At 61.6% G+C, this 115,343-nt stretch carries 97 protein-coding genes, 1 tRNA gene and 2 pseudogenes (1 of these 100 running past the window's edge); 45 read left to right on the forward strand and 55 right to left on the reverse strand.

From position 1 onward, the window contains the following. Positions 1 to 123: 123 nt before the first annotated feature. The 3 genes from MLC70_RS13320 to MLC70_RS13330 all read right to left on the reverse strand — a co-directional run bounded on the left by MLC70_RS13320 (position 124) and on the right by MLC70_RS13330 (position 3,011). Positions 124 to 405, reverse strand: a complete 282-nt coding sequence (locus MLC70_RS13320) for an Lpp/OprI family alanine-zipper lipoprotein (protein ID WP_248184539.1) — start codon at positions 403 to 405, stop codon at positions 124 to 126. Positions 406 to 614: 209 nt separating this feature from the next. After that, a complete protein-coding gene (locus MLC70_RS13325) occupies positions 615 to 1,121 on the reverse strand; it encodes a L,D-transpeptidase family protein (RefSeq protein WP_248184770.1) in 507 nt (168 codons plus the stop codon). 156 nt (positions 1,122 to 1,277) lie between these two features. Continuing rightward, entirely contained in the window at positions 1,278 to 3,011 is a 1,734-nt protein-coding gene (locus tag MLC70_RS13330) for a potassium/proton antiporter (RefSeq protein ID WP_248184542.1), read from the reverse strand. Between the two features lie 126 nt (positions 3,012 to 3,137). On the opposite strand from MLC70_RS13330, the gene MLC70_RS13335 reads away from it, so the two are divergent. Then, positions 3,138 to 3,211, forward strand: a tRNA-Gly gene (locus MLC70_RS13335). Positions 3,212 to 3,232: 21 nt separating this feature from the next. Here MLC70_RS13335 and MLC70_RS13340 read toward each other — a convergent pair. The 4 genes from MLC70_RS13340 to MLC70_RS13355 all read right to left on the reverse strand — a co-directional run bounded on the left by MLC70_RS13340 (position 3,233) and on the right by MLC70_RS13355 (position 8,401). Beyond that, complete coding sequence (locus MLC70_RS13340) at positions 3,233 to 4,543, reverse strand: NAD(P)/FAD-dependent oxidoreductase (RefSeq protein ID WP_248184547.1); 1,311 nt, start codon at positions 4,541 to 4,543, stop codon at positions 3,233 to 3,235. Between the two features lie 175 nt (positions 4,544 to 4,718). Beyond that, positions 4,719 to 5,324, reverse strand: coding sequence for a TetR/AcrR family transcriptional regulator (locus MLC70_RS13345; RefSeq protein ID WP_248184550.1), 606 nt, complete (start codon positions 5,322 to 5,324; stop codon positions 4,719 to 4,721). 82 nt (positions 5,325 to 5,406) lie between these two features. Then, on the reverse strand, positions 5,407 to 7,521 hold the full coding sequence (locus tag MLC70_RS13350) for a NosR/NirI family protein (RefSeq protein WP_248184553.1): 2,115 nt from the start codon (positions 7,519 to 7,521) through the stop codon (positions 5,407 to 5,409). 136 nt (positions 7,522 to 7,657) lie between these two features. Beyond that, positions 7,658 to 8,401 (reverse strand): spermidine synthase, encoded by a 744-nt coding sequence (locus MLC70_RS13355; protein WP_248184556.1) that lies wholly within the window; start codon positions 8,399 to 8,401, stop codon positions 7,658 to 7,660. A 193-nt stretch (positions 8,402 to 8,594) separates the two neighbouring features. Between MLC70_RS13355 and MLC70_RS13360 the strand changes: the two genes are divergently transcribed. The 3 genes from MLC70_RS13360 to MLC70_RS13370 all read left to right on the forward strand — a co-directional run bounded on the left by MLC70_RS13360 (position 8,595) and on the right by MLC70_RS13370 (position 10,980). Continuing rightward, positions 8,595 to 9,221 (forward strand): YbhB/YbcL family Raf kinase inhibitor-like protein, encoded by a 627-nt coding sequence (locus tag MLC70_RS13360; protein WP_248184558.1) that lies wholly within the window; start codon positions 8,595 to 8,597, stop codon positions 9,219 to 9,221. A gap of 152 nt (positions 9,222 to 9,373) precedes the next feature. Next, complete coding sequence (locus tag MLC70_RS13365; protein ID WP_248184559.1) at positions 9,374 to 10,225, forward strand: UDP-2,3-diacylglucosamine diphosphatase; 852 nt, start codon at positions 9,374 to 9,376, stop codon at positions 10,223 to 10,225. A gap of 62 nt (positions 10,226 to 10,287) precedes the next feature. Next, the gene (locus tag MLC70_RS13370) at positions 10,288 to 10,980 is read left to right on the forward strand and encodes a TVP38/TMEM64 family protein (RefSeq protein WP_248184560.1); all 693 of its coding nucleotides are present in this window, start codon (positions 10,288 to 10,290) and stop codon (positions 10,978 to 10,980) included. 45 nt (positions 10,981 to 11,025) lie between these two features. Here the strand turns inward: MLC70_RS13370 and MLC70_RS13375 are convergent, their stop codons facing one another. After that, positions 11,026 to 12,201 carry an ADP-ribosylglycohydrolase family protein gene (locus MLC70_RS13375; protein WP_248184562.1) on the reverse strand — a complete coding sequence of 392 codons (1,176 nt, stop codon included), beginning with the start codon at positions 12,199 to 12,201 and terminating at the stop codon, positions 11,026 to 11,028. Between the two features lie 466 nt (positions 12,202 to 12,667). On the opposite strand from MLC70_RS13375, the gene MLC70_RS13380 reads away from it, so the two are divergent. The 8 genes from MLC70_RS13380 (at position 12,668) to MLC70_RS13415 (ending at position 23,212) form a co-directional block, all read left to right on the forward strand. Then, positions 12,668 to 14,863 carry an FAD-dependent oxidoreductase gene (locus tag MLC70_RS13380; protein WP_248184563.1) on the forward strand — a complete coding sequence of 732 codons (2,196 nt, stop codon included), beginning with the start codon at positions 12,668 to 12,670 and terminating at the stop codon, positions 14,861 to 14,863. An 80-nt stretch (positions 14,864 to 14,943) separates the two neighbouring features. Further along, positions 14,944 to 15,915 carry a radical SAM protein gene (locus MLC70_RS13385; RefSeq protein ID WP_248184564.1) on the forward strand — a complete coding sequence of 324 codons (972 nt, stop codon included), beginning with the start codon at positions 14,944 to 14,946 and terminating at the stop codon, positions 15,913 to 15,915. A gap of 157 nt (positions 15,916 to 16,072) precedes the next feature. Further along, positions 16,073 to 17,476, forward strand: coding sequence for a sodium:solute symporter family transporter (locus MLC70_RS13390; RefSeq protein WP_248184566.1), 1,404 nt, complete (start codon positions 16,073 to 16,075; stop codon positions 17,474 to 17,476). A gap of 9 nt (positions 17,477 to 17,485) precedes the next feature. Further along, on the forward strand, positions 17,486 to 18,436 hold the full coding sequence (locus tag MLC70_RS13395; RefSeq protein ID WP_248184569.1) for a metallophosphoesterase family protein: 951 nt from the start codon (positions 17,486 to 17,488) through the stop codon (positions 18,434 to 18,436). 149 nt (positions 18,437 to 18,585) lie between these two features. Next, positions 18,586 to 19,101 carry a diaminobutyrate acetyltransferase gene (gene ectA, locus MLC70_RS13400; protein WP_248184571.1) on the forward strand — a complete coding sequence of 172 codons (516 nt, stop codon included), beginning with the start codon at positions 18,586 to 18,588 and terminating at the stop codon, positions 19,099 to 19,101. 168 nt (positions 19,102 to 19,269) lie between these two features. Continuing rightward, positions 19,270 to 20,538, forward strand: a complete 1,269-nt coding sequence (ectB, locus tag MLC70_RS13405) for a diaminobutyrate--2-oxoglutarate transaminase (protein ID WP_248184573.1) — start codon at positions 19,270 to 19,272, stop codon at positions 20,536 to 20,538. A 51-nt stretch (positions 20,539 to 20,589) separates the two neighbouring features. Further along, entirely contained in the window at positions 20,590 to 22,032 is a 1,443-nt protein-coding gene (locus MLC70_RS13410) for an aspartate kinase (protein ID WP_248184575.1), read from the forward strand. A gap of 175 nt (positions 22,033 to 22,207) precedes the next feature. Then, a complete protein-coding gene (locus MLC70_RS13415) occupies positions 22,208 to 23,212 on the forward strand; it encodes a sigma-70 family RNA polymerase sigma factor (RefSeq protein WP_248184578.1) in 1,005 nt (334 codons plus the stop codon). A 10-nt stretch (positions 23,213 to 23,222) separates the two neighbouring features. Here the strand turns inward: MLC70_RS13415 and MLC70_RS13420 are convergent, their stop codons facing one another. The 5 genes from MLC70_RS13420 to pdxH are packed head-to-tail and all read right to left on the reverse strand — an operon-like array spanning position 23,223 to position 26,004. After that, complete coding sequence (locus tag MLC70_RS13420; protein WP_248184580.1) at positions 23,223 to 23,672, reverse strand: DUF3429 domain-containing protein; 450 nt, start codon at positions 23,670 to 23,672, stop codon at positions 23,223 to 23,225. Next, positions 23,669 to 23,974 (reverse strand): DUF6482 family protein, encoded by a 306-nt coding sequence (locus tag MLC70_RS13425; protein ID WP_248184582.1) that lies wholly within the window; start codon positions 23,972 to 23,974, stop codon positions 23,669 to 23,671. The genes MLC70_RS13420 and MLC70_RS13425 overlap by 4 nt, the downstream gene beginning before the upstream one ends. Before the next feature lie 59 nt (positions 23,975 to 24,033). Beyond that, positions 24,034 to 24,615 carry a DNA-3-methyladenine glycosylase I gene (locus tag MLC70_RS13430; protein WP_248184586.1) on the reverse strand — a complete coding sequence of 194 codons (582 nt, stop codon included), beginning with the start codon at positions 24,613 to 24,615 and terminating at the stop codon, positions 24,034 to 24,036. Further along, the gene (locus tag MLC70_RS13435) at positions 24,615 to 25,400 is read right to left on the reverse strand and encodes a 4'-phosphopantetheinyl transferase family protein (protein WP_248184589.1); all 786 of its coding nucleotides are present in this window, start codon (positions 25,398 to 25,400) and stop codon (positions 24,615 to 24,617) included. Before MLC70_RS13435 ends, MLC70_RS13430 begins: the two co-directional genes overlap by 1 nt. After that, positions 25,369 to 26,004 carry a pyridoxamine 5'-phosphate oxidase gene (pdxH, locus tag MLC70_RS13440; RefSeq protein WP_248184591.1) on the reverse strand — a complete coding sequence of 212 codons (636 nt, stop codon included), beginning with the start codon at positions 26,002 to 26,004 and terminating at the stop codon, positions 25,369 to 25,371. Before pdxH ends, MLC70_RS13435 begins: the two co-directional genes overlap by 32 nt. 190 nt (positions 26,005 to 26,194) lie before the next feature. On the opposite strand from pdxH, the gene MLC70_RS13445 reads away from it, so the two are divergent. Continuing rightward, positions 26,195 to 29,002 (forward strand): DUF748 domain-containing protein, encoded by a 2,808-nt coding sequence (locus MLC70_RS13445; RefSeq protein ID WP_248184594.1) that lies wholly within the window; start codon positions 26,195 to 26,197, stop codon positions 29,000 to 29,002. Positions 29,003 to 29,006: 4 nt separating this feature from the next. Here MLC70_RS13445 and MLC70_RS13450 read toward each other — a convergent pair whose 3' ends face one another. Further along, on the reverse strand, positions 29,007 to 29,843 hold the full coding sequence (locus MLC70_RS13450) for an amino acid ABC transporter substrate-binding protein (protein WP_248184596.1): 837 nt from the start codon (positions 29,841 to 29,843) through the stop codon (positions 29,007 to 29,009). An 86-nt stretch (positions 29,844 to 29,929) separates the two neighbouring features. On the opposite strand from MLC70_RS13450, the gene yfbR reads away from it, so the two are divergent. Continuing rightward, positions 29,930 to 30,544, forward strand: a complete 615-nt coding sequence (yfbR, locus tag MLC70_RS13455) for a 5'-deoxynucleotidase (protein ID WP_248184597.1) — start codon at positions 29,930 to 29,932, stop codon at positions 30,542 to 30,544. Between the two features lie 20 nt (positions 30,545 to 30,564). On the opposite strand, the gene MLC70_RS13460 is transcribed toward yfbR, so the two are convergent. Both MLC70_RS13460 and MLC70_RS13465 read right to left on the reverse strand, forming a co-directional pair. Beyond that, complete coding sequence (locus MLC70_RS13460) at positions 30,565 to 31,596, reverse strand: SPFH domain-containing protein (protein ID WP_248184599.1); 1,032 nt, start codon at positions 31,594 to 31,596, stop codon at positions 30,565 to 30,567. 5 nt (positions 31,597 to 31,601) lie between these two features. Next, a complete protein-coding gene (locus tag MLC70_RS13465) occupies positions 31,602 to 32,057 on the reverse strand; it encodes a nodulation efficiency, NfeD-like protein (protein WP_248184600.1) in 456 nt (151 codons plus the stop codon). 177 nt (positions 32,058 to 32,234) lie between these two features. Between MLC70_RS13465 and MLC70_RS13470 the strand changes: the two genes are divergently transcribed. Together MLC70_RS13470 and MLC70_RS13475 are read left to right on the forward strand one after the other, a co-directional pair. Continuing rightward, a complete protein-coding gene (locus MLC70_RS13470; protein WP_248184603.1) occupies positions 32,235 to 33,050 on the forward strand; it encodes an SDR family NAD(P)-dependent oxidoreductase in 816 nt (271 codons plus the stop codon). A gap of 108 nt (positions 33,051 to 33,158) precedes the next feature. After that, a complete protein-coding gene (locus MLC70_RS13475; protein ID WP_248184604.1) occupies positions 33,159 to 34,268 on the forward strand; it encodes a GGDEF domain-containing protein in 1,110 nt (369 codons plus the stop codon). On the opposite strand, the gene MLC70_RS13480 is transcribed toward MLC70_RS13475, so the two are convergent. Beyond that, positions 34,213 to 35,106, reverse strand: coding sequence for a metal-dependent hydrolase (locus tag MLC70_RS13480; RefSeq protein ID WP_248184606.1), 894 nt, complete (start codon positions 35,104 to 35,106; stop codon positions 34,213 to 34,215). The two genes, MLC70_RS13475 and MLC70_RS13480, sit on opposite strands and share 56 nt — an antisense overlap. Positions 35,107 to 35,362: 256 nt before the next feature. Between MLC70_RS13480 and MLC70_RS13485 the strand changes: the two genes are divergently transcribed. After that, positions 35,363 to 36,469, forward strand: a complete 1,107-nt coding sequence (locus tag MLC70_RS13485) for a helix-turn-helix domain-containing protein (protein WP_248184607.1) — start codon at positions 35,363 to 35,365, stop codon at positions 36,467 to 36,469. Between the two features lie 115 nt (positions 36,470 to 36,584). Beyond that, the gene (locus MLC70_RS13490; protein WP_248184610.1) at positions 36,585 to 36,992 is read left to right on the forward strand and encodes an NINE protein; all 408 of its coding nucleotides are present in this window, start codon (positions 36,585 to 36,587) and stop codon (positions 36,990 to 36,992) included. On the opposite strand, the gene MLC70_RS13495 is transcribed toward MLC70_RS13490, so the two are convergent. Continuing rightward, on the reverse strand, positions 36,985 to 38,358 hold the full coding sequence (locus MLC70_RS13495; RefSeq protein WP_248184613.1) for a WS/DGAT/MGAT family O-acyltransferase: 1,374 nt from the start codon (positions 38,356 to 38,358) through the stop codon (positions 36,985 to 36,987). The two genes, MLC70_RS13490 and MLC70_RS13495, sit on opposite strands and share 8 nt — an antisense overlap. A gap of 200 nt (positions 38,359 to 38,558) precedes the next feature. On the opposite strand from MLC70_RS13495, the gene MLC70_RS13500 reads away from it, so the two are divergent. Both MLC70_RS13500 and MLC70_RS13505 read left to right on the forward strand, forming a co-directional pair. Beyond that, positions 38,559 to 39,623: an efflux RND transporter periplasmic adaptor subunit gene (locus MLC70_RS13500; RefSeq protein WP_248184617.1), complete on the forward strand. Its 1,065-nt coding sequence runs from the start codon at positions 38,559 to 38,561 to the stop codon at positions 39,621 to 39,623. Further along, on the forward strand, positions 39,623 to 42,793 hold the full coding sequence (locus tag MLC70_RS13505) for an efflux RND transporter permease subunit (protein WP_248184619.1): 3,171 nt from the start codon (positions 39,623 to 39,625) through the stop codon (positions 42,791 to 42,793). The genes MLC70_RS13500 and MLC70_RS13505 overlap by 1 nt, the downstream gene beginning before the upstream one ends. A gap of 153 nt (positions 42,794 to 42,946) precedes the next feature. Here the strand turns inward: MLC70_RS13505 and nirD are convergent, their stop codons facing one another. The 8 genes and pseudogenes from nirD to MLC70_RS13545 form a co-directional block, all read right to left on the reverse strand. Further along, positions 42,947 to 43,315: a nitrite reductase small subunit NirD gene (gene nirD, locus MLC70_RS13510; protein ID WP_248184621.1), complete on the reverse strand. Its 369-nt coding sequence runs from the start codon at positions 43,313 to 43,315 to the stop codon at positions 42,947 to 42,949. Positions 43,316 to 43,477: 162 nt separating this feature from the next. Continuing rightward, the gene (nirB, locus tag MLC70_RS13515) at positions 43,478 to 45,991 is read right to left on the reverse strand and encodes a nitrite reductase large subunit NirB (RefSeq protein ID WP_248184622.1); all 2,514 of its coding nucleotides are present in this window, start codon (positions 45,989 to 45,991) and stop codon (positions 43,478 to 43,480) included. 29 nt (positions 45,992 to 46,020) lie between these two features. Next, positions 46,021 to 47,259: an NAD(P)/FAD-dependent oxidoreductase gene (locus MLC70_RS13520; protein WP_248184624.1), complete on the reverse strand. Its 1,239-nt coding sequence runs from the start codon at positions 47,257 to 47,259 to the stop codon at positions 46,021 to 46,023. Positions 47,260 to 47,609: 350 nt separating this feature from the next. Continuing rightward, positions 47,610 to 48,350 (reverse strand): annotated as a pseudogene (locus MLC70_RS13525) (ABC transporter ATP-binding protein); the annotation flags it as partial. A gap of 56 nt (positions 48,351 to 48,406) precedes the next feature. After that, positions 48,407 to 49,414 carry an ABC transporter permease gene (locus MLC70_RS13530; RefSeq protein WP_248184626.1) on the reverse strand — a complete coding sequence of 336 codons (1,008 nt, stop codon included), beginning with the start codon at positions 49,412 to 49,414 and terminating at the stop codon, positions 48,407 to 48,409. 23 nt (positions 49,415 to 49,437) lie between these two features. Continuing rightward, entirely contained in the window at positions 49,438 to 50,808 is a 1,371-nt protein-coding gene (locus tag MLC70_RS13535; protein WP_248184628.1) for a CmpA/NrtA family ABC transporter substrate-binding protein, read from the reverse strand. Between the two features lie 231 nt (positions 50,809 to 51,039). Further along, complete coding sequence (locus tag MLC70_RS13540) at positions 51,040 to 52,269, reverse strand: CmpA/NrtA family ABC transporter substrate-binding protein (protein WP_248184629.1); 1,230 nt, start codon at positions 52,267 to 52,269, stop codon at positions 51,040 to 51,042. 24 nt (positions 52,270 to 52,293) lie between these two features. Continuing rightward, on the reverse strand, positions 52,294 to 52,914 hold the full coding sequence (locus tag MLC70_RS13545; RefSeq protein WP_248184633.1) for an ANTAR domain-containing response regulator: 621 nt from the start codon (positions 52,912 to 52,914) through the stop codon (positions 52,294 to 52,296). A gap of 416 nt (positions 52,915 to 53,330) precedes the next feature. Between MLC70_RS13545 and MLC70_RS13550 the strand changes: the two genes are divergently transcribed. Then, positions 53,331 to 56,042, forward strand: a complete 2,712-nt coding sequence (locus MLC70_RS13550) for a nitrate reductase (protein ID WP_248184635.1) — start codon at positions 53,331 to 53,333, stop codon at positions 56,040 to 56,042. Here the strand turns inward: MLC70_RS13550 and MLC70_RS13555 are convergent. From MLC70_RS13555 to MLC70_RS13580, 6 genes are all read right to left on the reverse strand, one after another. After that, positions 55,988 to 56,701 carry a hypothetical protein gene (locus tag MLC70_RS13555; protein WP_248184638.1) on the reverse strand — a complete coding sequence of 238 codons (714 nt, stop codon included), beginning with the start codon at positions 56,699 to 56,701 and terminating at the stop codon, positions 55,988 to 55,990. The two genes, MLC70_RS13550 and MLC70_RS13555, sit on opposite strands and share 55 nt — an antisense overlap. 130 nt (positions 56,702 to 56,831) lie before the next feature. After that, complete coding sequence (locus MLC70_RS13560; protein WP_248184641.1) at positions 56,832 to 57,350, reverse strand: Hcp family type VI secretion system effector; 519 nt, start codon at positions 57,348 to 57,350, stop codon at positions 56,832 to 56,834. Between the two features lie 215 nt (positions 57,351 to 57,565). Then, positions 57,566 to 58,273: an energy transducer TonB gene (locus MLC70_RS13565; RefSeq protein WP_248184644.1), complete on the reverse strand. Its 708-nt coding sequence runs from the start codon at positions 58,271 to 58,273 to the stop codon at positions 57,566 to 57,568. Next, entirely contained in the window at positions 58,270 to 58,683 is a 414-nt protein-coding gene (locus MLC70_RS13570; RefSeq protein WP_248184645.1) for an ExbD/TolR family protein, read from the reverse strand. The genes MLC70_RS13565 and MLC70_RS13570 overlap by 4 nt, the downstream gene beginning before the upstream one ends. Continuing rightward, positions 58,680 to 59,102, reverse strand: coding sequence for an ExbD/TolR family protein (locus MLC70_RS13575; RefSeq protein WP_248184647.1), 423 nt, complete (start codon positions 59,100 to 59,102; stop codon positions 58,680 to 58,682). The genes MLC70_RS13570 and MLC70_RS13575 overlap by 4 nt, the downstream gene beginning before the upstream one ends. After that, positions 59,089 to 59,904 (reverse strand): MotA/TolQ/ExbB proton channel family protein, encoded by an 816-nt coding sequence (locus MLC70_RS13580; protein WP_248184649.1) that lies wholly within the window; start codon positions 59,902 to 59,904, stop codon positions 59,089 to 59,091. Before MLC70_RS13580 ends, MLC70_RS13575 begins: the two co-directional genes overlap by 14 nt. 198 nt (positions 59,905 to 60,102) lie before the next feature. On the opposite strand from MLC70_RS13580, the gene MLC70_RS13585 reads away from it, so the two are divergent. Further along, complete coding sequence (locus tag MLC70_RS13585) at positions 60,103 to 62,448, forward strand: sensor domain-containing diguanylate cyclase (RefSeq protein ID WP_248184652.1); 2,346 nt, start codon at positions 60,103 to 60,105, stop codon at positions 62,446 to 62,448. An 11-nt stretch (positions 62,449 to 62,459) separates the two neighbouring features. Here the strand turns inward: MLC70_RS13585 and MLC70_RS13590 are convergent, their stop codons facing one another. Further along, positions 62,460 to 63,221, reverse strand: coding sequence for a sulfite exporter TauE/SafE family protein (locus MLC70_RS13590; protein WP_248184654.1), 762 nt, complete (start codon positions 63,219 to 63,221; stop codon positions 62,460 to 62,462). A 13-nt stretch (positions 63,222 to 63,234) separates the two neighbouring features. Continuing rightward, positions 63,235 to 64,368: a hypothetical protein gene (locus MLC70_RS13595; protein WP_248184655.1), complete on the reverse strand. Its 1,134-nt coding sequence runs from the start codon at positions 64,366 to 64,368 to the stop codon at positions 63,235 to 63,237. Between the two features lie 25 nt (positions 64,369 to 64,393). On the opposite strand from MLC70_RS13595, the gene MLC70_RS13600 reads away from it, so the two are divergent. Next, positions 64,394 to 65,896 carry an amidase gene (locus MLC70_RS13600; protein ID WP_248184657.1) on the forward strand — a complete coding sequence of 501 codons (1,503 nt, stop codon included), beginning with the start codon at positions 64,394 to 64,396 and terminating at the stop codon, positions 65,894 to 65,896. A 155-nt stretch (positions 65,897 to 66,051) separates the two neighbouring features. Then, on the forward strand, positions 66,052 to 66,669 hold the full coding sequence (locus MLC70_RS13605) for a hypothetical protein (protein WP_248184659.1): 618 nt from the start codon (positions 66,052 to 66,054) through the stop codon (positions 66,667 to 66,669). Positions 66,670 to 66,742: 73 nt separating this feature from the next. Here the strand turns inward: MLC70_RS13605 and MLC70_RS13610 are convergent, their stop codons facing one another. From MLC70_RS13610 to MLC70_RS13625, 4 genes are all read right to left on the reverse strand, one after another. After that, positions 66,743 to 67,891, reverse strand: coding sequence for a HupE/UreJ family protein (locus MLC70_RS13610; protein ID WP_248184661.1), 1,149 nt, complete (start codon positions 67,889 to 67,891; stop codon positions 66,743 to 66,745). Further along, positions 67,888 to 68,994 carry a tetratricopeptide repeat protein gene (locus MLC70_RS13615; protein WP_248184664.1) on the reverse strand — a complete coding sequence of 369 codons (1,107 nt, stop codon included), beginning with the start codon at positions 68,992 to 68,994 and terminating at the stop codon, positions 67,888 to 67,890. Before MLC70_RS13615 ends, MLC70_RS13610 begins: the two co-directional genes overlap by 4 nt. Positions 68,995 to 69,088: 94 nt before the next feature. Beyond that, complete coding sequence (locus MLC70_RS13620) at positions 69,089 to 69,325, reverse strand: hypothetical protein (protein ID WP_248184669.1); 237 nt, start codon at positions 69,323 to 69,325, stop codon at positions 69,089 to 69,091. A gap of 11 nt (positions 69,326 to 69,336) precedes the next feature. Next, positions 69,337 to 70,803: a DUF4331 domain-containing protein gene (locus MLC70_RS13625; RefSeq protein ID WP_248184671.1), complete on the reverse strand. Its 1,467-nt coding sequence runs from the start codon at positions 70,801 to 70,803 to the stop codon at positions 69,337 to 69,339. A 174-nt stretch (positions 70,804 to 70,977) separates the two neighbouring features. Between MLC70_RS13625 and MLC70_RS13630 the strand changes: the two genes are divergently transcribed. Beyond that, a complete protein-coding gene (locus MLC70_RS13630) occupies positions 70,978 to 71,541 on the forward strand; it encodes a sigma-70 family RNA polymerase sigma factor (protein ID WP_248184673.1) in 564 nt (187 codons plus the stop codon). After that, positions 71,538 to 72,239, forward strand: coding sequence for an anti-sigma factor (locus MLC70_RS13635; RefSeq protein ID WP_248184675.1), 702 nt, complete (start codon positions 71,538 to 71,540; stop codon positions 72,237 to 72,239). The genes MLC70_RS13630 and MLC70_RS13635 overlap by 4 nt, the downstream gene beginning before the upstream one ends. A 25-nt stretch (positions 72,240 to 72,264) precedes the next feature. Here the strand turns inward: MLC70_RS13635 and MLC70_RS13640 are convergent, their stop codons facing one another. Next, on the reverse strand, positions 72,265 to 73,686 hold the full coding sequence (locus MLC70_RS13640; protein ID WP_248184677.1) for an HDOD domain-containing protein: 1,422 nt from the start codon (positions 73,684 to 73,686) through the stop codon (positions 72,265 to 72,267). 211 nt (positions 73,687 to 73,897) lie between these two features. Between MLC70_RS13640 and MLC70_RS13645 the strand changes: the two genes are divergently transcribed. From MLC70_RS13645 to MLC70_RS13660, 4 genes are all read left to right on the forward strand, one after another. Further along, a complete protein-coding gene (locus MLC70_RS13645) occupies positions 73,898 to 74,905 on the forward strand; it encodes a methionine ABC transporter ATP-binding protein (protein WP_248184678.1) in 1,008 nt (335 codons plus the stop codon). Then, positions 74,905 to 75,570, forward strand: a complete 666-nt coding sequence (locus MLC70_RS13650) for a methionine ABC transporter permease (RefSeq protein ID WP_248184680.1) — start codon at positions 74,905 to 74,907, stop codon at positions 75,568 to 75,570. Before MLC70_RS13645 ends, MLC70_RS13650 begins: the two co-directional genes overlap by 1 nt. 66 nt (positions 75,571 to 75,636) lie before the next feature. After that, positions 75,637 to 76,419 carry a MetQ/NlpA family ABC transporter substrate-binding protein gene (locus MLC70_RS13655; protein ID WP_248184682.1) on the forward strand — a complete coding sequence of 261 codons (783 nt, stop codon included), beginning with the start codon at positions 75,637 to 75,639 and terminating at the stop codon, positions 76,417 to 76,419. Between the two features lie 167 nt (positions 76,420 to 76,586). Beyond that, complete coding sequence (locus tag MLC70_RS13660; RefSeq protein ID WP_248184685.1) at positions 76,587 to 77,852, forward strand: YncE family protein; 1,266 nt, start codon at positions 76,587 to 76,589, stop codon at positions 77,850 to 77,852. A 63-nt stretch (positions 77,853 to 77,915) separates the two neighbouring features. On the opposite strand, the gene MLC70_RS13665 is transcribed toward MLC70_RS13660, so the two are convergent. Further along, the gene (locus MLC70_RS13665; RefSeq protein WP_248184688.1) at positions 77,916 to 78,569 is read right to left on the reverse strand and encodes a peroxiredoxin; all 654 of its coding nucleotides are present in this window, start codon (positions 78,567 to 78,569) and stop codon (positions 77,916 to 77,918) included. Between the two features lie 98 nt (positions 78,570 to 78,667). Further along, positions 78,668 to 80,035 (reverse strand): alanine/glycine:cation symporter family protein, encoded by a 1,368-nt coding sequence (locus MLC70_RS13670; protein ID WP_248184694.1) that lies wholly within the window; start codon positions 80,033 to 80,035, stop codon positions 78,668 to 78,670. Positions 80,036 to 80,275: 240 nt separating this feature from the next. Between MLC70_RS13670 and MLC70_RS13675 the strand changes: the two genes are divergently transcribed. The 3 genes from MLC70_RS13675 (at position 80,276) to fghA (ending at position 82,681) form a co-directional block, all read left to right on the forward strand. Continuing rightward, positions 80,276 to 81,232: an alpha/beta fold hydrolase gene (locus tag MLC70_RS13675; protein WP_248184699.1), complete on the forward strand. Its 957-nt coding sequence runs from the start codon at positions 80,276 to 80,278 to the stop codon at positions 81,230 to 81,232. 143 nt (positions 81,233 to 81,375) lie between these two features. Continuing rightward, entirely contained in the window at positions 81,376 to 81,807 is a 432-nt protein-coding gene (locus tag MLC70_RS13680) for a CBS domain-containing protein (protein WP_248184700.1), read from the forward strand. 28 nt (positions 81,808 to 81,835) lie between these two features. Next, positions 81,836 to 82,681 (forward strand): S-formylglutathione hydrolase, encoded by an 846-nt coding sequence (gene fghA / locus MLC70_RS13685; protein WP_248184703.1) that lies wholly within the window; start codon positions 81,836 to 81,838, stop codon positions 82,679 to 82,681. Between the two features lie 24 nt (positions 82,682 to 82,705). Here fghA and MLC70_RS13690 read toward each other — a convergent pair whose 3' ends face one another. Continuing rightward, positions 82,706 to 83,827, reverse strand: a complete 1,122-nt coding sequence (locus MLC70_RS13690) for an HD-GYP domain-containing protein (RefSeq protein ID WP_248184705.1) — start codon at positions 83,825 to 83,827, stop codon at positions 82,706 to 82,708. A 262-nt stretch (positions 83,828 to 84,089) separates the two neighbouring features. On the opposite strand from MLC70_RS13690, the gene MLC70_RS13695 reads away from it, so the two are divergent. Continuing rightward, complete coding sequence (locus MLC70_RS13695; protein ID WP_248184706.1) at positions 84,090 to 85,100, forward strand: GGDEF domain-containing protein; 1,011 nt, start codon at positions 84,090 to 84,092, stop codon at positions 85,098 to 85,100. On the opposite strand, the gene MLC70_RS13700 is transcribed toward MLC70_RS13695, so the two are convergent. After that, entirely contained in the window at positions 85,061 to 86,467 is a 1,407-nt protein-coding gene (locus tag MLC70_RS13700) for an MATE family efflux transporter (protein WP_248184708.1), read from the reverse strand. The genes MLC70_RS13695 and MLC70_RS13700 overlap by 40 nt on opposite strands. Positions 86,468 to 86,718: 251 nt before the next feature. Between MLC70_RS13700 and MLC70_RS13705 the strand changes: the two genes are divergently transcribed. Continuing rightward, the gene (locus MLC70_RS13705; protein WP_248184709.1) at positions 86,719 to 88,101 is read left to right on the forward strand and encodes a sodium-dependent transporter; all 1,383 of its coding nucleotides are present in this window, start codon (positions 86,719 to 86,721) and stop codon (positions 88,099 to 88,101) included. A 63-nt stretch (positions 88,102 to 88,164) separates the two neighbouring features. Here MLC70_RS13705 and MLC70_RS13710 read toward each other — a convergent pair. The 5 genes and pseudogenes from MLC70_RS13710 to MLC70_RS13730 form a co-directional block, all read right to left on the reverse strand. After that, a pseudogene (locus MLC70_RS13710) lies at positions 88,165 to 88,746 on the reverse strand (hypothetical protein); the annotation flags it as partial. A 121-nt stretch (positions 88,747 to 88,867) separates the two neighbouring features. Further along, positions 88,868 to 90,010, reverse strand: coding sequence for an acyl-CoA dehydrogenase family protein (locus tag MLC70_RS13715; protein ID WP_248184713.1), 1,143 nt, complete (start codon positions 90,008 to 90,010; stop codon positions 88,868 to 88,870). Positions 90,011 to 90,020: 10 nt separating this feature from the next. Continuing rightward, entirely contained in the window at positions 90,021 to 91,217 is a 1,197-nt protein-coding gene (locus MLC70_RS13720) for an acyl-CoA dehydrogenase family protein (protein WP_248184715.1), read from the reverse strand. Positions 91,218 to 91,233: 16 nt separating this feature from the next. Next, positions 91,234 to 92,400: an acyl-CoA dehydrogenase gene (locus tag MLC70_RS13725; RefSeq protein ID WP_248184718.1), complete on the reverse strand. Its 1,167-nt coding sequence runs from the start codon at positions 92,398 to 92,400 to the stop codon at positions 91,234 to 91,236. A 51-nt stretch (positions 92,401 to 92,451) separates the two neighbouring features. After that, entirely contained in the window at positions 92,452 to 93,663 is a 1,212-nt protein-coding gene (locus MLC70_RS13730) for a 3-oxoadipyl-CoA thiolase (protein WP_248184719.1), read from the reverse strand. 162 nt (positions 93,664 to 93,825) lie between these two features. Here MLC70_RS13730 and MLC70_RS13735 point away from each other — a divergent pair, with 162 nt between their 5' ends. The 4 genes from MLC70_RS13735 to MLC70_RS13750 are packed head-to-tail and all read left to right on the forward strand — an operon-like array spanning position 93,826 to position 98,437. Then, a complete protein-coding gene (locus tag MLC70_RS13735) occupies positions 93,826 to 94,599 on the forward strand; it encodes an IclR family transcriptional regulator (protein WP_248184721.1) in 774 nt (257 codons plus the stop codon). Positions 94,600 to 94,616: 17 nt separating this feature from the next. Next, positions 94,617 to 95,876 carry a 3-hydroxyacyl-CoA dehydrogenase gene (locus tag MLC70_RS13740; RefSeq protein WP_248184722.1) on the forward strand — a complete coding sequence of 420 codons (1,260 nt, stop codon included), beginning with the start codon at positions 94,617 to 94,619 and terminating at the stop codon, positions 95,874 to 95,876. Positions 95,877 to 95,898: 22 nt separating this feature from the next. Continuing rightward, positions 95,899 to 97,017 carry a zinc-binding dehydrogenase gene (locus tag MLC70_RS13745; RefSeq protein WP_248184724.1) on the forward strand — a complete coding sequence of 373 codons (1,119 nt, stop codon included), beginning with the start codon at positions 95,899 to 95,901 and terminating at the stop codon, positions 97,015 to 97,017. A 4-nt stretch (positions 97,018 to 97,021) separates the two neighbouring features. Next, positions 97,022 to 98,437, forward strand: coding sequence for an aldehyde dehydrogenase family protein (locus tag MLC70_RS13750; RefSeq protein WP_248184725.1), 1,416 nt, complete (start codon positions 97,022 to 97,024; stop codon positions 98,435 to 98,437). 24 nt (positions 98,438 to 98,461) lie between these two features. Here the strand turns inward: MLC70_RS13750 and MLC70_RS13755 are convergent, their stop codons facing one another. Next, on the reverse strand, positions 98,462 to 99,043 hold the full coding sequence (locus tag MLC70_RS13755; RefSeq protein ID WP_248184727.1) for a QsdR family transcriptional regulator: 582 nt from the start codon (positions 99,041 to 99,043) through the stop codon (positions 98,462 to 98,464). Between the two features lie 157 nt (positions 99,044 to 99,200). Between MLC70_RS13755 and MLC70_RS13760 the strand changes: the two genes are divergently transcribed. The 3 genes from MLC70_RS13760 (at position 99,201) to msrB (ending at position 102,749) form a co-directional block, all read left to right on the forward strand. After that, on the forward strand, positions 99,201 to 99,914 hold the full coding sequence (locus tag MLC70_RS13760; protein WP_248184729.1) for a response regulator transcription factor: 714 nt from the start codon (positions 99,201 to 99,203) through the stop codon (positions 99,912 to 99,914). After that, positions 99,911 to 101,398 (forward strand): sensor histidine kinase, encoded by a 1,488-nt coding sequence (locus MLC70_RS13765; protein ID WP_248184731.1) that lies wholly within the window; start codon positions 99,911 to 99,913, stop codon positions 101,396 to 101,398. Before MLC70_RS13760 ends, MLC70_RS13765 begins: the two co-directional genes overlap by 4 nt. A gap of 121 nt (positions 101,399 to 101,519) precedes the next feature. Continuing rightward, positions 101,520 to 102,749: a peptide-methionine (R)-S-oxide reductase MsrB gene (msrB, locus tag MLC70_RS13770; RefSeq protein WP_248184732.1), complete on the forward strand. Its 1,230-nt coding sequence runs from the start codon at positions 101,520 to 101,522 to the stop codon at positions 102,747 to 102,749. Here the strand turns inward: msrB and MLC70_RS13775 are convergent. From MLC70_RS13775 to MLC70_RS13790, 4 genes are all read right to left on the reverse strand, one after another. Further along, the gene (locus tag MLC70_RS13775) at positions 102,738 to 103,454 is read right to left on the reverse strand and encodes a 3'-5' exonuclease (RefSeq protein WP_248184734.1); all 717 of its coding nucleotides are present in this window, start codon (positions 103,452 to 103,454) and stop codon (positions 102,738 to 102,740) included. The two genes, msrB and MLC70_RS13775, sit on opposite strands and share 12 nt — an antisense overlap. Then, positions 103,447 to 105,321, reverse strand: a complete 1,875-nt coding sequence (locus tag MLC70_RS13780) for a putative nucleotidyltransferase substrate binding domain-containing protein (protein WP_248184737.1) — start codon at positions 105,319 to 105,321, stop codon at positions 103,447 to 103,449. The genes MLC70_RS13775 and MLC70_RS13780 overlap by 8 nt, the downstream gene beginning before the upstream one ends. Before the next feature lie 127 nt (positions 105,322 to 105,448). Then, entirely contained in the window at positions 105,449 to 108,451 is a 3,003-nt protein-coding gene (locus MLC70_RS13785) for a parallel beta-helix domain-containing protein (RefSeq protein ID WP_248184739.1), read from the reverse strand. A 23-nt stretch (positions 108,452 to 108,474) separates the two neighbouring features. Beyond that, positions 108,475 to 110,949, reverse strand: coding sequence for an amidohydrolase family protein (locus MLC70_RS13790; RefSeq protein WP_248184741.1), 2,475 nt, complete (start codon positions 110,947 to 110,949; stop codon positions 108,475 to 108,477). A 223-nt stretch (positions 110,950 to 111,172) separates the two neighbouring features. Here MLC70_RS13790 and cobU point away from each other — a divergent pair, with 223 nt between their 5' ends. Next, on the forward strand, positions 111,173 to 111,697 hold the full coding sequence (gene cobU, locus MLC70_RS13795) for a bifunctional adenosylcobinamide kinase/adenosylcobinamide-phosphate guanylyltransferase (RefSeq protein WP_248184743.1): 525 nt from the start codon (positions 111,173 to 111,175) through the stop codon (positions 111,695 to 111,697). A gap of 6 nt (positions 111,698 to 111,703) precedes the next feature. Here the strand turns inward: cobU and MLC70_RS13800 are convergent, their stop codons facing one another. Both MLC70_RS13800 and cobT read right to left on the reverse strand, forming a co-directional pair. Beyond that, complete coding sequence (locus MLC70_RS13800) at positions 111,704 to 112,309, reverse strand: histidine phosphatase family protein (RefSeq protein WP_248184745.1); 606 nt, start codon at positions 112,307 to 112,309, stop codon at positions 111,704 to 111,706. 9 nt (positions 112,310 to 112,318) lie between these two features. Continuing rightward, complete coding sequence (gene cobT / locus MLC70_RS13805) at positions 112,319 to 113,383, reverse strand: nicotinate-nucleotide--dimethylbenzimidazole phosphoribosyltransferase (RefSeq protein ID WP_248184747.1); 1,065 nt, start codon at positions 113,381 to 113,383, stop codon at positions 112,319 to 112,321. A gap of 156 nt (positions 113,384 to 113,539) precedes the next feature. Between cobT and cbiB the strand changes: the two genes are divergently transcribed. Both cbiB and cobD read left to right on the forward strand, forming a co-directional pair. Continuing rightward, entirely contained in the window at positions 113,540 to 114,484 is a 945-nt protein-coding gene (cbiB, locus tag MLC70_RS13810) for an adenosylcobinamide-phosphate synthase CbiB (RefSeq protein WP_248184749.1), read from the forward strand. A gap of 2 nt (positions 114,485 to 114,486) precedes the next feature. Then, positions 114,487 to 115,343 carry the 5' portion of a threonine-phosphate decarboxylase CobD gene (cobD, locus tag MLC70_RS13815; protein WP_248184772.1) on the forward strand. It continues 187 nt past the right edge of the window, so only the first 857 of its 1,044 coding nucleotides appear in the window; the start codon lies at positions 114,487 to 114,489; its stop codon lies beyond the right edge, outside the window.

Below are 115,343 nucleotides of genomic sequence, written 5' to 3' on the forward strand. Positions count from 1 at the left end.
TGGCCTACGGCTACCGGGATAACGACTACTTCTTTCTGAAGATAAAAGCAGCATTTCCCGGTAAAGCGCGATGAACCATAAAAAAGGCCGGCGTTAGCCGGCCTTTTTTATTACGTCTCAGCCTTACTTCTGGCTGGCACGCTCGAGCATACGCTTGGCGCGCTCGTTTGCTTCGTCAGCGGCCTTTTGGGCAGCTTTCGCAGCAGCCAGTGCTTCGTCTGCAGTCTGCTGGGCAGAGCGTGCAGCGCTGGAAGCGCTGTTAGCGGTGTTCAGAGCATTTTCAGCAGTTTGCTCAGCGGAGCTAGCGTTAGCATTCGCTTCGTCGATAGCACCCTGATCAGTAGTGGCACAGCCAGCGGTCAGTGCGGCGGCCATTGCAAACCCTGCGATCGTCAGTTTACGCATATCTTATCCCCTTATAGGTCGTTATATTTCCTGTGATCCAGAAGTCTGGATGACTTCCTGTCAAACCGGGCCCGATAGGCATTGACTACCGGAGTCGTAAAACAGTGTAAAACACTCTACGGGAAAATGTTAACTAAGGATACGTAAAAGTTCTTGGGTTATGACAACAACTTAATAAAAAAGAAAGTTTGATAACCGTCAGAAACGTATCAGGGAAGTATACGAATGGGGGTCCCATCGGCGACCAGTTGCCAGATCTCGTCCATCTCTTCATTGGTGACGGCGATGCACCCGTTGGTCCAGTCCAGACCGGTGTAAGCGAACGCCATATCGCCGGCTTCATTGGGCAAGCCATGAATCATGATGCTGCCACCGGGGTCCAGGCCCCAGGCGCTGGCCAGTTCCCGGTCCCGCACGTTGGGATAGGAAATGTGAATCGATTTATAGAAATCGCTGTCGGAGTTGCGCCAGTCCAGCTCGTAATCCCCTTCCGGGGTGCGTTCGTCGCCCTCGTACAGTTTGTGGCCTTCGGGGTTGTCGCCCAGTGAGATCCGGTAACTGCGAACGACGTCGTCATCGTCCATCAGATACAGCCTGCGTTCACTTTTATGTACCAGTACTTTGGTGATCGCGGCCAGTTCGTCCGTGGCGGGCTCGTCTGTCGGCATCCGGGTGTCGGCACGGGCCAGCAGATCTTCTGCATAGACACCCTGCATTGGCACGACAAGGCTGACGGCAAAGATGAACAGACTGAGGTAATAGCGGAACGTCATGGGCATAACTTACTAAGGATTAATGTTGGTCTGGCACAGTTTATAGCATAGCCAACCCTTGGAAAGGGAGTTGGTTTTGTTAACTTTCTTGACGGTTGCCTAACCGGACCGGGTTTTTTCCTGGCTGTCCATCTTCAGACCAACCTTGGTGACGCGGTCTGCTTCGGTGGCCCTGGCCACCAGCGTGACCGGGCCCAGAACCACCCTGTCGCCGACCACCGGGTGTCCGCGAGTCCGCCGCGCAAAGCACTCCGCGAGGGACAGTTCGGGGGGTAGCTCGTCGAATTCGATACCGTACACCTGCTCCACGTCTCCTAACAACGCGTCGCCATTGAGGACAAAGTCGCCGAAGAAGGCTCGCTCGGCGAGGTGTTTCGGGGCGTGGCGCCCACTGAGCGCCTTGCCCAATTCGGACAACGCGGCGGGAGTGGCGAACATGGCAATGACATCGCCGCTGAACACGTCCATTTCGGGGCTGGGCTGGTGGCAGATCCGCTCGCGGAACACCCCGGCAATGGCCGTATTCGCGGGCAGGCGCAGCTGGCCCAGGGGTCTGGGCGTGTTCCAGCTCTCCCCCCTCAGCGGAAACAGCATCAGCTCATGATCGCCGGTGGCCGGAACGTCCAGTGGCAGCCGGCGGTAAGGGTCTTCGCCGGCTGGCACCTCCAGCCCGAGTTTGCGTGCCAGCGGCGCCATGGTGGTGCCCTGCACGATCAACGACACCAGCACAATGAAGAACGCGGCGTGAAAAATCAGTTGGGAGTCAGGCAGATCCGCGATGATCGGGAACAACGCCAGTACGATGGGCACTGCGCCCCGCAAACCCACCCAGCTGATAAAGCCCAGTTCGCGCCGGTTGAAGCCGAACGGCCAGAGAGTGATCAGCACGGTCAGCGGTCGGATCAGGAAAATCAGCGCCAGCGCGAGGATCAGCCCGGCCCCGGCCAGTTGCCAGAGGTCGCTGGGGGTGACCAGCAGGCCCAGAATGAGGAACAGGCTGATCTGGGACAGCCAGGCCAGGCCGTCGTGCACCTGCAGAATCATTGGCATCATCCGCACCGGCCGGTTTCCGATCACCACCCCGGTCAGGTAGATGGCAAGAAACCCGCTGCCACCGATGGCATTGGTGCCGGAGAATACGGCAATGCCTGCTGCGGCGACCAGCAGGGGGTAAAGAGAGGGGGTCAGGCGGATGCGGTTGGCCAGCTCCACCACCGCGTAGCCACCGATCAGTCCGGCGGCGGCGCCAATGCCGAACTGCTCGGCCAGCATGATCACAGCGGTCCAGCCGGCGCTCTGACCCTCGCTGGCAATCATCGTGACCAGCATCAGGGTAAGGAAAATGGCCATCGGGTCGTTGCTGCCGGACTCGATTTCCAGGGTGGCGCTGACCCGTTCGTTCAGGTGCAGGCCACGCCCCTGCAACAGCGAAAAAACCGCGGCGGCGTCGGTGGATGAAATGATGGCGCCGATCAATAATGCGGTCAGCCAGTGCAGGTCGAACACCCACCACGCCACCAGACCGGCGCCGCCGGCGGTCAGGAATACGCCGACGGTGGCCAGCATCAAAGCCGGCCGCAACCCCACGCGGAATGTTTCCGCGCGGGTGCGCATGCCGCCGTCCAGCAGAATCACACCCAGGGCGAGGTTGGCGATCACAAAGGCCAGCTCGAAGTTATCGAAATCAATGCCGCCAGGGCCGTCTTCACCCATGATCATCCCGACGATCAGGAAAATCAGTAGCACAGGCATGCCCACCCGGCTCGACAGCGGGCTGAGTACAATGCTGATGACCAGCATCAGTGCGCCAATCAGGGTGAACGTGGGGTCCATCGGGTCTCCATTTGCCAGGATTACAGCATATCAGGACTGTCACAGTGGCGGTGATCGGATTTCCGGCTGCAGGGGCTTGCCGGCCGCGGGTCGCTCCGCTTATATTGCCGGAGCGGCAGCCGAATTGCGGGTGTAGTTCAATGGTAGAACGGCAGCTTCCCAAGCTGCATACGAGGGTTCGATTCCCTTCACCCGCTCCAATTCGCGCCCAGGCATCCGTTTCAGTGGAGTTTCAGGCGAGGATGCATCGCGCGGCTGATGCGGTCCATCAGCCAGATAATGCCGGTGCGGAGAAACCCGTGCAGGGCGACCTGGTGCATACGGTACAGGGAAACATAGAACAACCTCGCCACCCTGCCTTCAATATACATGCTGCGCCCCGACAGATTGCCCATCAGGTTGCCCACTGTGGTGTAGCGGCTGAAATTGATCAGTGAACCGTGATCGTTATATACGAACGGAATCGCGGGCTTGCCCTCCAGCCGGTTGCACAGGGTTTTGAACAGCGCATCGGCTTGCTGGTGGGCGGCCTGGGCTCTCGGAGGCACGGTCAGCTCGCTGTCGGGCTGTGGGCAGGCCGCGCAGTCGCCGAAGGCATAGATGTCGGGGTCCGCGGTGGTTTGCAGGGTCTGCTCCACCACCAACTGATTGCTACGATTGGTTTCCAGTCCTTCCAGGGCGGTCAGAAAACCGGGTGCCTTGATGCCTGCGGCCCAGATGGTCATTTCCGAGGGCAGTTCGGTGCCATCTTTCATGACCACACTCTCCGTGCGGATTTCGTTGACCGGCTGGCCGGTGAGCACCTTCACGCTCTGGCGTTCCAGCTCCCGGGTTGCAGCTGCAGAGAGCCGCCCGGGGAGCGCCGGTAAAATCCGGTCAGCGGCTTCGATCACGGTAATCGACACGTCGGAAGCCTGCAGGTGATTCATGCCGTACACCGGCAATTCCCGCGACGCCAGGCGCAGCTCGGCGGCCAGTTCGACACCGGTGGCGCCGGCACCGATGATGTTGATGTGCAGGGTGTGCTGGCCACCTTGCAGCGCTTCGTGGTTTTTCCTCAGGAAGGCGTTCAGCATCAGGTTGTGGAAGCGCCGCGCCTGTTTGAGACTGTCCAGGAACAGACAATGGTCCTGTGCGCCGGGTGTTCCGAAATCGTTGGCGGTACTGCCAACGGCCATCACCAGGGTGTCGTAGGCGATGCGGCGCTCGGGCACCACTTCGGTGCCGTCTTCATCGTGAAACGGGGCAATCACCAGGTGTTTCGTCTGGCGATCAAGCCCGGTCATGCGGCCCAGCTGGAACTCATAGTGATGCTTGCGGGCGTGGGCGCGGTAGTTGATTTCATTGGCGTTGGCGTCGAGAGAGCCGGAGGCCACTTCGTGTAGCAGCGGTTTCCAGACATGGGTCAGTCCGGAATCCACCAGAGTAATCCGTGCCCGTTTTTTCCGACCGAGTCTGTTGCCCAGGCTGGTGACCAGTTCGAGACCGCCGGCGCCGCCGCCAACGACCACGATGTGATGAAGGTTATCCATAACAATCATACCTTGAAGTGAAGAGAGCCAAGCGCTCTCAGGCGAAAGCGCTTGGCTGTCCTCACTGGCGTGCGGAACCGACGGGGTGATATTACGGCAAAACCAAGTCTAACGTTGGCGGGGTGATGGAGACAATTCTACCAACGTACCACCGTCCCGAAATCAACAGACTGTCTCAATGATGGGTGCGGTAACTGTCCAGAATGGATGCCATATCGCCACCGAGCTGTTGCAGCGCTTCGGCGCGAAGATCGCGCTCGCCCATGGCCCGCAACCCCATGATCTGTGCCTGGATGAGCCGCGCCAGACGTTGGCAATCCGTGTTGGGTGCCAGCTCCCCCCGCGCTCGGGCCTGTTCCAACAGCTCGGTAAGTGAGCGCTCGATCGCGGCCAGAATGCTGTTGGCCTGCTCGGCGAGCACGCCGTGGGTATAGGTGGCTTCCAGCAGTGTCTTGACGATCATGCAGGCTCGAGCCGGCGCCGCGAGTGCCGGGTTGCAGCTGGTGGCAATGTTGCGCAGGTAATCCTGCAGGCCGTCAACGAGGGAGTCGTACTGCTCCAGATGCAGGGCCAGCCCGTGGCCAGCTTGCTCGGCGTAGCTGGCCAGCGCTTCGGCAAACAGGTCGTCTTTGCTGCCGAATGTGGCGTAGATACTGCCGGGACGCATGTCCAGTGCCTGCTCGACCTGTTTCATGGAGCTGCCATGGTAGCCCTTCTGCCAGAACAGACCCACGGCCTTGTCGAGAGCGGTTTTGCGATCATAGCGTGCGTGTCTGGCCATACAACGATACACCGGTACCCTGTGTTGAATAGTCGCTCAAGTGTAGCGTGCGCGGCTATTCAATAACAACAACCGTTATCATTCAGGTGTCGCCCGCATCCGTTGCCAGGATATGGGCCTGCTTGATCCGCTGTTTGGTTTTCAGCCGTTTATCCACGCACTCCTCGTCATCCCGCAGAATGACCACACACTCCAGGCACTGAATGCACTCGTCGTAGTCTACCCGGCCGTCCTTGCGAATGGCGTTGATGCCGCAGGCGTTCTTGCAGTGCTGGCAGGGATTGCCGCATAGCTCCACCCGATCCAGCCAGCTGAACAACCGGAATCGGCCCAGCACCGCCAGACCGGCACCCAGCGGGCACAGATAGCGGCAATAGAACTTGTGTACAAACATGCCGATGATCAACAGGCCAACGGCGTAGGCCACGAAAGGCCAGTAGCGCACAAATAGCAGCGTGATGCTGGTTTTGAAGGGCTCCACTTCCGCCAGTTGCTCCGCCAGGGTAAGCGAATAGAACGCAGTGCCCACCAGTCCCAACAGAATCGGGTACTTGATAAGAATCAGGCGCCGGTGCCAGCGCTCCGGGATCCTGAGCTGGCGGATGCTCAGTTTTTCTCCCAGCCACGCCGCCATTTCCTGCAGTACGCCGAACGGGCATAACCAGCCGCAGAACAGTCCTCGCCCCCAGATAAACAGCGTCACAAAGGTGTAGGTCCAGAGGATGAAAATGACCGGGTCGAGCAGGAACACGTTGAGGGAGAAACCGTCCCAGATCGCCAGGAACAGGGTGTAGATGTTGACAACGGAGAGCTGCCCCTGAGCGTAGAAGCCGATAAAGAACAGGGTAAAAAACAGAAATCCCCAGCGGAAACGATGCACCAGTTTCGGGTGTCGGCTCAGCGTCCGCTGTCGGGCAAAGAACACGGTCAGTGTCGTCAGACCCAGCACCAGCAGCGCAATTTGCCACCAGCGTTCCTGCCACAGGCCGACCCAGACGGGCGCGCGGGTGTCTTCGGGATTGGGGGCCACCGCCACCGTCTCGAACATGTCCCCGTCAAACCGCACGGGCAAGTCGAAGCTGGCACGGTCCACAATCAGGTGGTTGCGGGCAAGTTCGATGTTGAACTGCAGTGTCGCTTCGGCGCCCGGATTGAACCCCGCATTGCCGCCGATGCGGAACAGGGTGTGTACTCCCAGCGCCGGCATGCCCGGCGCCTCGATGGTGAGATTCTGGTCAAGCAGGTTGAGATCCCGCAGCTCCACCGCGAGGTTGTTCTGGACCAGGCCGATCCGGTCGGGGGAGCTGCCGGGTACGAAATCCGCGGCAAGGTGGGGATAGCGACCGCCCGACATTACCGCAAGAATCTGAACCTGGTCGCCCAGGCGCCCCATCAGTCGCTGATAGCCTTCGTCGCCCAACAGATTGCGGCCCACCATGGGAGCATTGAGATAGCCGAAGAACAGCTTCGCAAAGGGTTCGCCGGTGTCCGGTGCGACGTTTTCGGGGTAGTTCGCGAGGGGTCTTCCGAGTTCCGCCTCAACCTGCCCGACGGTTATTGTCCCACGACCGAGGTAGCCCCGTTCGACCAGCTGCTGCCAGTCCAGAGGTTCAAAGAAATTCGCTCTGGCCCGGGTTGGCGCGCTCTGGGCAAAACCGTCCAGCTTATTACGGGCCACTTTCAGCGCCGAGGACAGCACCGTGTCATTGATAATCAGAACCGACACAGTGGCCTTGCTTACCCCGTCAAAATGCACCACGTTGCCATCACTGCGGGCGCCCGAGCGGTTAGTATTGGAGGTGTTGACGATGATCTGTTCCCGCAGCGAGCGGCCCTGGTACTGGTCAACGAATTCGAACAGAGGCGCTTCACCCAGGCCGTGAAGAAAGACCGGCTCATGGTGATGCAATACCTTCACTCCGGTAAACCGGCCGCGAGCGTCCAGTCCGACCAACAGGCGGATGGGTTTTCCCGCGAAGCCCTGAAGCCGGCTGTGGTCGATGGATTCGTAGGCGTAGCCAAGCAGCTCCTGCAACTGGTACACCGGATAGACCGGGAAATCAGGCAGCTTTTCTTCAATCACCGTTGCTGACGGAAACAGCTCCTGAATCAGTGCCCGTTTGGTGTCTGACAGCTCCGCATGGGCCGGAGAGGCCAGTAACAGGCAGGCGAAAAGGAGCAGGATGCGCCCAGCCATGGGTTACCCCTGTGTTTATGTTGTTTTGATTCCCCATGCTAAAGACTCTGCCCTGGGTCTCAATGCGACCTCAGAGCCAGCTGACTGCTACTTTGTGATAAGAGGTGGTGGTGAAAGGCCGTGACTGGAGGCAGACTCAGCCCAGGCGGCGCACCCGGGTCATCAGACCGCACCAGTCAATGGGCAGGCGATGCTCGAGCTCCGCCAGCAGCGGATCCTTCGAGTGCACCGATTCGAAGTGCCGTTTGCTGGCGTAGACCACGGTATTCTTGCTCTTGCTGGTGAACATCAGCAGCACGGCAAAGTGCTGCTTGAGCTGGCGGAAGTAGGGCCCTTCGGGGTCCGGGGTGCGGTGGTAGTTCAACACCAGCCAGCCGTCGCCGTCGAGCACCCGCGCACAGTCCTCCACAAACTGCTTCTGGGCCTGGGCCGGGCTCATGCGGTCGGCGTTGTAGAGATCCGCCAGGATCATGTTGGTGCTGGCATCCGGCAGCCGTTCAAGGGCATCCCGTGCGTCGGCAATGGTCACGGTCAGGCGCTGGCTGTCGGGCAGATCAAAAAATTCGCGCGCGGTATCCAGCACCGCTTGCCGCAACTCCACCGCATGCACCCGGCACGCCGGGTATAGATGCAGCAGGGCGCTGGCCATCACCCCGCCGCCGAGACCGAGCACGGTGACGTGCGCCGGGTTAGCGAACACCGCCGGCAACAGCATGGCGCGGTTGTATTCATGAACCGGCAGATGCGGGTAGCGCCGATCAATCTTGCTCTGCTCGAACATCGAATTGAAGGTCAGCACCCGGTGTTTGCGGTAATCAATAACCAGAATGCTGCCAAGAGCATCCCGGGTGTGGTGAATGATTTCGCCTTTGTTGAACATCCGGGTGTGAGGCTCGCCTGGTTGTTGTGGTTTCCTGCCATGAGCAGGTAGACCTGTTCTGTGTGACGGCGGTTGGCATCTGCTAGTCTGGACAGACGTGTATCACCGTTGTTAAAACCGTATTATCACAGAACAGGCCCGTCGCAGACACTGTCGGCGAGCTTAGCGCCCATGATCAACAGGAGGCAAAGCCGTGAAACTGGACGTTCGAGGAATTGAAGAAGGTCAGCCTGTTCCGGAGGCGTTTGCCTTCGGTGTCTACAGTGAGGCCGACCATATGAGCTTCGGCCCCAACCGCAATCCCGAAATGGCCTGGGACGAAGCCCCCGAGGGCACCCGGAGCTTTGTCGTGATGATGTTCGACCCGGACGTGCCCAGTGTGGCAGACGATGTGAACCAGGAAGGCAAGATTGTATCGAAAGACATACCGCGGGTGGATTTCTTCCACTGGTTGCTGGTGGATGTGCCGGCCAACATCCGTCTTATTCCCGAGGGCGAAGACAGCGATGGCGTGCGCCCCAAGGGCAAGGAGTGCGGCCCGGGCCCGGTGGGCATTCGCGGGGTGAATAACTACACCCAGTTCCTCGCTGGCAACCCGGATATGGCGGGTGTGTACGCCGGCTACGATGGCCCTTGCCCGCCCTGGAACGATGAAATTATCCATCACTACCACTTCGAGGTGCACGCACTGGATGTGGAAAGCCTGGGTCTGCAGGGTGAGTTTGACGGCAACGATGTGCGCGAAGCCATGGCCGGGCATGTGCTGGCCAGTGCCCGCGTCACCGGCACTTACACCCTGAATCCGGACCTTCGTCAGTAGCTCTGTCGCACCGTTCCCACGAATGTGGCCGGCCCGGCAACCGGGCCGGATTGCCGCGTTCGGTCATCAAACTGTCGTCTTGCTGTCACCCTGCCGTCACCGCCCGCTGACAGAGTGTTGTCATCCGGAACGGTTGAATGGCGGGAGACGACATGAGGAACTACCGGAGTGTGTTCATTTCCGATGTGCACCTGGGCACGGCGGATTGCCAGGCGGAGTATCTGCTGGACTTTCTGACCCAAGTGCGGTGCGAAACCCTCTATCTGGTCGGTGACATCGTCGATCTGATTGCCATGCAGCGGCGCGTGCATTTTCCGCCCTCCCACCACGCGGTCATTCACAAACTCATGGAGCTGGCTGCCACCGGAACCCGGGTTGTTTATGTGCCCGGCAATCACGACGATGTTCTGCGCCGTTTTTGCGGCCAGACCATTGCCGGCATCGAGCTCCATTACAAAGCGATTCACACCACCGCCGATGGCCGTCGATTCATGGTCTGTCACGGCGATCAGTTTGATCAGGTGGTGCGCTGCAGTCCGCTGATGCTGCTGGTGGGCGATCGGGCCCACGGCGTCCTCTTGCGACTGAACCGCTGGTTCAACGCCTGGCGCCGCATCAAGGGTAAGCCCTATTGGTCGCTGGCATCCTGGGTCAAAAGCCGGATCGGCAAGGCACGTACCTTTATTCGTCGGTTCGAGCTCGCGGCGCTGACGGTGGCCGAGAAGGGCAACTACGATGGCTTTATCTGCGGCCATATCCATTCCGCCGGATTCTTGCGCAGCGAGGACGGGTTGTACTGCAACGATGGCGACTGGGTGGAACATTGCACCGCGCTGGTGGAACGGGAGAACGGCCGGCTGGAACTACTGCACTGGTCCGAGTCACCGGTGGTGCTGGCGGTCGAACCTGATGCACCCCATCCGGAGGTGTGCGGCGATGCCCGCCCCATCCTGGATGTGGTTCCCGCCGGGTTTGTGGAACAGGTGAACCGCCTGGCCAGTTGATCCCGGCCGGGCCCCGAGTCATCGGTTCTGTACGATGGCCGCGCGGCGGGTAGAATACGGTGATGAACCGTTCACCGTGGATTTTCCGTGTCTCCCTTCTTGCCATCGTGGCCTTGCTGATGGCCGCGATCTGGCTGCTGCTGCGTCAACTGGGCATGCCCGCGAGCCTCTCCCCGGGGGCGTTGTCAGACTGGCTTGCCCAGCAGGGCGCCTTCGGACCGCTGTTTCTGATGTTGATGATGATTCTGGCGGTGGTGGTGGGTCCGATTCCCACCCTGCCCATCAGCGCCGCGTCCGGACTGGTTTACGGGGTAGTCGGGGGCACCGCCATTGCGGTGGCCGGCGCGCTTGCGGGCTCTCTTATCGCTTTCTATCTGGCGCGCGTGCTCGGGCGTGAAGCTGTCCAGCGCAAACTGGACAACAACCCGGTGTTTTCCGCGCAGGGTTCCCAGCGATTTCTGTTTATCGCGGTGGTGTTGACACGGTTGATCCCCCTGTTTTCCTTTGCCCTGATCAGCTACGCCGCCGGGGTCACGGCGATTCACCTCTGGCGCTACACCCTGGCCACGGCACTGGGCATGCTCCCCATGACCTTTGTGTTTGCCGGTCTGGGTCAGGGTTTCGAACTGAATCCGGTGGTGACCGTAGTCGCGGCCATCACGATCCTGGTGGTGATGAGCGTGCTACCGCTGTATCTCGGCCGACGCCCGCATTCCCGGCTGGCAGCCTGGCTGGAACTGAATCGCAGGGAGTGAGCGATAGACAGCCTCTTGGCTCGTTCTCCTGCCCCCCCTGGGTGACTATGTGCCATTCACCAGTGACTCACTATCTGTAAAAAGAGCTTTGGCGTCCGTCACCCGGGCCAGCCAGCTCAAGGGGATACCCTGTTCGCCGCCAACCCCGTGAATCGCCGCCATGGCTGGGCCGATAATCCAGCTGCGGCCGCAGGAGTCGCCGCCACAGTGGATGTTGGCGCGGACGGCTTCGGTATAACGGCTGGCATGGCTGAGGATGTGAAAGATCACCGGCATGGCCTCATGCAGGTAACAGGTGCGGCCGAAGGTGTCGCCGGCTTTGACTGCATCCAGTGACGAACCGGACAGGGCATGGCTCAGGTTATCCTGATCCGGCGCCCCGGTCCTGGCAGCTTCCAGGGCTGACGACATGGGCTTGCCCTGAAAAAGCTGGTCCAGAAGGGTCGCTGCGCATTTTGCCCAGGCCACCGCCTCGTCGTTGTGATTGGTCACCCGTACCGCCGCTTCGGTAACCTCCATCAGTTTATCGCTGCCGCAATAGCAGGCGACCAGTGGCGCCAGTTTGGATACGGCGGGCAGTTGCATGTCATCGGCACCGCTTTGTGGCAGCAGGTGCTGGTCGATGGTTTCAGCAATGTGAACGCCTGCTTCCTGAATGTCGGTTTCATGATAGGTCAGGTCGATGGCTTGGCGAACCGGCGCTGCCAGTTCCTTGCCCGTCAGGCAGCGGGTGTAGGGCAACACTTTCTGCACCAGTATCCGCTTCTGCTGATCGGTGAGATCAGCCTTCGTGGTCGCCAGGGCCTGGTCGATGGCGTTCTGTTCAATGTTGTTCAGATTATTCAGGGTCACCCGTGTCGGGTTATCCAGAAAGCCGATCCATGGCCCGCCCGGCCCGAAGAAACTCCGGAAACGCCGCTGGTAATCGCGGATATCCAGCTTGCCGTCACTGGCCAGGAGGCTGTCGATCAGCACCCCGGTGGCCGCGCCATAGTGGCTGATATCGCCGGACTGTTTTCCGTCGTGGGCAAAGTACCCAAAGCCGCCCGTAAAATAGCTGGCCTTCGGCGTCAGGAATTCCGGTGACTGGCCGCCCACCTCATGGATTCGCTGGCTGTCGTAAAGCCAATGCAGTCCCAGGCTGGCGGCGTCCGCCACCCAGCCGCCGGCCAGGGCAGTGATGACAGCGGGTTGTCTGTTGCTGGGCAGATTGCTGATCATGGGGTGCCTCCGGTCAGTCAGGTGCGGATCGTACGGTTTCCATACGCAAGGTGTACGGGGAATGCGTACGGGTAGCAAGCGAATGGGGACTTGTTCTGAACGGCTGGGCCGGAGCAGGTGCTGACGATGCGTCGCGGTGTTGCCCATGGTCAGGTCGGCCCGGACATCTGTGTGCCTGGTGCCGCGATACGGTTTCTTTTTATAGTGAATTGTGTGAGTGAATGTTCAAGAATGGTGGCTGGCCATCGAATCGCGCATCGTTTCCCCGTACGGATCGGACTGATAACGTCTGTGATCAAATTGTTAGAGAATATTGAGCGGAGTTTGACACTTTTCATGATGCGATCCCGTAAAACGGGGACAGAGGGCAACGGCGCGAGGTAAGTTTCAGTGTTTCTGTAACACTTTCACCAATCCCGTGTCTTAGCGGCATCAGGTATCAAGCTCAGATCAAAAGGATAGCTTCATGACGTTGAAAAAATGGATTCTGATCGCTGTGATTGCGGCGGTTGTCATCGGGTTTATTGCCAGCGGCGGTGGCGAGGTGCTCACGCTGCAGAACCTCAAGGATAACCAGCAACTTCTGGGCAACTGGATTGAACAGAACCTGCTGGTTGCGGTGCTCGGGTATGTGGTGATCTACGTGTTGGTAACAGCCCTTTCGCTGCCCGGGGCGACCATCATGACCCTCGCGGGGGGCGCGTTTTTCGGCAACCTGTATGGTCTCGCAGCAGTTTCCCTTGCCTCGACCGTTGGTGCGTCACTGGCCTTTGTCGTGGCCCGTTTTCTGATGCGTGACACCTTGCGCCGGCGCTACGGGGAAACGGTAGCGAAAATGGATCGTGGCATTGAAAAGGACGGTGCATTTTACCTGGCCACCCTGCGCCTGGTGCCGGTGTTTCCGTTCTTCCTGATCAATCTGGCCATGGGCCTGACGGGGATGAAGCTGCGCACCTACGCCCTGGTAAGCTGGCTGGCGATGCTGCCGGGTACCTTTGTCTATGTGAATGCAGGCACTCAGCTGGGACAGATTCAGTCCACCGGCGATATTGTCTCCGCGGAGTTGCTGCTGTCGTTTGCCCTGCTTGGGATCTTTCCGCTGATCGCCAAGTTTGTGGTGGGCATGATCCGCCGCCGCAAGGTGTACGCCGGCTGGAAGAAGCCGGAGCACTTTGATTACAACCTGCTGGTCATCGGCGGCGGGTCCGCAGGGCTGGTGTCCTCCTACATTGCCGCCGCGGTGAAAGCCAAAGTGGGCCTGATCGAAAAGCACAAAATGGGGGGTGACTGCCTGAACACCGGTTGCGTGCCCTCGAAAGCGTTGATTCGCAGTGCCAAGGCGGCGGATACCATGCGTCATGGCAACCGGTACGGCCTCGAATCAGTGCCGGTGAAGGGCTCGTTCAAAAACATCATGAGTCGCGTGCAGGAGGTGGTGGCCAAGGTTGAGCCCCACGACTCACCCGAGCGTTACCGCAACCTCGGCGTGGATTGCATCTTCGGCGAGGCCAGTTTCGTATCTCCCTGGGAGCTGGAAGTAAAACACAACGACGGTCGCACCGAGCGACTGACCGCGCGCAGTATCGTGGTGGCCACCGGTGGCAAGCCAGCCATGCCACCGATTCCGGGACTGCAGGACATGAACCCCCTGAACTCGGACAACCTGTGGCAGTTGCAGGACCAGCCGCAGCGGCTGCTGGTGCTGGGCGGTGGCCCCATCGGGTCCGAGCTCGCCCATGCCTTTGTGCGCCTGGGCAGCCAGGTGATTCAGGTGGAAATGGGCGATCGCCTGCTGGCGAAAGAAGACGACGATGTCTCGGAGCTGATCAGGGCGCAGTTCGAGAGAGACGGTATCGATTTGAGGCTGGGCCATGCCGCCAGGGAATTTGCGGTGGAAGACGGCGAGAAGGTGGTGTATTGCGAACATCAGGGCGAACGCGTGCGCATCCCCTTTGACGAGGTACTGGTCGCTGTGGGGCGCGCCGCCAACACCACCGGTCTGGGGCTGGAGAACATCGGGGTCGACACCCTGCCCAACGGCACCGTACCGGTGGAAGAGGACATGAGTATGCGGTTCCCGAACGTGTTCGCCTGCGGCGATGTCGCCGGGCCGTATCAGTTCACCCACGCCGCGGCTCATCAGGCCTGGTATGCGGCGGTGAATGGCCTGTTTGGTCAGTTCAAGCGCTTCAAGGTGGATTACCGTGTCATGCCCTGGGTGACCTTCACCTCGCCAGAAGTGGCGCGGGTGGGCCTCAGTGAGGCGGAAGCCAAAGCACAGGGCGTCGCCTACGAGGTGACCCGTTACGGCCTGGACGATCTGGATCGGGCCATCGCCGAGAGCGAAGACTACGGCTTTATCAAGGTGCTGACGCCGCCGGGCAAAGACAAGATTCTGGGCGCTGTGGTGGTGGGCTCCCACGCCGGTGAGATACTGGCCGAATTCACCCTGGCGATGAAGCACGGGCTGGGGCTGAACAAGATACTGGGTACCATTCATCCGTACCCCACCTGGAACGAATCGGCCAAGTACGCCGCGGGCGAATGGAAGCGAGACCACGCGCCCGCAGGCATTCTGAAACTGCTGGAGAAGCTGCACGGCTGGCGTCGTGGCAAAGGTCGGAACCCGCAGGAAAAACGTAAAGAGATAACAACAAGTTGAACAAGATCGGGTGCCAGGTGTAACGAAACCGCCGCACCCGTGTCTGACAACCGACACCATTGAAACTCCGAGGAGCATCCATGCCCCTGACCGAAACCCGACCGCCCCGCAGTAAGCGCATTCCGGCCGTGGAAGTTCTCGAACCCCGGGCGTCCGACAGCTGGACCCACACTCGCAACGGCGACCCGCGGGGCTACATTGATGCGGACAAGTTGAAAGAGTTGTGGATCCACACCGGCACTGCCTGCAACCTGGCCTGCCCCTTCTGCCTCGAAGGTTCGCACCCCGGCGACGGGCGTATCCCGGGTATGAAGCTCAGTGACGTGAAACCGTTCATTCACGAAGCCATCGACATGGGCGTGGAGCAGTTCTCCTTCACCGGTGGCGAGCCGTTCGTGATTCGCGATTTCGTTAACATTCTGGATTATGCCAGCCAGCACCGGCCCTGCTTCGTGCTCACCAATGCCACCGAACCGCTGCTGAAACGCCGCCACCAGGTGCTGCCGCTGCTGGACAACCCCTATCCGATTCATTTCCGCGTCAGCCTGGATTTCCCGGATCGCGCCCGCCACGACAAGGATCGTGGCGAAGGCAGCTTCGATCAGGCGCTGGAAGGCATCCACTGGCTGATCGAGCAGGGTTTCAAAGTATCCATTGCCCGCCAGACCGATCCGGATGAACTACCGTCCCGCGTCGAGGCCGCGTTCCGTGAGATCTTCCGGGAGTGGAATATCCCGGACGATCTGTCGTTTACCGCGTTTCCCGACCTCGGGGCGCCGGGTTCGGAGGATGGCAGCCCGGAGATCACCGAAACCTGCATGGAGAAGTACCCGACCCGGGAAGCCCGTTCTCATTTCATGTGCACCTACACGCGCATGCTGGTGAAGAAGGGCGAGCAGGTGCGGGTGTATGCCTGCACCCTGGTGGACGATGATCCCCAGTACGATCTGGGCGGCACGCTGGCCGAGAGCATGGAGGAACGCATCATGCTGCGGCATCACCGGTGTTTCTCCTGTTATCGATTTGGCGCCAGTTGTTCGGCGCCCGGATGACGTGAGATGACCGACGGCTATTTCCAGAGGTGGAGGCCGGCCAGGGGGGAATGAGTGTCCAAAACATTAAAAGAAGCCACGCTTCTCCGTTTTAGACACTCATTCCCTCCTGGCCGGCCTGCCCCCAAACCAAAAAATAACGAATCGGAAACGAACAATGAACTTTACTGAAGCCTCCCTGTTCTGGGGATTTTTGCTGGTCTACGGCGTACTCATGTATGTGCTGTCGCCGAAGAGCAAGAACGCCAATTCGTTCTACAGAGGCGCGGATGATAACGGCAACCCGGTGGGTCAGTGGTCACTGACTGCCAGTATCTTCATCAGCTGGATTTTCGCCAAGTCGGTCACCAACGCCGCCAACCTCGGTGCCGCCTATGGCGTGGTGGGCGGATTGGCGTATGCCAGTTACTGGTTGTCCATCCCCGTGGCCGGTTATGTGATCTACCTGATCCGTACCCAGACCGGCGCCCGCAGCCTGCAGGACTTTCTGACGTCCCGCTTTGGCCGGCTCGCCAGTCTGGCGTTTGCGGCGGCCATCCTGATCCGGCTGTACAACGAAGTCTGGAGCAACACCGCCGTTGTCGGCGGTTACTTCGGGCTGCCCGGAGAGTGGGAATACTACTCCGCGGCGATGCTGTTCACCGTGTTTACCCTGGCCTACAGCCTCAAGGGTGGTCTGCGGTCGTCGATCTTCACCGATGTCATTCAGGCGTTCGTGTTTGTGTTTTTCGTCGGGGCGGTGTTGTTCCTGATTATTCCCGCCAACGACACCAGCGCGCTACTGACCAACGGCGAATTCAGGCTTAACGCCGGCTTTGACCTGCTGCTGGTGGCTCTGCTGCAGCTGTTCAGTTACCCCTTCCACGATCCGGTGCTCACCGATCGGGGCTTCGTGAACAAAGAAAAGACCATGCTCAAGAGCTTTGTGGTGGCCGGGCTTCTGGGCTTTGTGGCGGTGTTTATATTCAGCCTTGTAGGTGTTCATGCCCGTCTGAACGGTATCGACGCCATGGGCAATGCGCCTGCGGCTGTGGGACAGTCATTGGGGCTGGCGGCGCTGTTCTTCATGAGCGTGGTGATGATGACTTCAGCAGGCTCAACGCTGGATTCCACCTTTTCATCGCTCGCGAAATCCCTGGCCGTGGATCTGCCCCGGCTGGCCCGCCGGGCCTCGGATAAATTACCGAGTATGCGGGTCGGTGCGCTGGTGATGATCGTGTTTGCGCTCCTTGGCAACCTGCCGATGTTTGCCGGCACTGACATCCTCAAGGCTACGACCATCTCCGGTACGATGGTCATGGGTCTGGCGCCGGTGTTTCTGTTCTATGGTTTCACCCGCTGGTCGCCCTGGAGTTTCCATCTGAGCTTCTGGACCGGCCTGTCGCTGGGTGTGCTGCTGACGGTGGGGCTGATTCCCGCAAGCTGGGCGATTGGTGAGGGTGCCTACGCCATGCTGCTGGGCGTTAATGCCTACGGTTTTCTGATCTGTACGGCAGGCTTCTTCCTGCCCCTGGTGCTGCGGCGACTGGCCGGCCGCACGCTGGCCGCCGGCGAGGCCTGAGGGGGCAACATGACGGAAGGCCGCAGCTGTCCGTTGGCATACCGTTACGATCCGGCCACGCTAGCGGAGAACCCGACGCGGGTGTCCGAGGATGTGTTGTATGTGATCGGCGGTCTCTACGGCAATCCCTATGCCCTGGATGAGATTGAGGAAATGGCCCTTGCCGAGGAGCGGCAGGGTCATCGTGTGAAGTTGGTCTTCAATGGCGACTTTAACTGGTTCAATGCCAGCGATGCCCTGTTTCGTGACATCAATAACCGGGTGCTGGATCACACCGTCAACCTCGGCAATGTGGACTATGAGCTGGCCAATCCGAGTCCGGGTGCCGGTTGCGGTTGCGCCTATCCGGCGTTTGTTGATCAGGGTGTGGTTGAGCGCTCCAACCGGATGATGGAGCGGTTGCAGGCCACCGCCGGCGAGCATCCGGACATTCTCAAGCGCTTGTCGCTGTTGCCGCGTTATCGGTGTCTTATATTTGGAGGCCTAAAGGTTTTGGTGCTTCACGGCGATCCGGAGTCTCTGGCGGGCTGGGGGCTTGCCTACGAATCTTTCGCCGCGGGCAACGAAGCCCGGCTGGCAGACTGGTTCCGCGCCAGCGGTGTGGATCTGATTGTTTCCACTCATACCTGTCTGCCGGTTCTCTGGAAAGGAACGGTGGACGGTCGTTCCTGCGCGGTGGCCAATAACGGTGCGGCGGGTATGGGCAACCTGGTGTCCGACCCCCGTGGACTGATTACCCGCATTGGATTTACAAGCCCCGTGGCTGAGCCTGTGGCCGGTATTGAGAGTCACGGTCTTAATGTCACGCTGCTGCCGGTGGCGTACCCGTTGCAAGCCTGGTTACAAGCATTTGACCAACTGTGGTCGCCGGGTTCAGCGGCCGCCATCTCCTACCGCGATCGTCTGGTCAGCGGGACTTCGCTGATGCCGGAGCGCATTGTTTTCCCGGCGCTTCCTTAACCGTTTTGTCACTGGCGGTTGCTTTAATAGAGGCTATTCTTAAACAACGGGTCGGGCGTCTGTGGCGTGCACCCAGCGGCCCCAACTTGAAATATATTTTGTGGTCTATATAATTTAGCCCTAACTTTTTGACGCGAAACCATCACGCTATGACATCAGAAGGATCGAATACCACCGCCATCACCCTCCGTACACCGGTCAAGGATGATGGCTACAGGCTCCATCGATTGGTGGCGGAATGCCCTCCGCTGGACCCCAACTCGATTTACTGCAACCTGCTGCAGTGCAGCCACTTTGCCGACACCGGCGTGGCCGCGGAGAAGGACGGCGATCTGGTCGGCTTTATCTCCGGATACATCCCTCCCCAACAGCCCGGCACCGTATTCGTGTGGCAAGTGGCAGTTCATGAAAAAGGTCGTGGACAGGGCCTGGCCAAGCGGATGCTGAAAGAGATTGTGGGCCGCGATGCGTGCAAACGTGTAACGCACCTGGAAACCACCATCACCGAGGACAACGAAGCCTCGTGGGCGCTGTTCCGTTCGTTCGCGCGTGACCTGGGGGCCGAGCTCACCTATCACGAGCATTTTGAGAAAGAGACCCACTTCGGCGGCAAGCACGATTCCGAGTTCCTGCTGCGCATCGGGCCTTTCACCAAGCCAGCCTGAGCGTCAGTCAACGACGCAGGCATTACTGACCGCTTTCTGGATGAGCCGGCAGACCACTGAGGCAGGTCTGTCGCCACGGCTCTGACGAATGTGTGGCTGGCTGATCGCGACTGTACCCGACGGGCTGCCCACAGACACCTCGAACCTGACATGCTAAGAGGCAAGACAATGGAACTTTTCAAGTCGACCGAATCTGAAGTACGCGTTTATTCCCGCGCTTTTCCGGTGATTTTCAATCGCGCCAAGAATGCGCATCTGTACACCGAAGACGGCAAGGAATACCTGGACTTTCTCGCCGGTGCCGGCTCCCTGAACTACGGCCACAATAACGACATCCTGAAGCAGGCGCTGCTCGAATACATCGAAGCCGATGGCGTGAGCCAGGGCCTGGATATGTTCACCACGGCCAAGCACAACTTCATTGAGTCCTATAAGAAGTACATTCTGGATCCCCGCGGCCTGAACTACAAAATGCAGTTCACCGGCCCCACCGGTACCAACTGCGTGGAAGCGGCCATGAAGCTGGCGCGCAAGGTCAAGGGCCGTAACGGCATCATCTCGTTCACCAACGGTTTCCACGGGGTCACCATGGGCGCCGTGGCGGCGACCGGCAACAAACACCACCGTGGTGGTGTGGGCACGCCGCTGGGCAATGTTGATTTCATGTTCTACGACGGTTACCTGGGCGACGACGTCGACAGCCTGGCCATCATGGACAAGCTGCTGAATGACGGTTCCTCCGGTTTCGAGCTGCCCGCAGCCGTAATTGTCGAGGCGGTGCAGGGCGAGGGTGGTCTCAACGCCTGCCGTGCCGAGTGGCTGAAAGGCTTGTCAGAGCTGTGCAAGAAGCACGACATTCTGCTGATTCTGGACGACATCCAGGCGGGTAATGGCCGTACCGGCGAGTTCTTCAGCTTCGAGTTTGCCGGCATCAAGCCGGACATTGTGACGGTGTCCAAGTCCCTCAGTGGCTACGGCCTGCCGATGGCGCTGGTACTGTTCAAGCCGGAGCTGGACGTATGGGATCCGGGCGAGCACAACGGTACCTTCCGTGGCAACAACATGGCCTTCATCACCGCCCGCAGTGCGGTTGAAACCTATTGGCGCGACGATGCCTTCGCAAACGAAGTGAAGGCGAAGACCAGGATTCTGGGTGATGCACTGCAGGCGATTTGCGACATGTACCCCGGTGAGTTCAAAATGAAGGGACGCGGTTTGATGCGTGGTATCGAAGCCACACACGCGGACATCACCGGCGCGATCACCAAGCGGGCCTTCGAGCACGGTCTGATCATCGAGACCAGTGGCCCCAACGATGAAGTCATCAAGTGTCTGATGCCGCTGACCACCAGTGAAGACGACCTGAGAAAGGGTGCCGCGCTGCTGGCCAGAAGTGTGGACGAGATCATGCAGGAAGGGATCAGCGAGGCGTCGTAAGGCGCCACCTCCATCTGGACATTCATTCTGCAGGACAGCGAAGACAATACTATGACGACGCACTTACATACCGTAGAGAAGATTGGCGGCACCTCGATGAGCAATTACGAGGCGGTCCGTGACAACATCATCATCGGTGCCCGCAGCAAAGACGACCTGTACCAGCGCATTTTCGTGGTGTCTGCCTACGCGGGCGTAACCAACGAGTTGCTGGAACACAAGAAAACCGGCGAGCCCGGCGTTTACGCCCTGTTTGCCGACGCCGAGTCCGACTGGGCCTGGGGCGATGATCTCACCAAACTGGTGAAGTTCCTCACCGATCTGAACGGCGAGCTGTTCGAGGATCCGATGCTGAAACAGCAGGCGGACCAGTTCATCACCGATCGCATCGAGGGGGTGCGGGGCTGCCTGATTGATCTGCAGCGCCTCTGTTCCTACGGCCAGTTCCAGCTGGAGGAGCATCTGCTGACGGTGCGGGAAATGCTGGCCGGCATCGGCGAGGCTCATAGCGCCTTCAACACTGCACTGAAGCTCCAGCAAGAGGGCATCAATGCCCGTTTCGTGGATCTCACCGGCTGGCGCGACAACGAGCTGCTGCCGCTGGATGAGAAGCTGAAGCAGACATTTGATGCAGTTGACCTGTCCCGTGAGCTGCCGATTGTTACCGGCTACGCCCAGTGCAGGGAAGGTCTGATGCGGACCTTTGACCGGGGCTACAGTGAGATGACCTTTAGCCGGGTGGCGGTGATCACCGAAGCTCGTGAAGCGATCATCCATAAGGAATACCACCTCAGTTCCGCCGACCCCAACATTGTCGGGGCCGAGAAGGTGGTGCCTCTGGGGCGTACCAATTACGACGTGGCCGATCAGCTGGCCAACCTCGGCATGGAGGCGATTCACCCCCGTGCTGGTAAGGGTCTGCGCCAGAACGAGATTCCGCTGCGGGTGATGAACACCTTCGAGCCGGAGCATACCGGTACCCTGATCACCGGCGATTACGTCAGTGAGAAGGCCCAGGTGGAAATCATTGCTGGCGCCAAGGGCGTGTTTGCGGTGGAAGTGTTCGATCAGGACATGCAGGGCGAACCCGGTTCCGATCGCCGCATCCTGGACGTGCTGAGCCGCTTCAAGGTGCGGTTCATGTCCAAGGACACCAACGCCAACACCATCACCCACTACGTGGGCAGCACCCTGAAGCACGTCAAGCGGGTGGTCAAGGCGCTGAAAGAAGAGTTCCCCAACGCCGAAATCAACACCCGCAAGGTAGCGGTGGTGTCGGCCATCGGCAGTGATATGAAAGTGCCGGGCATCCTCGCCCGTTCCGTTAAATCGCTGGCCGACGGGGAAATCAGCATTCTGGCGTTGCACCAGTGCATGCGCCAGGTGGATATTCAGTTTGTGGTGGACGAAGACGATTACGAGAAAGCCATCGTGGCGCTGCACGGTGTGCTTATTGAACCCCACAATCACGAATACGCCATCGTCGCGGCCTGACCCGCGACCGCGGATGGCCCCGCACCCAACCGTCAGGTTGGTCGGGGCATCCGTCGTTGTCCTGCCACCGCCCCCTCCGTAGTTGTCCCTATCGCCCACCCGGCGCACCCCGGTGGGGAATCCACGCCCTGACCCTGATCGTATCTCTAGTACATTCATAATCGGTACCAAAGCCATGAGTAAATCCGAGAGGCTGGGACCGTCTCCGACCATGAGCTCGACCGGTGAAACGGATTCCCTGGTTGGGCTGTACTTCAGGGATGCGTCCCGTTACGAACTGCTGGGCGACAAAGGCGAGCGTCGACTGGTTCGCCAGCTCACCCGCTGCTATCAGGTCATCGCCCGGGAACTGGCGTTGCCGGAGGAGACTCCGCAAACCTACCGCGAAATCGTTGGCAGCCTGGGCGATGCGTGTGCGTTCACCACCCGGTGTCGGCGTGCCTACCATCTGGCCCGTGCCTGCCGCAGCAAACTGGTGGAAAGCAACCTGCGGCTGGCAGTGCACATTGCGCGTCGGTATGGCCATCACGGCATTCCCATGGCGGATCTGATTCAGGACGCCAACGTGGGTCTGATCAAGGCGGTGGAACGCTTTGATCCTACCAAAGGCTTCCGCTTTTCCACCTACGCCTACTGGTGGATCAGCGAAGAGGTAAAACGCTGCCTGCAGCGGGGCTCACGGCTGGTTCACACGCCGGAAAACGTCGTGGATGAGATCCGTCAGTTGCGCAAGGTGTCCATGCGCCTGCATCAGAGCCTCGGCCGCGCGCCCCTGCAAAGCGAGCTGGCCCGGGAAATGGAGGCCTCACCGTCCCGTATCGGTGAGCTCAGAGCGTTGGCGAACCGTGAGGTGTCTGTGGATGCGCCGGTTTCGGAAAGCGCTGGAATTACCCTCGGTGACAGTCTGAGTGGCGATGAGCAGATGGCTCCGGATCACTCGATGGTGCAGCGTGATCGCAAGAAATACCTGTCGGATATTCTCGGCAAGTTGTCGGATCGCGAGAAGGCTGTACTGTCACGGCGATTCGGTCTGGGCCTGCCGGAACCGGAGACGCTGCAGATCATCTCCGATGACCTGGGTATCAGCCGGGAGCGGGTGCGTCAGATCGAGAAGGGAGCCATTCGCAAATTGCAGGCCACCCTCGGTGTGGACGAAATGAAGCGTATGGAAGGAATGTGAACGGGGTGATTCAGTGCGCCATGATAAACCAGGCGCCCGCAATCACCTGACATGCCAACACCACGGACGTCAGTGCCAGCCTGAGCCTTAGATACCAGGCTGGCCAGTAACCCTTCATCCAGCGAGCGTCGACAATATACAGCGCAAGATAGGCGACGGTGTAGATGCCGATTTGCCAGCGCACGGCCAGCAACAGCCCCACCCCCGCAGCTACGAAAAACACCTGGCTAAGCACCATGGTAACCAGCGGCGATAACGGGTAGCAGCGGTTTTCCAGCTGCATGGCGATGGGCCAGTAAACACCGGCCATAAAGGCAAGAATGCCGGCACTGTAGAGGTAGAACCAACCGATCACCGTCACGCTGTAGGCCGGCATGAGGAACAGACTGAGGATACTCGCCAGAAACGGGATCAGTCCGAGAACGCCAACCAGAATCGCCAGTCGTGCAACAGCGATCACGATCCTCGCCCCTGTACCCGGATTCTCATAGGCTCGATGCCAGCGGGCTCCATACCCACCATTTCATGGTAGGCCGACGGGTGAACCACATCGGTTCTGGCTATGCTGAAGGCACCCAGGGCGTCCTGAATCTGCCAGCTGCTGCGAAACAGCCGCGTTTTACCGTTCTTGTCAGAGAGGATAAGCAGCTGGTCCCCGATCCTGAGGCGGGCCATGTACTGTTGGCCCTCGATAGAAATTATCTCCAGCAGATCAATAGTGTGATGACTGCTGTTGTTGAGTTGATCGAAGGTTATTCTCACCGTGGTGCTCCAGAGGTGAAATGGTACCGGGGAATTTACGACCGCCAGTGGTAATAGGATCAATTACCCAGTTCCCGGCAGACTTCATGCTGGGGGCAGTCCACCAGGTGATCGTTCACCATGCCGGTGGCCTGCATGAAGGCGTACACAATGGTTGGGCCGACAAAATTGAAGCCGGCGTTCTTGAGCGCCCGTGACATGGCCTCCGCCTCGGCTGTGGTTACCGGAACGTCGGAAAAGCTCTGCCAGCGGTTCTGGAGCGGTTTGCCACCTACAAAGGACCAGAGGAATTCGCTGAAATCCGCGCCCTGCTCCTTCATCTGGAGAAAACTGCGGGCGTTGCGAATGATCGAGTGCACCTTGAGGCGATTTCGGATGATGCCGGGGTTGGCGAGCAGTTCCTCGATCTTCTGGTCGTCATAGCGGGCGATCCGTTGTGGATCAAAATCGTCGTAGGCCTGCCGGTAGCTGTCCTGTTTGCGCAGTATGGTGATCCAGCTCAGACCAGCCTGCTGTCCATCCAGGCAAAGCTTTTCAAACAGCGCGAGTTCGTCGTACTCCGGGCGCCCCCACACGGTATCGTGGTAGTGAACGTAGAGGGGATCCGTGCCGCACCAGGGGCAGCGTCTGTTGTCGTCCATCAGGATTCCTCGCAAGGGCGGATGCGTGGCGTCACCGGCTGATGCCAGTTCATGATCAGGGGCTCAGCCTGTGGCCACAGAGCAGTCAGGTCAAGGTTTGTTGGCACCTCTGCCAGCAGCCGCCCGCCAGGCCGGGAAAATCGCTCATCGCAGTAGACCAGAGTGACCAGGAAGCCCGCCACAGTGCCACTGGCCGCCTGCCAACCGGGCTCATCGCGATCCCCGGACAGGTGAAAATCGGAGCCCACTTCCAGAGTCTGCAGGTTGCCGGCAATGCCCCGGCCGGTGGCTTTCAGCCACGCTTCTTTCAGGGTCCAGACCCGCAGGAAGTCCGCATGGCTGTCGTTGGCGAGCAGCCAGCGTTGTTCGGCTGGGGTAAACCAGCGCCGCACCACTTTCTGCCACTGGGGATGACGGTTGAGGGGTTCGATATCCAGTCCGATACCGGCGCGGCCACTCACTGCGCAGGCGGACAGCCGCTGACTGTGGCTGAGAGACAGATGCCAGCCGGCGGGAGTTGCCGACGCTGTCGGCCGTCCGGCCACCGGCGCGCAGCCCGCGGGCGGGCAATGGGCACTGCTGGCGATGGCCTGTCGTAGCAGCCAACGGCTGCTCAGGTACTCCCGCCGCCTCGGGCCGGAGAACTTTGCCACGGTTGCCCGCTCATAGTCGGTAAGCCAGGCCGGGCTGGGCAGATCCGGTGCTTCCGGTTCACGGCACAGCCAGATCGATGGCGCACCGTCCGGGCGGTTGTCAGGGCTGCAGTCGCTGGATGTGCCAGCCATCGCCTTCCCTTACGTATTCGAAGCGGTCGTGGAGACGGCTGGGACGGCCCTGCCAGAATTCGATGCGCTGGGGCACCACCCGGTAGCCACCCCAGAAACTTGGTAGGGGTACGTCTCCGTTGCCGAATTTCTCTTTGATTTCCGCCACTTTTTGCTCGAGCAGCCCGCGGGAGGTGATCACCTTGCTCTGCTCCGAGACCCAGGCGCCAATTTGACTGCCCCGGGGCCGTGACGCGAAATAACGTAGGGATTCGGCTTTGCTGACTCGTTCCACGGCGCCCTGAATCCGTACCTGCCGGTTCAGGGCAATCCAGGGAAACAGCAGCGCCGCCTGCGGATTCTGCGCCAGTTCCGCGGCCTTGCGGCTGCCATAATTGGTGTAGAACACGAAGCCCTGCTCGTCGAAATACTTCAGCAGAACCGTGCGTAGGTCAGGCATGGCATCGTGCCCGGCGGTGGCCAGCGACAGGGCGTTGGGTTCCAGAATACCGGCCTCACGAGCATGCTCGAACCAGCTCTGAAACTGCCGGATCGGGTTGTCATCCAGGGCATCGCGATCCAGGCCTTCGCTCTCGAAATCACGACGCATATCGCCGATGTCCATAGTGTTTCCTCTGTCGCGTGTTGGTAGCACCAAAAATACGAATCATGAGGATATCGGGTTCAGCGCCGGCTGTCGCGATCACGGTGAACGGACTGCCGCTGCTGACAAACGGGTGTCGGGCCGACTATCCTTGTAAACAGGCACGCGGGTAAGATTGCCCGGGAATTCCGCCGTCTATGAGGAGAAGTCCGTGGCTCAGAGCCGTCAACGCAGTCGCACCCCCAGAAATCTGTTGATCGGGGTCCTGGTTCTTTTTGTGCTGTACACCCTGGCAGGCTTTCTGCTTCTTCCCTGGTGGCTGGAAAAGTCGCTGCCGGAGCAGCTGGATCAGCGCATGGGGTGGCAGGCGGCGGTGGCCGACATCCGTGCCAACCCGTTTGCGTTGAGTGTCGAGGCCACGGGACTGGAAGCGGTGGACAGCGGCGGTGAGCCGGTGGTGGCGTTTGAACGGCTGCGGCTGGATCTGAATTTCTTCCAGCTGGTGCGCGGCATTGTCGGGTTCGAGGAGATTCAGCTGGACGAGCCGTTCATCCGCGTTGACTTACTGGAGGACTACGGCGTCAACTTTGCCAGAGACTGGCAGAGCGCCAATCCCGGCGAGGTCACCGAGCCACCGGCCGGGGACGACGAAGCCAGCGAGCCACTGCCGCTGTATTTCGGGCAGATCGTGGTCAATGGTGGTGAGATGCTGTTCCGCGATTTCAGTCAGCAGGAAATGGCGGAGTTCCGCATTGAACCCCTGGACCTGACACTCAACGATTTTGCCACCTGGCCCCGTGAGGATCAGGGCAGCGACTATTCCCTGATGGCGGCGTTGGGTAGCCAGACCATTGAGTGGGAGGGTGATCTCAGTGTGGCCCCGTTCTACTCCCGGGGATCTCTGCGGCTGTCATCCGTGGGCTACGATACGCTGGCGCATTTCCTGGCCCCTTACCTGCCGTATGATCTGCGCGGCGGCAGTGTCACCGTGAGCTCTGACTACGTCGTCCAGGCCGGCGACACCTTCTACCTGGAAACCACCAATGGCGAGTTTGCCCTCGAAGATCTGGCTATTGCCCTGGACGAGGACAGTGAGCAAGCGCGGCTGAGTGCCGGCAAACTGGCGGTGGATGCCATCCGCTTTGACCTCACGGGTCGGGAAATCAACGTGGGTCAGGTGTCCCTGGAAAATCTCGATCTGGCCCTGGCGCGGGATGAGAACGGTCAGATCGACTGGCTTGCCCCGTTGGCATCCGCCGACGGCAACAGCGACACTGGTGACGGAGAGGCGGCGGCCGAATCCGAAGCCCCGCTCCGCTGGTCCCTGGCCGGTATCTCGTTGACCCGCAGCCGGGTGCTGTGGCAGGACCGGCAGCCGGAATCTGCCGCCGAGATCGCCCTCGAGCAGCTGTCGTTGTCCACCGGCACCCTCAGCCATGAGCTGGCGGAGCCGGTGAGTTACCGGGTACAGGGCACTCTGGCCAGTGGCGGGCGGTTGTCGCTGGATGGGCAGGTCACTCCGTCACCTTTCACTCTTGAGGCGGCGATTTCCGGCACAGGCGTGGCGATTGCTGCCTTCCAGCCCTATGTCCGCCAAGCCGCGAACATCGAGATTGCCAGCGGCCTGCTGGGGCTGGACGGCAATCTGGATCTCGACGGTCAGAAAGATCCCCTCACCGGCACCTTCAGCGGCACCGGTGAGTTGACCGGGCTCAACATGCGGCTGCCGGAGGCGTCGGATGAACTGGTGTCGTGGCAGAGCCTGCGACTGGCACCCATCGAGTACAACGTCTACCCCGCGCGCCTGGAAATCGGCACTGTTACGCTCACCGAGCCCTCGGTCAACGTGGTGCGGGAGAGCGACGGTCTGCACAACCTCGAGCGCATCATCCGGGCATCGGATAACGACGACAGCGAAACATCCGGCGACGACGCCGGTGGCGAGCCGGACTTCATCTTCCGAATAGATCAATTGCTGCTGGAGCGCGGAGAGGTTTCCTACACCGACCGGTCCCTCGAGCCGGCCTTCTCCACCACTCTGCAGGCGCTCAATGGCAGTGTTAGCGGTATTGCCAATGTGTCCCCCCAGCAGGGGGACATTGTCGTCCGCGGATTGGTGAACGGCAGCTCCGAACTGACCTTTGATGGCTCCCTCGGGACCCTGGGCACGGACGACATCAGCACGTTGACTGTGGGAATGAAAGGCGCGTCGCTGCCGAATTTGTCACCGTATTTCGGGCGTTACCTTGGTTACGGGGTCAACAGTGGCAAGCTGGATCTCGATGTGAACTACGAGATTTCTGGCAGCCGGATTGAGGCCAGTAACCTGATCATCATGGATCGACTGGAACTGGGCCAGCCGGTAGTCAGTGATCAGGCCACTGGTGCGCCAGTCAAACTGGGCCTGGCATTATTGCGGGATCGCAAGGGGATGATCGAAATTGATCTGCCGATCAGCGGTGATCTTCAGGACCCGGATTTCAGCGTTGGTAATGTCGTCATGCGGGCTTTTGTGAACCTTCTCAGCAAGGCCGCTGCCTCTCCTTTCAGTGTGTTGGGCTCGGTTGCCCAGCTGGCGGGACTGTCCGGTGATCAGCTCAGCGAAGTGCGGTTTGTGGCAGGCACTGCCGAGCTGGCCGAGGGCGACCGGGTCAAACTGGATGCCCTGGCGGACGCTCTGACCGAGCGACCGGCGCTGTTGCTCAACATTCGTGGTGGTGTGGCACCGCAAGCTGATGGCCTGGCGTTGTTACGCCAGCGGCTGACCCGGCAGCAGGGCGGAGCCCTGTCTGAAACCGACTGGGCTGAGGCGCGGGAGGCGTTTTTTGTCGGGGAGCGCTCACTACCGCCGGAAGCCCTCGGAAATCTGGCGTCGGCACGGGGCGCCTGGCTGAAAAAAGAGATGCTTGAAGCGTACGATGTGGCGGCGGACCAGCTGTTTTTGCTGGACCCGCAGCGTGACGCCAGAGCAGACGAACAGGGCCTGGTGGCGGTGCAGTTTGCTTTGGACGCCCGTTAGCCTCTCACGGCAGGTTCTGCTGGAACGGGAAACCCGTGAAAAACCCCGGTGGTAGCTGCAGGCCCCACTTCTCCACCAGTATGCGGTAACGGCCACTGCGCACCAGAGGTTCAAGTAGCCGGATCATATCGGCGGCATTCACCGGGCCGCCGGCGCGGGTAATAATGGCCAGACGGTATACCTGATCCGGTCGCTCGGAAATCAGCAATCGTTCCCGGTCTTCGGGGTGCTGCGCCAGATGTTGCTGGAGGTAGGAGCGACTGACAATCGCCACCTCGGCAACGGAGGGCCGGTCGGCCTTGATCAGGTTGATGTTGCGGCGGTGGCTGTCGGAGAACTCGATGTCGAAGCGCTGTTCCAGTTTTTCGTTGTCGATCTCGAAATCCGCAAAGCCATAATGATAGCCCGACATGGCCACGATGCTGCGTTCCTGGAGGTTGTCGAAGAACCCGGTGTCCCGTCCCGGTTTTCTCAACGCCAGATACAGCTCTTCGTCGGTCAGAATCGGGATAGTGGCTTCATGCGGGTAGTCGTGCCAGCCCCAGGCCGGGCTCTCAAAGAAGATGACGTCGTACAGGCCGGCTGTGAAGTCCAGATAGCGGCGCATGGGCGACGTGTGCACAACTTTGAAACGGACATCCGGGTGGGCAGTGTCAAGGTGCTGCAGGGTGTCCGCCAGCAGCCCTTCCACTTCGCTTTCAGAGCCGATACCGGCAATGGGCGGGAAGTTGTAGACTCCCACCTTGATTTCCAGCTCGGCGCGGGCAACGGGCACAGTAAAGCCCACCGCGCAGAACAGTAGGGCGAGCAAGGCAGGCTGGAATCGGTTGTTTCGCGGCAAGGAAGAGTCCCGGGTGGCCAAGTTCTGAGCGTTCGTTCAGATTAACACCCGGAGATTCCTGTCAGAAAGGGTCAAATTATAAACTTATGCAAAACGGAGCGTTTACTGTGCAGCCCACTCTGAGCCATTTTTTTGCTTACGTTTCCCGGTTGCGCTGGATCAAGCGCTGGGGGCTGATGCGCAACGCCATCGAAGAGAACGTGGCCACCCATTCCTGGGAGGTGGCAACCCTCGCCCACGCCCTGGCGTTGATCCGCAATCGTCACTTCGGCGGCACCGTCAATGCCGACCGTATTGCTGCAGCGGCGTTGTACCACGACGCCACGGAGGTGATCACTGGCGATTTGCCAACGCCGGTGAAGTATCACTCACGGGTGATGCGAGAGGCGTTCGGGGATATCGAGCACAAGGCCGAGGCGGAGTTGCTGGCGTTATTGCCGGCGGACCTGCGGGAGGATTTCGCACCCTACGTGCGGGAGTCGCAGCTGTCGGCGGAAGAGAAGGAACTGATCAAGGCGGCGGACCGGTTGTCGGCGCTGCTGAAATGCGAAGCCGAGATGCGGGCCGGTAACACCGAGTTCGAACCGGCCGCCGAGCAGATTGCGCGGCGGCTGGAACAGGATGGCCTGGCGGAGGTTGCCTACTTCATGGAAGTGTTTGCCCCCGGTTACCGGCAACCTCTGGACAATCTTCTGGGCTGAGCCGGTCTGATCACCAGCGATCAGGCGCCGCCGGATGCCACCATGCCGCCGCGCAGACCGTCACGTTGCGCCGACTGGCGGACAATGTCCTCCGGGCTGCCGGCCAGTTCCCGGAACATGCCCATGGAGCCGAGCAGCGCGGAGGACTCGTAGGGCACGAACACCCGCTCGCCATCCTTGGCCATGTTCGGCAGAACCTTGATGTAGCTCTGGCCGAGCAGGTAGCCGACAACGGTCTGCTTGTTTTGTTCGGTTTCGCCGATGGCACTCAGCACCAGGCGGATGGATTCCTGCTCACCCTGGGCGCGCAGAATGGCCGATTCTTTGTCGCCCTGGGCATTGAGGATCGCGGATTCGCGCTGGCCCTGGGCCATGGCGATGGCGGCGGACTTCTCGCCCTCGGCTTCGGTGACCGTGGCCCGGCGCTTACGCTCGGCGGCCATCTGCAGGCGCATGGCCTCTTCCACTTCTTCCGGCATGCTGATGTCCTGCACTTCCACGCGGGTCAGTTTGACCCCCCATTTAGAGGCAGCCTCTTCCATTTCCGCCTGGATCGCGTTGTTCACTTCGCTGCGGGATTCGAACAGCTTGTCCAGCTCCATCTTGCCCACGACCGAACGCAGGGTGGTTTTCGCCAGTACCTCCACCGCCTGGCTCATGTTGGCCACCTCGTAGACGGCGCGGCGCGGGTCGATGATCTGGTAATACAGGGCCCCGTTGATGTTCACCGTGACGTTGTCGGTGGTCACCACCGGCTGACCGGGAAAGTCCATCACCGTCTCGCGGCGGTCGATGCGGGTTTCAAAGCTGCTGCTGGGATGGTATTCGTCGCCGATGCGCACATAGCGGGTCATGGTGATGGCGCGCGGGCGCTCGATGAACGGAATGATGATGTTGACGCCGCTTTCCAGAATCCGGTTAAAGGACCCCAGCCGCTCGATTACCATCACTTCGGACTGGCGCACGATAACGAGGCCCTTGGCGATGATTGCGATGCCGATAGCCAGCAGAACGAGACTGATAACCAGGCCCGGCGAGAGAAATGCTTCCATACGTGTTACTCCGTGGGTTTGACGCTGTGAACGACGGCGGTGGTGCCGTCGAAGGTTTCGAAAATGACGTCCGTGCCGGCGGCCAGCTCGGCGCTGAACCCGTCACTGGTGCGAATACGGTAGAAGTCGCCGTTGATCTTGATGCCTACGGCGCCGTCGAAGTCACGCCGTTCGCATTGATAACGGCGGCCCTGTTCCACGCCGGTGCCGGTGGTGCCGTAGGCTACCCCTTTGGGTGAGAAGCGCGGGCGGATCCAGCGAATGGCCACCGGCACCAGGATGCCCGAGAACACACCCATGGCGACCAGTTGCCATTCAAACGGAATGCCGAGAAACGCCAGCAGGGCCGTCAGCGCGGCAGCCACGCCCAGTGCCAGCAGTACCAGCACGCCGGAGGTCAGCTCCGCGAGGCTCAGAGCCAGAGCCAGGATCAGCCAGAAATGCGTGAGACTCCATTCCATACAAGCAGTGTCCGTCAGAGAAAGGTTGAAATTGAAGGACCGATTGTAGCACGCCGGTTCGGGTTGGCCTGAGTGCCCGCTGTGACGAACCTCTGATGCCATGGCCAGAAAACCGTCAGGTGCTAGAGTGTCGAGTATAGACAGCTCCCCAAACAAAACCGATAAGAGGCAATGGCCATGAAAGATCTGAACAACAAGGTTGCGGTGGTAACCGGCGCGGGCTCTGGTATTGGCCGTTCGCTGGCAAAATCCCTGGCAGCCCGCGGCTGCCGGCTGGCATTGTCTGACGTCAATGAGACCGGCCTGGCGGAAACCGTCAGTGAACTGGGCGGTGCCGATGTCAAAACCTACAAACTGGATGTATCGGATCGCGATGCCATCTACGCCCACGCCGAGCAGGTCGCAAAGGACTTCGGTCAGGTCAATCTGGTGATCAATAACGCCGGTGTGGCCCTGTCAGCCTCAGTCAGCGAGATGAGCGATGACGACTTCAAATGGGTCATGGACATCGATTTCTGGGGCGTCGCCCACGGCACCCGGGCGTTCCTGCCGCACCTGATTGCGTCCGGTGACGGTCACGTGGTGAACATTTCCAGTGTGTTTGGCCTGATCAGCGTGCCCAAGCAAAGCGCCTACAACGCGGCCAAGTTCGCAGTACGCGGCTTTACCGAAGCCCTGCGCCAGGAAATGAAGCTGGAAAACCAGCCGGTGGCGGTCAGCTGCGTCCATCCCGGCGGCATCCGCACCAACATCGCCAATGCCGCACGCATGGGCAAGTCTGAAAACGCCGATGCCCAGCGCAAGGGCTTCGACAAGCTGGCCAGGACCACGCCGGACAAGGCCGCAGAGATCATTATCAAAGGTATCCTGAAAGACGAGTCACGCATCCTGGTAGGCCCGGATGCCTGGGGCATTGACGCTATCAACCGACTGCTGGGCTCAGCCTATCAGCCGCTGGTTGAGCGTTTCTCCCGCAAGAATCTTTACGTCTGAGCCAGGCCGCCGGCATCAGTGGGTTTCCCGATGAGGTGAAACCTGCTGTATATTTTACATACAGATTTAAGCTTCTATACTTGCTGTTGTTCCAGGGAAGGAGACAGCATGACTACGACACATCATTCCGACTTGGGAATGGCTCTGGAGCAAAGCCGTTCGGGTCTCCGCGATAATCACCGCCGCTCACTGATGCGGCTGCTGTTCCTGATCACCGGGTCGTCCCTGCTGGTGTTTTCGGGCCTGCAGGCCGTGAACGGTTTCTGGTGGGTGGCCGGCACCGAACTGTTGGCCAGTGCCCTGCTGTTTTTCGGCTTTGCTCGCTTGCGTGATAGCGCGCACCTGCAGGGGTGGATTTATGGCTATCTGACGGCGCTGTTCTCGTTTTTTCTGGCCATCATGCTGTTTCCCGACGCCTCCGTATCGGCGTTCGCCTGGGTGCTGATGATGCCGGTGCTTGCATATCTGCTGCTGGGAAAGCGTGACGGCTTCCTGCTCAGCGTGCCCTTCGTGCTGGCCGGCGGGGTGGTCTATTACCTGCATCTGGGCCAGGTCGACAGCGCCTACCTGATGATCGACCTGCTCAACATGACCCTTTGCGGTGCGCTGATGCTGGTGTTCATCCATCTGTACGAAATCCGGCGCGAGGAAGCCGAACAACGGCTGGTGGATATGGCACAGAGTGATTTCCTGACCGGGCTGGCCAATCGCAGCAGCTTTCAGAGTACCCTGACCCGCACCATCGCCGAGTGTGAGCGCAGCGGCAGCGGCTTTGCGCTGGTGATTATGGACATCGATCACTTCAAAGTGGTCAACGACACCCTGGGGCACGATGCCGGCGACCTGGTGCTCAAAGACATTGCGTTGAGCCTGGGGGAGCGGTTGCGTGGCACTGATTTCGTGGCACGTCTTGGGGGGGAGGAATTCGGCCTGATCCTGCGGGACGTCAAGTCAGCCGGCGCCTACGAACTGATGGAGGAACTGCGGCAGCGCATTGCGGATCGGGAGCTGGTTTACGGGGATGCGCGGGTTCGTGTGACGGCGTCTTTCGGCATCGCCCATTGGCCCGAGCATGGCCGGCAGGCCGAAACCCTGTTCCGCGTTGCCGACCGGTGCCTTTACAGCGGTAAAAGCGCCGGCCGGAATCGCGTGGCCCGACCGCTTACTGCAGGGTCCGGCGGTTTCCCTTCTGATACTGTGGCGCAATGTGTGCGCTGATCTCTTCCTTGAAGCGGGCAATCAGTTCGCTGTTATCGTGATCCCAGGGGTGGAAGCCCGGCTTGAAGTATTCCAGCCAGGTGGGGATCAGGCTGGAGAAGGTGCCGTCTTTACCCCACATGCGCCAGACACTCTTGGCGGCGTCTTTCAGTGAAAAGTTGCTGCGATCATTCAGCACCATCCGGGTGGTGAAATAGCTGGCAACCACGCCCAGAGCGGCGGTACTGAAGGCCAGATAGAACGCGCGCTCGGCGTAGGTGCCGCCCACTTCCTGAAACACATCGTAGGTCACCGCTTTGTGCTCGGTTTCCTCGATGGCGTGCCACATCCACAGCGGACGCATGCTCTCGTGCATGTCTTCACGCACGTCGCTGCGCTCCAGCAGCATGTCTGCCATCATCGCGGTCAGGTGCTCCAGGCCGCAGGTAATGGCCAGCTGGTGGCGCTTCGGCAGTTTTTTGGTGACGCCAAGAAGCACTTCCAGTTGTTTTTCCAGTTCCTCCACCGGCATGCCGCGATCCCGGATGTGCTGGTTCATGGTGTCATGCTCCAGCGAGTGCATGGCCTCCTGACCAATGAACCCGCGCACTTCCGCTTTCAGCTTGGGATCGGAGATCTGGTCGCGGTAGTAGCGCACCGAATCCACGAAAAACTGTTCGCCCTGGGGAAACAGTACCGACAGCGCATTCATGGTGTGGCTCAGCAGATGGCTGTTATTGAGCCAGTACTGCGGCACCTGTTCACCGAATTCAAAACCCATGCGCTGAGGCTTGATGGAGACGTTCTCCGGCGTATTGGACACCGGGGCCTTGGATTCTGCAGTTTTTGTTCTCAGCATGGTTACACTCCTCTGCGATTGAACGCTTTGGCTGATGTCATGAGTCCAGTGTGGGTAAGTCAACGCTTTAAGAGAAGGCGCGAACGGGACGGCCATCGTTCAGGTTGGGACAGACCGAGGCCGATCCCGGGCGGTTCCATTGACTATGATGACGGCATCACAGGTGTACCCAGTCCCAGTGTTGCCCGCGGCTGCTTCTGTTAGCATCGGGGAATAAGGCGCGTGTTTTTTACCCTCATACCCACAAGGACAAGCTATGGCAACCACCGGCCCGGACAAAGAACGGCAAATGCTGGGGTTTTTCCTGGTGCCTGGCGTGTACATGCGGGTTCTGGCCGAAACCGTAAGGCAATTGGGCCACAATGATCGGGTTCTGTACGAGGGTCTGGGCTTCACGCTTCAGGATCTCAAGGCCAACGACAGCCGGGTGTTCGTGACCGACGCCATCCTGATGGCCCAGCGGGCACTCGATTTGGCTGGCAAGGATGGCCTCAGCTTCGCGCTGGCACGGGAGCTGCGGGTAACCATCCACGGTACCCTCGGCTTCGCCGCCCTGACCAGCCCGACCTTTGCCGGCGCCCTGGACTCCGTGCGCCGCTACCTGCAGTTGCGGGCGCCGTTTCTGAGCATGAGCCAGTCCGAAGCGGGGGAAAACGTACTGGTGCAACTGCGTACTGAGTTCAATATGCCGGGGCTGTACCCGTTCCTGGCGGAAACCGTGAGTGCCACCCTGATTCTGCTTACCGAGCAGTTGCTGGACCGCGAAGACGCCGAAAAACGGGGCTTTGCCCTCACCGATGGCAAACTGCCGGGCGTGGCGGTGCACCTGAGCAAACCCGAACCGGAATATTACGCCCGCTATGCCGCTCAGCTGCCGGTGCGATTCGAGTACGGCAAGCCCGAGGAAATGATGGTGTTTCCGAAGGCTCTGCTGGAGGTGCGCATGCGGCTGGCGGATGCCGACGCCTCGCGCATGGCTAGTGATCAGTGCGAGTTCGAGCTGCAGAAGGCGCTGAAGGACCAGGGTGACATTACGTTGGCGATCCGCAACATGCTGCGAATGATGCCGGGCCCGCTGCCCTCACTGGAGGACATGGCCGAGCGTTTCTGCGTGTCGTCAAGGACGTTGAAGCGGCGGCTGGCGGAGAAGGATACGTCCTACCGGGAAATTGTCGAGCTGGTACTGAAAGACCGCGCCATTCAGTTGTTGCGGTACACCAACCAGTCGGTGAGCGAGATCGCCTACGAGCTGGGTTATGCGGACCTGTCCAATTTCAGCCGGGCGTTCCGCAAGTGGACCGGCAAGTCGGCCAGCGAGTTCCGCGAGGACGGTCCGGATCCGGCTCCGGAGCTTGGTCCTTGACGGGGGGTTGGAGTATTTTTCCCAAGGGAAAAATACTCCAACCCCCCCGGCCACACTCCAAATTACTAGGCTAGGTCAGAACCAGAACCCAGCTCAAAGCCAAAAGGAGACCACCATGGAAGCCAGACCAGACACCCATAGCAAACTCTTCGGCTACCTGCTCTGGATCTTCGGGTTCCTCGGAGCCCATCGCTTTTACTACGGCAAACCCATCACCGGCACCATCTGGTTCTTTACCCTGGGCTTGCTGTTCGTCGGCTGGATCATTGACCTGTTCCTGATCCCGGCGATGGACCGGGAGGCGGATCTGCGATTCCGGGAGGGTGAGGTCAACTACAACATCGGCTGGCTGCTGTTGACCTTCACCGGGGTGTTTGGTCTGCACCGGATGTACATGGGCAAGTGGATCACCGGCATTATCTATCTGCTGACCGGCGGGCTGTTCCTGGTTGGCGTGCTGTACGACTTCTGGACGCTGAACGGCCAGATTTCAGAGCGCAACCAGGAAATGAAGTTCAACTGATGCCCCCGGCCACCTCCAGCTCCGCCAGGCCTTCTTCCAGATAGTCCAGCATCCGTTGAAGGCTCGGGAGGGTGCGGCGGCAGCCGATCAGGCCGAACTCGATCTGGTCGCAGTAGCTGGTCAAGGTCATGTTCAGGGCCATTCGGTCCATGGCGATGGAGACTGGATACATGCCTTCCAGCCTGGCGCCGTTCCAGTAGCGCTCCTCTGACGGGCCCGGTACGTTGGAAATCACCACATTGAAAGTCTGCCATTTCGGCGCCATGCCGGTGAGCAGGTTGAACGCAGCGGGCGCCAGCGTCAGGGCGGTGTAGTTGAGGATTTCTTCCGGTGACATGCTGGCGTAGCGGTCCTTGGCCAGCTTCACATCCTGGTGAATATGCATCAGCCGGTCGGCCGGGTCGCTCAGGTGGGTGCCGAGGGAGGCCAGGATGATGCCCACCTGGTTGCCCGCCTCGCTGTCGTCCCGGCGCAGGGACACCGGCACCATGGCAATCAGCGGCTGGGCCGGCAGGGCGTCCAGGTTCATCAGGTAGGTGCGCAGGGCGCTGGCGCACATGGCCATGACGACGTCGTTGACCGTCACGCCGTAGGCCTGGCACACAGTACGGATGCGTTTCAGGCAGTAGGACTGGGCGGCGAAGCGGCGGGAGCCGGTGATTTTCTGGTTCAGCAGGCTGCGCGGGGCGTGGAACACCGAGCTGTACGCCGGGTCTTTCCGGGCATGGTTGATGGTCTTCAGCAACTCCCGGGCCACAGTAGGCACCGTGCCCAGCTGTTTGCCGGACTCGCCGATAAGATGGCCGAGACTGCCCCACAGCGACGGTCTGCCGTCTTCTCCCTCTTCCCGTTTTGCCCTGGGTGGCAATGCCCAGATGGGTGGCATGTCGCGCTGTGCCCGGTCGCCGGAAAGCATCCGCTGGGCCATGCGCATGGCAGACACGCCATCGAACAGCGCATGATGCACCTTGGTGTAGACCGCGAACTGGCGATCCCGCAGACCCTCGATCAGGTGGAACTCCCACAGTGGCCGTTCACGGTCCATCAGGTGGGAATGCTCCGCAGACACAAACGCCAGCAGTTCGCGAACCCGCCCCGGCGTGGGCAGGGCTTCGAAGCGGAAATGGTGCTCCAGATCCAGGTGTTCGTCGTGTACCCACACCGGTTGAGTGAACCGGCTGTCCAGCCTGCGGTCAAACGGCGGAGTCACGGTGCTGTGGTTGCGTAGCGAGTCGGCCAGTTGCGCGACATAGTCATCCGGCGCGTCGTCCGGAAATGAGAACAGTTGCAGACCACCCACATGCATGGGCTGCTGGCGTTTTTCCAGCCAGAGGAACAGTTGGTCTGCGGGGCTGAGGGGCTTCATTTTTTATCCTTGTTGGGTGCTTTTTGCCGATGGTAACCCAGGCAGGTGTTGTCGCGATTGGCTTTTCGGCAGGTCGGTCCATTCACCGTGGTCAGGTCTGAATGGCTGGCGTCTGCGTAATTTTTAAGCCAGTTTAGATCAAAAACCCACGCAACGAGTCGGGAGGCGTCGACGTGCCGCAGTTTTTCCGGGGGATATCCATGTTGGCAAGGATGCCAGTGGTTGTGATGCTGTCTGTGATGATGGTGGGTCAGGCGCTGGCCCAGGATCGCCCCCGGGTGCAGCTGGCAGCGGTGGAAGAAGCCGATATTCTCCAGGAGGTTCGTCTCAACGGTACCGTCAACCCGCTGCGGTCATCCGCCCTGTCTGCTGCCGTGTCCGGTCTGGTGGATCGGGTTGGCGTGGAAACCGGTAGCCGGGTCAGCAAGGGTGATGTGCTGATCGAGCTGGACGATGAGCTGGCCGATTACGAGCTGGCCGCCGCCACGGCCGAAGTGCAGGAAGGGCAGGCCCGGCTGGCGGAGGCGCAACGGCGGCTGGAGGAAGCGCGGTCCGTGGGTGCCGGTCGTAACATCGCAGCGGCCGAAGTGAGCGCGCGCGAGAGCGAAGTCGCCGGTGCCAGCGCCCAGCTGGCGCGGCTGCAGGCGGAGCGTGACCGGATGCGGGCCAATCTGAGACGGCACCGCATTGAGGCGCCGTTTGGCGGTGTGGTCAGCGAACGCTTCAGCGATCTGGGCGAGTGGGTGAATCCCGGCGACGAGCTGTTGCAACTGGTGGATACTGAGAGCCTGCGCCTGGATTTCCGGGTGCCCCAGGACTATTACCGCCGCATTACGGACAGCGCCGAGTTGCGGGTGTCCAATGCCGGTGTCGATGTCACGGTACGGATCGATTCCCTGGTGCCGGTCAGTGACCCGCAAGCACGCACCTTCCTGCTGCGGGCGACCGGGCCGGAGGAACTCACGGTGCTGCCGGGCATGGCGGTGACCGCAACCTTGAGAGTGGCCAGCGGCGAGCGCGGCCTGAGCGTATCGCGGGATGCCCTCAACCGCTATCCTGATGGACGCACTACCGTGTGGATTGCCACGTCGTCCGGTGACGGGGTGTACTCCGTTAACGAAAAGCGGGTGAGTGTCGGTAGCGCCTTCGGAGGGCGCGTCGAGATCACCGACGGGCTGGACGGTGGCGAACAGGTGGTGGTGCGGGGCAACGAATCCCTCAGTGAGGGGATCGACGTGCAGCTGGCTGACCGGGAGACCAAGTGATGTTTGCCGGTATTATCCGCCACGGCACACTGGTGGCGGTGGTCACCCTGATCATTGCCATTCTCGGGGCGGCCGCCGCGCTGCGCATTCCGGTGCAGATGATTCCGGATCTGGAAGTGCGCACGGTGACGGTGGAAACCAGCTGGCCGGGCGCCACGCCCCAGGACATCGAGAAGGAAATCCTCATCGAGCAGGAGCGCTTCCTGCGCAATGTGCCGAATCTGAGCCGGATGATGGCTACGGCCTCCAGCGGTGGTGCCGAGATCGAGCTGGAATTTCCCTTCGGCGTGGACATCACCGAAACCCTTATCCAGATCAACAATGCTCTCAGCCAGGTGTCCGACTACCCGCGCAATGTCGATGAGCCGCGCATCGTGGCGGCGTCGTTCTCAGCCAACGCGTTCATGTATTTCCGGGTTTCCACGCTGGAAGGCAATCCCCGCGAGCTGGATATCGAGCTGATGCGGGATTTCGTGGAGGACCGGGTGCGGCCGCGCATGGAAAGTGTGGCGGGTGTCTCGGAAGTCACGGTGGGTGGCGGTGCCGACCGCCAGATGCAGATCATTGTCGACGAAGCCCGCCTGGCCCAGCGCGGGCTGAGCCTGGTGGACCTGCGCGATGCCATTACCGCCCGCAACCAGGACATCTCCGGCGGTGAAATTGATTCCGGTAAACGGCGCTACCTGTTGCGCACCGTCGGGCGCTTTGAGGACAAGGACGAGCTGGAGAGACTGGTGGTCTCCCGCAGCGGCGACAGCGTGGTGCGGTTGAGTGACGTGGCGCGGGTGCAGCAGGATCACTCCCGCATCCGCGAGCTGTCCATTATCAATGGCCAGCGGGTGATCGGCCTGCAGGTGCGACGGGAAAACGGATCCAACGTCATCGACATCAAGCGCGCGATGATGGTGGAGGTCGACGCTATCAACGACGAGGTTCTGGAGCCGGCGGGCATGGAACTCGGCCTGACGGCGGACGACGCCCGCTACGTGGAGGCTTCCGTCGCCAACGTCTGGACCAACCTGGGCATTGGTGCGGTGTTCGCCACTCTGGTGATGTTCCTGTTCTTGCGCTCGTCGCGGGCGACCTTTGCCGGTGTGGTGGGTATTCCCTTGTGCGCCATTGCGGCGTTCATTGGCCTGATGATCGCCGGCCGCACCATCAACGTCATCTCTCTGGCCGGCATCGCCTTTGCCATCGGTATGACCGTGGACAACAGCATCGTGGTGCTGGAGAACATCGAGCGCCACCGGCGTCTGGGGCTGGACCGGTTCGAGTCGGCCCTCAAGGGGGTGCAGGAGGTGTGGCCGGCGGTACTGGCGTCCACCATGACCACCATTCTGGTGTTTTTGCCGATTCTGTTTATTCAGGAAGAGGCCGGGCAGCTCTATTCCGATGTGGCGATTGCCATCTCCGCGGCCATCATGGCCTCCATGCTGGTGGCGGTGACGGTGATACCGGCGCTGTGCGCGCGGCTGAACTTCGGCGACCGCAAGGTGACGACTGACGACTACGGCAATGCCCTGTCGGGCGGCTGGTCGTCAGGGATCATGTCGGCAGTGACCTGGCTGGCGGGCACGCCGTTGCGACGGGTGGTGGTGATCGTCGCCACCGCGTTGCTGAGCCTGTGGGTCATTCTGGTGCTGACGCCACCGGCGGAATACCTGCCGGAGGGTGAGGAACCAAAAACCTTTGCCGCCATGAGTGCGCCACCGGGGTACAACCTGGATGAAATGCAGGCCATCGCGCAGCAGGTCGAGGATCATTTCCTGCCCCATGTGAATGCCGATGGCGAGGCCTACGCCGCCGGAGAAACCCGGGTGCCGCCCATGGCCTATCTGAACATGCAGGTCAGCACCGAGCGCCTGCGCATCATTGCCGAAACCCTGAACCCCCGCCACATCGAAGCGCTGATGGACGAGCTCACGCGTTTCTACGAGCAGTTTCCCGGCATGCGGGCGTTCGCCGCCAAGGGCTCAATCATCTCCAGCAACGACGGCGGTACCCGCAGCATCAACCTGGACGTGTCAGGACCGGACCTGGTCTCGGTGTACAAGGCGGCCAACGCCATCTACGCCCGTGCGGAGGAGATTTTCGACAACCCGCGGATCCAGAGCCAGCCGTCTACCCTGTCCCTGGCGCAGCCGCTGATCCAGATCCGCCCGGACTGGGACCGCGCCGCGGAACTGGGCCTGGACACGGAAGCCATCGGCTTCACCGTGTCGTCCCTCACCGAGGGCGCCTACGTGGACGATTTCTTCCTCGATGACGATAAGATCGACATCTATCTGTATGGCAGCGACGGTCGCAACACGCAGCTGAGCGACCTGCCGGATGTGATGGTGCACACGCCCCAGGGCGCCACGTTGCCGCTCTCCAGCCTGGCGGAAGTGGAAGAAACCGTGGACACCAGCACCGTGCGCCGGGTGGATGGCCGCCGCACGGTGACCCTGAACGTGATTCCCCCCGGGGACGTGCCGCTGGAAGCCGGTGTTGAACGGGTCAAAACGGAACTGCTGGAGAAGATGCGGGAGAGCGGTGACCTGCCGTCGAACGTCAATGTGGACATTTCCGGTGCCAGCGACCAGCTCAACGCCACCCGCGATGCGCTGACCGGCAACTTCCTGATTGCCATTGCCATTGTGTATCTGCTGCTGGTGGCCATCTTCGCCCACTGGGGCTTCCCGCTGCTGATCATGACCGCGATTCCGCTGGGCGTGGCTGGCGGTATTGTCGGGCTGGCGCTGATGAATCTGGTGGGTGGCCTGTTACCGAAGATGGGTCTGCTGCCCCTGAGTCAGCCCTTCGACATGATCACCATGCTGGGTTTCCTGATCCTGATGGGCACGGTGGTGAACAACCCGATCCTGATCGTCGATCAGGCCCGCCAGAATCTGCGCCACAAGGGCGTGTCGGTGGTGGATGCGGTCACCGCCGCGGTGCAGACTCGCTTGCGGCCGGTGGCGATGACCACGCTGACCACCATTTGCGGCCTCTCGCCGCTGGTGTTCCTGCCCGGGGAAGGAACCGAACTCTACCGGGGCGTGGGTGCCATCGTCCTGTTTGGCCTGTTGGGGGCGGCTACGGTGACGCTGACGTTCCTGCCGGCTTTGACGGTGTTTGTGTTGCAGTGGCGGGAGCGGCGTGGTGGCTCTGACTCCGCCGTGGGGTAGCGGCCTTTTGGGTTGGGAGCTGCCGCCGCTTCGGGGGTGGCCCCCATTTTCTCCTTGGAAAAAGAACTCGCTGCGCTCAGACACCTTTTTCCTGCCGGAAAAAATGGAAACCACCCCCGAATCAGCTCGTTCCGGCTTTGTGAAAGGCCGCTTTTAGGCCGCGGCGGTTTCTTGCTTGTTTACCGGGACTTCCAGCCGGATCTGGTCACCGTCCAGTAGCACCGGGTAGGTTTTGATCTTGACCGTTTCATCCTCCAGGCATTGGCCGGTGATCAGGCTGAAGTGTTGTTTGTACAACGGCGACGCCACCACCGGTTCGCCCTTGATGTCGCCGGTGATACCCCGGGCCAGGACGTTTGAACCGCTGAACGGATCGGTGTGGCTGATTGCAAACAACGCCGGCAGCCGGTGCGGTAAATAAAACACCGCTACGGGACCGTCTTCAGTCCATACCGCAACACCGGATTCCGGCACCAGATCTTCCACCTTACAAACTACATTCCAGCTAGTACGAGCCTTCATAACAATCTCCCAAGCAATCTTTTTGATATCTCAGTGTGGTCACGTGAGTGAGGGGGTATGGGGTGCTTTTCTGGCCGGGAAAAAGATGTCTGAGCGAAGCGAGTTATTTTTCCCAGAAGAAAAGTACCCCGTACCCCCTCGCTCATCCCCTCAACCAACAGGCTAGGCAGTCTCAGACTCCAAAACAGGCCGCCGCTGATCCCGCTCGGTGGTCCACTGCTGCACCGGATCGGTTTTCTCAGGGGCGTTGACGAACTCACGGAATCGCTTGCGTTTCTCCGGGTCTGCCACCGCCGTTTTCCACTCGCATTGGTAGGTGCCCACCAGGCCTTCCATGTGTTCTTCCAGCTCCGCGCCCAGGCCGAGGCTGTCTTCCAGCACCACCTGTTTGAGGTAATCCAGGCCGCCTTCCAGGTTCTCCATCCACACGCTGGTGCGCTGCAGCCGGTCCGCGGTGCGCACATAGAACATCAGCACCCGGTCGATGGTGCGGATCAGCGCCTCGTCAGACAGATCGGTGGCGAACAGATCGGCGTGGCGCGGGCGCATGCCGCCGTTGCCGCACACGTACAGGTTCCAACCGTTCTCGGTGGCAATCACGCCGATGTCCTTGCTCTGGGCCTCGGCGCATTCGCGGGTACAGCCGGAGACCGCCATCTTGATCTTGTGGGGCGAACGCAGGCCCTTGTAGCGGTTCTCCAGGAAGATCGCCATGCCCACGCTGTCCTGCACGCCGTAACGGCACCAGGTGCTGCCGACGCAGGATTTCACCGTGCGCAGGGACTTGCCGTAGGCGTGGCCGGTCTCGAAGCCGGCGGCGATGAGCTTCTCCCAGATCGCCGGCAGCTCGCTCAGGGTGGCACCGAACAGGTCGACCCGCTGACCGCCGGTGATCTTGGTGTACAGGTTGTACTCCTTGGCCACTTCGCCGAGCACGATGAGTTTGTCCGGGGTGATTTCCCCGCCGGGGATGCGCGGCACGATGGAGTAGGTGCCGTTTTTCTGCATGTTCGCCATGAAGGTGTCGTTGGTGTCCTGTAGCGGCACGTGGTCGGTGGCCAGGATGTGCTCGTTCCAGCAGGTGGCGAGGATGGATGCCACCGTGGGTTTGCAGATGTCGCAGCCGTGACCCTTGCCGTGGTCGCGGATCAGGGTGTGGAAGGTGCGAATGCCGTTCACCTTCACCAGGTGGAACAGTTCCTGGCGGCTGTATGGGAAGTGTTCGCACAGGTCCTTGCTGACCTCCACACCGCGTTTTTCCAGTTCGCTGTCCACCACGTTTTTCAGCAGTGCGGCGCAGCCACCACAGCCGGTGCTGGCCTTGGTTTCGCCCTTTACGCTGGCAAGATCGCTGCAGCCGGCGTCAATGGCGCCGCAGATGTCGCCCTTGGTGACGTTGTGACAGGAGCAGATAGAGGCGGTTTCCGGCAGCGCGTCCGGGCCCAGTGCCGGGGCGCCGCCCTGGCTTTCCGGCAGGATCAGGGTTTCCGGGTTGTCCGGCAGGGTGATGTCGTTGAGGGCGTACTGCAGCAAGGTGTCGTAGTGGCTGTTGTCGCCCACCAGGATGGCACCGAGCAGAGTTTTGCCGTCTTCGCTGATCACCATGCGGCGGTAATGTCCCACTTTCTCGTCGTTGAAACGGATGTTGCGGGCGCCCGGGGTCTGGGCGTGGGCGTCACCGATGGAGCCCACATCCACGCCCAGCAGTTTGAGTTTGGTACTCATGTCGGCGCCGGTGAAGGCCGCCTCGCGGTCGCCGTTGAGGGCCGCGGCCAGGGTGCGGGCCATGGTGTAACCAGGCGCCACGAGCCCGAAAATACGCTCGCTCCACAGGGCGCACTCACCAATGGCATGAATGTGCGGGTCGGAGGTGGTGCATTGATTGTTGATCACGATGCCACCCCGCTCGCCGATGTCCAGACCGCTGGCACGGGCCAGGGTGTCCTGGGGGCGGATGCCGGCGGAGAACACGATCAGGTCGGTTTCCAGATGGCTGTCGTCGCTGAAGTTCATACGCAGGCGGGCGTGCTCGCCGTCGACAATCTCGGTGGTGGCCTTTTCGGTGTGCACCTGCACGCCCAGCTCCTCGATCTTACGTTTGAGCAGGGCACCGCCGTCGGTGTCCAGTTGAACCGGCATCAGTCGCGGCGCAAACTCCACCACATGGGCGTTCACCCCCAGGCTCTTCAGGGCGTTGGCCGCTTCCAACCCAAGCAGGCCTCCGCCCACCACCACGCCGGTCTTGACGCCCGCGGCACTGGCCCGAATACGGTCGAGGTCCTCCAGGGTGCGGTATACCAGGCAGTGGGGATGCTCATTGCCCTTGATCGGCGGCACGAACGGGTAGGAGCCTGTGGCCAGCACTAGCTCGTCGTAGGCATAGTCACCCATGGGCGTGGTGATGGTCTGGTTTTCGCGGTCAATGGCGGTGACCTGCTCGCCCAGGTGCAGATCGATGTGGTTTTCGGCATACCATTCCGCAGTGCCCATGGCGAGGTCGGCGTGGGTGGAACCGCCGAAATATTCGGACAGATGCACGCGATCGTAGGCCAGCAGTTTCTCCTCACCAAAGACCTTGATGTGGAAACGATCGGCCGCCGCGGTGGCGGTCAGCTGCTCGAGGAAATGGTGGCCTACCATGCCGTTACCGATCACGATCAGGGTGTGCTTGCTCATGGGTGTTCCTCTTTCTTGCACCGGCGCCATCACGCGGCGTCGCAGTAGGGTTTGCCAAAGGCCAGATGGGCCCGGTAGGGGCTGATGTCATCGCCTTGTTGAATGCGTTCGCTGTACCAGGGGCCATCGGTGGTTTCACCGAACAGCACCGCGCCGGTCAGACGCTGGTCGCGGACCAGCAGCCGGCAGTAATGTCGGGTTTCATGGTCCTGCCAGATCACCGATTCGGTGTCGCCGTCTGGCTGGGTCTGGCCGCAGGAAAATATGGGAATGCCGCTGATTTTCAGGCGGGTGGCAATCACCGCAGGCTCGAACGCGGCGGTGCTGGCGTTGTCACACAGCACCTGTGCCAGAACCTCGGCCTGCTGATAGCCGGGTTCCACCAGGCCGAAGGTCTGCCCGCCTATCTGGCAGCATTCGCCGAGAGCAAAAATGGCCGGGTCGCGGGTTTGCAGCCGGGAATCGACAGTAATGGCGCGGGCGCAGTTCAGGCCGGCGGAATCGGCCAGCCCGATGTTGGGGGTGATACCGGCGGCAATCACCACCAGATCGGTGCTGATCAGGGTTTCGTCGTCCAGTTGCACTGCGCGCACCGAGTCCCGCCCCAGCAGCGCCACTGGTGATGTGCGGGTGCGGATGGTCAGCCCCCGCTCGGCCAACGCCGTTTCCAGCAGATTACCGCCGGTGGGGTCGAGCTGACGGTTCAGCAGATGGTTGCTGCGATGCAGTACGGTCACGGCCATGCCACGGCTACGCAGCCCCTCGGCGGCTTCAAGACCGAGAAAACCGCCGCCGATGACGACCGCGCGACGGTGGCGCTGGCTGATATCAATGAGTTTGCGGGTGTCACGCAGGTCGCGAAAGCCCACCACACCCTCCAGATCCTCACCATCAATGCCGAGACGGGCCGACCGTGAGCCGGTGGCGATTACCAGGCTCGAGTAGCTCTGGACCCGTCCGCTGGCGGTGACGACCGTTTTGGTGTCGCGATCGATCGCGGTCACCGGGTCACCCTGATGTACCTTGATGTTGTGGCGGTGATACCAGTCGGGCGGCTGCAGGCACAGGCTGTGTTCACTGGCGTCGCCGGCAAGCAGTGCCGACAGCTGGATGCGGTTGTAGGCCGGGCAGGCTTCGCCGTTGAACACCACGATGCGTCGGAACGGCTGGCGCGGTTGCGCCACCAGTCGCTCCAGCAGACGTTGCGCCACCATGCCGTGGCCGCAGACAACCAGAGTATTCAGAGAGTTATGCCCGGCGGTGGTCATGTTCGCTGTCCTTTCCCGGCGTGATTTCAGCCCAACAAAAAAAAGCCGGAGCATCTCCTCCCCGAAGGGACTCGATGGTCCGGCGCCAATGCCAACAACAATGATCTGATGGTCCGGCCAGTCCATAGCCGGGACATTCTTCCCTACGTTTACTACTGCTAACTCTGTGCCAGTTTTACGAATGCAATATAAACAACAGGTTAGGCGTTCTCTTCCGCAGGCCGGGCCTGAGTCGTGCGCCCGGACGGGGCGGTGTGCACCGCGAAGGTGCTGGCGGCCGCATCCGTTTCGTCAGCGTTATTGTCGGCGCCGGAGGTGTCCCGGGGCGGTGTGTGTTTAGCGGGAAAGCTCTGCTTTTCATACAGGAACGACAACACCGCCTGGCGATAGTGCACGTACTCCGGATGATCCGCCAGGGCTACCCGGTTGCGGGGTCGTGGCAGCTTGATGTGCAGCTCCTCACCGACGGTGGCTGCTGGACCGTTGGTCATCATCACGATGCGGTCAGACAACAGCACCGCCTCATCCACGTCGTGGGTAATCATGATCACCGTGCTGTTCAGATCCTGCTGGATCTCCATTAGCGAGTCCTGCAGGTGCGCGCGGGTCAGCGCATCCAGCGCGCCGAACGGTTCATCCATCAGCAGCACGCTGGGCTTCATCGCCAGTGCCCTGGCAATGCCCACCCGTTGTGCCATGCCACCGGAAATCTCACCGGGGCGCTTGTCCAGAGCGTGCCCCATGTTCACCAGATTCAGGTTGTGCAGAATCCAGTCGCGGCGCTCGGCTTTGCTCATGGATTTGCGGAACACCTGTTGTACTGCCAGTTCGACGTTCTGGTACACCGTCAGCCAGGGCATCAGTGAATGGTTCTGGAACACCACGGCGCGCTCCGGCCCCGGAGTGTTGACCTCGTGGCCATCCAGCACACAGCCGCCACGGCTGGCTTGCAGCAGCCCGGCGACGATATTCAGCACCGTGGATTTACCACAACCGGAGTGTCCGATCAGTGACACAAACTCCCCTTTGCGGATCTTCAGGTCCACGTTCTCCAGCGCGATGAACGGTCCGCCGGGGGTGTCGAAAGCCATTTGAACGTTGGTTAATTCGAGATGGGGCTTGCTCATAGCTGTTTCCTCAACTGACATTATTCGTTCCAGGCCACTTTCTTCTGCACCAGCAGCATGATCCGGTCCAGCAGAAAGCCAATAAAGCCGATGGCCAGCACCGCCACCATGATCCGGCTCAGGGACTGGCTGCTGCCGTTCTGGAACTCATCCCAGACAAACTTACCCAGTCCAGGGCTTTGGGCCAGCATTTCGGCGGCGATCAGCACCATCCAGGCAATACCCAGCGACACCCGCAGGCCGGTAAAAATCATCGGAATCGACGACGGCAGCACCACCCGGCGAACGTGGGTCCAGAACGACAGCTGCAACACCTTGGAGACGTTCAGCAGATCCGGATTGACCGCGGCCACACCCACGCTGGTATTGATCAGGGTGGGCCACAGGCTGCACAGGGTCACCGTGATCATCGAGGTCAGGAATGACTTCTCGAACATCGGGTCATCACTGACGTAGGTGGCGGAGACCACCATGGTCACCAGCGGCAACCAGGCCAGCGGCGACACCGGCTTGAAGATCTGGATCAGCGGATTGACCGCCGCCGAAAAATGCCGGTTCAGACCGATGATGATGCCCAGCGGCACTGCGATCAGCGTGGCCAGCACAAAACCGGCCAGCACGGTGCCCAGGCTGGTGACGATCTGATCGAAAAACGTCGGGGCGCCCGGATAGGAGCGAATCCGCACCTCGGCATCGGGGTTGTCCGCCAGAATGCGTTCGTTGCGCTGCTCCTGCATGGTGACGAATTTTGCTGCCCGGTCCCGCTGATCACTGTGCTCCTGCCACAGCTGGCCGGACTGCTCCAGCACCTGGGCCGGCCCCGGGAACGCCCCGAGGGAGGTCTGGACCTGAGGCGCGGCCAGATGCCAGAACCCCAGAAACAGCAGGATACCGATGGCCGGCAACAGCAGCTGACGGGCAGCGCCCGCCAGGTTGCGTGCGGTCAGTTTGTCGCTGACCGACCGCAGCCAGAGCTGGGCCTGAACCGGCAGCCGGGTCTGATTGCGGGTCTGATTGAGTGTTGTCATGCGATGTCTCCTGCCCCCCGGTCTCAGGGAGTTTCTGAACCTTTCAGCCCGATCTTGAAGCTGTCGATATAGGCGTTCGGCGTTTTCGGAGTGAATGCCACGCCGTCGATCAGTTCGCCCTGGTAGGGACGGGCGAAATTCTCGCCTTCAAGGTCCGGGAAGTCCTCGGCACTGAGGGTGCCGTCGGCGATCAGTGAGGAAGCTGCCTCGGCGTAGATGTCGGCGCGATACACTTTGGCAGCGGTCTCCATGTACCAGTCATCCGACTTGGGTTCCGGAATCTGGCCCCAGCGGCGCATCTGGCTGAGATACCAGATGGCATCGGACGGGTACGGGTAGGTGGCGAAGTGGCGGAAGAATACGTTGAAGTCCGGTACCTCACGCACGTCGCCTTTCTCATACTCGAAGGTGCCGGTCATGGAGTTGGCAATGACTTCCTCGTCGGCACCCACGTAGCTGGAGCGGGCCAGGATTTTTACCGCCTCCGCGCGATTGGCGTTGTCATTTTCGTCAAGCCAGTGGGCCGCGCGGATCAAGGCTCGCAGCAGGCGCAGGTGGGTATTGGGGTATTGCTCCGCCCAGTCTTCGGTCACACCGAACACTTTTTCCGGGTTGTTGGGCCAGATCTCGTAGTCGGTGATCACCGGCACGCCGATGCCTTTGAACACGGCCTGCTGATTCCACGGCTCGCCCACGCAATAGCCCTGAATGGTGCCTGCTTCCATGGTGGCCGGCATCTGCGGCGGTGGAGTAACCGAGAGGTGGACGTCCGCCCCCAGCGTTCCGCTGGTGTCGCCGCGCTGGGGGGCATACAAGCCGGGGTTCAGACCTCCGGCGGCCAGCCAGTAACGCAGCTCGTAATTGTGGGTAGAGACCGGGAACACCATGCCCATGCGAAACCGCTCACCCTTGTCGCGGTACTGTTCAATCACCGGCTTGAGCGCAACGGCGCTGATGGGGTGGGCCGGCTTGCCGTCAGCGTTATCGTCGATGTGCGGGCGCATCTGCTCCCACACATCGTTGGAGACCGTGATGCCGTTGCCGTTCAGGTCCATGCTGAAGGCGGTGATGATGTCGGCCTGGGTGCCGTAGCCGATGGTTGCGCCCAGGGGCTGACCCGCCAACATGTGGGCGCCGTCGAGGGAGCCGGTGACCACACCATCCAGCAACACTTTCCAGTTGGCCTGGGCTTCCAGTTCCACAAACAGGCCTTCATCCAGGAAGAAGCCTTGCTCCCACGCGATCGCCAGTGGCGCCATATCGGTGAGTTTGATAAAGCCCAGCTTCAGGTCCGGCTTCTCGGCCGGTCCGATCTCGGCCTCGACGCTCGCTGCGCCGGCCAGAAGCAGGGTGGTGGCGGTCAATACTCTGAATATCCTTGGTCCGGATGTCATCGGTGTCTCCTGACGTTTTTTCAGTCCCAAAAAAAACGCCTGCTGCCCTGAAGAGGGAAGCAGGCGTCTGTGCCTGGGAGTTCAAGTTGTGATCAAAGTTTTAGTCGTTGCCTGTCCAAGGTGTTGCAGGCCCTGTGCCAGTTTTTTATCACAATGAAATTAAAGGATATTTTGTTTTCAGGGCCAGTCAGAAGCATGAGAAGCACCGGGTTTCGGAGCGATTTTGGTGCGTCAGGCCTCATTTGCGGGCAGTGAGGACGCAGGCCCATCGGACGGCCAGGCGTGACGCTGGTCGCCCAGCAGGTAATCGCCGGCAACGTTCACCGGTCCGAACTGCCCGCTGAGGGTGAACGGGTGGTGATGCTGGCCCTCGGTCTTGCTGTCGATCACCGGCGTGTCGATACCCAGGGAAGCAGCCGCGTCGCGGAAAATATCGGGCCGGACAATGCGCCGCAGTGCCTGGCTATCAATGGTGTCCAGCTGCCGGTGGGCAATCAGACGCGTAGCCAGCCAGTGGGCCTGTGACAGCCACGGAAAATTCGCGGAATGACAGAAGAAATGCTGATGCAGCCCGGGATGAAACGGGCTGCGGCCATCAGAATGCAGTGGGAATTGCTCGCCGATGTTGCGATCAAAATATTCGCCCAGGTAGTCCGGCCGGGAGAGGACACGGGCCAGCATGGCGTGGTTGTCGGGGCAGTCCAGCCAGCGGCAGGCCGCCAGCAGAGCACGGATCAGGTGGTGGTGCATTTCCTGGTGCTGTTCGGCCCAGTCGCTACGAACCCCGATCACCTTTTCCGGGGCGTTCTGCCAGATCTGGTGACCCGAGTGCAGGATGTGCCCGAGCCGGCGGCGCTCGAGCACGCTGTTCCAGGGTTCGCCGACACAACAGCCCTCAATGGCGCCGCTTTGCAGCGCGTCCATCATCTGGACCGGTGACACCGGGATGATGTGAAAATCCTGTCCGTTAACGGCTCCGCCGGAATCCAGCCAGTCCCGCAACTGCAGGTCGTGGCTGGACCAGGGTGCCACCGAGGCCAGCCGCACCGGCTGCTGGCGCTCCCGCGCCAGGGCAACCAGGGCGCGGGCGGTTTCGATGGGCTTCAACAGATTGGTGCCGGTTCCCAGGATCTGGTCAAACAGACCGTTGCCCAGGGTAATGCCGTTACCATTACGGCTTAGCACCATGCCGGTGGTGATCGGTATCGGCGGCCGATCGGCGGCAAGCGACATGCTCAGGGGCATGGGGGCGAGCATCTGCCCGCCTTCCAGCAAGCCGAAACTGACCTTATCCCGCAGTGAGGCCCAGGAGCTTTCCCGCACCAGTTCCACCCGCAGTCCCTCGGCATCAAACAGCCCGAGTTCCTGCGCCATGATCAGCGGAGCGCTGTCCAGCAGGGGTACGAAGCCGAGCCTCAGATTAAAGCTGGTGCGCGGGCGTATGGGGGTGGGATTCACCATGAAAGAGCGGTTACCTCATCAGCCTCAGGAGGCCTGGCGGATCGCAACGTTGTCGGCCGGCTCGCCAATCAGCGCGATGATGCGCCTGGCCATATCGGACAGCCTCTCGCTGTGATCCATGGCGGTGGAGCGCAGGATCTGGAAGGCGGTGTCTTCGTCACAGCCTTCCCGCTTCATGATCAGTCCTTTCGCCCGTTCGATGATCTTACGGTCTTCCAATGCGTTGCGGGTCTGGACCAGTTCTGTGCGCAGGGCCTGAAACGACTCGAATTGGGCAATCGCCGAATCAATGATCGAACGCACGCTGTCCGGCTTGACGCCATCTACCACATAGGCGCTGACGCCGGCGCGGACCGCTGCCTGAATGGTGGCGCGATCGCCGGGTTGGTCGGCGAAGAACACAATGGGCCGCGGGGCGTGGTCGTTCAGGGTGCTCATGTTTTCCAGGGTGTCGCGGTCCGGTGATTCCATATCAATGATCACCATGTCCGGCTGGTCCCGCGCCACAGCGGCGGTCAGGCCGGTGGCATTGGGGCGCTGGCGGATGACTTCGTGGCCACTGTGGGTCAGCGCCGCGCACACCTGGCTGGCGCGTTCCGGGTTGTTGTCTATCAGGAGTATGCGTAGGGACTCTGATGACTGCATGATGCTTCCTCAAGTTCTCTTTGCGTATGACAGAAGCACAGCAATATGTCTGCCACAGACCGCGAAAAGCGTTAAAACAGAGGTTTAGATGCCTTTTATCGCGTACCGGGCAGGTCCGGATGCTGCGGGCGTGCATCGCGCTTGTGCGCCGTTGGCGTGCCGTGCACCAGAATGTTGCGGCCTTGCCTCGGCCGGTCGGTGACCCGGGCGACGGGTGTGACGGATTTACAGGGCTTTCCGGGCTTTGGCCCCTGATTTGCTACATTTAAGCCATTGCGATAAAAATCCGAGACCTTCCGACCACATCGGGTCGGAATAATCCCTGACACAGGCAACGAAGCCCGCCATGTTCCCGGCCGTGAATACGCCCGGAATATGCCGGGCTTTTTTGTTGCCGTCTGATAGCCGGAGCGCCCATGCCGACGCCGATCCATGATCAATCAACGCCAATCAACACCACCTGCCCCTACTGCGGAGTTGGCTGTGGCGTGTTGGCAACGGCTGACCCGGCGCCCACGGTCACCGGCGACGCCGAGCATCCGGCCAATCAGGGCCGGCTGTGTGTGAAAGGCGCCAGTCTTGGCGAGACCCTGGGCGATCATGGCCGGCTGCTCATTCCCAAAGTGGGCGGCGCTGAGGTCTCATGGCCGGTGGCCCTGCAGGCTGTCGCCTCGGCCATCCGGGCGGCTACGGACACCTATGGCCCATCGTCCGTGGCGTTTTACCTGTCCGGCCAGTTGCTGACGGAAGACTATTACGTGGCCAACAAGCTGGCCAAAGGCTTTATCGGCACGCCCCATGTCGACACCAATTCCCGTCTTTGTATGTCATCGGCGGTGGCCGCACACAAGCGCGCGTTCGGCGGCGATCTGGTGCCCGCCTGTTATGAGGATCTGGAACTGGCCGACCTGCTGGTACTGACGGGTAGCAACGCGGCCTGGGCTCACCCGGTGCTGTACCAGCGCATGAAAGCGTCGGCCCGCCCCGGGCGCAAAGTCGTGGTGATCGATCCCCGCCAGACCGCCACCACCGAGCTGGCGGACCTGCACCTGGCCCTGCGACCGGGTACCGATACCATCCTGTTCAACGGTCTGTTGGTGTGGCTGGCGGCCACCGGTGAACTGGATCAGGCCTACGTGGCACAACACTGTGCCGGTTTTGACGAGGCGCTCGCGGCCGCCACGGTGGCGGCGCCCAGTGTGGCGGCGGTGGCGCAGGCATGTGATCTGCTAGTGGCGGATGTGGAAACCTTCTACCACTGGTTTGCGGCGGAGCAGCGCACGGTCACGGCGTTCTCCCAGGGTGTCAACCAGTCGGTTGCGGGCACCGACAAATGCAACGCCATCATCAATTGCCATCTGGCCACCGGGCGGGTGGGCAAACCCGGCGCCAGCCCGTTTTCTCTGACCGGCCAGCCCAATGCCATGGGAGGCCGTGAGGTGGGCGGTCTGGCCAACACCCTCGCGGCCCACATGGATTACGACACCCCCGACGCGAAAGCCCGGGTTGCCCGCTTCTGGCAGTGTGAGGCGGTGGCCGATGGCCCAGGGCTGAAGGCGGTGGATCTGTTTGATGCCGTCGAGCGGGGCGAGATCAAGGTGCTGTGGGTGATGGCCACCAACCCGGCGGTGAGCCTGCCCGAGTCCGACCGGATTCGCCAGGCACTCAAGCACTGCCCGACGGTGATCGTGTCCGACTGTGCCGCGCACACCGATACCCTGGACTGTGCCGATATTGCCTTGCCAGCTGCCGGCTGGGGCGAAAAGGACGGCACCGTGACCAATTCCGAGCGCTGTATTTCCCGTCAGCGCCGTTTCCTGCCATTGGCCGGTCAGGCCCGGCCGGACTGGTGGATTGTCTCCGCGGTGGCGGGGCGGCTGGGATACGGCGACCGGTTTGACTATCAGGGCCCGGCGGATATTTTCCGTGAACACGCCAGGCTCTCGGGGTTCGAGAACCCGGGCAGCCGCGTGTTCGATATTTCCGGGCTGGCAAAGTTGAGTAATGAAGCCTACGACACGCTACTGCCGACCCAGTGGCCGGTGCCGGCCGCTGGCGCCCGCTCGCCCCAACGGCTGTTTGGCGATGGCCGGTTTGCGACCGAAGACGGTCGTGCCCGATTCGTGCCGGTGCACTCGATCCTGCCGTCCCAACAACCCTGTGATGCCTACCCGATGATTGTGAACACCGGCCGTATCCGCGACCAGTGGCACACCATGACCCGCACCGCCCGCGTCCCACGGTTACTGGCGCACCGTGCCGAGCCGTTCATTGACGTGCACCCGGACAATGCCCGTGAGCTGGGGTTGGTAAGTGGCTCACTGGCGCTACTGGAGGGCGAGCGCGGGCGCTTTCTGGGGCGGGTCAATATTCACGATGGTCAGCGTGCCGGCGAGGTGTTTGTGCCCATCCACTGGAACCGCCAGTTCTCCGGAGACGCGGTGGCAACGGTACTGACCGACAGGGTGGTGGATCCGGTTTCTGGCCAGCCAGAGGCCAAACATGGCCGCGCCCGGCTGCGGCCATGGCGAGCGCGCTGGCATGCCCGCCTGCTGGTGCGGGGAAATCGATCGCAACGCTGGCAAGCCGATTACTGGACACAACAGCCATTGGCTGGCTGCACCAGCTGGTGGCTGGCCGGCAAAGCGCCGGTGGATTGGCCAGTGGACGGTCGCGACTGGCTCGGTGGACCGCCGCAACTGGTGATGCAGGACAGTCGTCAGGGCCGCTTCCGCGCCGCTCGGCTGGTGGACGGGCGGCTGGAGGCGGTGTTACTGGTGGAGCGTGATCCTGCCCTGTTACCGGCGGTGGACTGGTTGGCCGGAGTGTTCGCCGAGGACGAGATCAGCGCGACCACCCGCTGGCAATTGCTGGCGGCCCGCGCAGTGGATACCGAGGATATTGGCGCGCTGGTGTGCAGCTGCTATCAGGTGGGCGAGAAGCAGATTGAACGGGCCATCGCCGGGGGTGCTGGCAGTGTGGAAACCCTGGGCGCGAAACTGCAATGCGGCACAGGTTGCGGTTCCTGCCTGCCGGAACTCAAGGCGTTGATAGCGGATGCCGGCGGATTGGCTCAGGAGGCCGGCGCCGGGTCTGCCCTGCTGAGCAGTGACACCGGTACCCGGTAGCGCAAGCCCCGGGACGGACCGGTGCCCTCCACGGTGCAGGTCTTGCGGTTGACGCGGATAATGTCGCCCCGGTGCTGACGGCGCCCGCTGCCAAACTGGACACTGTCCCCCACCTGCCAGTTGGCCGCCAGTTGCCGCAGGTGAGGGCTCTCAAAGCGCTGATGGGGTAATTCGATACCCGCCTGCTCGGCCTGCCGCTGCAGGTAATCCCGCGCCGCCTCCGCGCCACCACTGGCGTGCAACTGATCCAGAATCTCGTAGAAGTGCCGGTTGTGAACCGAGCCGCGGAAGCGTTTGCCGGCGTTGTGTTGCAGCAGATGGGCAAACTCGTGGCAGCAGGTGTGCGCCAGCAGGTTCAGGGTGGTCAGTTCACCCCCGAAGTATCCCCGCTGCTGAATCTCGCGTCCGGACAGCCAGCCGGCGGCGGAGTGAGCCTCATGCTTGGCCACGATCATGCGTATGCCGTAGGTGATCTGATGCTGTTTACGCTGCGGGTCAAAGCGATGATAGGTGGCCTGACCGGAGCCGACGCGGCAATGCAGGGAGCTGCGGGTGCATTGCTGACGAAGCCAGGGCTCTGCCGGTGCCCAGAGAATCGTGCGGGTGGTGTCGCACATCAGGGTGCCGAGGGCACGTGCGGTGGTCTGTTCAGCCATCATGTATCCGCTGCAACCTGAAAGGTTGTGAAAGTGACGTGTGCAGCGGTGATGATACCGCCAGTTCGCGGCGGGGTAAAAACAACAACGACCAGCAAAGGCTGGCCGTTGGTCTCGCAATGTGCGGAAACGCTTACGCTTCGAACGGGGAGCGCCAGTCGTCGGCGCCGGAAGTACCGGCAACGGCATGCTCCCAGGTGACCTTGCGGTAGGCCACAGATACTTCCACCAGTTGGGTGAACTCGGCCTTGGTCGGATCCTGGCAGTGGGGCATCTTGCAGTCGATGTTGATGATGGTGGCATCTTCCAGGATGGTGGAGAAGAAATGCTCCTGCTTGCCTTCAACAGACGTGCGGTACCACTTCATTTCCACTTTCGGCAGCATCTCACCGGACGCCAGGGCGTTGTACATCAGCGGGGTGGCTTTGTTCAGGGCCGCGGTGAATTTGAACGGCTTGTGAACGCGCTGACCCGCCGGCTGGCCGGACTGGGGATCGGTGGGAACGGTGACAACGTGGTTGAATTCCTGAACCAGTACTTCGTCTTCGTGACCTTCAACGTAGATGTTGCCGACGGAATCGGAAGTGAATGCACCTGCGGTGATGTTTCCCTGGGTCTGGCCTTCGATGCTGATATAACAAGGAGTTGGCATAGTCTGCTCCATGACGTGTGAGTGAGTAATGTCCCCGGGCTCTTCCCTGGACGGAAGAAAGGATTACAAGAGCTGTGCCAGATCAATAAATAATAATAAAAACAGATAATTAAGGTTTTTTGAGACACGTGCCGCTGCAGCTGAGGCAAGACTTTGCTTTGGCGCGGGCGAGAGTTTGCTGGCCGGGCAACCGTTTGCCCGGCTTATGCGGGCGGTCAGCGCAGGCTGAAGCGAACCGGCAGGGCATACCGGAAGCGCTCGCCGGTCATGGAGTCCGGCACTTCCGGTAGTGGGGCGGCCTGCTCCAGCATTTCTATGGCAGCGTCATCCAGCAACCTGTGCCCGGAAGACTGCCTTAATGAATGATCGACCAGCGTGCCGTCACGACTGAATTCGAACACAATCACCGGCGAGCCCTGCTGGCCCAGGCGGCGGGCGCGGCGGGGGTATTCGTAGAAGCGGCTGAGGTGTCGGCTCAGCCGGCTCAGATACTCGTCCACGTTGCGGGAGGCTCCAGCGCTGAGTTCCACCTGCTGGTTCTGGTTCCGGGTGTCCGGGTTCTGCTCGGTGGTTTCGCCGGCCTCCTGGTCTGCGGCCGGCTGCTCCGTCTGTTCCGGGGTTTGCGGAGTCGGCTCTGGTTCGGGCTCGGGTTCCGGTTCGGGCTCGGGCTCAGGTTCTGGCTCAGGTTCTGGCTCAGGTTCTGGCTCAGGTTTCGGTTCCGGCTCTTTGGACTCTGTTGGCGCGGGCTTTTTACGGGGCGCTCCGGCCAGAGAGATCTTCATGGCGGGCGCGGCAGTCACAGCGGCTTCGCCCAGCGGTTTGAGCGTGGGCACGCTTTTGGGTGCGGCGAGGGCAATAGCCACGGCCGTGATCAACACCGACAGCATCAGGAAAGTGGCACGAACCCTGTTTCCCGCGGTCATGATCCGGAGGGCTCCGTTAACAGGATCACGTCGGTGTAGCCATTGTCTTCCAGTGTGCGCAGCAGGCTTTCCAGATCCGACATGGCGACGTCTCCGGCGGCGGCGATTCTCAGGGGGCGGTTGTCGTCCGGTGTTGGCAGTCTGGCTGGCAGGTCCTCGCGGGTTACGGTGTCTCCATCCACCTGCCACTGCAGATCAGCAGTGACTGCCATGTCTGCTTCTGGCGCCTGCCGCTGGTCAGCGCGGGCGGCGGCCGGTAAGTCGGGCAGTGGCGTGTCGGCCAGCTGCCCGGCCACAATAAAGAACATCAGCAGCAGGAACACCAGGTTGATCAGAGGCAACAGCGCGTCTTCCACCCTCTCCATCAGTGATTTGCCTGAGGTGGCGGGTGGCGGAACCAGATCGGTCATGGCTGGCTCTCCGGCGTGGTTGTGCGCTTCCAGTGGGCCGTGAGGTTGGCGTCAGCGGTGTTGCTGCGGGTTTGATTGAGTGTGCTCAGCGTCCGGGTGAAGTCACTCAATGAGGTATTCGTGGCGGTGCTGACGTTGATCTCATGGATGTTCCGCGCGTTCAGTGTGGCCGTCAGCTCTTCCAGCCCATAGCGCGTGTCTCCCCACTCCAGCGAGCCATCGGCCAGCACCCTCACCTCCGGGATCGGCTCACCCGTGGTCGGGCTGGTGTTGCCCGTCTGGTTGGCCAGCTCGATATGGTCCACCGGTAACAGCCTGCTGGTCAGCATGAAAAACACCAGCAGTATGAATACCACATCGATCAGCGGGGTAATACGGATCGGTAAGGGGCGGCTGGGCCTTGGTTCAACCAGCTGCATGGGCAAGGCGACTCTCGGTTTCGGTTTCCGTTACCGTGTGGGGCCGGCTGACTTCTGCCGGCTTGCGGGCCGCCGGGGAGGACAGTTCCACCTCGGCAGTATCGGAGTCAGAGGATTCTGCGCGGTGTTCAACGGCGAAAATGCTGACCAGGGCTCCGTTCATGGTTTTATGAATACGGCGCAAGCGGAACTCGATCCAGGCGGCCAGCGCAGCGAACGGGATGGCGACAACCAGTCCGGCGGCGGTGGTGGTCAGGGCCTCATAGATCCCGCCACTGAGTTGGGTGGCATTGGCGCGACCTTCGGTGGCAGCCATGGCACTGAAGGCCTCCATCATGCCCAGCACGGTACCCAGAAGGCCGAGTAGTGGCGCGAGGGCGGCGATCACTTCAATGATCTTCAGGGGCGCCTCAAAGGGCTCCAGTGCCCTGTGGGCATCTCGCGCGGCGGTTTCCCGTACCTGTTGTGGGCTGCGCCGGGCCAGCTGGTTTTCCATGGTGTTGATCACCAGGTGGTGCAGTGGGTTGAGCCCTGACCAGAATGTCTGCTGCTGTCGCAGCTGGCTCGGGGCCCGATCTGACGGGTTTTGTTGCCAAAAGGTAATCGATTTTTTAAGTTTGGAACTCAGCCTCGGCGTGTAAAACGTGCCAAACAGCATCAGGTAGACAAAGGTCACGGCACCGGCCGCCGCCAGAGCAATGAGTACCACCATGACCGGACCACCCATGTCAATCAGCTGGCTCAGCGGGCTCGAGAGCGTCGCCAGGGATTCGGGGGCGGTGGTCAGTGGTGTGTCGGACATGAGAATCGCCTCGGTACGTAAAGTAGGTCTAAATAATAACGATTATCACTAATTTTTCAAGTCCGTAATCCGGGCTCAGGGCGGTCTCTGTTAAAATTCTGAAACTGTTTTCATTGCCTGAACGTCTCTGTACCAACGTGTGTATAGACCTGGTTGATTGCAGGTTGCCCTACCCTGTCTGTCCGGAGTAACGCTGTTGTGCTGATCAAACGCTGGTTTGGCAGTCTGGTAAACCGAGCCGTTGCATTGGTTATTCTGGTGATCGTGCTGTCCGCGGTGATGGTCACCATCGCCGGTACTCTCATGAGCCGCGGCGAGCTGGAGTCCCAGGCCGAAGCCGAAGTGGCCACCATTGTCGGCCTGCTGGCGGATGACCTGGACGAAACGTTGTCGCGCCGACGCGAGATCCTGGCCAACATCGCGGAAAACCTGGCCATGGGTGAGGAGGTTTTAGCGGCGCGGGCCAGGGTGCTGGTGCGTCGCGAAGTGGCGTTGCGACACCTGTTTAACGGGGTGTATCTGATCGACGCGGATGGCCGTGTTATCGCCGAATACCCGGAAGAATTCCAACAGGTGGGGCGGGACGTCAGTCAGCGAGCCTATTTCCGCGAAACCACACAGACGCTGACGCCGGTGATCAGCCAACCCTATCGGTCGTTCTATCAGGATCTGCCTGCGGTCATGATTACCGCGCCCATCTTCGACCATAAAGGCCGGTTTATCGGCATGATTGGTGGCTCGACCATGCTCAGTGGCCGCAATTTCCTGGAGCGGGTCGGTGAGGTTCGTATCGGCCGGTCCGGGTATGTCAGTGTGGCCACCCGCAACGGCATTACCCTGGCCGACGGCAAGATACGCCGGGTGATGGCGCCGGTGGATGCCACCAACGAGTCGGTGGCGCTTGCCATGACCGGCTTTGAGGGGGTGTTGCGCTCCGAGGATGGCGCCGGCAATCAGGTCATCATGGCGGTGCGCCAGATGGCTGAGGTGCCCTGGTATGTGGCCGGGGTGTGGCCGCTGAAAGACGCGTTTGCGCCGGCCAACCGGCTGGTGGATAACCTGCTTTGGGTGCTGCTGGCGGTCATTGCGGTACTGGCGCCACTGGCACTGATCGTGTTCCGGGGATTGATGGTGCCGCTGAACGTGCTGGGGAATCAGCTCGCCGAGCGTCATCTCGGGGTGCGCACCACCCCGGTGGATGTGTTCGGGGCTCCGGAAATCCGCCAGGTGGCGGAAACCTTCAATACCGTGATGGAAGAGCGTGATGAGGTGCTGTCCTCGCTGGCGGAACGTGAGGCGTTTTTCCGCTCGCTGACCCAGAGTGCGCCCATCGGGATCGTACAGACCGACGTGCTGGGGCGCATCGAATTCGTCAATCCTGCGTTTGAAACAATCACCGCCAATAACGGCCACGCGCTGCTTCATCAGTACCTTATTGCCGGGGTGTATGAAGACGACCGGCAAATGGCGCTGGCGGAGTGGTCGGCGGCACTGCGCAATCATGAGGTGTTTCACGGTCGTTTCCGCCTGAAACGCAGTGATTCTGACCTGCCGGTGTGGGCGGATGTGATGACGGCGGCTATCGAAACGCCGGAAAAATCCCTGGGTACCATCACGGTGGTGCGGGATATCACCCGCGAACTGGCGGTTGAAGACGCCCTGCGGGAAGAACAGCAGCGTGCCGACAGCATTCTTGCCGTGCTTCAGGAGGGTGTGCTGATGGTGGATACCCGGGGGGTGATCCGCTACGCCAATGGTGCGGCCTGCGCCTTCGTGGGTAACGGGGAAAACTGCGAGGAGCACAATTTCTTCGAGCGGGTGGTGATCGAGGACCGGTCGCGGCGGCTGACGTCCGCGGATTTCCTGGCCGGTGAGAATTTTGCCAACCTCTACGTGACCCTGCGCAACCGTCGCGACCAGGAATTCGATATCGACCTCACCATGCTGCACCTGCGCAAGGGCCACGAGAACGAGCGCCTGGTGTTTGTGTTACGGGATGACAGCGAGCGTCGCCGCCAGGAAGAACGGCTGTCCTGGGAGGCCACCCACGACAGTCTGACCCAGTTGATGAACCGTCGTGCCTTCAATGCTTCGCTGATGAAATGCCTCACTGGCGCGGCAAGACAGGAATCTGCCAGCGTGCTGATGCTGATCGACCTGGATTATTTCAAGCCGGTCAACGACGAAGGCGGTCATCTGCTGGGGGATGATCTGCTGAAGCGGTTGGCGGATCTGTTCAGGGAATCCGTGCGTCAGTCCGACACCGTGGCGCGACTGGGCGGCGACGAATTCGGCATTATCCTGCCGGCGTGCGGGCTGGAGCGGGCGGAATCCCTGGCCGAGCGCATCCGCGCCGGTGCCCAGGATCTGCGTATCGAGCAGGATGGCAAGTTCTACGGTGTGACCACCAGCATTGGTCTGACGGCACTCTCGCCGGATGACCCCGGCCCGCGGGAAATCATGGCGCGGGCGGATCAGGGCTGCTATATCGCCAAGGCCGAAGGGCGCAACAAGGTCATTGTGGTGCCCGTTGCGGGTGCCTGACCCGGGCACCGTCAGGCCATTGCCGCACTAAGGGCCTGCCAGAGCAGGCGTAGCGCCAGCACCGTGAGCAACAGGTTGAAGGCCTGACTGAACAGCCGGTTACTCATGGTTCTGAGCACATGAAGACCGACCCAGGTGCCGAGGAAGCCGAAGGCGATCATGCCGAGGATGAACGGCAGCCAATCCCGGAAGACAAATCCCGCCACGCCGAACACCAGCGCCTTCGGGGCATGCTGCAGGCACATGGCCGTGGCGAAGGTGGCGACCGTCGTGAACCGGTCGCTGTGCATCTGCTTGATAAACGCTGCCACCAGGGGCCCGGTCGCGCCCACGAACAGGCTGACAAAGCTGGTTGCGGCGGAGGCCAGGAACACCCCGGATGGCCCGAAAGCGCCTTTTGGCAGGCTCGGGCCCCAACACAGATACAGCACGAACAGGGCGATGGACAGCTGCCACAGGTGCGCCGGCAGGTCCACCAGCAGCCAGGCGCCCAGGGCGGCCCCCACCAGCACGCCGGGGGCAAACGCAGCGATGGTTCGCCAGTCGGTGTGGCGCCAGGTAAGCACGGCGCGCCCGCTGTTGGAGCCCAGCTGGATCATGCCATGAACCGGAATGATCGCCGCCGGTGGCACCCACATGGCCATGAGCACCAGCAGCAATACCCCACCGCCGGCGCCCAGGCTGGCGGTCACCATGGACGTCACGGCAGACGCCAGTAACAGAAATGCCGCCACCGGCACCGACAGGCTTTCAGGAATCAGGGTCAGGTCCAAGCGGTAATCTCGCTCATGGTTGGCAGAACTCCGAACTGCCGAGCTCCGGGTTTTTGCACAGGGCTTCCGTGGCCAGTTGCACATCGGCAACGTAATACAGTGACGCCAGCCCAAACCGGTCTCTTCCGAGGTTGTGGAAGATCATGCCAAAGGCGATGTCGCCGGCGGTGTAGCTGTCGTGGTTGTCGGCGAAGTAGGCGGCCGGCCTGGACAGGGTGTCGTCGTCCATCAGGGCCTGCACCCGTGCCGCGCCGCCGTGGTATGCCTGCATCAGCAGGAGGGTGAACAACCGGTCCTGCTTCTTCGGTGGCAAATGACCGAAACGTTCCTCGAACACCGGGCGCAGGTTGCGGGCGTTCTGGTTCATCAGCTTCAGGGCGCAGTCAATCTGCGCCAGGCGGTGCCAGTAGTTGGCGGGCTGGATCCGGCAATCATCAAGGGCCGGAGGCGATAACTGCAGGATACCCCGGGCGTTGGCCTGGGAGTGTGCCCGTTGCCGGCCGCCGCTTTCGATCAGAACCTGCCCTCCCAGGTAGCGGGGGAGCTCCGGTGGCAGCTCGAGGCGTTGCTGTTTTGCCCGCGTCTGATAGACGTAGAGCAGCGCCTCGTGGAGCGTTCCCGGCTGGTCGGCGGAGCCGAATCTCAGGTCGTCCCAGGCGCCCCACATCCGATCCTCAGGCTGCGTACCGAAATAACGGGCCACAGCCTCATCAATGTTGACGTGGGGCTGGTCGCAGGCCAGCGCGAAGGGATAGCCGGTGGTGTCAGGAGCACCCTTTGCCCATGCATCGGCTCGCCCGCTGTCTGCCAGGCGCGCGCGGGTCTTGTTCAACCGCTGCTGGGTTTTTTCACGGCTGTCGGCGTCGTTCATGTACCCGAGAAACTGTCCACGCATGTTGTAGAGAATGTGGCGTTCGCGCTCGGCGCAATAGCCGGTCTCTTTCAATACCCAGCGGCGGATGGTGACAATGTTCTCGTAGACACCCTGACTGACCCAGTAGGGTGAACTGCGCACGATGTCTTTCCAGTCCGCGACCGGTTCGTTAGCACTGGCTGTCGGCAGCGCCGTTGCCAAAACCAGCAACGGGACAAACAGGACAAGCTGGCGGCAGCGCTTGAGTCTGATGGTCATAAACGTTATACCCATGAGTCTCCAGAGCTCAGAATAACAAATGGAAGCGATGATGAAGCAATCCGAATACCTTCGATACGACGCCGTTGCACTGGCTGATCTGATTCGCCGCGGAGAAGTGTCTTCCCGCGAGGTGTGTGAGGCCGCCGTGGAACGGGCAGCGCAGGTGAATGGTAGCCTGAACGCCATCTGTTACCCCCAGTTTTCCGACGCCCTTGAGCAGCCCCATCCCCAGGATGCGCCTTTTTCCGGCGTGCCGTTATTGCTCAAGGATCTCGCGCAGGAGCAGGAGGGACATCCGTGCACGTATGGTAGCCGCGGTTTCAAGGCCAACATTGCTGCGAAAAACTCGGAGTTTGTCCGCAGGGCCCTGGACGGCGGCCTGGTGATCCTGGGGCGCACAGCAACCCCGGAGTTCGGCCTGAAGGCAGTCACTGAATCGCGGCTCTGGGGCCCGTCACGCAACCCCTGGGACACCCGGCTCACGCCCGGCGGTTCCAGTGGTGGTTCCGGCGCGGCAGTGGCTGCCGGCATCGTGCCCATGGCCGGCGCCAACGATGGCGGCGGCTCCATCCGCATTCCCGCGGCCTACAACGGATTGTTCGGGCTCAAGCCCTCCCGTGGCCGTATTTCTTCCGGCCCTTTCATGGGTGAGGCCTGGACCGGGGCCTCCTCGGATCACGTGGTCAGCCGCACGGTACGCGACAGCGCCACCATGCTGGATGTGGTGGCCGGGCCGGCCAGCGGTGATCCGTTCGTGATTCCGCCACCGGCGGAACCCTTTGCCCGCTTGATGCAGAAAACCCCGGGGCCGCTGCGGATCGGGGTGTTCACGTCCTCGCCCTACCATACCGAGGTCGCGCCGGAGTGCGTAGCCGCGGTGGAGGAGACCGCACGCATTCTGGAAAACCTCGGGCATCACGTGGAATATGCCCGCCCGGAATTCGACGGTATGGCGCTGGCTCGCTGTTACCTCGGACTGTACTTCGGCGAGGTGTCGGCGCTGATCGAAAAAGCGAAAACGCAACTGGGCGCCAAGGATGAGGACTTTGAACTGGATACCCGGCTGATCGGCATGTTGGGGCAGACCATGCCGCTGGCGGAGTACGTCAGCCGTCGTCAGCAATGGAACGAGTTTGCCCGTGCGCTGGGTGCCTATTTCAGCCGCTTTGACCTGTATCTCTGCCCCACCACCGGGCAGTTGCCGGCCCACATCGGAGAGCTGGATACCCCCGCGCACCTGCAGTTTGCGGCGCGCCTGATGCTGACGCTCAAGGCAGGAAGGCTGGTGCACAGGAGTGGACAGGTGGATCAGATGGCCCTGGAAAGTCTGGCCAGAACCCCGTTTACCCAGCTGGCCAACCTCACCGGGACACCGGCCATGTCTGTGCCGATGCACTGGACCTCCGCCGGGCTGCCGGTGGGCGTTCAGTTTGGTGGGTGCCATGGCAGCGAGGGCACACTGTTCCAGTTGGCGGCACAACTGGAAGAGGCCAGTCCCTGGTTCTCCCGGTACGAGCGTCTGGACGCGGGTATCGCGTGATGGCCGAGTGCCCGCGGGCCAGATGAATCGCGCTGTTGTGATCCGACATCGGAAATGCCACGTTTATCTTTGTAGGCGTAACAGGCTATGCTGTAAGTCAGGAGGGTGCCAGCCTTCCTGACAGACCCTGATGGCATCGAGGAGGCGAGCGCATTATGAACCAACCGATGGCAATCGACGAACTGGTATCAGTAGCACAGGCCGAAGCCATGGGGGAGCTTGACGCCCCGATGATGGCGATTGTCCTGTCCAGCGAACAAAGCTACGATTTGCCCATCAATTCCCTTGAAACCGATGCCGACAAGGCCCGCTGGGGATTAATCCTGCGTGCCGCCCGCGAGCATGTGGAAGCGGATGCCGTGGCGGTGCTCTACCCCGCCTGGACCACCATTCGCCACAAAAAGCCCGAGAAGGAGACCGTCGAGGCGGCCGAAGACCCGGCAGAAGACAGCGGCGAAGACGCCGAACCGTCTGGCCCCATTGACACGCTGTTCGTGCAGTTGCACACCCGCGATCACGTCTACTGGCGCGGGTTCGAGCAGATTCGTGACCCCAAGCACCAGCGCATTATCGGGTTCCGGCGCATCAAGGCGCTGTCGACCGACTACAAACGGGATGAGGCGCCGTCGGTGGCCGCATGGCTGAGCACGTTGTTCGAGCCATTGCCGGACGAAGGCGAGGAGACCGATGTGGATCGGGAACTGGCGGATCTGCTGGAGGAGCCGGAAGTGAGCGCCGCACTCTACCCACGGCAGATGCGCGCCTTGCATTGATACACCGCTGACCCGCGGTCGAAAAAAACATCTGGCGGTCGCTACGACGCCAGATGTTTTTTTTGAGCCAACGTCAGATACTGGCCGCCCGTTCGGCGACCCAGTAAAGGCTCAGCCCGCCCACCGCCAGCAGAATGGCGGGCACCGCGGCCCGTTCGTAGAGTCTGAACCGGCTAAACAGGTACAGCGCCGGAAACAGCACCAGCAACAAGCCAAGTTGTCCCAGTTCCACGCCCAGATTGAAACCGGCCAACGCCACCGCCAGTTGTGATACTCCCGACGTCAGATCCCCCAGCACGCTGGCAAAACCGAAGCCGTGGATCAGCCCGAAGCCGAAGGCCAGCTTCCAGGTTTTGCGACCCAGGATGGGCCAGACCACGTTCAGCGCCGCTATCGCGATGGACAGGGCGATCACCGTTTCCACCCAGGCGATGGGTAACGTCACGATGTTCAGGGCGGCCAGCGCCAGAGTGATGGAATGGGCCACTGTAAAGGCTGTGACAATGCCCACCAGCTCAAGCAACCGGGCTTTGAGCCCGCGCTTCTCGACCATACCCCCGGCTGATTGGCGGCGGTTCAGCGGCAAGGTCGCCGGCAGCATCAACACCAGCAGGAACAGGATGTGGTCCAATCCGATCAGCAGATGGATAACCCCCTCGTAAAGAAAGGTCACGAACAGCTGCAGGACGTTCCCTGCGACACTGCCGCTGTTTTCCAGCGCCAGGGTCCGGTCATCGGGGCCCAGCACGCCGAGGCGTTCGTCCTGACTGTCGGTAATGCTGACCAGGCTGCGATGCAGCGGATCCCGGTCAAACAGCAAGCTGTATTCCAGTGTGGCCGGTGGCAGATTGTCCGGGCAGGCGACCTGATAGCGCCCGGCCGCATAGGGGCCATCGCTGTGGCGGGAGAGCCCCCACTGTTGCCCCACCAGCTGACAGCGGCCGGCGCTGTTGCTGAGCGTCAGACCCTGTTCCACCAAGCGCGTGATGTCGGCGCGGGCGCTGCGGACTTCGGCACCGTTGAGCTGACCGTCGCCATTCCCGTCCAGCGGCAGCAGCAGCGCAAGATCCCTGAGGGCCAGGTCGATGCGCACCTGGGACTGGGTCTGGTCCAGGTAAATAAAGCTGTCGCTGGCCTTGTGCGCCCAGCCAGCGGAGGGCAGTGCTAACGACAGGAGCAGGGCAAGGCTGAAGGTCAGCCCGGATAGTGAGCGTTGCCTCATGAGCGTGTCTCCGGATAGCGGGCGTCGGTCTGGTTGTGACGCTGCAGCCAGGCCCGGACTTCCGTGATGGCGGCGTCATCGCCTGCGGCCTCGGCGGCGCGGAGCAACAAGCGGGTGTCCAGCGGCTCACGCTGATCCTGCCAGTTTTCGCGGGCATAGCTGAGGGCGGTCTGATTGTCACCCTCGACATCCAGCGCATAACGCGCAAGGTCGCGCTGATGGAGCAGGTTGCCTCGCCAGCGGGCTTCTGCGAAGCGTTCGTCCAGCATGGCGGTCAGGCGGTCGGCATCGGCATGATCCAGTTGCTTCATGGCGATGGCGCGGATGACTGCGAGTGAGTCGACCTGCTCGTACTGCTCTGTCAGTGCGATGACGGCTTCCGGATCGCCCTTGTTCAGCAGCCAGTCAGCCAGCTGTGCACGCGAGTAGAGATCGTCCGGCGCCAGCACCAGAACGCGTCGCCAGTGTTGCTCGGCGGCCACAAGACCCAGCTGCGCTGCGATATCGGCGAGCGTACCCTCGGCCCAGAGCAGGCTGGTGGTGTCAGCACCGGACGCGCGGTTTGTGAGGGTCAGTAACGTATCGTACGCGGTCTGCGGGTTGCCGGTGCGTGCCTCAACCTGTGCCAGGCAGCTGCCGGCAATCAGGCCGGGAAACACGGTGGCGAGCTGGTTGCACTGGTCCAGGGCTGGCGTGTAGCGGCCTTGCACCAATTCCAGGTTGGCGAGGGTCAGGCTGGCTTGCACCGTCTGCGAGCGATCATCCGATTGCTGGATAACCTGCGTCAGTTGCTGACGGGCAGCGTCAAAGCGGTGCAGGCTCTGGTCGAGCGTCGCGCTCAGAATGTGTAGACGGTCGGTCATCCGCTCTTGCGGCCAGCTGTTCAGCAAAGCCTGCGCGTAACCGAGGTATCGGGGGTCGCCCAGAGAACGGGCTTCGGTCAGATACGCCTGGACGCGGTCGGCTGCATCGCGGGCGGTTTGTGGTGGATTATCGGGAGTCTGGGCACCGCTTGGCAGGGTGATCAGAATTTCCTGATCGTCAAAGTCTGTTTCAATCGCAGCGGGGGCGGCCATCACGCTTTCCATAGCCAGTGCCGTCATCAGCACCGCGATGGAAAAAACCCTGCGCCGAGGCGCAGGGTGGAGGGCCGTCAGCCCCGGTTCGGAGACAGGCTGACGGCAGAGCCCCGAGGATTCAAAACAGGTCGTCGAACGCCCGTTCGTTGTCCTGGTCATTGAAGCGGAACTCCAGTCGGTTGATATTTACTGGCGCGCGAGTTGCGCTGGTTTGTTTGATCTCATTTTTCACGAAGGTTGTGTAATCCACCGAGATACTGAGATCTTGATCCGGTGCGTTATTTTTGCTGGATCCGCTGAAACAGCCGGTCAGCGCCAACGACACGATCAGGGTAATACCGATTCGCAATGTCATGGTGGTTCTCCCTAGATACCGCTATCGTTGGGTGAGCCGGCGAGCGGAGTCGCGAGGTATGGGAAGGCGTCATCCAGTTCCGCCGGATCCAGCAGGACGCCGTCGGTCAGCGGTGCGTCCTTGTTCGGCGCATCGTCGGTCAGTGCACCCATGACAACCCGGAGGGCAACGTCGACGGTATCGTCGATCGGACGACGACCGTTGGGGAAGCCGGCATTATCGCCTCCCAAAACACCCAGATCATCTTGTCCAGCTAATGGGAATGCGGCAATTGCCGGATTGAGACGCAACATTTCCGAGCCGGTGACGCCTACCGGTTGGTTCAGATTCGGTACACCGGTCAGGAATGCGGTGACCAGATCGTTTCTCGGGGTTTCTGGCGCTACCGCGACACCGGCAAACAGAATCTCCAGCAGTGCCGGCAAGGTCGGGTTGGTCACGTAGGTGGCAAACTGACCGTCGTTCATCGGTTCACTGGCGTTGAAGCGATCCTTGTCTTTCAGGCCAATAACCACTTCGTTGACCAGGGGCATACCCAGACGTGACACCTGAGTGAAGGCGCCACCCTCAACGGTCGCACCCTTGCCATTGGCGGTGGGTGCCGGGTTGATCACCCGTGCCTGGCGCACGCTGGCCGTGGTCCAGCCACCGATGACCGGATCGCCGGACGCTGTCTCGGCACTGCCGGTCAAGCAGGCGGTGGGCACTTCCAGGGCGAACGAAGTGATGTTCTTGTCCGCGAGGTCGCCGTCACCTTCACCGTCTCGTGCTCCCAGAGGATTGGTGTTGACCAGGTCGAAGATCTCGCCCAGGTTGACCGCAAAGGCCTCTTTGCGCTGACCGACGAAGACTCGGCCGTCGGTGGTGCAGCCCGGAATGGCGATGTCGAAGATGTGCTGGTTGGCGTAAGCTTCGTAACCACCAGGGAAAGACTTCTCGCCGATGTTATCCAGCGGTTTGGCAAAGGTTTCCATGCCGGTGGTGACGTTGGTAGCGGCCTGACGGGTACCGCTGCGACGGTCACCGCGAATAACCGTCACGGTGTAGTCCTGGCGCATCTGCACGTTGGCGTTGTTACTGGCATCGCCAATGTTTTTCAGCGGCACAGAAACCATTTCGCCGCCGATGTCCAGCTGGATATCGTTCAGGATGTCTTCCATCTGGAACTGGAAGGTGATGTCTTCTTGGGCGTTGCCGGAGTTATCGATATGAATCTCGTAGATCGCGTCCTCGTCTAGATCGAAATAGTTAGGCCCGCCATAGGCGTCCTGGAGGGGGAGGTAATTGGCGATCAGGGTGACAAAATCCGCCCGCCCCGGCTCGTAGCTCCGGAACATGTAGAAATCGGTGCCATCAACCTTGGGCACTTCGGTGATGAAAGGTGCCTCTCGATGACTGGAGGCAGACGCCGTACCTGCTGTCAGGCAGAGCCCGGCAACCGCAAGGGCGAGGCCGGAGCGCTTTATTACTGTATTCATTCCGCTTTCCTCATTTTATTTGGGTATTGCCTTAGAAGTAACGTGGTGGTGCCATAAAAAGTTGCAGAGCTGAGCTAAAAAATCTGGTGTGCTGAATCGCCTGGCCTATGCAACCCTGACGGGTGTTGCTACGTAAAAAAGGTACAAGGGCTCAAACTGAGAACGGAGATGACAATGACAATCACAACCCGTGACCCGGACCGTGAAGAACTGATGCGCCTGTTATTGGCGATTGCGAGGAGCGACCGGCGTGCGTTCCAGCAGCTTTACCAAAAAATTTCTGCACGCATGTTCGGGCTGTGTATGAAGCTGGCGGGTCAGCGGGAGGTCGCCGAGGAGGCATTGCAGGATGCCTTCGTGCAGATCTGGCATCACGCCAGCGAATACCACAGCGATCGGGGCTCGCCCCTGAGTTGGATGCTGACCATTGCACGCTACCGCACGCTCGATCTGATGCGCTCCCGGGCGGTGCGCCGCACCGGCGGTGAGGAACATCTGGAACATCTGGAAGATCAGCGCAGCGGACCGCTGGATGAATCTCTGCGTAACGCCGGCGCCAAACAATTAACCGGCTGTCTCGATGAGCTCAGTGATGTGCAGCGTGACAGCATCCTGTTGTCTTATTATCGCGGGCTTACCCATGACGAACTGGCCATGGCGTTGAGCTCTCCCATCGGAACGGTGAAAAGCTGGATTCGCCGCGGACTGATGGCATTGAAGAGGTGCCTGGAACGATGAAAAAAACGCCGGAACGCATAGAGAGCCTGGCAGCGGAATACGTGTTGGGCTCCCTCAAAGGCCAGGCGCGCAGCCGCTTTGAACGCTGGATGATGGAGTCGGGACGGGTCCGTCAGGAAGTCTGGTACTGGGAAGAAAAGCTGGGTCAGCTGAGTGATCAGGTGCCGGCCCGGGAGCCGCCCGCCTCGGTCTGGCAGGCAATTGAGCACCAGCTTTGGCCGCAGAAGCCGGCCGTACCGTCAACCGGGGGGCGAGGGCTCTGGCCCGCCTGGAGTCTTATGGCAACGGCGGCGGCGCTGGTGCTGGCGGTCATCCTGGTTCAGCAGCCAGACCCGCAGGCCCTGCCGGAGCCCGGTTCACGGCTCTCCGGAGCCATCGTGCAGGCCGATGTCAGTGATCCGCTGTGGCTGGTGAGTGAGTCGGGTGGCCAGCGTCACCTGCGCATGCGATCGGTGGCGGCCAGCTCGGCACAGACTGGAAAGGACTATGAACTCTGGGTCGTGCCGGCGGAGGGCAATCCCCTGTCGTTGGGGGTGGTGTTGGTTGGCGACGTACTTCAGGTAAAGCTGACGGACGAAGCCCGCACCATGCTTCACGAGAGCCGCACCCTGGCGATCAGTCTGGAGCCAGAGGGCGGGTCGCCCACCGGCGCGCCCACCGGCCCGGTGCTGCACGTCACCAGGCTGCATGAGCTGTAGCTCCGGTTGGGCGCGGGGCAGGTATTCAACTTGACGCCAGCAGGGTGATGCACAGCTGGGCGTTCTGGACGAAGTGGCCGAAGGCGGTGAGCTGTTCCTCGGAGGGCACATAATCCCCCGCAGCGTTGTCCGCGTAGAACAGGCCCACCAGGCGGCCCTTGGCCGTGAGCGGCCCGATCAGGGCCGGTACCTTGCCCAGCCAGCGGTCGTAGGTGACACCTTCCTCGACCGGGCGTGGCCGGTATATAAAGCAGTTTGCGTGGGGCAGCAGCCGGCCCAGTGCGCCGGTGCCATCTTTGGCAACCACGAAATCTTCCCGCCAGGTTTCCGTGCCCCGGCCGCCGACTTTGCGGGGCACCAGATTGTGCCCGCTTTTGTCCCCCATCAGCAGGGCCACCCGCTGCATCCCGATGGCCCGGTGTATGCCCTCGATCACCAGTTGGCAGACCTCGTTGAGATTCGGCTTCTCGGTCAGGCTCACCGTCAGGTCCCGCAGGATCTGCAGTTGCAGGTTCGGATCCATCGCCGGTGCGCGAGCTGACTGGCTGCCAGAGCCATCCTGACTACCGGGCATCAGTGCTGTGACCTGGGGAATGCCTAGGGATACCGCGACTTTCGCCGCCTCCTGCGCGTTCACCTTGAGCTGGTCGCGCACCACCGCCGGTGTTTCGCCAATGTCTTTGCCCAGCTGCTCCAGCACGGCATCCATCTCGACGCCGCGCCAGCCATTCTCGGACAACACGGCCATCTCCACCGAGTGGCGCACCAGGCTGGCGGCCATGGAAGTGGCTTGCCCCGGTGCGACCACCTCGCGGATAAACGGTCCCAGCGACCAGGCGTCCACCAGACCACGGGTGATCTCCGTGAACGTGGTGTGGAGTGCCGCTTTCTGAGCCTCCACCGGGGGTTCTTCCAGCCGCAGCCGCTGTTCCAGTTCCTCGGCCTGCTCGGTCTCGCAGGACCAGAACGCCAGTTCGCCGATATTCATCAACAGGGCGCCAATGAACACCTCTTCCAGGGCATGCTCGGTGCGTTTGGGCATCAGGCAGCGGGCCTGAACCGCGGCGTGTATGGCGCGAGCGAGGCATCTCAGCAAATGCGGGCGGTCATTACGCTGCAGCAGCGAATCCACCAGCAGCGAGGAAATGGCCATGGATTTCACCGAATCGAAACCGATCAGGGTAATGGCCCGGCTCACGGTGCTGACCTGGGTGCGGGTCTGGTTGTAGAACACGGTGTTGGACAGCCGCAGCACCTGGGACGTCAGTTGCGCGTCATTGAGAATCACGTTGGCCAGTTCATTGACGGTGCTGTTGGTGCTGTCGGTGAGCTCGTTGATGCGTTTCAGGGTATTGGCCAATACCGGAAGCTCTACCTTACTGAGGTAGGTCACCCATGCCTGGGCAGAATTCATCCTTGCGGGCGTCTGTTCGTTATTGGTGGTCACTGAGTTTGGACTCTCCGCCGCGCGCCTCGGGATTGAAAAGGTTCTTTTAAGGGTTGAGTTTAGCCCAGGGTCGTCGGATGTGTCAGGTAACAAAACGTGTACGGGGATGTACCAATTGGGTCGATTCGGGTTTGGCGGGTGAATGGGCTATAATCGCGCCTTTTACCGGTGCGCCCACAAGGTGCTCACAAGGCGCTCATAAGGCAAGAATGTGATTGTATTTGACCAGGTCCAGAAATCGTACCAGGTAGGCGGGCGGGCGATCCCTGCGTTACACCCTACCAGCCTGACCATCGAGACCGGCGAGGTATTCGGCATTGTCGGGCACTCCGGCGCGGGGAAATCCACCCTCGTTCGGCTGATCAATCTGCTGGAACCGCCCACCGGCGGCAGAATTCTGGTGGATGATGACACCATCACCCACTACGACGCCGCCGAACTGCGCGCCTTCCGCCGCAAGGTCGGCATGATTTTCCAGCATTTTAATCTGTTGTCGTCGAAAACCGTGGCCGACAACATTGCCTTTCCGATGAAGCTGGCAGGCATCTATTCGCGCGCCGAGATTCGTCAGCGGGTCGAGGAACTGCTGGCCCGGGTCGGCCTTGCGGACCACGCCAGCAAGTACCCGTCACAGCTCTCCGGCGGCCAGAAACAGCGGGTGGGTATCGCCCGCGCCCTGGCATGCCGCCCCACCATCCTGTTGTGTGATGAAGCCACCAGCGCCCTCGACCCGCAGACCACCCAATCGGTGCTGCGTCTGCTGGCGGACCTGAACCGGGAACTGGGGCTGACCATCGTACTGATCACCCATGAGATGGACGTGGTGCGTCGGGTCTGTGACCGGGTGGCGGTGATGGACGCCGGCGAAGTGGTGGAAATGGGTGCCGTCAGCGATGTGTTTCTCCATCCTCAACACCCCACCACCCGGGACTTCGTGTTTGAAAGCGAGAATATTGACGGGGATGAAATGCAGCAGGACCTGCAGAAAGCCAATGGCCGTATCCTGCGCCTGACGTTCCGTGGCGAATCCACCTTCAAGCCGTTGCTGGGCAGCGTGGCACGGGAATCCGGCGTGGATTTCAGCATATTGTCCGGGCGCATTGACCACATCAAGGACACTCCCTATGGCCAGCTGACCCTGTCCCTGGTGGGCGGAGACCTTGACGTGGCGATGCAGGCGCTGGAAGCGGCCGACGTTCATGTGGAGGTGGTGCGCTGATGGACGCTTTACTGAGTAACGTGGACTGGGCGGAAATCGGTATCGCCAGCTGGGACACCCTGGTGATGGTGGGACTGTCACTGCTGTTCAGCGTGTTGATCGGCCTGCCGGTTGGCGTACTGCTGTTCCTGTTCGGCAAACGCCAGCTGCTCGAGCAGCCGGTGGCCTATGCGGTGCTGTCTTTCGTGGTCAACGTGCTGCGATCCGTGCCGTTCATCATCCTGCTGATCGTGATGATTCCGTTCACGGTGATGCTGATCGGCACGTCCCTCGGCGTCGCGGGTGCCATCCCGCCGCTGGTGGCCGGTGGTGCCCCGTTCTTTGCGCGACTGGTGGAAACTTCCTTGCGGGAAGTGGATCGCGGCATCATCGAAGCCACGCAGGCCATGGGCGCCAGCATCCGCCAGATCATTTTCGGTGCTCTGCTGCCGGAAGCGCTGCCGGGCATCATCGCCGGCATTACCGTCACGGCGATCACCCTGGTGTCCTACGCGGCTATGTCCGGTGTGATTGGCGGCGGCGGTCTCGGCGACCTGGCCATTCGTTTCGGTTATCAACGGTTCCAGACCGACGTCATGGTGATTACTGTAGCGCTACTGGTCATTTTTGTTCAGCTGCTGCAAATGGCGGGCGACCGTCTGGTTCTGTATTTCAGCCGGAAGTAAATCGACCGTGGGCCGTACTCACACGCTGGATTGATTGCTCATAATTTCTTACAGGAGAACATGCTTATGAACTTCAAGAAAAGCCTGGTGGCACTGGCCGCCGCTGCAACCTTCTCCGGCGCAGTTGCCGCCGACACACTGTCTATCGCGGCTACCCCGGTGCCCCATGCCGAGATCCTGGAATTTGTAAAGCCGCAGCTGGCGGAACAGGGTGTCGAGCTGGACGTGAAGGTGTTCACCGATTACATCCAGCCGAACATTCAGGTGGATCAGAAGCGGATGGACGCCAACTTCTTCCAGCACCAGCCCTACCTGGACGAATTCAATGACGGTCGCGGTACTGACCTGGTCACCGTCACCGGTGTGCACGTGGAACCGTTCGGAGCCTATTCCAGCAAGATCGAATCGCTGGATGACCTGAAAGAAGGCGGCGTTGTGGCTATCCCCAACGATCCCACCAACGGCGGTCGCGCTCTGCTGCTGCTCCAGAAAGCCGGCCTGATCACGCTGGAAGACGAAAGCAAGATCACCGCGACCCCCCGTGACATTGCCGACAACCCGAAGGATCTGGACTTCAAGGAGCTGGAAGCTGCGACCCTGCCGCGTATTCTGGGGCAGGTGGATGTGGCGCTGATTAACACCAACTACGCCCTGGAAGCGGGCCTGAATCCGTCCGAGGATGCGCTGATCATCGAGGGCTCCGAATCACCCTACGTGAACATTCTGGTCGCCCGTCCCGACAACAAGGACAGCGAGGCTATGCAGAAGCTGGCGGCCGCGCTGAAGTCCGATGCGGTAAAAGACTTCATCATGGAGAAGTATGAAGGCGCGGTTGTTCCTGCCTTCTGATCTTTGTTGAGTCTGAAAAAGGCCGGGTTCCGTTGGAATCCGGCCTTTTTCGTGTCTCGATTGGCCGAAATGACGTTGTAGGTGTCGCCCATGTCATAGAGCCTTGCTGTTCATTCGGTGTACAAATGTCGCCGGATGCAATAACAACAAGCGCAAGGAACATGACGATGACACTGACCGCCTCCGTCCGGGCCTGGTCCCGGCTTCCGGCCCTGTTTCTGTTACTTTCTGTGTGTGCGCTGGCGTCGCCGGCCCAGGCCGGCCTGTTCGGTCTCGGGCAGGATGCCAGGGACACCAACCCGGGTAAGACCCGGCCGGTCATCTTCGTTGGCAATAACTGGGAAGGCACCGTTGACGTAATCGATGCGCAGACCTACAGCAAGGTCGGCCGCATCAATGGCATTCCCGACAAGCGCCAACGGATGACGGAAATTCTTTTCAATCCGGTGCGACTGGTGTTTTTCCAGGCCGTTCGCCTGTTTATCGGCGAGGGTAACGACCAGTTCGTGGATGATATGTACAGTACCCCGGATGGCCGCCTGCTGGTGGTGTCCCGCCCCAGTTTTGCCGACGTGGTCGGTATTGAGGTTGCCAGCGGCGACATTGCCTGGCGTTTTGAAGTGGATGGTTACCGTTCTGACCATATGGCGCTATCGCCGGACGGCACCCGGGTGGCGGTATCGGCGTCTACCGGCAATGTGGTGCATGTGCTGGACGTGGAGACGGGTGAGGAAGTCGGCCGCTTCCCGACCGGTAATTCACCCCACGAAAACCTCTATTCCGAAGACGGCAAGCGCATCTACCACGCCAGTATCGGCTATGTGTTCACGCCGCTGGATCAGGATTTGATGGAATTTACTAAAGGCGAACGGCTGTTCCAGGTAGTGGACGCTGAGAGCCTTGAAATCCTCAAGCGGTTTGACATGAAGGATAAACTGGAAGACGCCGGTTACAGCGATCTGAGCCCGGCCATCCGGCCCATGGCCCACACGCCGGACGAGCGGTTCTTCTATTTCCAGCTGTCGTTTCTCCACGGTTTTATCGAGTACGACATGGAAGCAGACCGTGTGACCCGCCGGGCGGAGCTGCCCAACCTGATTCCCGATGTGCCGCAGGAGGTGTACATCAACGATTCCGCCCACCACGGCATTGCCATGAACGGCCGCGGTGACACCCTGTGCGTGGCTGGAACCATGAGCGACTATGTGGCCATCGTGGATCGCGAGACGTTCAACCACGACATTCTCACCGGCCTGGGTGAGAAGCCCTATTGGGTTACCACCAACGAGGCCGGCGACCGCTGCTATATATCCTGGAGTGGCACGGATCAGATCTCAGTGATTGATATTGATACCGCCACCGAGATTGTCCGAGTGGACGTTGGCGACCACCCCCAGCGCATTCGCGAAGGCCGGGTGCCGCGGGACTGGTAAACAGAAAGGCCGGGCATGTGCCCGGCCTTTTCATTGCGGATGCGGATGATCGCGAGCGGATGCTCAGTCACCGCTCCAGTTGGCTTTCGGGTCCGGTGTCATCCGTAGGTAGGATTTCACCGCCTTGTAGCCTTTCGGGAACCGTTGCTTGATTTCATCCTCATCCTGCAGCGACGGTACGATCACCACATCATCACCACGCTCCCAGTTGCCCGGGGTCGCCACCTTGTGCTCGTCAGTGAGCTGCAGCGAGTCAATCACCCGCAGCACCTCGTTGAAGTTACGGCCGGTGCTGGCCGGGTAGGTGATGATCAGGCGGATCTTCTTGTTCGGGTCAATCACGAACAGGGAACGCACGGTCAGCGTGTCGTTGGCGTTGGGGTGAATCATGTCGTACAGATCCGCCACGGTGCGGTCGTGATCGGCGATGATCGGAAAATTCACCGCGCAGCCCTGGGTTTCGTTGATGTCCTTGATCCAGTCTTTGTGGGAATCGACCGGGTCGACGCTCAGGGCGATGGCCTTGACGTTGCGCTTGGCAAATTCCTCTTTCAGTTTGGCGGTCAGACCCAGTTCGGTGGTGCACACGGGGGTGAAGTCAGCCGGGTGCGAGAACAGCACGCCCCAGCCATTACCGAGCCAATCGTGGAAGCGGATGGTGCCGTCGCTGGAATCCTGTTCGAAATCCGGTGCGGTATCTCCAAGACGTAAACTCATAGCGTTCTCTCCTTTGCGTGGTTTAGCAAACCTATACGATACTTCTTGGTGACGGATGAGGTGAATACAAGGGGATCGGATTCACCTCATCCGTATTCTCAGCTCCGGACGCCCAGGGCTTTTTCCTTCTCGAAGTGCTCGCGGGTGAGTTTGAAAACCACCGGGCTGAGCAGCAACAGTGCAATCAGGTTGGGCAGTGCCATCATGGCGTTGAGGGTATCCGCCACCAGCCAGATAAAGCCCAGGTTGATGGTCGCGCCCACGGGAATGGCCAGAATCCACAAAACCCGGTAAGGCACGATGGCCTTCACGCCGAACAGGAACTCCACGCAGCGCTCGCCGTAGAACGACCAGCCGAGAATGGTGGTGAAAGCAAAAACCGCCAGGGCAATGGCGACCACGTAGTTGCCGAAGCCGGGCAGGCCGCTCTCGAACGCCAGTGACGTCAGGGAGGCGCCGGTTTCCCCGGAAATCCAGGCGCCGGAGGTGATGATCACCAGGCCGGTGATACTGCACACAATGATGGTGTCGATAAAGGTGCCCAGCATGGCCACCATGCCCTGGGTGACCGGGTTCTTGGTCTGTGCCGCAGCATGGGCAATGGGGGCAGAACCGAGCCCGGCCTCGTTGGAGAAAATGCCGCGGGCGACCCCGAAGCGGATTGCCGCCCACACGGCGGCCCCGGCAAAGCCACCTTCGGCGGCCACCGGGCTGAACGCGTGGGTGAAGACCAGACCAAAGGCGGCCGGAATCTGGTCGGCGTTAATGGCTAACGCCACCAGACCCACCAGCACGTAGGAAATGGCCATCAGCGGCACCAGAGCGCTGGCCACATGGCCGATGCGGCGAATGCCACCGATCAGCACCATGCCCACCAGCACCATCAGGATCAGTCCGGTCAGCCAGGTGGGCATGTTGAAGTTGGTCTGCAGTACATCCGCCACCGAGTTGGCCTGAACCGTATTGCCGATGCCAAACCCGGCGATGGCGGCGAAGATGGCGAAGACCACGCCCAGCCAGGCCCATTTCTTGCCCAGGCCATTGCGGATGTAATACATCGGGCCACCCACGTGGGCACCGCGTTCGTCCACTTCGCGGAAACGCACGGCCAGTACCGCTTCGGAGTACTTGGTCGCCATGCCCACCAACGCTGTCAGCCACATCCAGAACAGGGCGCCGGGACCGCCCAGGAACACGGCAGTGGCGACACCGGCAATGTTACCGGTGCCGACGGTGGCAGACAGCGCGGTCATCAGCGCCTGGAACGGCGGAATTTCACCGTCGCCTTCCGCGCCGGAGGCGGAGCGGCCTTTCCACATCAGCCTGAAGCCGGCGCCAAGCTTGAGGATCGGCATCAGCTTCAGGCCAAGGCTGAGGAAAAGCCCCACACCGAGGATCATGACCAGCATGGGCGGGCCCCAGACCAGTCCGTTAACGGTACCTATAAAGTTTTCAATGGCTTCCATGGGATCTCCCTGAGTTTTGCCAACGTTTGCCAAAGAGTGTGGTGAGCATTCATTGCCCGTATAAGGGCATAACTGCTTGAGTTTAGTCAGATATTTTCATCTGTAAACCGTTTGCCGCGTGAATTTGCCGGGGTAAGGGGCGTTTCCGTCAAAAGGGTGATTGGATTTGGTGCCGGATGGGGTACTGTTGAGTCTGATGAGACTGACGTCCGTATCCATTCGCTTTTTTTGAGGGGCTCCATGCCACAGACCGCCTTTACACCGGCGCAGCCGGCGACCGCAACCCTGAATTCAGCCACGGCAGACAGCCGCGTTGTTGATGCCAACGGCCTGTCGTTCTGTGTCGAGACTCGTGGCAACCCCGAGGGCGAGCCGGTGCTGTTCATCATGGGCCTGGGCGCCCAGATGACGCTCTGGCCAGAGGCGCTGCTGGACCATTACGTCGACGAAGGCTACTACGTGATCCGGTTCGATAACCGGGACATCGGCCTGTCGTCCCACCTCAAGGACCGCCTCGAGGGCCACCCGGTGTCGATGATGGCCCGCTCCCGCGTGGGGCTGCCCATTCCCGCCCCCTACACCTTGCGGGATATGGCCGGGGATGCGGTGAGTGTGCTTGACGCCCTGGGCGTTGGCAGTGCCCATCTGGTGGGCGTGTCCATGGGCGGCATGATCAGCCAGGTGGTGGCGTCGGTCTGGCCAGAGCGGGTGCGCAGCGCAACCCTGATCATGACCTCCACCAACAGCCCGCGCTTGCCCATGCCCCGCTCAAAACTGATCTGGCGGCTGGCCGGCATCGGTGCCAAGGGGCACGATGAGGCCGCGGTGGTGGCCCGCTCCCTGGAGTTCTGGAAAGTGATCCAGAGCCCGGCGTTTCCGCCTGACGAGGAGGATGTGCGGGCACGGCTGATCCGGGATTATCGCCGTAGCTATCACCCGGCGGGTATCCTGCGCCAGACCCGCGCCATTCTGGCTACCGGCAGCCTGTCGTCCCTGAGCCGCCGCATCCGGGTTCCCACGGCAATTATCCACGGTGCCGCCGATCCTCTGGTGCGGCCGGTGGCGGCGGAACAGCTCAAGTATCTGATTCCTCACGCCCGTCTGGAACTGATTGACGGCATGGGCCATGACCTGCCGGCGCCGCTGCTGGCGCGTTTTGCCGACATCGGGCTTTCGGTGGCGCGGGCGCCGGCCTGAGACGGACAGTGATGCGGGGCAGGCTATCCACAATTAGCCCCTACTTCCCGCTTTCATTTCCGGCGCAGTTGCCTATGTTTATAGGAGATCGGATCGGTCTTCCGACGGTGTATTGACTGGATAACGGGTGAGGAGAGTTACCCATGCGCTCATTGAAAGTATCGGATGTCATGTGGAATCACATCGAGCCTGTGCGATGTGGTACAGCCCTTACGCGGGTGGTAAAAGTGCTGCTGCAGAATCACGTCAGCGGGTTGCCGGTGGTGGATGACCATCGTAAGGTGATTGGCTTCATTTCCGAGCAGGACTGCATCCACGCGCTGCTGGTCAGCAATTACCATTGCGAGGGGGATCCCATCGTGGACGACGTCATGTTCCGCGAGCCGATCACCATTTCGCCGGAAATGGCGATGGTGGACCTGGCCCAGAATCTGGGTGCTGGAAAGCCCAAGGTGTTTCCGGTGGTGGATCATGGCCGGCTGATTGGTATAGTGACCCGCACAGCCATACTGGCGGAACTGGCCAGATCCGGCTGCGGCATCGAGCTTCCAAAGTTTGCTGCGGCGGAAGACTGACCTGCGCTGACAACCGACCGAGGACACCATGGAACTGCTATCGACCACCGCCTGTTTCGAGGGTGAACACCGTCGTTACCGGCATACCTCTGCGGCCCTGGGCTGCGACATGGAATTTGCCGTTTTCCTGCCACCGGCCGCCGTTGGCAGCCAGCCACGCAAGGTTCCGGTGCTGTACTGGCTGTCAGGGCTGACCTGCACCGACCAGAACTTCATGCAGAAGGCGGGCGCCCAGAAACGCGCAGCCCGGCTGGGCATGGCCATTGTCTGTCCCGACACCAGTCCCCGGGGGCTCGGTTTGCCCGGCGAGGACGACAGCTACGATTTCGGCAGCGGAGCCGGCTTCTACATCAACGCCACCGAGCAGCCCTGGGCGCCCCACTACCGGATGTACGATTACGTGACCCGCGAACTGCCGCAAATGGTGGAGGCAGAACTGCCGGTGACGGACCGGCGGTCCATCAGCGGTCATTCCATGGGCGGCCACGGAGCACTGATTTGCGCCCTGAAAAATCCCGGGCACTATGCCTCGGTGTCGGCGTTTGCCCCGATCTCCAATCCGACGGAGTGTGCCTGGGGGCAAAAAGCCTTTACCGGCTATCTGGGGGAGGATCGGAGCCGCTGGGAGGAGTGGGACGCCACGTTACTGATTCCGACCGCACGGGAACGGCTGCCGCTACTGATTGATCAGGGCACGGCGGATGAGTTTCTCGAAACCCAGCTGAATCCCGAAGCGCTCGCGGATGCCTGCGAGAAAGCACATCACCACATCAACCTGCGGATGCACCGTGGCTACGACCACAGCTACTTCTTCATTGCCTCGTTTATTGATGATCACCTGGATCACCACGGCGCCGCGCTGGGTTTGACGTAAAACGTCCCGGCATTGTTGGCGCGGTCAGGAAAGTCCCCACAGCAGACTGAAGTCCATGGACGGCATGACTTCAGGTTCTTCCAGGGCCAGAACGCTGTACAGCGGTTCACTGCAGTCGCGCTCGATCGTATGGCTGTAGCGCTTGCCTTTGGGGCTGAAGATGGCCTGAACAAAGGGCCCGCGGTGCCGCACCGGGCGGCGGGTAACCAACCCCACCTCGTCATTGCTCAGGCGCACCAGGGTACCGGGCGGATAGTCGGTCAGAATGGTCAGCAGGGCCCGGGGGATGGCCGGACGCAGGATCTGACCGTCCGCCAGGGAAGCGATCAGTTTGCGGGCGTCGGTGGCGTTCATCCGTTCACGGTAGGCGCGCTTGGTGATCATTGCCACGTAGCGCTCGGCTAACGACAGCATCTCTGCTTCCGCGCAGATGTCGGTGCCGCTCAGGCCCTTCGGGTAGCCGGTTCCGTCAGCCTGTTCATGGTGCTGGGCGATGATCTCGAGCAGCGCCTTGTTGCGGATACCTGCGGCATGAAGTGCCTGCATACTGCGTTGGGGATGCTTGCGGATGACCGCGCGCTGCTCGTCGTTGAGAATCATGCGCGAGGCGTTGAGTTGATCCGCTACCGGCACCAGGCCGATGTTAGCGACCAGCGCTGCACTGGTGAGCATGCTGGTGCGGGCCTTGTTGAGGCCAAAGGCGCGGGCGACGGAGTGGCACAGAAGGCCGTAGAACAGGATCTGTTCGTGAATGGTGGGTTCGACGGAATACAGGTGGACCAGTGCGAGGCTGGCATCCGGGGATTCGTCGCAGATGCGTTCGATTACCCGGGTCAGCCCCAGCAACCGTTTGAGGGCGTTTTCCTCGCCCGCGGTGATCGCCTTAAGCGTGGTTTCCAGGGTTTTCAGGAGTATCGGGTATTCCGCGAAGGGGTTCAGTTGCCCGGTGGCGTTCGGCTCGTCCTGGGCGCGCTCAATGACCCGCGGATGGAACAGTCCGCGTTCGAAAAGCTGCTCCAGCTGCATGTTGCTCTGAATCACATAGCCCTGGCACAGCAGCACAGTGCCGTCGGCATCATAGACGGTCCACGGCAGGGGTTTGCCCACCACCAGAGCGCCGGGGGCGATACGAACAAGAGTCGACACGGATTGTTTCCCAGAATGTTGTTTTTCAGATGCTCGATTCTAACTCTGAATCGATGTTCAACTCCATACGCATGTCTGCAGGATGTTGTGGCGTAGCCGCAAGAGAACAAACCACTGGCCGGCGTCTAATTTTGTTAAATTTGGTAGTGGTGCAGCGAACGTTCAATGCGCTTGCGGTATTCTAAGAAAGCGTTGTGATGGGCCCGGGTATTTGCGGGGCCCAGTATGCTGCACCTGACAACAAGACCGAACTGGACGCTGCATGTTTTACCGCCTGAAAACCGACTTCCGGTTATCGATCATTACAATGCTTGGCGCGAGCGCAATCCTCGGGATTACGCCTTTCGCCATCATGCGGTTCCTGCGGGGCAATTTCGTTGCCGGTGTTGTGGACACCGGTATCCTGTTCGGGATCGTTGGCACCCTGGCTTATGCCTGGATCACCGGCGACACTCGCCGCAGTGGCCTGTTCCTGGCGGTGCTCTGCTGCAGTGGTGCGGTGATTGTCGGGGTCGTGGTCGGAGAACCGGGGCTGTTCTGGCTCTACCCATGCCTGGTGACGTCGTTCTTCCTGACCAGCCCGAAGATTGCCACGTTCATCAACATAGCGTCGGTTGTGGCGCTGCTGGTCCACGGCATGGCATTTAATTCCGATCTGCAGATGTGGTCGTTCGCCGCCACCGCGTTTGTGGTCAGTGCCTGCGCCTACGTGTTTGCCTACCGCAATGACGATCAGCGCCGCCGGCTGGAACATCTGGCCACCATTGATCCCCTGACCGGTGTCAAGAACCGTCGCTCCATGGACGAAGAGCTGAAACTGGCGCTGTACAGCGCCGACCGCAACCGGACCTCCTACGGTTTGGCGCTGTTGGATATTGACCACTTCAAGCGCATTAACGACACCTATGGCCACGGCGTGGGCGATCAGGTGCTGTCGGAACTGGTGGCGATGATCGAGCAGAATACCCGCAAAACGGACCAGCTGTTCCGTTATGGTGGCGAGGAATTCGTGTTGCTGTTGCCCGGTGTCGACAGCACCGGGCTGCGGGCGGTGGTGCACAATCTCCAACAGGTATTGCGCAAGTACATGCACTGCCCCGGTGGGCCGGTCACGGTGTCGTTCGGTGTTGCCAGCCTACGGCCGGGCGAGTCGGTGGATGCCTGGCTGGCCCGGGCCGATGCGGCCTTGTACCGAGCCAAGGAAACCGGTCGCGACCGGGTCGTGTTTGCTGATCAGGAGCGAGGCGAGCTGGGCACTGCGGCGGGCGCGTAAAGAAACAGTCTGAGCCCGAGCAACACACCGGCGGAAGCCAGCCCGCCGGTCAGCCCTACCCAGAATCCTGCTGCCCCCATGGCCGGCACCAGCCAGTCGGTGAAGGTCAGTACATAGCCCAGCGGCAGTCCCACGCCCCAGAACGAGAACAGCATGATCAGCATCGGGATGGCGGTGTCCTTGTATCCTCGCAAGGCGCTGATGCAGGTGACCTGAATCACGTCGGCGATCTGGAAAAACGCGGCAAACACCAGCAGGCTGATGGTCACGTCCTGAACCGCGGCATCGCTGGTGTAGAGCGCTGCAATTCCCTCGGAAAACACAAACAGCAGGATCGCGAACACCAGCGCCACCGCCGACGCCAGGATCAGCGAACTGCGGGAGATCAGGCGGGCGGTATCGGGAGCGCCGGCGCCGATCAGGAAGCTGACCCGCAGTGTCAGCGCCATGCCAATGCTCAGTGGCAACATGAACAGCAACGACACCACGTTCAGGGCGATCTGGTGCCCGGCAACCACCACCGGCCCCAGTGGCGCCAGGAACAGGGCGATCACCGAAAACAGGCTGGCCTCGACAAAGATGGTAAAGCCGATGGGAATGCCCAGTTTTAGCACGTAGCGAATACCCGCCAGGTCCGGTTTTGCCCAGTCGGCCAGCAAATGAAAATGCCTGTAGACTGCACTGCGGTTGAGATACACCAGCAGCGCAATGGCGGCGGTACCGTTGGACAACGACGTGGCCCAACCGCAGCCCACGCCACCCATGGCCGGCAGTCCCAGTTTCCCGTAAATGAAAATGTAGTTCAGTGGCAGGTTGATCAGCGTGCTCAGCACCGAGAACGCCATGATCACGCGGGTGTGACCCAGGCCATCGGTGAGCCCCCGCAGTGCCGTCATCAGCAGCATCGCCGGCACCCCCCAGGCGAACGCGTCGAGATAGCCCTGGGTGATGCCGGCGGTGCGCGGTTCGAGGTTGAGCAGACTGAGTACCGGGTGCACATGGGTCAGCAGCAGGATCATGATGACCGACCCGGCCGCCGCGATGTACAGCCCCTGCCAGGTGGCCGGCATGATTTTCTCTGTCGTGCGGGCGCCGTTGTATCCGGAAATGATGGGCTGCAGCGCGCCCAGCAACCCCATGAAAAACAGGAACAACGGCATCCACAGGCTGCTGCCGATGCCGACGGCGGCCAGATCTTCTGCGCTGGCATGGCCGGCCATCACGGTATCAATGACGCCGTTGGCCATTTGCGCTACCTGAGCAATGAGGATCGGCCCCCCCAGGATGGCGAGGGTTTTCCACTCGGTGAACGTGCGCCGTATCAGGGGCTGTCGGGTCGCCGGGAGTGGCTGATGGATATCGTCCATGGGCGAGAGCGGGCCTTGCATCGGGTGAATGGTATGAAAAGGCTAGAAGCCGAACGCGGGCATCTTACCCCATCGTCGCCCATGCGGGCATTGCGCCTTTCCATTACCTCGTAGTGGTCTTTGCGGCCGGGAGTCTGCGAACTGGCATCCGCGCGCCAGTACTGGCAAAATCCCCGCCCAATGGCTGGCGCGACGCTGCCGGCACGCCTTTTTTGACACGATTCCTCAGCCCAAACGCACAGGATGAAAACATGACTGACAACAACCCGGCCGCACCCCAGCGCGGCATGTGGTCCTCGCGGCTGGCCTTTATTCTGGCCGCGACCGGCTCCGCTGTGGGCCTCGGCAATATCTGGAAGTTCCCCTATGTGACCGGTGAGAACGGGGGTGGCGCTTTTGTGATGGTGTACCTGTTGTGCATCGCCATTATCGGTATTCCCATCATGATGGCCGAGGTCTTTATTGGCCGGAACGGTCGCCACAACCCGATCGCCAGCTTTCGCCTGGTAGCCGAGCGCAACCTGGCATCACCGGCGTGGCGGGTGTCCGCGATTGTGGGCGTACTGGCCGCGTTTATTATCCTGTCGTTCTATTCCGTGATCGGCGGTTGGGCTGCGGCGTACATCGGGCACGCCGCGACCGGCGACTTCACCGGCCAGAGTGCTGACGCCATTGGCACCCTGTTTGGTGATCTGCTTGCCAGCCCGGGCGTGTTGCTGGCCTGGCACACACTGTTCATGGCGCTGATCATTGTGGTGGTGGCCCGGGGTCTCAAGTCCGGCCTCGAGCGGGCGGTGAATATCCTGATGCCGGCGCTGTTCGTGCTGCTGCTGATTACCGTCGGTTACGCGGCCACCACAGACGGCTTTGGCCAGGCGGTGAGTTTCCTGTTCACCCCCGACTTCAGTGCGCTGACTGTCGACGGTGTGTTGATTGCCCTGGGCCACGCATTCTTCACCCTCAGCCTGGGTATGGCCATCATGATGGCGTACGGCTCCTACCTCAGTCGTGATGTGTCCATTGGCCGTACCGCCGTGACCGTCTCTATTATGGATACCGTTGTGGCCCTGCTGGCGGGCCTGGCTATTTTCCCGGTGGTCTTTGCCAACGGCCTGGAAGCCGGTGCCGGCCCGGGTCTGATTTTCCAGACCCTGCCGCTGGCGTTTGGCCAGATGCCCATGGGCGGCCTGTTTGGCACGCTGTTCTTCGTGCTGCTGCTGTTTGCCGCCTGGACTTCCGGCATCTCCCTGTTGGAGCCGGTCGTGGAATGGGTGGAAGAGAACCTGTCCGTGGGACGCTCTGGCAGCGCTGTTCTGGTGGGCGGTGCCTGCTGGCTGCTGGGTGTGGCGTCGATCCTGTCCCTCAACGAATGGTCCGGGTTCGCACCGCTGGGCATGTTCGAGCGTTTTGCCGGTATGACCATCTTTGATCTGCTGGATTTCTTTACGGCGAACGTCATGTTGCCGCTGTCCGGCCTGCTGACCGCAGTCTTCGTTGGCTGGTTCGTGGCGAAAGAATCCCTGAAAGTGGATCTGGCACTGGAGGGCGGCAGCTTTACCCTCTGGTACAACCTGATCCGTTACGTGACACCCATTGCGGTGGCTATCGTGTTTGCCTACAACCTGCTGGCATAACCCGTAAAAAAAGGGGGTGGCACATGGTGCCGCCCCCTTTTTTCTCTTCCGAACGAAGTCCCGTTAATAGTCGCCGTCAGATGCGGTGACTGCCCGCAGCGTGTCCATGTGGGGTCGCACGGCCCGCTTGTCCGCCTCCGGAGCCTGTCTGGCGGTTTCCATTGCCGACGTTGCCCCCCCCATCATCGCCCGCATCTGTTCTTTCTGAGCTTCGCTCAGGTTGGGGTTGTTGTTGATTTCGTCCATCACGCCGGCCATTTCCCGGGCCATTTCGGGATGCTGGTCCTCCATTTCGATGGCCATCCAGGCCTGGAACACACGGTCACCGGTAGCGCCCCATTCTTCCATGGAATCAAAGCCATGATCCGCCACAATGACTTCCATACGATCGTAGGTTTCGTGGCCCCGCATCTGCGCCACGGAATCGGAGAAGATCGTCGAGAAATCCGGCATTTCGGCCATGCCTTCCGAGTTCGGCAGTTCCTGATTGAGCTCCTCGAAGTCGTCTTCCAGGGTCTCGGCGTCTTGCAGGGTGTTGATAAAGGCACGGACCCGCTCATCGGTCAGGCTGTCAGCGTTGGCGCCGAGTGGCAACAGCAGGGCGAGGGCGAGAGCCAGGCAGGATAAAGTAACGCGTTTCATGAATGTCCTCCGTGATCAGGGTGCCCCCGAATCCGTGTGCCGGGGGCGTGTCTATAAAATAGACGCTGGTTCCTGAAACGCGCAACTCCGGAGCGGCGGTTTACGCCGCCCCTGAGAGGCCTTGTCAGTGGGCGTACGAGAGTGAGGCGTAGCGCTCGAGATGAAAGTCGTCGTCGCCGAGTTGATGATTGATGGCGATCAGCCGCTTGGCGTAGTGGGCGAAATTGTACTCCCAGGTCATGCCAATGCCGCCGTGGGACTGGATACCTGCTTCCGAAATGAACTGGCCAGCGCGGCCAATCACATTCTTGGCGGCGGCTAACACCCGGCGACGCTCAAGGCTCTGGTCACCGTCGGCAACACTGGCGGCAAGGATCGCCATGGAGCGGGCCTGCTCCAGTTCCGACATCATGTCCACCATGCGATGCTGCAGCACCTGGAACTTGCCGATGGGCACGCCAAACTGCTTGCGCTGTTTGAGGTAGTCCAGCGTCAGCTCGTTGGCCACCTCCATGACCCCCACGGCTTCGGCACACAGGGCGGCAATCGCCCGGCCGGCCTGGTATTCGATCACGCCTGCGGCCTGACCCTCTTCGCCCAGCCGTGCGTCAGCGCTGACCTGGACCTGGTTGAGGGTGATATCACAGCCTCTGGCGCCGTCGATGGTGGGGTAGCTGCGGCGCTCCACACCGGCGGTGTCCGGAGACAGCACAAACAGGCTGATGCCATCGGCATCCGCGGTGTCGCCGGCCGTGCGGGCAGACACCACGATCAGGTCCGCGCAGTGGCCGCCGATCACCACTGCCTTGCGGCCGTTCAGGACATAGCCCTCGCCGTTGCGTTCGGCGCGGGTTTCCACACTGTTCAGGTCGTAGAAACTCTGGGGCTCCTGCAGGCCCACCGCGGCTTTCTGTTCTCCGCTGGCTATCCCCGCCAGCCAGCGTTCTTTCTGGCTGTTGCTGCCGGCCTGGGCGATCAGGCCGCCGGCGAGGATGACCGACTGCAGGTAGGGCTCCAGGCACAGGCCGCGCCCTAGCTCGGTCATCACCGACTGTACCTCCACGCCGCCGCCGCCAAAGCCGCCCAGGGATTCGGAAAAGGGCACCGCGGTCAGGCCGAGCTCGCTGAGCTGCGCCCAGAAATCGGCACTGAACCCCAGGTCGGAGGCGCTGAACGCCAGCCGTTTTTCGAAACTGTATTCACCGCGCACCAGCCGCGCCACGGTGTCCTGCAGCATCTGCTGCTCTTCGTTGAGCTGGAAATCCATGGTCGCCTCCTTAGAGCCCGAGAATCATTTTCGACACGATGTTTTTCTGGATCTCGTTGGATCCGCCGAAAATCGACAACTTGCGATTGTTGAAATACTGGGCCGCCAGCGGCGCGGCATGCTCATCCGACAGGAACTCGCCGTCATACTCCAGGTTCAGCTCTTCTTCCACAAAGGGCAGCGCGTAGGGGCCCAGTGCGCGACGCGCCAGGTCGGTAATGGCCTGGCGGATTTCGGTGCCTCGCACCTTCAGCATCGAGCTCTCGGCGCCGGGCATGCCGCCACCCTCCACCGATGCGATGATGCGCAGGTTGCTGATGGATGCCGCCATCAGGTCAATCTCCACCTGGGCAATGCGCTGGCTGAAGGTGGGGTCCTGCAGCAGCGGGCGGCCATTTCTGAGCCGGCGGGACGCCAGCGCCTTGAGGTGCTCCAGCGCCGCCTTGGACAGCCCGATCCCGGCCAGGCCAGTGCGCTCATAGGTCAGCAGATACTTGGCGTAGGTCCAGCCCTTGTCTTCCTCGCCCACCAGATTGTCCACCGGCACCCGGACATCCTCGAAAAACACCTCGTTCACCTCGTGCTCGCCGTCCAGGGTGATGATCGGCCGCACGGTGATGCCGGGCGTGGCCATGTCGATCAGCAGGAACGAGATGCCTTCCTGAGCCTTGACCTCGGTATTGGTGCGCACCAAGCAGAAAATCCAGTTGGCGTGCTGGCCCAGGGTGGTCCAGGTTTTCTGGCCATTGACCACGTAGTGATCGCCGTCACGGACCGCGCGGGTTTTCAGTGACGCCAGGTCGGAGCCGGCGCCCGGCTCGGAATAGCCCTGGCACCACCAGTCTTCGCCGCTGAGAATGCGCGGCAGGTAGGTGCGCTTTTGCTCCTCGGTGCCGAACCGGATGATCACCGGCGCCACCATGTTGACGCCGAACGGAATGGAGCGGGGTACACCATAACGCCCGGACTCTTCATCCCAGATGTGCTTCTGTACCGGGGTCCATTCCACGCCACCGTAAGCTTTCGGCCAGTGGCTGGCGTACCAGCCCTGGGCACTGAGGATGCGCTGCCAGCGCTGGTGGTCGGCTTTGGTCAGCCGGCGATAGCCTTTGACCCTGGCGGCGATATCGGCAGGCAGGCTGGCCTCGAGAAAGGCCCGCACTTCGTCGCGGAACGCCAGCTCCTCGGGTGTGTAGTTCAGATTCATGGGGTCGCCTCCGGAATCAGCTGAAGGCCTGCAGGCCGGTTTGGCCACGGCCGAGAATCAGCGCGTGGATGTCGTGGGTACCTTCGTAGGTATTCACCGATTCCAGATTCATCACATGGCGAATCACGTGGTATTCGTCCGAGATGCCGTTGCCGCCGTGCAGGTCCCGGGCGACCCGGGCGATGTCCAGTGCCTTGCCGCAGTTGTTGCGTTTCAGCAGCGAGACCGCGTCCGGGGTGGCGATACCCTGATCCATCATGCGACCCAGCTGCAGAGCGGCCAGCAGGCCCAGAGTGATTTCGGTCTGCATATCCACCAGTTTCTTCTGCACCAGCTGGTTCGCCGCCAGCGGCTTGCCGAACTGTTTGCGATCCAGGGTGTACTGGCGCGCGGCATGCCAGCAGAATTCAGCGGCCCCGAGGGAGCCCCAGCTGATGCCGTAACGGGCCTTGTTGAGGCAGCTGAACGGACCCTTGAGACCGTCGACATCCAGTTTGTTGTCATCCGGTACAAACACGTCGTCCATGAAGATGGAGCCGGTTTCCGACGCCCGCAGCGAGAACTTGCCTTCAATGCGGGGAGTGTCCAGACCCTTGCCGCCGCGCTCGATCACAAAGCCCGCCACCTTGCCATCGAGTTTTGCCCACACCACGAAAACATCGGCAATCGGTGCGTTGGTGATCCAGGTTTTCGAGCCGCTGAGCAGGTAGCCGCCATCCACCTTGCGGGCGCGGGTTTCCATGTTGCCGGGGTCGGAACCGTGATTGGGTTCGGTCAGACCGAACGAGCCTACCAGCTCGCCGGAAGCCAGCTTGGGCAGGATCCGCCGCTTGAGGGCTTCCTGGCCATAGGAAAAGATCGGGTACATCACCAGTGACGACTGCACGCTCAGCGCCGAACGATAGGCCGAGTCCACCCGCTCCACTTCGCGGGCGATCAGGCCGTAGCAGACGTGGCTCAGCCCGGGGCCGCCGTATTCCTCCGGCAGGGTGGCGCCGAGCATGCCCAGCTCACCCATGTCGTTGAAAATGCGACGATCGAACTGCTCGTGGCGGTTGGCTTCGAGAATGCTGGGCATCAGGCGCTTGTCGCAGAAGGCGCGAATGCTGTCGCGCACCTGGCGCTCCGATTCGTCCAGCAAGCCGTCGATGTTCAATAGGTCGTTCCAGGGTGCCTGGCTCATGAGTCGTCTCCGAAATCCGGTAAAGTGGGTTGCCGCTCTCAGGGTCGGCAATCAGTGTTCAATGCGTTCGATGATGGTGGCAATGCCCTGGCCGATACCGATGCACATGCTGACCAGGGCATATCGACCACCGGTGCGTTCCAGCTGGCGCAGTGCTGTCAGGGTCAGGCGCGCGCCGGAGGCCCCCAGCGGGTGGCCAACGGCAATGGCGCCACCGTTGGGGTTGAGCCGTGGGTCGCTCTGGTCGATGCCGAGTTTGTGGGCGCACCCGAGCACCTGGGCCGAGAACGCTTCATTGATTTCAATCACATCCATATCCGCCAGACTTAGTCCGGCACGGGCCAGGGCTTTCTGGCTGGCCGGTACCGGGCCGAACCCCATTACCCGGGGCGGTACACCGGCGATGGCATTGGTGACGATCCGCGCGCGGGGGCGGATGCCGGCCCGCTTGCCCGCGGCCTGCGAGCCCAGAATCAGGGCCGCGGCGCCATCGTTGATACCGGAGGCATTGCCGGCCGTGACCACACCACCCGGGAACAGAGGTTTCAGACCGGTGAGCGCGTCGAAATCCGAGCCGGGGCGTGGATGCTCATCCCGGTCCACGGACTCCGCCGGCTGCTTGCGCCCGCGGGGCACCTCAACCGGGGTAATCTCGTCAGTGAAGAAGCCCGCGGTCAGCGCAGCCTGATAGCGCTGCTGGCTTTGCGCGGCAAAGCGGTCAATGTTGTCCCGGGTCAGCGCCAGCTCGCTGGCGATGTTCTCGGCGGTTTCCGGCATGGTCTCACCGCCGAACGCTTCGATCAGGCGGGGGTTGGGAAAGCGTGCGCCGAGGGTGGAGTCGAACACCTCGAAGGCGCGGGAGAAGGCCGTTTCGCCTTTGGCGATCACAAACGGTGCCCGGGTCATGCTCTCAACTCCGCCGGCCACAAACAGTTCGCCCTCGCCGCAGCGGATAGCCCGAGCGGCATCCATCACCGCCGCCAGTCCCGAGCCACACAGCCGATTCACAGTCAGACCACCGGTTTCCAGGGGCAGCCCGGCCAGCAGGGCGGCGTTGCGGGCAATGTTACGGGCATCCTCTCCGGCCTGGTTGGTGCAGCCGGCAATGACATCCTCGAACTCCGTGGGCTCGAAGCCGTTGCGGTCCACCAGCGCCGCAATCACCCGGGCGAGCAGATCATCCGGACGAATCGCTGCCAGCGCGCCACCGAACTTGCCGAACGGGGAGCGCAGGCCATCGTAAATGTATGCATCGGAGCTCATATCACCGCCTTCCAGTCGAACCTGTCATCGTGCTTTTAATTTCGCTGTGCGAAATCGGGTTTTAAAAAAGTGGATTTTAGATTAGTGTGTGGGCCACACTATTGCAAGCAGCCACCGTTCAAACTGAGTGATACCGTTGCGTAAAACCGTTGAGTGACCAAGATGGATACCGAGTCCGGTAAAGACCGAAAATTTGTTGAAGCGTTGGCACGGGGCCTGAACATCCTGCGGGTGTTTGGTGACGGCCCGGTGATGATGGGCAACCAGGAGCTTGCCCGGCTGACCGGGTTACCCAAGCCGACTGTCTCCCGCATGACCTACACTCTGACCAGGCTGGGGTACCTGAACCAGCACCCGGATACCGACAAATACCAGCTCGGGTCCGAAGTGCTGTCGCTGGGCTATACCTATGTTGCCAACCTGCGGGTGCGGCAACTGGCCAAACCCTACATGGATGAGTTCGCGCGGGAGTATGGTATGTCGGTGGGTCTGACCTGCCGTGACCGCATGCACATGATCTATGTGGAAAACCGCATGCCGCCGGTCAAGGCGTTGCTGCGGGTGGATCTGGGGTTGCGCCTGCCATTGGCCACCACGTCAGCGGGCCGCGCCTTCATCGCCGGCCACAGTGCCAAAGGGCGTGAGCAGTTGCAGGACGAACTGGCGGCGTATTACGGCGCCGAAAAGTGGCAGGAAAAGCAGCCCGGGCTGCTGGACGCACTGGCCATGTATGACCGGGAAGGCTTTTGCCTGTCGCTGGGGGAGTGGGACCGGAACATTGTGTCTGCCGGTGTGCCCATCGGTTTGCAGGACGGCACCCAGATGGCACTGACCTGCGCCGCCCCGGCGTATGAGATTGGCGTCGAACGGCTGAAACACACCATCGCCCCAAGGCTTGCCGGCCTGGCGGGCGACATTCAGGCTCTCGGGGCCTGAAGCAGAAGGAGCAAGCAATGACTGACCGCACGCCAACACAGCCCGGTTCAACCGCGCAACCCCGCAGGATCGCCACGGTGGGTATCATCGGGGCCGGCACCATGGGTGGTGGTATCGCCATGAACTTCGCCAACGCCGGCCTCAAAGTGACCCTGGTGGAGGCGGCATCGGAGGCACTGGACCGCGGGCTGGCCGTGGTACGCCGCAACTATGAGAATTCGGCCCGCAAAGGCCGCATCACGCCCGAGCAGGTGGAAGAACGCATGGCGCTGATCCGCCCCAGCCTGAGCTATGACGACCTTGCGGATGTCGACCTGGTGATTGAGGCGGTCTTCGAGAACATGGAGGTCAAGCAGCAGATCTTTGCCCGGCTGGATCGGGTCTGCAAGCCGGGCGCCATTCTGGCCACCAACACCTCGACGCTGGACATCGATACCATTGCCGCCGCCACCGAACGCCCGGAGGATGTGGTGGGTATGCATTTCTTCAGCCCGGCCAACGTCATGAAATTGCTGGAAAACGTCCGTGGTGAGAAAACCTCGGCCGAGGTCAGGGCCAGTGTGATGGCGATTGCCCCGGTGATTGGTAAGGTCGCGGTGATGGTCGGCAACGGCTACGGCTTTGTAGGTAACCGCATGTTGCACAAGCGCGGCGCCGAGGCCGTGGCGCTGGTCAATGAAGGCGCCAGCCCGCAGCAGGTGGACCAGGTGCTCACCGGGCTGGGTTATCCCATGGGACAGTTTGCCATGTCCGATCTGGCCGGCATTGACGTGGGCTATCGCATCCGCGAGGAGCGTCGTAAGTCCGGTGAAGACGTGCCGGCCAGCTGGCTCGACAAGCTGGCCGAGAACGGCCGACTGGGCCAGAAAACCGGGGCCGGCGTGTACCGGTACGAGGAAGGCAGTCGCACGCCTGTCCCCGACCCGCAGGTGGACCAGCTGATCGCCGACTTCCGTCGGGAGCAGGGCATAACGCCGCGCGAGATTAGTGATCAGGAAATTCTCGAGCGCTGCATGTACGTGATGATCAACGAGGGCGCCAAAATTCTTGAGGAAGGCATTGCGGATCGCCCGGCCGACATCGACACCGTGTGGATCTACGGCTACGGTTTCCCGAAGGATCTCGGTGGCCCGATGACCTGGGCCGACAGCATCGGCCTGAAGACCATTCTGGAAACCATCACCCGCTTCCATGATACCCGCGGGGGGGAGCAATGGCGGCCGGCGCCGCTGTTGGCGCAGCTGGCGCAGGAAGGCCGCGGTTTCGTCGATCACTAAAACCACAGGGGAACAGAACACGATGGACAGAAAAGCAAAGGCCGTGGTCTGCCGCGAGTGGGGCCAGCCCGTTCAGGTTGAAACCATCACCGTAGAAGGTCCCCGGCGGGACGAAATCACTATCAGAGTGGCTGCCTGCGGCGTGTGCCACAGCGACCACTCCGCCACCACCGGCAAGATCCCGTATCCGGCACCGTTGGTGCTCGGCCACGAAGCCGCCGGCGTGGTGATCGAGGTGGGCGAGGGGGTGACCGCATTCAAGGAAGGTGACCATGTGGTCAGCACCTTCATCTCCATGTGTGGCAAGTGTCGCCAGTGCGTTCGCGGCCGCCCGGTGCTGTGCGAACATGCCCGCAAGGCCATGGTCACGCTGCCCGATGGCAGCGTGCGCACCAAAGGCGCAGACGGTGAAGATCTCAATGTGTTCGGAGCCTGTGGCGTGATGGCCGAATACGCCACCCTGCATGTGGACAACTGCGTCAAGGTGGACGACACCGTGCCGATGCAGAACGCGGCCCTGGTGGGCTGTGCGGTGATCACCGGCGTCGGCGCCGTGTTCAACACGGCGCAGGTGGAACCCGGTTCCCGCACGGCGGTGTTCGGCATTGGCGGTGTTGGCCTGAACGCCATTCAGGGCTGTGCCACTGCTGGCGCGGAAATGATCGTCGCGGTCGATAACAGCGAGAAAAAACTTCAGATGGCGCGGGAATTCGGCGCCACCCACACCGTGAACATCAGCGACGTGGACGACGCCGCCCGGGCGGTGAAGAAACTCACCGGCGGTGTCGATTACGCCTTCGAATGCGTGGGTGTCGGCGCGGTGGTGGAGCAGGCCTACAAATGCCTCGGCCGCGGCGGCACCGCCGTGGTGGTGGGCGTGTCCGATCCGAAAGACAAAACCACCATCACCACCCTGACCCTGCCCGCGGACGAACGCGTGCTGAAGGGCAGTTGGCTGGGTTCCGCCCGCCCCCAGTATGATTTCCCCCGTATTCTCGGGCTGTACAAAGCCGGCAAACTCAAACTCGACGAACTGGTCACCCAGACCTACGCCATCGAAGACGCCGCGCTGGCGTTCGAGGACATGCTGGCGGGCAAGAATGCCCGTGGCGTCATTGTTTTTGATGAGACCAAGGAGTGACGACATGAACAACCTGAGCAAGAACTACATCAATGGCGAGTGGGTGAGCTGGAGCGGCCCGACCCTCGACGTGCACGAAGCGGGCACCGGTGATGTCATCGCGAAAGTCCCGGCCTCCGGCCGTGACGAGATGGAGCAGGCCATTGCGGCCGCCGATGCGGCGTTCGCCGACTGGTCCGAAAGCTCGCTGGATCAGCGCATCAAGGTTTTGGAGCAGCTCCATGCCGGGCTGAAGGAGCGCGCAGGAGAAATCGCGGAAACCGTGTGCCGCGAAGTGGGTATGCCCATCAAACTGGCCACCGGTATCCAGGCGGGCCTGCCGGCAACGATCACCAAAACCTACCTCAAGATGCTGCCGGACTTCCCGTTCAGCGAGCAGTGTGGCAATTCCGAGGTGCAATACGCGCCGGTGGGTGTGGTGGGCTGCATCACCCCGTGGAACTATCCGCTGCACCAGGTGATCCTGAAAATCGTACCGGCCATCGCCGCCGGCTGCACTGTGGTCCTCAAGCCCGCCGAAATCGCGCCCCAGAGCGCCTACATTCTGGCCGAGATTCTCGACGGCACCGATCTGCCCAAGGGCGTATTCAACCTGGTGAGTGGCGAGGGCCAGACCGTGGGCGACACTCTGATCAAACACCCGGCCGTGCGCATGGTGTCCTTCACCGGGTCGACCCGCACCGGTGGCTTGATTGCCCATGCCGCCGCCGATGACTTCAAACGCATCGCCCTGGAAATGGGCGGTAAATCCGCCTCAGTGATCCTGCCGGATGCCAATCTGGCCGCCGCCGTCAAAGGTACCGTTAACAACTGCCTGCTCAACTCCGGCCAGACCTGCACCGCGCTGACCCGCATGCTGGTGCCGGCAGACCTCCACGACGAAGCCTGCGAACTGGCGGCCGCGGCCGTTGCCAGAATGACCCCCGGTAACCCGCTGGAAGAAACCACCCGCCTGGGCCCGCTGGCTTCGGCCCAGCAGCGTGACAAGGTGATCGATTACATCAAGCTCGGCATCGAAGAAGGCCACACATTGGTTGCCGGCGGACCGGAAGCGCCGGAAGGCTGTGACAAGGGCTACTTCGTCAAAGCCACCGTGTTCGGTAACGTCAAACCGGGCAGTCGTCTTGAGCAGGAGGAAATCTTCGGGCCGGTGCTGTGTGTGATTCCCTACCAGGACGAAGCCGACGCCATTCGCATCGCCAATGGCACTCAGTACGGTCTGTCCGGCGCGGTCTGGTCCGCGGATGCCGACAGGGCGAAGAAGGTGGCCGGCAAATTGCGCACCGGGCAGGTGTTCGTCAATGGCGGCGACTTCAACCCCTTGGCACCGTTCGGTGGCTTCGGTCACTCCGGCATCGGCCGCGAATTCGGCAAATGGGGGCTGGAGGAGTTTCTGGAAGTGCGGTCGCTGCAGCTGTAACGGTTTGATGCCCGGGATCCAGGCTCAGGCCTTCCCGCCCAGCAGAATCCGCACCGCTGTGCAGGCATCCTCCAGTTCCTCCTCCCGGGGCTCACGGCCGTTGATGACGTCACTGTACAGGCAGGATTCGGCCAGTCGTACCATGAAGTAGGACAGGCTGTTGATGTTGAGGGGCGGATTGATGTGCCCTGAGGCAACCTGATCCCGGAGCGTGCGGGTATTGGCCTCCACGGTCCGGCTGTGAATGGTGGACTGGGACGACGTGAGGATTTTCAGGGCGTATTCGGGGTCCTCGTGGATAAACCGGCGCAGGGGCTCGGAATGCAAGAGTGTCGAGTTGATGTAGCGGTAGACCCCGACAACAAAGTCGACGCCTTGCCCCGGTGTTTTGCTCAACGCTTCCAGCCGCAGCGGTTCGTACAGTGACCAGAGTACTTCGCCCAGCAGCAGCTCCTTGTTGCCCACCCAGCGAAACAGCGTGGCCCGCCCGATATTCAGCTCCGCCGACAGCGACGCCAGGTGAATGCGTTCACCCTTGAGCCACAGGCTGCGGGCACGGCGGAAGGCATCGGCGCGCGTTGCTCTTGTTGTGGTGTTTTCCGTCACGGCAACCTCATTGTGCTGAACCGTTGAAGTCTAGCGACAAACCGGATACCCCGCCAAACAGATCCGCCCCGGGCCGGCGTGACACATTTGTGAACTTTCCGCTATACACTGTCTGACAGCCTATGATGATCCTGTAACGGTGTATACCCGGGAAGCTATGACACGAAACATACTGATTGTTGAGGATAACCCTGGCATCGGCGAGCTGGTGCGAATGCAGGTGGCGGACCTGGGGATGAACCCGGTGTTGTGTGACCGCGGCGATACCGGCTTGCAGCGTTTCCGGGAAGGTGACATCGATCTGGTGGTGCTCGACCTGATGCTGCCCGGGCTGGACGGCCTGGCGGTGTGTCGCGAGATTCGCTCCGGCCCCGGTTACGTGCCGGTACTGATGCTGACGGCGAAAAGCACCGAGCTGGACCGGGTACTGGGCCTCGAAATGGGGGCGGACGACTACCTCACCAAGCCGTTCAGCGTGGCGGAACTGAGTGCGCGGATCAAAGCCCTGTTCCGCCGGGTCGATGCCATGGCCGTCGCACCCGGTGCTGCTGAATCGTCGGACCCGCAAGTGGTTGTTGTGGAGGGCTTGCACCTGGATCCGGTGCGCCGCCGGGTTCAGGTGCACGGTGAGGCGGTCGAGCTGACCGCCCGCGAGTTTGACCTGTTGTGGCATTTTGCCCGCCAGCCGGGGCGGGTGTTCAGCCGGACTCAGTTACTGGATGCGGTCTGGGGGTATAACCACGAAGGATACGAGCACACCGTGAACACCCACATCAACCGCCTGCGCAACAAGATTGAGCGTGATCCCGCCAACCCGGTCTTTATCCAGACCGTGTGGGGCGTCGGTTACCGCTTTATGGACGGATCATGACCCGGTTTCCGCTGAAAACCCTGTACGCGCGGCTGGCACTGGGACTGTTCCTGTTGCTGATGACGGTGGGCATCAGCTATGCCTTCCTCAGCGGCTATACCCTGCGGGAGTACCAGGCTTCGCTGAATCAGGAACTCAATCGGGATCTGGCACGCAACCTGGTCGCCGATCGCAATCTGGTGGATGAGGGGCGGCTGAATGAGGCGGCCCTGCAGGAGCTGTTCAGCCTGTACATGACCATCAACCCGAGTATTGAGATCTATCTGCTGGATCGCGCCGGGCAGATCCTTGCGTACTCCGCAGACCCCGCCAGAATCAAACGTAAACGGGTGTCACTGGAACCCATCAGGGCCTTGCTGGCAAACCAGGAGGAATACCCGGTGCTGGGCGACGACCCGCGCAGCCACGACCGCCGCAAGGTGTTTTCGGTGACGCCGGTGCCCTCTGCCGACGCGCCGGAGGGGTATCTGTACGTGGTGCTGCGAGGTGAGGAGTACGACATGGCAGAAACCATGGCCCGCAGCGATCAGTTTATCGCGATGGGGGCCTGGGCGCTGGCCATCAGCCTGGTGCTGGGGTTGCTGGCCGGGCTGGCGGTGTTCCGGCTGCTGACCCGGCGGCTGGTTCAACTGACCGATCGGGTCGAGGCTTTTGCCGGCAGCGATATGCGGGATGCGCCGGAGACCTCCTCAGGCAATCCGGCCGTGGCGACGCGGGACGAGATTGATCACCTGGCGTTGCGATTTGAACAGATGGCGGCCCGCATTGCCACGCAGATGGAACAGCTCCGGGACAAGGACACCCAGCGCCGGCAACTGGTGGCGCGGGTGTCACACGATCTGCGCACGCCGCTGGCGTCTGTGCAGGGCTACATTGAGGCGCTGGGCCTGAAACACGACCGCCTCAGCGCCGACGAGCGCCAGGCCTGGCTCGATATTGCCCTGAAAGAAAGCCATCGCCTGGGCCGCCTGGTGGACGAACTGTTCGAATTGGCGGCGCTGGATGCGAGGGAGACCACGCCCAACCCGGAACCCTTTGTGCTGGCCGAACTGGTGCATGACGTGGCCCAGAAACACGGCCCGGCTGCCGCCAGCAAACAGGTGCGCCTGGACGTTGACGGCCAGCCGCCCATTGCCATGGCCCTGGGGGATCTGGCCATGACTGAGCGGGTACTGGACAACCTGATCGGCAATGCCATTGTCTTCAGCCCGGAAGGGGGGCGGATAACGCTCGGCCTGGCGGGGGATGAGCATGGGCTGGAGGTGGCGGTGCAGGATCAGGGGCGGGGTATCCCTGAACCGGACCTGCCCCATGTTTTCGAGCCCTTCTACCGCGGCAGTGGCGGAGAGGCATCCGGCCACAGCGGGCTCGGCCTGGCCATCGCCGAGCGGCTGATGACGCTGCAGGGCGGATCGGTGCAGGCGGCGAATAACCCGCCGGGCGGTGCACGGTTCACCCTGCGCCTGCCCGCCGCGAAGGTTTGAGCGTCCGTTTGCCGCGTGCGGTCATCGGGTCACCGTGATCAATTCGTAACATCCTGGTGACGCCCGCGTGATTTCACGGTCACACAATCAAGGCTGGAATCTCATAAACGGAGAGAGAATCATGAAACGCACAGTTACCTTTGGATTGGCGGCGCTGCTGATTGCCCTGGCAGGGGCCGGTGTCAGCGCCACCGATCGCAACGACAACGACTCGGCTTATGCACCCGATGATCCGGATCTGGCGGTCGCGACCTTCGCCGGCGGCTGTTTCTGGTGTGTCGAGGCGGCCTACGAGGAAAATGTACCGGGTGTGGTGGAAGCGGTGTCCGGCTACAGCGGTGGCGATGAGCAGAACCCGACCTACAAGCAGGTGGCCGGCGGCCGCACCGGACACACCGAAGCGGTGCAGGTCTACTACGACCCGCAGGTGATCAGCTACGAAGGCCTGTTGCAGGCCTTGTGGCGCACGGCCAACCCCACCGACGTAAACGGGCAGTATGTGGATCGTGGCCAGCAGTACCGGCCCGCGGTCTTCTACCACAACGACGCCCAGAAACAGGCGGCCGAGGCGTCGGTAAAGGCGCTGGACGCGTCCGGGCGCTATGACGACCCGGTGGCGATCGAAATCGTGCCCTTCGACACCTTCCACGACGCCGAGGAGTACCACCAGGACTACTACAAGAAGAATCCGCTGCGGTACAAGTTCTACACCCACAACTCCGGTCGCTATCAGTTTATCGACGAAGTCTGGGGTGACGACCGCAGTGTGGACTACTCACAGTATCGACCGGACGCCGACGGCATGAAGGCGAGCGGTGCGGAAAGTGGCGAGGGAAGCGATATGGCCGGCGACGAGAGCGCGTCGGCATCCTGGCAGTCGTTCAACCGACCGTCTGACGAAACCCTGAAGCAGCAGCTGACCGACGAGCAATACCGCGTGACCCAGCAAGACGGCACCGAGAAGCCCTTCGACAACGCCTACTGGGATGAGAAGCGCCCCGGCCTCTATGTGGACGTGGTGTCCGGAGAGCCGCTGTTCTCCTCACGGGACAAATACCGCTCTGGCACCGGCTGGCCGAGCTTCACCCGCCCGCTGTCGTCTGATGCGGTGGTGGAAGAGGCCGACCGTTCCCTGTTCATGACCCGCACGGAAATCCGCAGCGCCATCGCGGACTCCCACCTCGGACATGTGTTTGATGATGGCCCTGCGCCGACCGGTCTGCGCTACTGCATGAACTCCGCGGCACTGCGTTTTATCCCGCTGGCGGACATGACTGAGGCCGGCTATGGCGACTACATCAGTGCGGTGAAAGCCGACGGCGACAACCCGGTGGCGGCGTCACAACCATAGATCACTGACCGGTGTCTGCGGGCCGAAATGGTGGAGCACCTGCGCCTGCAGCAGTTCGGCCGTGGCGATGGCATCAATCAGCGCGTTGTGGGCGGCGTAGTGCGGTAAGCCGTAGCGCTGGCGGCTGTCAGCGAGCCGAATGGACACCGGTTTCTTGCCAGTAAGTTTTTGCCACCGGGTGGGGATGCGGTCGGGGTGCAGGTGCGCCTCGATGGCCATGGTGTCGATCAGCGGAAAGTGAATGCCCTCCCCCAGGCGCCACTGCATCGCGACATTGAAGAATTTCCGCTCGATACTGCGGTAGTGAACCACCGCAATCCGCCCGGCCATGGCCTCCAGAACCTCATTGAGCACGTCATTCAGATCCGGCGCCTGGTCGATGTCGGTGTGGGTGATGCCGTGAATGGTGATGGAGGTCTGGTGCAGGGGCAATTGCGGCCGCACGACCCAGTGGCGGCCCATACCCAGCTGGATGCCGGCCAGTGTGAAGGGCACCAGGCCGATACTGACAATGGAGTGTTTGTCCGGGTCCAGCCCCGTGGTCTCGAAATCCAGCGCCACCAGCGGCGCCTCGGCAATGGCCGTTTCCGGGGCCACACAGCCGGCCTGATAGAACGTCTGCAGGCGCCCATCGCGGGCCTGCTCCTCCAGCTGTGCAAGCTCGTCGGGCCAGTGCGTCTTGCGGGTATCACCGAGCTCAGACATGCCGGCTGACCTGCGCGGTGTAACGGAATTTCAGGAACTTCTGGGCATTACTGACCACCTGGAAGGCGTCTTTCAGGTGGCTGCGCTCGAACGGTGAGAGGTCTTCCGGGCGCACATTGTTGTCCGGCTCACGCCCCGCCTCGATGGCCAGTGCCTGGTGGCGAATACGCACAATGGAGATGAATTCCAGCGCGTCCCGCAGGTTGCCGACACCGTCCTCGGGGATCAGCCTGGTCTCGGCGATAGCCTTGAGGCGCTCGAACGAGTTTTGTGCGCGGGAACCGCAAGCCAGGGCGTGCACGCGGATCAGATCCGACAACGGCGCCGTACCCCGCCGTTTGAGGTTGAACGTCTTGTTGTGTTTGCCGTCCTCTTCCATCACAAAGGTGCGGAAAAATCCCAGCGGCGGTGTGCGGTTCAGGGCGTTGCGCGCCAGCAGGGCAAGGAAGCGCTGGCTGCCTTGGGCCTGTTCCGCCACCAGCGTTTTCAACTGCTCGGCAAAATCGTTTTCGCCGTAAATGCCATCAAGATCGAAGAAAATGTTGCTGTTCAGCAAGGCCTCCCCGCTGGGCTCCTGGATCCAGTTGGTGAAATAGGTTTTCCAGACTTTCAGCGGTTGCCGCCACTTCTGGTTGGTGGCCATGATGTCGCCGGTGCAGTAGGTGTAGCCACAGGCATCAAGACCGTCGCTGACAAACTTGGCCAGCGCCAGGAAATAGGCATCGTGCTCTTCCGGTACAAAGCTGTCGTCCAGGATCATGGCGTTGTCCTGGTCGGTCACCACCAGCTGTTCATCCCGTGCCATGGAGCCCAGCGCCATGAAGCAGTAGGGCACCGGTGGCGGCCCGAGCTTTTCTTCACCCAGCGCCAGCAGGCGCTGGGTGAAGCTGCGGCCGATACCCGCCATGGCGCTGCCGATCATGTGGGAATTGGCGTCTTCATTGACCATGCGCACGAAACTGTCGCGCACATCAAGGCTGATTTTCTTCAGGCCCTTGATGTCGTTCTGATGGTAGATGTTGCCCACCAGGTACAGGCTGCTCTGGCTTTCGTACTTGACGATATCCGCCAGGGCGATCACGCCCCGCACCTCGTCGTTGTCCATCACCGGCAGGTGGTGCACGTTGTTGTGCAGCATGGTGAGCATGGCTTCGAAGATAAAGCTCTGGGCCTTGGTGACGATCAGTCCCGCACTCATGATTTCGCTGACCGGCGTTTCCGAGGGCAGGGCTTCGGTCACGGCTCGGGTGCGCAGGTCGCGGTCGGTGATGATGCCTTTCAGCCTGGGCCGTTCGCCTTCCTCATCCATCAGCAACAGCGCCGACACCCCCTGCTCGGTCATGATGCGGGCGGCTTCCTGCAGGCGCACGGTGCAGGGTGCCGACACCGGTGCCCGGGAAATCAGCCGGGTCACCCGTGACGTCATCAGTTCGTTGGATTTCTCACGCCGCGACAGTGCGGAGCGCAGGCGGCTGCGGTCTTCAACTTCCACAAAGTCGGCGAAGGTCTCATCGCGCTCCCACAGGTACTGGAACACCTGGTCGGGAATCCGGTAGACGAGACAATCCTCAATGGCCCGCGCCGGAAAGCGCACGGTCTTGTTCATCAGCAGGCCGAACTGGCCGAAGATTTCACCCTCGGTAATGCGGTTGTAAAGCTCGCCGGAGCGCCGGTAGATTTCCACCGCCCCGCTGCGGATGTATAGCAGCCAGTTGTTGCGTTGGCCGAATTCGAGGATGTCACTGCCAGCGCGGTAATAGGCAATTTCGATGCTGGCCACCACCCTGTCGAGCATCTCTTCCGGCAGCTCGTCGAACGGCGCGTGTTGGGCCAGATGGTTGCGGATGTCGATCAGTTCTGCCTGCATGAAATCTCCCTGAAAGGCCGGCGGGTATGGCGTTCTCACGAAGCAATATAGCAGTGGCTGCGGCCGAGGGCCACGAACGGCGGGCGAGAAACAGGGGCCGCCGCAAGGCGCGGCGACCCCGATTGGCTCAGTTCAGTGACTGGAAAATACTGCCGTTGCCGCAGGCATCGCCATTGGCGTAGTTGTTGGTCACCACCTGGTTGATCCAGTAGCTGATCAGCTCCACGCCTTCGGTGTGGGTGACACTGCGGGCGATCGGCGGCATGCGCCGTTGCGGATCGCTGCTGTCTTCCACCCGGCAGGCCAGAATGGAGCTGTCGGCATCGCCCGGCACCACAATGTGCTGGCGGCCACAGGAACCGCCGCCGGTGGCGGTGGGTTTCTTGCAGATGCCGTAGCCGGCGTCCAGCTCGCGGTAGTGATCCAGGTAATACCCGGTGTTGGAGGCGGCGCCGCGGTCGTTGTGGCAGTGCTGGCAGTTCACTGCCAGATAAGCCCGCAGGCGGGCTTCCACATCGGCATCGGAGCCGGCCGGTTCACCGCTGTCGCCGGCCAGGTTCCAGTGGGGCAGGCGCTCAATGTTGGTGGCAACGCCGCGACCATCAATCTGCAGGTCCGGCACATTGGTGAGAATGCCCTGCTCCTGCCAGTACCGGAGCTGATTGACCCGCGGGAAACCGCCCTGTCCGCGGGTGCCCATGAAGGCGGATTCCGGGGCGTAGGCGCGGTTCAGGTTGCGGGGTTTCGGGCCAATGGGGGCGCTGCCGGATTCCACATCGTCGTTGCTGTGGCAGGTGATGCACTGGTTGGCGTTGGGTACGGCGTAGTGGTCGGTACTGCCGGCCATCAACTCGCCGGTGATGTCGTCCTGGTAGTGCCAGCTCACCGCTCGGGTGCCGCCGCCCAGCGCGAGCTTCGCCACCGGCTGGCCGCTGCCGTCGTGCTCCCAGATGTAGGTGGTGCCATCCCAGAACGCCTTGCCACTCTCACTGACCCGCTTGATCAGCAGGCGGGTTTCCACCAGCTCTTCGGTGCCAGTGCTTTCATCGGTAAAGGCAAAGGTCTTGGCAATCACCGTACCGGTAGGGAAGTGGATGGTGCCGTTGACGTTGCTGCCGCCCTGGCCATCCATGTACACCGCCTTGGTACCCGGCGGCACGAAGGCAAGCCGGTACTTGGTGGCGTAGTCGGAGAACAGTTTGCTGTTGAGCACGTAAGGCACGCCGCCGTCATTGGGGGTGCTGCGGGGGTCGTGGGCATCGGCGAACAGGTTGTACTGGTCCAGCGTCGGGCAGTTTACCTCCAGCGCCGCCCGGTTGACGCTGCCGGGCTTGCCACCCTGGTTGCAGAGGCGGTTGATGAATTCCTCGCCGGGGGCCGGATCCACGGTGCCGCTGGGTTCGAACGGCGGAATCTGCACCCTGGGTAGCGGCGGCAGCACCTTGCCGAAGCGGGCCTGGCAATCGTGCACCGACTGGTCGGTGTCGGCGACCACGCCGGTCAGCCCTTCCAGTACTGACTGCAAGCCCTCCAGGCTGAGAATGCTGCTGTCCTGCTCGGCGGCGGCCAGCACCAGTTCCAGCCCCTGGGTGCCGTGGAAGTTCATGTAGGTCTGGCTGTCATCCGCCAGGTCATTGTCATGGAAGCACGAGCCCCACTGCGGCAACTTGCGCTGGCCATTGGCGTCAAATTTGTAGGCGTTGTAGTGGCAGGCCGGGTTCGGATGCTGGTTGGTGTGGATGGGCTTGCCGCCGGCATCCGCCGGCACCGGGTCACCGTTGGCGTCCACCGGGTAGGGGCAGTCCGCGTCCAGCTCATCCAGCAGACCATCCCAGATAATGTGGGCGCCTTTGCCGGGGTTGGTGATGTTCTTCAGGCCGATCAGGGTGGGCAGTATGGTCTCCACCTCGCCCTCCAGCAGCACCTTCTCGAAGTTGGGCGGCGGCAGGTCGTAACCGGAATTGCGCATCACGTTGTTGTGGATGTGGAAGCCTTCGGTGTAGGGGTCCAGCTTCTTGTCCGAGGTTTTGTTCTTGCCGTCGATCAGCTCGTAGCTGGTGTAGATGACCGCGGCGGTGCTGTGATCCTCGAAGGTATTGTTCAGCACCTCGATGTTGTCGTAACCGAGGGTGATCAGGCCGGTGCCCCGGGGCACCGCAGACACCAGGCCACTGTGGGCAAAGTTGTAGGTGTTGTTGTTGCGGGCCACGTTGCCGAGCATCACCGAGGTGTCGCCGTACTGGGTGATGTTTTCCAGGTCGTAGATCAGGAAGCCCCCGGTGTTGCACTCCGCGAGGTTGCTGTCGTATTCCCCGCCCTGAACGTTCTCGATCTCGAACCCCATGACGTTATACAGCGCGCGGCTGTTGCGGATGATGGCGGTGTTGGTCTGGCCCACATAGATACCGGCGTCGGAGGCACCGATGGATTCGGAGTTATCCACCAGAATGTTCTCTGACTCCACCGGATAAATGCCATAGCGCCCGCTGGCGGAGCTGGGAATGTAATCCGGGGTGGGGTCGCCCTCGTTGAACGGCGGGTTGGTGCACTGTACCTGCAAGCGCTCGCTGTAGTTGCTGGCGGTGATCGGCTCGCCGCCGCCGGACCAGATGGCGCGCACGTTCAGCAGGGTGCCCCATTTCACCCCCTTGAGTTTGAAGGCGTCGCCGGGGGAGTCTGCAATGGTCAGGTCCTGCACGGTGATGCCGCGCACATTGAGGGCTTCCAGGCCGGTCACGTTGTCGCTGTCGCGGAACGACAGCACCGTGCTGTCCTTGCCGCAGCCCTTGATCAGCACGTCTTCGGTGGCCTGGATCAACAGGCCGTGGTTCAGTTCAATGAAGCCGCAGCCGAAGGCGAGGGTGTCGCCGGGGCGCAGCTGGATCATGGCGTTGACCATGTCATGGGTGGCGTCTGGCCCGGCTTCGACCCGGAAGGTGCGGCCCTCGCTGAACCGGTCGACCTGGTCGCCGGCGACGTTGTTATTACCGGAACTGTCGCTGGCCGCTGCGGAATCCGACGAACCGCCGCTGCCGCCCAGGCAGCCGGACAGCATCAGCACGGCCGCAGCCAGGGGAATCAGGGTAAAGCGCCAGGCGATGCTCTGGTGCTGAGTGGTATTGGAGATCATGGCTCTGTCCTTGTTTTTTGTTGTTACAGCGGTGCCTGCTCAATCCGTTCCCACATCCGCAGATAGGCCTCGGCGGAGGTGAACAGCTGGTTGATGGCGTCATCAATCTGTTCGGGATCGGTGTCGCTGTTGCGGATCATGTCCTCGATCTGATCCGGATAAAGGCCGTAATGGGCAACACCGCGGCCATCGTAGAGGCTGAACGCGCGGTCGCCGGTGCGTTGCACATCGAAGCGGACCCGGCCGTCGATGGAGGTGAACGGATACAGGCCGGCCTCGTCCTCGGGGATGCCCGGGTTAGACGCCAGTTGGGCGATGCCGTTGACGTCAGACGCAAAGCCGGCACCGCCGAACGGGCCCACCATGAAGTCGTCATCGCGAGCGCGATTGCCGTCACGGGTCAGCTTGCGCACCCAGTCTTCACGGGTGCCGCCGAATGAGGCGGTAATGCCACCCTGGGCGGCAATGCGATCCCGCAGCGCTTCGGTGCCGCCCCAGCCACCGTGGCTGTTGATGATGGGGTAGCCCAGCGGGCGGGTGATTTCCAGAATGCGGGCGGCGGCCTTGCGGCTGATGTGGTCGGTTTCGATCATCATCTTGCGGCGCACCAGCTCCTCGATCAGGAAGTCGCCGAGATCGCTCAGGCCACGGCGGTTACACAGCTGGTCGGTGCCACGGCGGGGATCGAGTGCGGCCATTTCTTCCGGGGTTTCCGGGAAGCGCTCGCCCAGGTAGTCCAGTTGGAACAGCAGCTGGTCGAACAGGCCGAATGGCTGCAGGTCGGCGTTCTGGTCCGGCTCACCGCCGGTGTACTCGACGTTTTCCGGGCACTGCTCGAATTCCACGGGGTGCCCGGTTTCCAGCAGGTTGCCGGCGTAGAGCACCGGCCCGATACCGACGCCGGTGGACAGATCCGGCAGGTGACCGCCAAAGGCGTTGTCGAACTTATGCACCGGGAAGATGTTGCGAACGCCCAGCTGATAGAACTGGTCCAGACGCTCCACGATTTCCTCCCGGCTGCATTCCGCTACGCCCAGGAACTCGCCGCACTTGAACACCTTCGACATTTCGATGCCGAGCACCACCGCCAGTTTGCCGTCATCGATGACCTCTCGGGCGCTGGCCGGGCTGGTGACAATCTGGAACCAGCCCTCGCCCGGGCCGCCGTGCTGGGCATCAATGTAATCCTGCATCTCGTACATGCGCTGGATCTGCAGCAGAATGGATTCCATGGGATCGCAGTCGTTCTCTTTCTGTGGGTTGATGCGGCAGAGAATCTCGTTGTGTACCAGATGGTTGACCAGAATCTTCATGCCCGCCACATGGGCTCGTTCCATCCAGCGGTAATAGCTCTGGTGATGCTGCAGTGAGTTGAAACGGGGCCAGTCATTGAACGTGGGCCAGCCCTGGGTGTCGTGCGGGCCGATGCCACTGGTGGCCAACTCCACAAAGCCGGTGGCACCCCATGGGCCATGAACCGCCTCGCAGTCGTGGAGGGCGTGGGTAACGCCGAAGCGGTGGAAGGGGGCGCCATAGTTGACCCGGCCGCCAATGAACTCGTAGGCGGAAATGTGGGAATGGGTGTCGACGAAGCCGAACACGTCGTCCTTGTCGATACCTTTCACCTTGCTGAAGCGGTCCACCTCTTTGAGGTAGGTGGCCGGTCCCTGTGGATCCAGCATCTCGGCGTTCAGTTCCGCTTCCGGATAGGGATCACAGCCAGAGGCCTCTGCCAGGCTAAAATGGCCGGATTCATCCGCGGCGGACGGTGAGACCAGCGCCAGCCCGTCTTCCCGGGCCGAGAGCATCAGCCCCGTGACGTCAGAGGCCAGAGTATACAGCTGCTCCTGGTCCTGACGCTGCAGTTGCCAGACCGCCAGATCGCTCGGCGCATTCACCATCGCCAGCGCAGGGTTCACGGTGGTATCGCCAATCCGATCGCCGGTAAACTCCAGGCTTTCGCCGATGGCGCGGAGCGCGTCACCCAGCGGCGACACGGGGTCGAGCACCAGGTTGGTGGTGTCGCCAAGGCCGGCAACCAGGTAACTGATCTCGCCAATGAAATTGCCGGCGCCATCGAGGAATTCGCCCGCCGGATCGCTGATGCCCAGCAGCTCGAAGCGGCCGGTTTCGCCGCTGTTGCGCTGGTATCCGGACATCATCAGATAAGCCCCGAGCCGGGTTGGGCGCATGCGGAAGGCGGTCGCCTGGCTGGCCTCGGTGGTGACCGAGTACTGCCCGGTTTGCGGGTCCGCTGTCAGGAAGTTGCCTTGTGCCTGCAGGGTGTAGCACCCGTTGGCGAAGCTGTAGCGGTCGATGGTGGCTGGCTGACGGGCAGCGGTTTCGTTGTCTGAGGCAACGGCCGGGGTGTTCGGGGTTGTTGATGGTCCCTGCGCAGAGCTGTCGTCACCGCTCCCGGAGCCGCCGCCACAGCCGGTGATCAACAGCGCGCCAGCCAATGCCCATGCTGCAGGCATGGGTCGTTTATAGTTGTTCATGTGAACCTCTCATTTGTCTTTATTACCGGTTGCCCGGTAAACCGTTTTTTATTGTTGAGGCATTTCTATTATTGTTGTGATCACCCGGAGCGGTCGGCGCAAAGGGTAACGTGACAGTTTGTAACATATGGTTAAAATGTGACCTGCGTCACATTGGGCCATTTTTGAGCGCGGGTGATCCAATGGGTACCTGCCTGCGTCACCAGTTCGCCAAGGAGTCGTCATGAAGGTTTCGAGAACTCTCGTTCTGGGGGGGATCCGATCGGGAAAAACTGCGATGGCGGAGACGCTGGCGGCAGACTCCGGGTGTGACGTGGTGTATGTCGCCACCGCAACCGTGGGTGATGACGAAATGGCGCAGCGGGTGCAGCGGCATGTGGCCAGCCGGCCCCCTCACTGGGGGTTGGTGGAGGCCCCGCTTCAGCTCGCTGATGTTCTGTCAGCTGCCGCAAGCAAGCCGGTTCCGCCGTTTCTGTTGGTGGACTGCATGAGCCTGTGGATCAGCAACCTGCTGTTTGCGGGTGAAGAAACCTTTGGCCGGGAGCGCGAGGCCTTTCTCGAGGCAGTGGGGAGGTACCCCGGCAGCCTCGCGATTGTGAGCAATGAAGTGGGGCTGGGCACCATCGGCATGGACCCCCTGACCCGTCGATTCTGCGATGAACTGGGCTGGCTCAACCAGGCACTGGCGGACACCTGTGACCGGGTGGTGATGAGCGTGGCGGGATTGCCGTTGTGGCTCAAGGCGTGAGCGCGATCAGGTGCCGTGGCTCAGCAGGCAGCTGAGAACGCCGTGATCGGACTGGTCGATGCGTACCCGACTGCGACAGGCATAGGGCACGGCCAGCGCCGCGAAACTGCGGTCCAGGGGAATGCCCATCACCTCCGCCAGGACCATGCGAATCACCCCGCCGTGGCACACCACCAGTATCTGCTGGCCGGCGGCCTCAACGGTCCAGTGCTGCCAGGCCTCCCGGACCCGGGTCTGGAATTCCGCCAGCGGCTCTCCACCCGGGGGCAGGTGGGTGACCGGGTCGCTCCAGAAGCGAGTCAGTACATCCGGGGTCTCGGCCATGATGGCGTTAGCGGTGCGCCCTTCCCAGGCTCCGAAACTGATTTCCCGCAGGCGATCATCCACTTCCAGCGGCAGCTGCCGGGCGGAAGCCAGCTCTTCCGCAAACCGGCGGCAGCGCAGCAGCGGTGAGGTGACCACCCGATCCCACTGATCCGTGGCGGTGATGGCCGAGCGCATCTGCTGCCAGCCCAGATCGCTGAGCGGGTCGTCCTGACTGCCCCGAAACATCGGGCCACCGGCGGGCTCGCCATGGCGGATCAGATCAACCGTTGTGGTGCTGTTTTTCATACGGATCCTTCAGGAGGTGGCGTTTTTATTGCTGACACCGGCATCGGTAAAGCTGGCCATGGTGTTGTGCAGAGCACAGGCTGACCGCAGCAGGGGAACCGCCACGGCCGCACCACTGCCTTCACCCAGGCGCATACCCAGATCCAGTAAGGGGCTGGCATCCAGCGCGTCCAGTATCCGGGCGTGCCCCGGCTCTGCTGAGCGGTGAGCGAACAGCAGCCAGTCCCGCAGGCCCGGCTGCTGGTGCACGCCGACCAGCGCGGCGACCGAGACAATATAACCGTCCACCAGCACCGGAATACCCCGCGCCGCGCAACCCAGCAGGGCGCCGGTCAGTGCGGCAATTTCGAAGCCGCCGAGCGAGGCCAGAACCGTCAGGGGATCGGTGCTGTCGCCGTGTCGTGCCAGTGCCCGAGCGACCACCTGAGCTTTATGGGAAACCCCCGCCCTGTCCAGCCCCGTACCGGGGCCGACCAGGTGTTCCGGCGTGGCCTTCAGCAGGGCGCAAGCCAGGGCGGCGGCACTGGTGGTATTGCCGATGCCCATGTCACCACCGATAAACAGCCGGCATTCTGCGTTGGCGGCACGCTCGGCCGCCGCATCGCCACTGGCCAGCGCGGCACACACCTGGTCTTCCGTCATCGCGTTGGTCACCGCCAGGTTGGCGGTCGCCGGCGCAATCTGTTCATTACGCACGCCGGGTAACCCCGGCACTTCGCCCACCGTGCCCAGGTTGACCACCTCCAGCAACGCTCCCAGCTGGTTTGCCAGAACGCTGATGGCCGCGCCGCCTCCGGCGAAGTTGGCGATCATCTGCGCCGTGACTTCCTGTGGAAACGCGGACACACCCTCTTCGCAGACACCGTGGTCGCCGGCGAATACGGTGATCTGCACCGGGTCCACCGTCGGTTGTTCCGCCCCTTGCACGCCGGCCAACTGGATGGCCAGTTGTTCCAGCTGCCCGAGGGAACCCGGTGGCTTGGTCAGCACCTGCTGGCGCTCTGTTGCCAGCCGGGCACTCTGTGCATTGGGTGTGGACAGCGGCCGGGTCCAGCTTGGAGGCAGATTGGGCATGGGTAATTCCTGGCGGGTGAAAACAGGGAATGGTCTACCCCGCCCGAAAAGGTGTCAAGGCCGACAGTGACTCGGTTAAACTCCAGTCTGCTCAACGAATTCCTTGCTCCCAAGTTTTGTTTGCTTAAGAGAGATGCTGCCGATTTGAGCGCCTTTATGTTCTCTGTGATTGTGTGCCTTGCCGCTGTGTTGCTGGATCGCTGGCTGGGGGAGCCCCGCCGTTGGCATCCGCTGGTGGGGTTCGGGCGTGTGGCCACGGCGCTGGAGCGACGGTTGAACCGCAAGCCGGAGCAGGCAGGCCGCTCGATGTCTCTGGGGCTATTAGGGCTGCTGGCCGCTGTTTTGCCGGTGCTGATCCTGGCTGAGCTGCTGCGATTCACTCTGAGCGGATGGGCTTATCTGTTGTTCCAGATTGTGGTGTTGTATGCCGCCATCGCGATCCGCGGGCTGACAGAGCATGGCCGCGCGGTGTCAGACGCCTTGCACGCCGGTGACCTGGCGCTTGCGCGGGACCAGGTGGGCCGCATTGTCAGCCGCAAGGCCAGCGAGCTGGATGAGCACGGCGTCGCGACCGCGGCCAGTGAATCCATGCTGGAGAACGGGGCGGATGCGGTGTTTGCCAGCCTGTTCTGGTTTCTGGTGGCGGGTGTCCCCGGGGTATTGCTGCACCGGATGGTCAACACCCTGGATGCCATGTGGGGGTATCGCAACCCACGGTTTCTGTATTTCGGACGGGCGGCGGCGCGGCTGGATGACGTGCTGAACTGGATACCGGCCCGGCTCACCGCGCTGACCTTCATCCTGCTGGGCAACACCCGCGCCGGGTGGCAGTGCTGGCGCACGCAGGCGGCGGTCTGGGACAGCCCCAACGCCGGCCCGGTGATGGCGGCGGGTGCCGGCGCGCTGGGGGTTTCGCTGGGTGGCCCGGCACCCTATGCCTCCGGTGTCAGGCGGCGGCCGGCCCTGGGCCGTGGCCCGGCGGCCACGGCGGCGACCATCGATGACGCCATCGGTCTGGTGCGCCGGGGCGTGTGGCTCTGGCTTGCTGTGCTGGGCACGGTGGCCATACTGTTTAATCTGGTTTCGGGGGGCGTGCTGTGAGTATGCCGGACAAGCCCCATCATGGTGGCCGGTTAAATGAGGCCGCGCGGCGCTGGGGCATTCCCCGCAGTGACTGGCTGGATCTGTCCACCGGCATCAATCCGCAAGGCTGGCCGGTGCCCGACCTGCCCGCAGACATCTGGCAACGGCTGCCGGAAAGCGACGACGGCCTGGAACAGGCTGTATGTCACTGGGCCGGTGCAGGGGAAAGCGCCCGTTGCGTGGCGGTACCCGGGAGCCAGGCGGCTATCATGGCGCTGCCCGGCCTGCGTTCGGTCTGCCGCGTGGGGGTTCCGCAGCCCGGGTACCGCGAACACGGTTACTGGTGGGCCCGCGCCGGCCATCAGGTGGTTCCTCTCAACCCGCAGCACATGGCCGGTGACGACGAACGCTGGCTGGATGAGCTGGATGTTGTGGTCTGGATCAACCCCAACAATCCCGACGGTCGGGTGATTCCTGCAGACCGACTTGCCCGCTGGTGTCAGCGGTTGCAGCAGCGCGGCGGCTGGCTGGTGGTGGATGAGGCCTTTGCCGACGGATACGACAACATCAGCCTGGCGCCGTATACCGGCATGCCGGGGCTGGTGGTGATGCGGTCGCTGGGCAAGTTCTTCGGTCTTGCTGGGGTGCGGGCCGGCGCAGTGTTGACGGAGGTGCCTGTTGCCGCAGCGCTGGAGGATGCCCTTGGTCCCTGGCCGCTGAGCGGCCCTGCCCGCTACGTGATGGCAGCGGCGCTGGCGGACGTCCCATGGCAAGCGGCAACCACACAGCGGCTGCAGCGAGACAGCCGCCGTCTGCATGAGCTTCTGGCCGGACACGGCTTGCCCGGCAGCCAGGGTACGCTGCTGTTCCGCTACCT

The sequence above is a fragment of the Marinobacter goseongensis genome (assembly GCF_023156235.1).
GTDB classification, from domain to species: Bacteria; Pseudomonadota; Gammaproteobacteria; order Pseudomonadales; family Oleiphilaceae; genus Marinobacter; species Marinobacter goseongensis.

Coding starts and splice junctions, on each gene's coding strand:
- MLC70_RS13435 (WP_248184589.1), bottom strand. CDS start 25,400: ATGGCTGGCACATCCAGCGACTGCAGCCCTGACAACCGCCCGGACGGT.
- MLC70_RS13355 (WP_248184556.1), bottom strand. CDS start 8,401: ATGTTCAACAAAGGCGAAATCATTCACCACACCCGGGATGCTCTTGGC.
- MLC70_RS13370 (WP_248184560.1), top strand. CDS start 10,288: ATGAACCGTTCACCGTGGATTTTCCGTGTCTCCCTTCTTGCCATCGTG.
- MLC70_RS13765 (WP_248184731.1), top strand. CDS start 99,911: ATGACCCGGTTTCCGCTGAAAACCCTGTACGCGCGGCTGGCACTGGGA.
- MLC70_RS13625 (WP_248184671.1), bottom strand. CDS start 70,803: ATGAATACAGTAATAAAGCGCTCCGGCCTCGCCCTTGCGGTTGCCGGG.
- MLC70_RS13675 (WP_248184699.1), top strand. CDS start 80,276: ATGCCACAGACCGCCTTTACACCGGCGCAGCCGGCGACCGCAACCCTG.
- MLC70_RS13460 (WP_248184599.1), bottom strand. CDS start 31,596: ATGGAAGCATTTCTCTCGCCGGGCCTGGTTATCAGTCTCGTTCTGCTG.
- MLC70_RS13635 (WP_248184675.1), top strand. CDS start 71,538: ATGAAAAAAACGCCGGAACGCATAGAGAGCCTGGCAGCGGAATACGTG.
- MLC70_RS13565 (WP_248184644.1), bottom strand. CDS start 58,273: ATGACCGCGGGAAACAGGGTTCGTGCCACTTTCCTGATGCTGTCGGTG.
- MLC70_RS13780 (WP_248184737.1), bottom strand. CDS start 105,321: ATGCAGGCAGAACTGATCGACATCCGCAACCATCTGGCCCAACACGCG.
- MLC70_RS13735 (WP_248184721.1), top strand. CDS start 93,826: ATGGATACCGAGTCCGGTAAAGACCGAAAATTTGTTGAAGCGTTGGCA.
- MLC70_RS13760 (WP_248184729.1), top strand. CDS start 99,201: ATGACACGAAACATACTGATTGTTGAGGATAACCCTGGCATCGGCGAG.
- MLC70_RS13325 (WP_248184770.1), bottom strand. CDS start 1,121: ATGCAGGGTGTCTATGCAGAAGATCTGCTGGCCCGTGCCGACACCCGG.
- MLC70_RS13480 (WP_248184606.1), bottom strand. CDS start 35,106: ATGCTGAGAACAAAAACTGCAGAATCCAAGGCCCCGGTGTCCAATACG.
- MLC70_RS13620 (WP_248184669.1), bottom strand. CDS start 69,325: ATGACATTGCGAATCGGTATTACCCTGATCGTGTCGTTGGCGCTGACC.
- MLC70_RS13740 (WP_248184722.1), top strand. CDS start 94,617: ATGACTGACCGCACGCCAACACAGCCCGGTTCAACCGCGCAACCCCGC.
- MLC70_RS13595 (WP_248184655.1), bottom strand. CDS start 64,368: ATGGGTATAACGTTTATGACCATCAGACTCAAGCGCTGCCGCCAGCTT.
- MLC70_RS13670 (WP_248184694.1), bottom strand. CDS start 80,035: ATGGAAGCCATTGAAAACTTTATAGGTACCGTTAACGGACTGGTCTGG.
- MLC70_RS13390 (WP_248184566.1), top strand. CDS start 16,073: ATGAACTTTACTGAAGCCTCCCTGTTCTGGGGATTTTTGCTGGTCTAC.
- MLC70_RS13695 (WP_248184706.1), top strand. CDS start 84,090: ATGTTTTACCGCCTGAAAACCGACTTCCGGTTATCGATCATTACAATG.
- MLC70_RS13520 (WP_248184624.1), bottom strand. CDS start 47,259: ATGACCACCGCCGGGCATAACTCTCTGAATACTCTGGTTGTCTGCGGC.
- MLC70_RS13610 (WP_248184661.1), bottom strand. CDS start 67,891: ATGAGGCAACGCTCACTATCCGGGCTGACCTTCAGCCTTGCCCTGCTC.
- MLC70_RS13745 (WP_248184724.1), top strand. CDS start 95,899: ATGGACAGAAAAGCAAAGGCCGTGGTCTGCCGCGAGTGGGGCCAGCCC.
- MLC70_RS13790 (WP_248184741.1), bottom strand. CDS start 110,949: ATGAACAACTATAAACGACCCATGCCTGCAGCATGGGCATTGGCTGGC.
- MLC70_RS13660 (WP_248184685.1), top strand. CDS start 76,587: ATGACACTGACCGCCTCCGTCCGGGCCTGGTCCCGGCTTCCGGCCCTG.
- MLC70_RS13495 (WP_248184613.1), bottom strand. CDS start 38,358: ATGAAGCCCCTCAGCCCCGCAGACCAACTGTTCCTCTGGCTGGAAAAA.
- yfbR (WP_248184597.1), top strand. CDS start 29,930: ATGCAAAACGGAGCGTTTACTGTGCAGCCCACTCTGAGCCATTTTTTT.
- MLC70_RS13350 (WP_248184553.1), bottom strand. CDS start 7,521: ATGGCTGGGCGCATCCTGCTCCTTTTCGCCTGCCTGTTACTGGCCTCT.
- MLC70_RS13680 (WP_248184700.1), top strand. CDS start 81,376: ATGCGCTCATTGAAAGTATCGGATGTCATGTGGAATCACATCGAGCCT.
- nirD (WP_248184621.1), bottom strand. CDS start 43,315: ATGAAGGCTCGTACTAGCTGGAATGTAGTTTGTAAGGTGGAAGATCTG.
- MLC70_RS13505 (WP_248184619.1), top strand. CDS start 39,623: ATGTTTGCCGGTATTATCCGCCACGGCACACTGGTGGCGGTGGTCACC.
- cobT (WP_248184747.1), bottom strand. CDS start 113,383: ATGCCCAATCTGCCTCCAAGCTGGACCCGGCCGCTGTCCACACCCAAT.
- MLC70_RS13730 (WP_248184719.1), bottom strand. CDS start 93,663: ATGAGCTCCGATGCATACATTTACGATGGCCTGCGCTCCCCGTTCGGC.
- MLC70_RS13340 (WP_248184547.1), bottom strand. CDS start 4,543: ATGGATAACCTTCATCACATCGTGGTCGTTGGCGGCGGCGCCGGCGGT.
- MLC70_RS13555 (WP_248184638.1), bottom strand. CDS start 56,701: ATGATGGCTGAACAGACCACCGCACGTGCCCTCGGCACCCTGATGTGC.
- MLC70_RS13785 (WP_248184739.1), bottom strand. CDS start 108,451: ATGATCTCCAATACCACTCAGCACCAGAGCATCGCCTGGCGCTTTACC.
- MLC70_RS13345 (WP_248184550.1), bottom strand. CDS start 5,324: ATGGCCAGACACGCACGCTATGATCGCAAAACCGCTCTCGACAAGGCC.
- ectA (WP_248184571.1), top strand. CDS start 18,586: ATGACATCAGAAGGATCGAATACCACCGCCATCACCCTCCGTACACCG.
- MLC70_RS13715 (WP_248184713.1), bottom strand. CDS start 90,010: ATGGATTTCCAGCTCAACGAAGAGCAGCAGATGCTGCAGGACACCGTG.
- MLC70_RS13665 (WP_248184688.1), bottom strand. CDS start 78,569: ATGAGTTTACGTCTTGGAGATACCGCACCGGATTTCGAACAGGATTCC.
- MLC70_RS13365 (WP_248184559.1), top strand. CDS start 9,374: ATGAGGAACTACCGGAGTGTGTTCATTTCCGATGTGCACCTGGGCACG.
- fghA (WP_248184703.1), top strand. CDS start 81,836: ATGGAACTGCTATCGACCACCGCCTGTTTCGAGGGTGAACACCGTCGT.
- ectB (WP_248184573.1), top strand. CDS start 19,270: ATGGAACTTTTCAAGTCGACCGAATCTGAAGTACGCGTTTATTCCCGC.
- MLC70_RS13415 (WP_248184578.1), top strand. CDS start 22,208: ATGAGTAAATCCGAGAGGCTGGGACCGTCTCCGACCATGAGCTCGACC.
- MLC70_RS13545 (WP_248184633.1), bottom strand. CDS start 52,914: ATGCAGTCATCAGAGTCCCTACGCATACTCCTGATAGACAACAACCCG.
- MLC70_RS13385 (WP_248184564.1), top strand. CDS start 14,944: ATGCCCCTGACCGAAACCCGACCGCCCCGCAGTAAGCGCATTCCGGCC.
- MLC70_RS13630 (WP_248184673.1), top strand. CDS start 70,978: ATGACAATCACAACCCGTGACCCGGACCGTGAAGAACTGATGCGCCTG.
- MLC70_RS13725 (WP_248184718.1), bottom strand. CDS start 92,400: ATGAGCCAGGCACCCTGGAACGACCTATTGAACATCGACGGCTTGCTG.
- MLC70_RS13540 (WP_248184629.1), bottom strand. CDS start 52,269: ATGGTGAATCCCACCCCCATACGCCCGCGCACCAGCTTTAATCTGAGG.
- MLC70_RS13560 (WP_248184641.1), bottom strand. CDS start 57,350: ATGCCAACTCCTTGTTATATCAGCATCGAAGGCCAGACCCAGGGAAAC.
- MLC70_RS13330 (WP_248184542.1), bottom strand. CDS start 3,011: ATGGACCCCACGTTCACCCTGATTGGCGCACTGATGCTGGTCATCAGC.
- MLC70_RS13500 (WP_248184617.1), top strand. CDS start 38,559: ATGTTGGCAAGGATGCCAGTGGTTGTGATGCTGTCTGTGATGATGGTG.
- MLC70_RS13750 (WP_248184725.1), top strand. CDS start 97,022: ATGAACAACCTGAGCAAGAACTACATCAATGGCGAGTGGGTGAGCTGG.
- MLC70_RS13580 (WP_248184649.1), bottom strand. CDS start 59,904: ATGTCCGACACACCACTGACCACCGCCCCCGAATCCCTGGCGACGCTC.
- MLC70_RS13720 (WP_248184715.1), bottom strand. CDS start 91,217: ATGAATCTGAACTACACACCCGAGGAGCTGGCGTTCCGCGACGAAGTG.
- pdxH (WP_248184591.1), bottom strand. CDS start 26,004: ATGGACATCGGCGATATGCGTCGTGATTTCGAGAGCGAAGGCCTGGAT.
- MLC70_RS13380 (WP_248184563.1), top strand. CDS start 12,668: ATGACGTTGAAAAAATGGATTCTGATCGCTGTGATTGCGGCGGTTGTC.
- MLC70_RS13470 (WP_248184603.1), top strand. CDS start 32,235: ATGAAAGATCTGAACAACAAGGTTGCGGTGGTAACCGGCGCGGGCTCT.
- msrB (WP_248184732.1), top strand. CDS start 101,520: ATGAAACGCACAGTTACCTTTGGATTGGCGGCGCTGCTGATTGCCCTG.
- MLC70_RS13800 (WP_248184745.1), bottom strand. CDS start 112,309: ATGAAAAACAGCACCACAACGGTTGATCTGATCCGCCATGGCGAGCCC.
- MLC70_RS13775 (WP_248184734.1), bottom strand. CDS start 103,454: ATGTCTGAGCTCGGTGATACCCGCAAGACGCACTGGCCCGACGAGCTT.
- MLC70_RS13575 (WP_248184647.1), bottom strand. CDS start 59,102: ATGCAGCTGGTTGAACCAAGGCCCAGCCGCCCCTTACCGATCCGTATT.
- nirB (WP_248184622.1), bottom strand. CDS start 45,991: ATGAGCAAGCACACCCTGATCGTGATCGGTAACGGCATGGTAGGCCAC.
- MLC70_RS13475 (WP_248184604.1), top strand. CDS start 33,159: ATGACTACGACACATCATTCCGACTTGGGAATGGCTCTGGAGCAAAGC.
- MLC70_RS13490 (WP_248184610.1), top strand. CDS start 36,585: ATGGAAGCCAGACCAGACACCCATAGCAAACTCTTCGGCTACCTGCTC.
- MLC70_RS13375 (WP_248184562.1), bottom strand. CDS start 12,201: ATGATCAGCAATCTGCCCAGCAACAGACAACCCGCTGTCATCACTGCC.
- MLC70_RS13530 (WP_248184626.1), bottom strand. CDS start 49,414: ATGACAACACTCAATCAGACCCGCAATCAGACCCGGCTGCCGGTTCAG.
- MLC70_RS13705 (WP_248184709.1), top strand. CDS start 86,719: ATGACTGACAACAACCCGGCCGCACCCCAGCGCGGCATGTGGTCCTCG.
- MLC70_RS13395 (WP_248184569.1), top strand. CDS start 17,486: ATGACGGAAGGCCGCAGCTGTCCGTTGGCATACCGTTACGATCCGGCC.
- cbiB (WP_248184749.1), top strand. CDS start 113,540: ATGTTCTCTGTGATTGTGTGCCTTGCCGCTGTGTTGCTGGATCGCTGG.
- MLC70_RS13650 (WP_248184680.1), top strand. CDS start 74,905: ATGGACGCTTTACTGAGTAACGTGGACTGGGCGGAAATCGGTATCGCC.
- MLC70_RS13410 (WP_248184575.1), top strand. CDS start 20,590: ATGACGACGCACTTACATACCGTAGAGAAGATTGGCGGCACCTCGATG.
- MLC70_RS13465 (WP_248184600.1), bottom strand. CDS start 32,057: ATGGAATGGAGTCTCACGCATTTCTGGCTGATCCTGGCTCTGGCTCTG.
- MLC70_RS13605 (WP_248184659.1), top strand. CDS start 66,052: ATGAACCAACCGATGGCAATCGACGAACTGGTATCAGTAGCACAGGCC.
- MLC70_RS13320 (WP_248184539.1), bottom strand. CDS start 405: ATGCGTAAACTGACGATCGCAGGGTTTGCAATGGCCGCCGCACTGACC.
- MLC70_RS13600 (WP_248184657.1), top strand. CDS start 64,394: ATGGAAGCGATGATGAAGCAATCCGAATACCTTCGATACGACGCCGTT.
- MLC70_RS13535 (WP_248184628.1), bottom strand. CDS start 50,808: ATGACATCCGGACCAAGGATATTCAGAGTATTGACCGCCACCACCCTG.
- MLC70_RS13700 (WP_248184708.1), bottom strand. CDS start 86,467: ATGGACGATATCCATCAGCCACTCCCGGCGACCCGACAGCCCCTGATA.
- MLC70_RS13550 (WP_248184635.1), top strand. CDS start 53,331: ATGCCGACGCCGATCCATGATCAATCAACGCCAATCAACACCACCTGC.
- MLC70_RS13615 (WP_248184664.1), bottom strand. CDS start 68,994: ATGACGGCACTGGCTATGGAAAGCGTGATGGCCGCCCCCGCTGCGATT.
- MLC70_RS13655 (WP_248184682.1), top strand. CDS start 75,637: ATGAACTTCAAGAAAAGCCTGGTGGCACTGGCCGCCGCTGCAACCTTC.
- MLC70_RS13485 (WP_248184607.1), top strand. CDS start 35,363: ATGGCAACCACCGGCCCGGACAAAGAACGGCAAATGCTGGGGTTTTTC.
- MLC70_RS13570 (WP_248184645.1), bottom strand. CDS start 58,683: ATGACCGATCTGGTTCCGCCACCCGCCACCTCAGGCAAATCACTGATG.
- MLC70_RS13430 (WP_248184586.1), bottom strand. CDS start 24,615: ATGGACGACAACAGACGCTGCCCCTGGTGCGGCACGGATCCCCTCTAC.
- cobU (WP_248184743.1), top strand. CDS start 111,173: ATGAAGGTTTCGAGAACTCTCGTTCTGGGGGGGATCCGATCGGGAAAA.